General features: G+C 72.1%; 107 protein-coding genes (1 of these 107 running past the window's edge). 59 read left to right on the forward strand and 48 right to left on the reverse strand.

Annotation, left to right across the window (positions count from 1 at the left end; all coding sequences use genetic code 11):
* Positions 1 to 137 precede the first annotated feature (137 nt).
* From AC4OR8_RS06550 to AC4OR8_RS06570, 5 genes are all read left to right on the forward strand, one after another.
* The gene (locus AC4OR8_RS06550) at positions 138 to 341 is read left to right on the forward strand and encodes a cold-shock protein (RefSeq protein WP_056863399.1); all 204 of its coding nucleotides are present in this window, start codon (positions 138 to 140) and stop codon (positions 339 to 341) included.
* A 199-nt stretch (positions 342 to 540) separates the two neighbouring features.
* Positions 541 to 711 (forward strand): hypothetical protein, encoded by a 171-nt coding sequence (locus AC4OR8_RS06555; RefSeq protein WP_492164729.1) that lies wholly within the window; start codon positions 541 to 543, stop codon positions 709 to 711.
* 80 nt (positions 712 to 791) lie between these two features.
* Entirely contained in the window at positions 792 to 1,091 is a 300-nt protein-coding gene (locus AC4OR8_RS06560) for a metal-sensitive transcriptional regulator (RefSeq protein WP_492164730.1), read from the forward strand.
* Positions 1,092 to 1,112: 21 nt separating this feature from the next.
* Positions 1,113 to 1,319, forward strand: coding sequence for a heavy-metal-associated domain-containing protein (locus AC4OR8_RS06565; RefSeq protein ID WP_492164731.1), 207 nt, complete (start codon positions 1,113 to 1,115; stop codon positions 1,317 to 1,319).
* Between the two features lie 55 nt (positions 1,320 to 1,374).
* Entirely contained in the window at positions 1,375 to 3,756 is a 2,382-nt protein-coding gene (locus AC4OR8_RS06570) for a heavy metal translocating P-type ATPase (RefSeq protein WP_492164732.1), read from the forward strand.
* Positions 3,757 to 3,813: 57 nt separating this feature from the next.
* Here the strand turns inward: AC4OR8_RS06570 and AC4OR8_RS06575 are convergent, their stop codons facing one another.
* The gene (locus tag AC4OR8_RS06575) at positions 3,814 to 4,908 is read right to left on the reverse strand and encodes a hypothetical protein (protein WP_492164733.1); all 1,095 of its coding nucleotides are present in this window, start codon (positions 4,906 to 4,908) and stop codon (positions 3,814 to 3,816) included.
* 43 nt (positions 4,909 to 4,951) lie between these two features.
* Here AC4OR8_RS06575 and AC4OR8_RS06580 point away from each other — a divergent pair, with 43 nt between their 5' ends.
* The 5 genes from AC4OR8_RS06580 (at position 4,952) to pstB (ending at position 10,123) form a co-directional block, all read left to right on the forward strand.
* Positions 4,952 to 5,830: an NUDIX hydrolase gene (locus tag AC4OR8_RS06580; RefSeq protein WP_492164734.1), complete on the forward strand. Its 879-nt coding sequence runs from the start codon at positions 4,952 to 4,954 to the stop codon at positions 5,828 to 5,830.
* A gap of 186 nt (positions 5,831 to 6,016) precedes the next feature.
* Entirely contained in the window at positions 6,017 to 7,159 is a 1,143-nt protein-coding gene (locus AC4OR8_RS06585) for a phosphate ABC transporter substrate-binding protein PstS (protein WP_492164735.1), read from the forward strand.
* Positions 7,160 to 7,276: 117 nt separating this feature from the next.
* Entirely contained in the window at positions 7,277 to 8,224 is a 948-nt protein-coding gene (pstC, locus tag AC4OR8_RS06590) for a phosphate ABC transporter permease subunit PstC (RefSeq protein ID WP_492164736.1), read from the forward strand.
* Positions 8,225 to 8,228: 4 nt separating this feature from the next.
* Complete coding sequence (pstA, locus tag AC4OR8_RS06595; RefSeq protein ID WP_492164737.1) at positions 8,229 to 9,314, forward strand: phosphate ABC transporter permease PstA; 1,086 nt, start codon at positions 8,229 to 8,231, stop codon at positions 9,312 to 9,314.
* A 29-nt stretch (positions 9,315 to 9,343) separates the two neighbouring features.
* Positions 9,344 to 10,123 carry a phosphate ABC transporter ATP-binding protein PstB gene (pstB, locus tag AC4OR8_RS06600; RefSeq protein WP_492164738.1) on the forward strand — a complete coding sequence of 260 codons (780 nt, stop codon included), beginning with the start codon at positions 9,344 to 9,346 and terminating at the stop codon, positions 10,121 to 10,123.
* A gap of 28 nt (positions 10,124 to 10,151) precedes the next feature.
* Here pstB and AC4OR8_RS06605 read toward each other — a convergent pair whose 3' ends face one another.
* The 3 genes from AC4OR8_RS06605 to AC4OR8_RS06615 form a co-directional block, all read right to left on the reverse strand.
* Complete coding sequence (locus AC4OR8_RS06605) at positions 10,152 to 10,598, reverse strand: arsenate-mycothiol transferase ArsC (protein ID WP_492164739.1); 447 nt, start codon at positions 10,596 to 10,598, stop codon at positions 10,152 to 10,154.
* Positions 10,599 to 10,666: 68 nt separating this feature from the next.
* Positions 10,667 to 11,326 carry an arsenate reductase ArsC gene (locus AC4OR8_RS06610; RefSeq protein WP_492164740.1) on the reverse strand — a complete coding sequence of 220 codons (660 nt, stop codon included), beginning with the start codon at positions 11,324 to 11,326 and terminating at the stop codon, positions 10,667 to 10,669.
* A gap of 43 nt (positions 11,327 to 11,369) precedes the next feature.
* Positions 11,370 to 12,059 (reverse strand): arsenate-mycothiol transferase ArsC, encoded by a 690-nt coding sequence (locus tag AC4OR8_RS06615; RefSeq protein WP_492164741.1) that lies wholly within the window; start codon positions 12,057 to 12,059, stop codon positions 11,370 to 11,372.
* 45 nt (positions 12,060 to 12,104) lie between these two features.
* Here AC4OR8_RS06615 and AC4OR8_RS06620 point away from each other — a divergent pair, with 45 nt between their 5' ends.
* The gene (locus AC4OR8_RS06620; RefSeq protein ID WP_492164742.1) at positions 12,105 to 12,839 is read left to right on the forward strand and encodes an aquaporin; all 735 of its coding nucleotides are present in this window, start codon (positions 12,105 to 12,107) and stop codon (positions 12,837 to 12,839) included.
* On the opposite strand, the gene AC4OR8_RS06625 is transcribed toward AC4OR8_RS06620, so the two are convergent.
* Both AC4OR8_RS06625 and AC4OR8_RS06630 read right to left on the reverse strand, forming a co-directional pair.
* Positions 12,818 to 14,017, reverse strand: a complete 1,200-nt coding sequence (locus AC4OR8_RS06625; RefSeq protein WP_492164743.1) for an ArsO family NAD(P)H-dependent flavin-containing monooxygenase — start codon at positions 14,015 to 14,017, stop codon at positions 12,818 to 12,820. The genes AC4OR8_RS06620 and AC4OR8_RS06625 overlap by 22 nt on opposite strands.
* Positions 14,014 to 14,883: a helix-turn-helix domain-containing GNAT family N-acetyltransferase gene (locus AC4OR8_RS06630; RefSeq protein WP_492164744.1), complete on the reverse strand. Its 870-nt coding sequence runs from the start codon at positions 14,881 to 14,883 to the stop codon at positions 14,014 to 14,016. The genes AC4OR8_RS06625 and AC4OR8_RS06630 overlap by 4 nt, the downstream gene beginning before the upstream one ends.
* Before the next feature lie 100 nt (positions 14,884 to 14,983).
* On the opposite strand from AC4OR8_RS06630, the gene AC4OR8_RS06635 reads away from it, so the two are divergent.
* A complete protein-coding gene (locus AC4OR8_RS06635) occupies positions 14,984 to 16,405 on the forward strand; it encodes an FAD-dependent oxidoreductase (protein ID WP_492164745.1) in 1,422 nt (473 codons plus the stop codon).
* A 27-nt stretch (positions 16,406 to 16,432) separates the two neighbouring features.
* Here AC4OR8_RS06635 and AC4OR8_RS06640 read toward each other — a convergent pair whose 3' ends face one another.
* The 5 genes from AC4OR8_RS06640 to AC4OR8_RS06660 all read right to left on the reverse strand — a co-directional run bounded on the left by AC4OR8_RS06640 (position 16,433) and on the right by AC4OR8_RS06660 (position 23,608).
* Positions 16,433 to 18,118, reverse strand: coding sequence for a ribonuclease J (locus AC4OR8_RS06640; protein WP_492164746.1), 1,686 nt, complete (start codon positions 18,116 to 18,118; stop codon positions 16,433 to 16,435).
* A 64-nt stretch (positions 18,119 to 18,182) separates the two neighbouring features.
* Entirely contained in the window at positions 18,183 to 19,760 is a 1,578-nt protein-coding gene (locus tag AC4OR8_RS06645) for a peptide chain release factor 3 (RefSeq protein WP_492164747.1), read from the reverse strand.
* Entirely contained in the window at positions 19,757 to 20,761 is a 1,005-nt protein-coding gene (locus AC4OR8_RS06650) for an inorganic phosphate transporter (RefSeq protein ID WP_492164748.1), read from the reverse strand. The genes AC4OR8_RS06645 and AC4OR8_RS06650 overlap by 4 nt, the downstream gene beginning before the upstream one ends.
* A 7-nt stretch (positions 20,762 to 20,768) precedes the next feature.
* Positions 20,769 to 21,386: a DUF47 domain-containing protein gene (locus AC4OR8_RS06655; protein WP_492164749.1), complete on the reverse strand. Its 618-nt coding sequence runs from the start codon at positions 21,384 to 21,386 to the stop codon at positions 20,769 to 20,771.
* A 68-nt stretch (positions 21,387 to 21,454) separates the two neighbouring features.
* Positions 21,455 to 23,608, reverse strand: a complete 2,154-nt coding sequence (locus tag AC4OR8_RS06660; protein WP_492164750.1) for an RNA degradosome polyphosphate kinase — start codon at positions 23,606 to 23,608, stop codon at positions 21,455 to 21,457.
* An 83-nt stretch (positions 23,609 to 23,691) separates the two neighbouring features.
* Here AC4OR8_RS06660 and AC4OR8_RS06665 point away from each other — a divergent pair, with 83 nt between their 5' ends.
* A complete protein-coding gene (locus tag AC4OR8_RS06665) occupies positions 23,692 to 24,555 on the forward strand; it encodes a glycoside hydrolase family 16 protein (RefSeq protein ID WP_492164751.1) in 864 nt (287 codons plus the stop codon).
* Positions 24,556 to 24,565: 10 nt separating this feature from the next.
* On the forward strand, positions 24,566 to 25,633 hold the full coding sequence (locus tag AC4OR8_RS06670; protein WP_492164752.1) for an alpha/beta hydrolase: 1,068 nt from the start codon (positions 24,566 to 24,568) through the stop codon (positions 25,631 to 25,633).
* On the opposite strand, the gene AC4OR8_RS06675 is transcribed toward AC4OR8_RS06670, so the two are convergent.
* The 5 genes from AC4OR8_RS06675 to AC4OR8_RS06695 form a co-directional block, all read right to left on the reverse strand.
* Positions 25,624 to 26,076: a hypothetical protein gene (locus AC4OR8_RS06675; protein WP_492164753.1), complete on the reverse strand. Its 453-nt coding sequence runs from the start codon at positions 26,074 to 26,076 to the stop codon at positions 25,624 to 25,626. The two genes, AC4OR8_RS06670 and AC4OR8_RS06675, sit on opposite strands and share 10 nt — an antisense overlap.
* A 440-nt stretch (positions 26,077 to 26,516) precedes the next feature.
* Positions 26,517 to 26,930: a DUF6318 family protein gene (locus AC4OR8_RS06680; protein ID WP_492164754.1), complete on the reverse strand. Its 414-nt coding sequence runs from the start codon at positions 26,928 to 26,930 to the stop codon at positions 26,517 to 26,519.
* A 293-nt stretch (positions 26,931 to 27,223) separates the two neighbouring features.
* The gene (locus AC4OR8_RS06685) at positions 27,224 to 30,307 is read right to left on the reverse strand and encodes a hypothetical protein (RefSeq protein WP_492164755.1); all 3,084 of its coding nucleotides are present in this window, start codon (positions 30,305 to 30,307) and stop codon (positions 27,224 to 27,226) included.
* A gap of 109 nt (positions 30,308 to 30,416) precedes the next feature.
* The gene (locus AC4OR8_RS06690) at positions 30,417 to 30,779 is read right to left on the reverse strand and encodes a DsrE family protein (RefSeq protein ID WP_492164756.1); all 363 of its coding nucleotides are present in this window, start codon (positions 30,777 to 30,779) and stop codon (positions 30,417 to 30,419) included.
* 35 nt (positions 30,780 to 30,814) lie between these two features.
* Positions 30,815 to 32,122 (reverse strand): HNH endonuclease signature motif containing protein, encoded by a 1,308-nt coding sequence (locus tag AC4OR8_RS06695; protein WP_492164757.1) that lies wholly within the window; start codon positions 32,120 to 32,122, stop codon positions 30,815 to 30,817.
* Between the two features lie 102 nt (positions 32,123 to 32,224).
* On the opposite strand from AC4OR8_RS06695, the gene AC4OR8_RS06700 reads away from it, so the two are divergent.
* Genes AC4OR8_RS06700 through ygfZ form a run of 3 tightly spaced genes read left to right on the forward strand, consistent with a single transcriptional unit; the run spans position 32,225 to position 34,108 of the window.
* Complete coding sequence (locus AC4OR8_RS06700; protein WP_492164758.1) at positions 32,225 to 32,719, forward strand: heme-binding beta-barrel domain-containing protein; 495 nt, start codon at positions 32,225 to 32,227, stop codon at positions 32,717 to 32,719.
* Position 32,720: 1 nt separating this feature from the next.
* Positions 32,721 to 33,176 carry a Fur family transcriptional regulator gene (locus tag AC4OR8_RS06705; RefSeq protein ID WP_492164759.1) on the forward strand — a complete coding sequence of 152 codons (456 nt, stop codon included), beginning with the start codon at positions 32,721 to 32,723 and terminating at the stop codon, positions 33,174 to 33,176.
* On the forward strand, positions 33,173 to 34,108 hold the full coding sequence (gene ygfZ / locus AC4OR8_RS06710; RefSeq protein WP_492164760.1) for a CAF17-like 4Fe-4S cluster assembly/insertion protein YgfZ: 936 nt from the start codon (positions 33,173 to 33,175) through the stop codon (positions 34,106 to 34,108). The genes AC4OR8_RS06705 and ygfZ overlap by 4 nt, the downstream gene beginning before the upstream one ends.
* A 690-nt stretch (positions 34,109 to 34,798) precedes the next feature.
* Here the strand turns inward: ygfZ and mshD are convergent.
* The gene (gene mshD / locus AC4OR8_RS06715) at positions 34,799 to 35,611 is read right to left on the reverse strand and encodes a mycothiol synthase (RefSeq protein ID WP_492164761.1); all 813 of its coding nucleotides are present in this window, start codon (positions 35,609 to 35,611) and stop codon (positions 34,799 to 34,801) included.
* A 72-nt stretch (positions 35,612 to 35,683) separates the two neighbouring features.
* Between mshD and AC4OR8_RS06720 the strand changes: the two genes are divergently transcribed.
* On the forward strand, positions 35,684 to 36,802 hold the full coding sequence (locus AC4OR8_RS06720; RefSeq protein WP_492164762.1) for a YihY/virulence factor BrkB family protein: 1,119 nt from the start codon (positions 35,684 to 35,686) through the stop codon (positions 36,800 to 36,802).
* A 19-nt stretch (positions 36,803 to 36,821) separates the two neighbouring features.
* Positions 36,822 to 37,502 (forward strand): CDP-alcohol phosphatidyltransferase family protein, encoded by a 681-nt coding sequence (locus AC4OR8_RS06725; protein WP_492164763.1) that lies wholly within the window; start codon positions 36,822 to 36,824, stop codon positions 37,500 to 37,502.
* A gap of 31 nt (positions 37,503 to 37,533) precedes the next feature.
* Here AC4OR8_RS06725 and AC4OR8_RS06730 read toward each other — a convergent pair whose 3' ends face one another.
* The 6 genes from AC4OR8_RS06730 to AC4OR8_RS06755 form a co-directional block, all read right to left on the reverse strand.
* Positions 37,534 to 39,216 carry a phytoene desaturase family protein gene (locus AC4OR8_RS06730; RefSeq protein ID WP_492164764.1) on the reverse strand — a complete coding sequence of 561 codons (1,683 nt, stop codon included), beginning with the start codon at positions 39,214 to 39,216 and terminating at the stop codon, positions 37,534 to 37,536.
* Positions 39,213 to 40,385: a glycosyltransferase family 2 protein gene (locus AC4OR8_RS06735; RefSeq protein WP_492164765.1), complete on the reverse strand. Its 1,173-nt coding sequence runs from the start codon at positions 40,383 to 40,385 to the stop codon at positions 39,213 to 39,215. Before AC4OR8_RS06735 ends, AC4OR8_RS06730 begins: the two co-directional genes overlap by 4 nt.
* Entirely contained in the window at positions 40,382 to 41,233 is an 852-nt protein-coding gene (locus AC4OR8_RS06740) for a carotenoid biosynthesis protein (protein WP_492164766.1), read from the reverse strand. The genes AC4OR8_RS06735 and AC4OR8_RS06740 overlap by 4 nt, the downstream gene beginning before the upstream one ends.
* Positions 41,230 to 41,952: a hypothetical protein gene (locus AC4OR8_RS06745; protein WP_492164767.1), complete on the reverse strand. Its 723-nt coding sequence runs from the start codon at positions 41,950 to 41,952 to the stop codon at positions 41,230 to 41,232. The genes AC4OR8_RS06740 and AC4OR8_RS06745 overlap by 4 nt, the downstream gene beginning before the upstream one ends.
* Entirely contained in the window at positions 41,949 to 42,830 is an 882-nt protein-coding gene (locus AC4OR8_RS06750; RefSeq protein WP_492164768.1) for a YhjD/YihY/BrkB family envelope integrity protein, read from the reverse strand. Before AC4OR8_RS06750 ends, AC4OR8_RS06745 begins: the two co-directional genes overlap by 4 nt.
* A gap of 137 nt (positions 42,831 to 42,967) precedes the next feature.
* Positions 42,968 to 43,711 carry a winged helix-turn-helix transcriptional regulator gene (locus tag AC4OR8_RS06755; RefSeq protein ID WP_492164769.1) on the reverse strand — a complete coding sequence of 248 codons (744 nt, stop codon included), beginning with the start codon at positions 43,709 to 43,711 and terminating at the stop codon, positions 42,968 to 42,970.
* A 112-nt stretch (positions 43,712 to 43,823) separates the two neighbouring features.
* On the opposite strand from AC4OR8_RS06755, the gene AC4OR8_RS06760 reads away from it, so the two are divergent.
* From AC4OR8_RS06760 to AC4OR8_RS06770, 3 genes are all read left to right on the forward strand, one after another.
* A complete protein-coding gene (locus AC4OR8_RS06760; RefSeq protein ID WP_492164770.1) occupies positions 43,824 to 44,099 on the forward strand; it encodes a ubiquitin family protein in 276 nt (91 codons plus the stop codon).
* Positions 44,100 to 44,557: 458 nt separating this feature from the next.
* Positions 44,558 to 47,797, forward strand: a complete 3,240-nt coding sequence (locus tag AC4OR8_RS06765) for an alpha/beta hydrolase (RefSeq protein WP_492164771.1) — start codon at positions 44,558 to 44,560, stop codon at positions 47,795 to 47,797.
* 98 nt (positions 47,798 to 47,895) lie between these two features.
* Entirely contained in the window at positions 47,896 to 48,447 is a 552-nt protein-coding gene (locus tag AC4OR8_RS06770; RefSeq protein ID WP_492164772.1) for a thioredoxin family protein, read from the forward strand.
* Positions 48,448 to 48,454: 7 nt separating this feature from the next.
* Here the strand turns inward: AC4OR8_RS06770 and AC4OR8_RS06775 are convergent, their stop codons facing one another.
* Together AC4OR8_RS06775 and AC4OR8_RS06780 are read right to left on the reverse strand one after the other, a co-directional pair.
* Positions 48,455 to 48,631: a hypothetical protein gene (locus tag AC4OR8_RS06775; protein WP_492164773.1), complete on the reverse strand. Its 177-nt coding sequence runs from the start codon at positions 48,629 to 48,631 to the stop codon at positions 48,455 to 48,457.
* A gap of 48 nt (positions 48,632 to 48,679) precedes the next feature.
* Entirely contained in the window at positions 48,680 to 49,741 is a 1,062-nt protein-coding gene (locus tag AC4OR8_RS06780) for a GDP-mannose 4,6-dehydratase (protein WP_492164774.1), read from the reverse strand.
* Positions 49,742 to 50,032: 291 nt separating this feature from the next.
* Between AC4OR8_RS06780 and AC4OR8_RS06785 the strand changes: the two genes are divergently transcribed.
* The 5 genes from AC4OR8_RS06785 to AC4OR8_RS06805 all read left to right on the forward strand — a co-directional run bounded on the left by AC4OR8_RS06785 (position 50,033) and on the right by AC4OR8_RS06805 (position 54,284).
* Entirely contained in the window at positions 50,033 to 50,491 is a 459-nt protein-coding gene (locus tag AC4OR8_RS06785) for a DUF4395 domain-containing protein (protein ID WP_492164775.1), read from the forward strand.
* A gap of 75 nt (positions 50,492 to 50,566) precedes the next feature.
* Positions 50,567 to 51,415 (forward strand): sulfurtransferase, encoded by an 849-nt coding sequence (locus AC4OR8_RS06790; RefSeq protein ID WP_492164776.1) that lies wholly within the window; start codon positions 50,567 to 50,569, stop codon positions 51,413 to 51,415.
* A complete protein-coding gene (locus AC4OR8_RS06795) occupies positions 51,415 to 51,711 on the forward strand; it encodes a DUF1416 domain-containing protein (protein ID WP_492164777.1) in 297 nt (98 codons plus the stop codon). Before AC4OR8_RS06790 ends, AC4OR8_RS06795 begins: the two co-directional genes overlap by 1 nt.
* A 289-nt stretch (positions 51,712 to 52,000) precedes the next feature.
* A complete protein-coding gene (locus tag AC4OR8_RS06800) occupies positions 52,001 to 52,417 on the forward strand; it encodes a hypothetical protein (protein WP_492164778.1) in 417 nt (138 codons plus the stop codon).
* 124 nt (positions 52,418 to 52,541) lie between these two features.
* Positions 52,542 to 54,284, forward strand: coding sequence for a DUF4012 domain-containing protein (locus tag AC4OR8_RS06805; RefSeq protein WP_492164779.1), 1,743 nt, complete (start codon positions 52,542 to 52,544; stop codon positions 54,282 to 54,284).
* 95 nt (positions 54,285 to 54,379) lie between these two features.
* On the opposite strand, the gene AC4OR8_RS06810 is transcribed toward AC4OR8_RS06805, so the two are convergent.
* On the reverse strand, positions 54,380 to 55,786 hold the full coding sequence (locus AC4OR8_RS06810) for a tyrosine-protein kinase domain-containing protein (protein WP_492164780.1): 1,407 nt from the start codon (positions 55,784 to 55,786) through the stop codon (positions 54,380 to 54,382).
* Positions 55,787 to 55,967: 181 nt separating this feature from the next.
* Between AC4OR8_RS06810 and AC4OR8_RS06815 the strand changes: the two genes are divergently transcribed.
* The 3 genes from AC4OR8_RS06815 to AC4OR8_RS06825 all read left to right on the forward strand — a co-directional run bounded on the left by AC4OR8_RS06815 (position 55,968) and on the right by AC4OR8_RS06825 (position 59,024).
* The gene (locus AC4OR8_RS06815) at positions 55,968 to 56,873 is read left to right on the forward strand and encodes a glycosyltransferase family 2 protein (RefSeq protein WP_492164781.1); all 906 of its coding nucleotides are present in this window, start codon (positions 55,968 to 55,970) and stop codon (positions 56,871 to 56,873) included.
* A gap of 263 nt (positions 56,874 to 57,136) precedes the next feature.
* Entirely contained in the window at positions 57,137 to 57,712 is a 576-nt protein-coding gene (locus AC4OR8_RS06820) for an alpha-1,2-fucosyltransferase (protein ID WP_492164782.1), read from the forward strand.
* A gap of 10 nt (positions 57,713 to 57,722) precedes the next feature.
* Complete coding sequence (locus AC4OR8_RS06825) at positions 57,723 to 59,024, forward strand: oligosaccharide flippase family protein (RefSeq protein WP_492164783.1); 1,302 nt, start codon at positions 57,723 to 57,725, stop codon at positions 59,022 to 59,024.
* Positions 59,025 to 59,543: 519 nt separating this feature from the next.
* Here AC4OR8_RS06825 and AC4OR8_RS06830 read toward each other — a convergent pair.
* The 3 genes from AC4OR8_RS06830 to AC4OR8_RS06840 are packed head-to-tail and all read right to left on the reverse strand — an operon-like array spanning position 59,544 to position 61,897.
* On the reverse strand, positions 59,544 to 60,254 hold the full coding sequence (locus AC4OR8_RS06830; protein WP_492164784.1) for a glycosyltransferase: 711 nt from the start codon (positions 60,252 to 60,254) through the stop codon (positions 59,544 to 59,546).
* Positions 60,255 to 60,270: 16 nt separating this feature from the next.
* Positions 60,271 to 61,488 (reverse strand): hypothetical protein, encoded by a 1,218-nt coding sequence (locus tag AC4OR8_RS06835; RefSeq protein WP_492164785.1) that lies wholly within the window; start codon positions 61,486 to 61,488, stop codon positions 60,271 to 60,273.
* On the reverse strand, positions 61,481 to 61,897 hold the full coding sequence (locus tag AC4OR8_RS06840; protein WP_492164786.1) for a glycosyltransferase: 417 nt from the start codon (positions 61,895 to 61,897) through the stop codon (positions 61,481 to 61,483). Before AC4OR8_RS06840 ends, AC4OR8_RS06835 begins: the two co-directional genes overlap by 8 nt.
* A gap of 897 nt (positions 61,898 to 62,794) precedes the next feature.
* Here AC4OR8_RS06840 and gmd point away from each other — a divergent pair.
* Entirely contained in the window at positions 62,795 to 63,838 is a 1,044-nt protein-coding gene (gmd, locus tag AC4OR8_RS06845; RefSeq protein WP_492164787.1) for a GDP-mannose 4,6-dehydratase, read from the forward strand.
* Positions 63,835 to 64,809 (forward strand): GDP-L-fucose synthase family protein, encoded by a 975-nt coding sequence (locus tag AC4OR8_RS06850; protein ID WP_492164788.1) that lies wholly within the window; start codon positions 63,835 to 63,837, stop codon positions 64,807 to 64,809. The genes gmd and AC4OR8_RS06850 overlap by 4 nt, the downstream gene beginning before the upstream one ends.
* A gap of 170 nt (positions 64,810 to 64,979) precedes the next feature.
* On the opposite strand, the gene AC4OR8_RS06855 is transcribed toward AC4OR8_RS06850, so the two are convergent.
* Together AC4OR8_RS06855 and cysD are read right to left on the reverse strand one after the other, a co-directional pair.
* Positions 64,980 to 66,257 (reverse strand): sulfate adenylyltransferase subunit 1, encoded by a 1,278-nt coding sequence (locus AC4OR8_RS06855; protein ID WP_492164789.1) that lies wholly within the window; start codon positions 66,255 to 66,257, stop codon positions 64,980 to 64,982.
* Entirely contained in the window at positions 66,257 to 67,171 is a 915-nt protein-coding gene (cysD, locus tag AC4OR8_RS06860; RefSeq protein ID WP_492164790.1) for a sulfate adenylyltransferase subunit CysD, read from the reverse strand. Before cysD ends, AC4OR8_RS06855 begins: the two co-directional genes overlap by 1 nt.
* A gap of 190 nt (positions 67,172 to 67,361) precedes the next feature.
* On the opposite strand from cysD, the gene AC4OR8_RS06865 reads away from it, so the two are divergent.
* Positions 67,362 to 68,675, forward strand: a complete 1,314-nt coding sequence (locus AC4OR8_RS06865) for a UDP-glucose dehydrogenase family protein (protein WP_492164791.1) — start codon at positions 67,362 to 67,364, stop codon at positions 68,673 to 68,675.
* On the forward strand, positions 68,672 to 69,904 hold the full coding sequence (locus AC4OR8_RS06870) for a glycosyltransferase family 4 protein (RefSeq protein WP_492164792.1): 1,233 nt from the start codon (positions 68,672 to 68,674) through the stop codon (positions 69,902 to 69,904). The genes AC4OR8_RS06865 and AC4OR8_RS06870 overlap by 4 nt, the downstream gene beginning before the upstream one ends.
* Here AC4OR8_RS06870 and AC4OR8_RS06875 read toward each other — a convergent pair.
* From AC4OR8_RS06875 to AC4OR8_RS06900, 6 genes are all read right to left on the reverse strand, one after another.
* Positions 69,855 to 70,460, reverse strand: a complete 606-nt coding sequence (locus AC4OR8_RS06875; protein WP_492164793.1) for an LbetaH domain-containing protein — start codon at positions 70,458 to 70,460, stop codon at positions 69,855 to 69,857. The genes AC4OR8_RS06870 and AC4OR8_RS06875 overlap by 50 nt on opposite strands.
* A 9-nt stretch (positions 70,461 to 70,469) precedes the next feature.
* Positions 70,470 to 71,549 carry a sulfite exporter TauE/SafE family protein gene (locus tag AC4OR8_RS06880; RefSeq protein WP_492164794.1) on the reverse strand — a complete coding sequence of 360 codons (1,080 nt, stop codon included), beginning with the start codon at positions 71,547 to 71,549 and terminating at the stop codon, positions 70,470 to 70,472.
* Positions 71,546 to 73,411: an adenylyl-sulfate kinase gene (cysC, locus tag AC4OR8_RS06885; protein ID WP_492164795.1), complete on the reverse strand. Its 1,866-nt coding sequence runs from the start codon at positions 73,409 to 73,411 to the stop codon at positions 71,546 to 71,548. The genes AC4OR8_RS06880 and cysC overlap by 4 nt, the downstream gene beginning before the upstream one ends.
* 385 nt (positions 73,412 to 73,796) lie before the next feature.
* Positions 73,797 to 74,846: an acyltransferase family protein gene (locus tag AC4OR8_RS06890; RefSeq protein ID WP_492164796.1), complete on the reverse strand. Its 1,050-nt coding sequence runs from the start codon at positions 74,844 to 74,846 to the stop codon at positions 73,797 to 73,799.
* A 38-nt stretch (positions 74,847 to 74,884) separates the two neighbouring features.
* Positions 74,885 to 75,529, reverse strand: coding sequence for an SGNH/GDSL hydrolase family protein (locus AC4OR8_RS06895; RefSeq protein WP_492164797.1), 645 nt, complete (start codon positions 75,527 to 75,529; stop codon positions 74,885 to 74,887).
* Positions 75,530 to 76,230: 701 nt separating this feature from the next.
* The gene (locus tag AC4OR8_RS06900) at positions 76,231 to 77,055 is read right to left on the reverse strand and encodes a DUF268 domain-containing protein (protein WP_492164798.1); all 825 of its coding nucleotides are present in this window, start codon (positions 77,053 to 77,055) and stop codon (positions 76,231 to 76,233) included.
* A 245-nt stretch (positions 77,056 to 77,300) separates the two neighbouring features.
* On the opposite strand from AC4OR8_RS06900, the gene AC4OR8_RS06905 reads away from it, so the two are divergent.
* The 5 genes from AC4OR8_RS06905 to AC4OR8_RS06925 all read left to right on the forward strand — a co-directional run bounded on the left by AC4OR8_RS06905 (position 77,301) and on the right by AC4OR8_RS06925 (position 80,551).
* Positions 77,301 to 78,269, forward strand: coding sequence for an asparaginase (locus tag AC4OR8_RS06905; protein ID WP_492164799.1), 969 nt, complete (start codon positions 77,301 to 77,303; stop codon positions 78,267 to 78,269).
* Between the two features lie 143 nt (positions 78,270 to 78,412).
* Positions 78,413 to 78,802 carry a helix-turn-helix domain-containing protein gene (locus AC4OR8_RS06910; protein WP_492164800.1) on the forward strand — a complete coding sequence of 130 codons (390 nt, stop codon included), beginning with the start codon at positions 78,413 to 78,415 and terminating at the stop codon, positions 78,800 to 78,802.
* Positions 78,803 to 78,858: 56 nt separating this feature from the next.
* The gene (locus AC4OR8_RS06915; RefSeq protein WP_492164801.1) at positions 78,859 to 79,686 is read left to right on the forward strand and encodes a hypothetical protein; all 828 of its coding nucleotides are present in this window, start codon (positions 78,859 to 78,861) and stop codon (positions 79,684 to 79,686) included.
* Between the two features lie 109 nt (positions 79,687 to 79,795).
* Positions 79,796 to 80,086: a DUF2516 family protein gene (locus AC4OR8_RS06920; RefSeq protein WP_492164802.1), complete on the forward strand. Its 291-nt coding sequence runs from the start codon at positions 79,796 to 79,798 to the stop codon at positions 80,084 to 80,086.
* A 117-nt stretch (positions 80,087 to 80,203) separates the two neighbouring features.
* Positions 80,204 to 80,551 carry a phosphomannose isomerase type II C-terminal cupin domain gene (locus AC4OR8_RS06925; protein ID WP_492164803.1) on the forward strand — a complete coding sequence of 116 codons (348 nt, stop codon included), beginning with the start codon at positions 80,204 to 80,206 and terminating at the stop codon, positions 80,549 to 80,551.
* Positions 80,552 to 80,576: 25 nt separating this feature from the next.
* Here the strand turns inward: AC4OR8_RS06925 and AC4OR8_RS06930 are convergent, their stop codons facing one another.
* Positions 80,577 to 82,031 (reverse strand): sugar transferase, encoded by a 1,455-nt coding sequence (locus tag AC4OR8_RS06930; RefSeq protein ID WP_492164804.1) that lies wholly within the window; start codon positions 82,029 to 82,031, stop codon positions 80,577 to 80,579.
* 278 nt (positions 82,032 to 82,309) lie between these two features.
* Between AC4OR8_RS06930 and AC4OR8_RS06935 the strand changes: the two genes are divergently transcribed.
* From AC4OR8_RS06935 to AC4OR8_RS06975, 9 genes are all read left to right on the forward strand, one after another.
* Positions 82,310 to 82,780 (forward strand): META domain-containing protein, encoded by a 471-nt coding sequence (locus tag AC4OR8_RS06935; protein WP_492164805.1) that lies wholly within the window; start codon positions 82,310 to 82,312, stop codon positions 82,778 to 82,780.
* A 33-nt stretch (positions 82,781 to 82,813) separates the two neighbouring features.
* A complete protein-coding gene (locus AC4OR8_RS06940; RefSeq protein ID WP_492164806.1) occupies positions 82,814 to 83,023 on the forward strand; it encodes a hypothetical protein in 210 nt (69 codons plus the stop codon).
* A 117-nt stretch (positions 83,024 to 83,140) separates the two neighbouring features.
* Positions 83,141 to 83,338, forward strand: a complete 198-nt coding sequence (locus AC4OR8_RS06945) for a hypothetical protein (protein WP_492164807.1) — start codon at positions 83,141 to 83,143, stop codon at positions 83,336 to 83,338.
* 160 nt (positions 83,339 to 83,498) lie between these two features.
* Complete coding sequence (gene folP, locus AC4OR8_RS06950; protein WP_492164808.1) at positions 83,499 to 84,362, forward strand: dihydropteroate synthase; 864 nt, start codon at positions 83,499 to 83,501, stop codon at positions 84,360 to 84,362.
* A 38-nt stretch (positions 84,363 to 84,400) separates the two neighbouring features.
* On the forward strand, positions 84,401 to 85,075 hold the full coding sequence (locus AC4OR8_RS06955) for a class III extradiol ring-cleavage dioxygenase family protein (protein ID WP_492164809.1): 675 nt from the start codon (positions 84,401 to 84,403) through the stop codon (positions 85,073 to 85,075).
* Positions 85,063 to 85,749 (forward strand): dihydrofolate reductase family protein, encoded by a 687-nt coding sequence (locus AC4OR8_RS06960; protein WP_492164810.1) that lies wholly within the window; start codon positions 85,063 to 85,065, stop codon positions 85,747 to 85,749. Before AC4OR8_RS06955 ends, AC4OR8_RS06960 begins: the two co-directional genes overlap by 13 nt.
* A 2-nt stretch (positions 85,750 to 85,751) precedes the next feature.
* Positions 85,752 to 87,176: a polysaccharide pyruvyl transferase family protein gene (locus AC4OR8_RS06965; protein ID WP_492164811.1), complete on the forward strand. Its 1,425-nt coding sequence runs from the start codon at positions 85,752 to 85,754 to the stop codon at positions 87,174 to 87,176.
* 93 nt (positions 87,177 to 87,269) lie between these two features.
* Positions 87,270 to 88,655 carry a cytochrome ubiquinol oxidase subunit I gene (locus AC4OR8_RS06970; RefSeq protein ID WP_492164812.1) on the forward strand — a complete coding sequence of 462 codons (1,386 nt, stop codon included), beginning with the start codon at positions 87,270 to 87,272 and terminating at the stop codon, positions 88,653 to 88,655.
* Positions 88,652 to 89,659, forward strand: coding sequence for a cytochrome d ubiquinol oxidase subunit II (locus tag AC4OR8_RS06975; RefSeq protein ID WP_492164813.1), 1,008 nt, complete (start codon positions 88,652 to 88,654; stop codon positions 89,657 to 89,659). The genes AC4OR8_RS06970 and AC4OR8_RS06975 overlap by 4 nt, the downstream gene beginning before the upstream one ends.
* Before the next feature lie 25 nt (positions 89,660 to 89,684).
* On the opposite strand, the gene AC4OR8_RS06980 is transcribed toward AC4OR8_RS06975, so the two are convergent.
* A complete protein-coding gene (locus AC4OR8_RS06980; protein WP_492164814.1) occupies positions 89,685 to 90,761 on the reverse strand; it encodes an NAD(P)-dependent alcohol dehydrogenase in 1,077 nt (358 codons plus the stop codon).
* A 95-nt stretch (positions 90,762 to 90,856) separates the two neighbouring features.
* On the opposite strand from AC4OR8_RS06980, the gene AC4OR8_RS06985 reads away from it, so the two are divergent.
* From AC4OR8_RS06985 to AC4OR8_RS07005, 5 genes are all read left to right on the forward strand, one after another.
* On the forward strand, positions 90,857 to 91,498 hold the full coding sequence (locus tag AC4OR8_RS06985; protein WP_492164815.1) for a TetR family transcriptional regulator: 642 nt from the start codon (positions 90,857 to 90,859) through the stop codon (positions 91,496 to 91,498).
* A 38-nt stretch (positions 91,499 to 91,536) separates the two neighbouring features.
* Positions 91,537 to 92,121: a rhomboid family intramembrane serine protease gene (locus AC4OR8_RS06990; RefSeq protein ID WP_492164816.1), complete on the forward strand. Its 585-nt coding sequence runs from the start codon at positions 91,537 to 91,539 to the stop codon at positions 92,119 to 92,121.
* Between the two features lie 93 nt (positions 92,122 to 92,214).
* A complete protein-coding gene (locus tag AC4OR8_RS06995) occupies positions 92,215 to 92,991 on the forward strand; it encodes an enoyl-CoA hydratase-related protein (protein ID WP_492164817.1) in 777 nt (258 codons plus the stop codon).
* A gap of 169 nt (positions 92,992 to 93,160) precedes the next feature.
* Complete coding sequence (locus AC4OR8_RS07000) at positions 93,161 to 94,510, forward strand: MFS transporter (protein WP_492164818.1); 1,350 nt, start codon at positions 93,161 to 93,163, stop codon at positions 94,508 to 94,510.
* Between the two features lie 212 nt (positions 94,511 to 94,722).
* Positions 94,723 to 97,911, forward strand: a complete 3,189-nt coding sequence (locus AC4OR8_RS07005; RefSeq protein WP_492164819.1) for a reprolysin-like metallopeptidase — start codon at positions 94,723 to 94,725, stop codon at positions 97,909 to 97,911.
* 113 nt (positions 97,912 to 98,024) lie between these two features.
* Here AC4OR8_RS07005 and AC4OR8_RS07010 read toward each other — a convergent pair whose 3' ends face one another.
* From AC4OR8_RS07010 to AC4OR8_RS07020, 3 genes are all read right to left on the reverse strand, one after another.
* The gene (locus tag AC4OR8_RS07010; protein WP_492164820.1) at positions 98,025 to 98,813 is read right to left on the reverse strand and encodes a tyrosine-protein phosphatase; all 789 of its coding nucleotides are present in this window, start codon (positions 98,811 to 98,813) and stop codon (positions 98,025 to 98,027) included.
* 142 nt (positions 98,814 to 98,955) lie between these two features.
* Positions 98,956 to 100,851 (reverse strand): translational GTPase TypA, encoded by a 1,896-nt coding sequence (typA, locus tag AC4OR8_RS07015; protein ID WP_492164821.1) that lies wholly within the window; start codon positions 100,849 to 100,851, stop codon positions 98,956 to 98,958.
* Positions 100,852 to 100,984: 133 nt separating this feature from the next.
* Positions 100,985 to 101,932, reverse strand: coding sequence for a hypothetical protein (locus AC4OR8_RS07020; RefSeq protein ID WP_492164822.1), 948 nt, complete (start codon positions 101,930 to 101,932; stop codon positions 100,985 to 100,987).
* 218 nt (positions 101,933 to 102,150) lie between these two features.
* On the opposite strand from AC4OR8_RS07020, the gene AC4OR8_RS07025 reads away from it, so the two are divergent.
* Complete coding sequence (locus tag AC4OR8_RS07025) at positions 102,151 to 102,621, forward strand: PPOX class F420-dependent oxidoreductase (RefSeq protein WP_492164823.1); 471 nt, start codon at positions 102,151 to 102,153, stop codon at positions 102,619 to 102,621.
* A gap of 34 nt (positions 102,622 to 102,655) precedes the next feature.
* Here AC4OR8_RS07025 and AC4OR8_RS07030 read toward each other — a convergent pair whose 3' ends face one another.
* Positions 102,656 to 104,224 carry a sulfatase family protein gene (locus AC4OR8_RS07030; RefSeq protein ID WP_492164824.1) on the reverse strand — a complete coding sequence of 523 codons (1,569 nt, stop codon included), beginning with the start codon at positions 104,222 to 104,224 and terminating at the stop codon, positions 102,656 to 102,658.
* A 238-nt stretch (positions 104,225 to 104,462) separates the two neighbouring features.
* Between AC4OR8_RS07030 and AC4OR8_RS07035 the strand changes: the two genes are divergently transcribed.
* Complete coding sequence (locus AC4OR8_RS07035) at positions 104,463 to 105,788, forward strand: protealysin inhibitor emfourin (protein WP_492164825.1); 1,326 nt, start codon at positions 104,463 to 104,465, stop codon at positions 105,786 to 105,788.
* 36 nt (positions 105,789 to 105,824) lie between these two features.
* Here AC4OR8_RS07035 and AC4OR8_RS07040 read toward each other — a convergent pair whose 3' ends face one another.
* On the reverse strand, positions 105,825 to 106,589 hold the full coding sequence (locus AC4OR8_RS07040; protein WP_492164826.1) for an SDR family NAD(P)-dependent oxidoreductase: 765 nt from the start codon (positions 106,587 to 106,589) through the stop codon (positions 105,825 to 105,827).
* A gap of 196 nt (positions 106,590 to 106,785) precedes the next feature.
* On the opposite strand from AC4OR8_RS07040, the gene mshA reads away from it, so the two are divergent.
* Positions 106,786 to 108,039: a D-inositol-3-phosphate glycosyltransferase gene (gene mshA, locus AC4OR8_RS07045; protein WP_492164827.1), complete on the forward strand. Its 1,254-nt coding sequence runs from the start codon at positions 106,786 to 106,788 to the stop codon at positions 108,037 to 108,039.
* On the forward strand, positions 108,036 to 108,554 hold the full coding sequence (locus AC4OR8_RS07050) for a type III secretion system chaperone family protein (protein WP_492164828.1): 519 nt from the start codon (positions 108,036 to 108,038) through the stop codon (positions 108,552 to 108,554). Before mshA ends, AC4OR8_RS07050 begins: the two co-directional genes overlap by 4 nt.
* A gap of 207 nt (positions 108,555 to 108,761) precedes the next feature.
* Here AC4OR8_RS07050 and AC4OR8_RS07055 read toward each other — a convergent pair whose 3' ends face one another.
* A complete protein-coding gene (locus tag AC4OR8_RS07055) occupies positions 108,762 to 109,703 on the reverse strand; it encodes a DMT family transporter (protein ID WP_492164829.1) in 942 nt (313 codons plus the stop codon).
* 101 nt (positions 109,704 to 109,804) lie between these two features.
* Between AC4OR8_RS07055 and AC4OR8_RS07060 the strand changes: the two genes are divergently transcribed.
* Entirely contained in the window at positions 109,805 to 110,500 is a 696-nt protein-coding gene (locus tag AC4OR8_RS07060) for a maleylpyruvate isomerase N-terminal domain-containing protein (RefSeq protein WP_492164830.1), read from the forward strand.
* Between the two features lie 54 nt (positions 110,501 to 110,554).
* On the opposite strand, the gene AC4OR8_RS07065 is transcribed toward AC4OR8_RS07060, so the two are convergent.
* Entirely contained in the window at positions 110,555 to 111,232 is a 678-nt protein-coding gene (locus tag AC4OR8_RS07065) for a response regulator (protein ID WP_492164831.1), read from the reverse strand.
* Positions 111,229 to 112,377, reverse strand: coding sequence for a sensor histidine kinase (locus AC4OR8_RS07070; RefSeq protein WP_492164832.1), 1,149 nt, complete (start codon positions 112,375 to 112,377; stop codon positions 111,229 to 111,231). The genes AC4OR8_RS07065 and AC4OR8_RS07070 overlap by 4 nt, the downstream gene beginning before the upstream one ends.
* A gap of 120 nt (positions 112,378 to 112,497) precedes the next feature.
* On the opposite strand from AC4OR8_RS07070, the gene phoU reads away from it, so the two are divergent.
* Positions 112,498 to 113,154: a phosphate signaling complex protein PhoU gene (gene phoU / locus AC4OR8_RS07075; protein WP_492164833.1), complete on the forward strand. Its 657-nt coding sequence runs from the start codon at positions 112,498 to 112,500 to the stop codon at positions 113,152 to 113,154.
* Positions 113,155 to 113,499: 345 nt separating this feature from the next.
* Here the strand turns inward: phoU and AC4OR8_RS07080 are convergent, their stop codons facing one another.
* A protein-coding gene (locus tag AC4OR8_RS07080) for a phosphoglyceromutase (protein WP_492164834.1) crosses the window boundary here: on the reverse strand, positions 113,500 to 114,012 show its 3' portion. Its footprint extends 231 nt past the window's final position; the window shows 513 of its 744 coding nt (coding positions 232-744); its start codon lies off the right edge, out of view — the gene reads right to left on this strand; the stop codon is at positions 113,500 to 113,502.

Raw genomic sequence — 114,012 nt, forward strand, 5'->3', positions numbered from 1 at the left:
TGACGCCCGCGGAGTTTGTGATCCAACGGCGTTCTGCTTCGTGGTGATCCACTTGGTCGGAGCGACGTGTCACCGCACCGAGTTGTGGGGTCGTCGAAGTGATGGCCTCTCTTTCCGATCACAGGAGTACCAAGCAGATGGCTCAAGGCACCGTGAAGTGGTTCAACGCCGAGAAGGGTTTCGGCTTCATCGCGCAGGAGGACGGCGGCGACGACGTCTTCGTGCACTACTCGGCGATCCAGACCCAGGGCTACAAGTCCCTGGACGAGAACCAGAAGGTCGAGTTCGACGTCACCCAGGGTCCCAAGGGCCCGCAGGCGGAGAACGTCCGCCCGGTCTGACGACTTCGACCGGTCGGCACGTCCGACCGGTCATCGCACGGCCGACGAGGCCCTGTCCCCCCGGGGGCGGGGTCTCGTCGTGTCTCCCGACCCGGGTGGGTGGGGGAACACGTGGTGACGACTGGTGTCCATCCGGGTTGTTCTTGGCTCGGTCGGGCACCATTGTCCTGATGTCCACCGACCAGGGAGCGAGGCCAGGGTGCACGACCAGTTCGACGTGTCGCTCGAGGACGCCGACCTGCTCGGTGAGGTCGAGCTGACCACCAACCTCATCATCGCTGCGAGCGAGTCCGACGAGCACCTCCCGCAGCGGCTGATCGACGAGATCCTCGGCGTCGACCCCGCGCGCGACACCGACGCGCCCGCCTGAACCTCGCCGTCGACCCGGGCCCACGGGCCCGGTGGTGGCACGACCTTCCGCCGGATACCCCCCAGGGGTATGCTGACAGCATGGACGACGCTCCCCACCAGCACGGCTACCTCCACCGCAAGGACGAGCACCTCAAGCGGCTGCGCCGCATCGAGGGCCAGGCCCGCGGTCTGCAGCGCATGGTGGAGGAGGAGAAGTACTGCATCGACATCCTCACCCAGGTCTCCGCGATGACGAAGGCCCTGCACGCCGTCTCGATCGGCCTGCTCGAGGAGCACCTCAGCCACTGCGTCGTCGACGCCGCCCGCGAGAGCGACGAGCAGGCGCGCGAGAAGGTCACCGAGGCCGTCGACGCGATCGCCCGCCTCGTCCGTTCCTGACCCCACCACGAGGAGAACCCGATGAGCGCCACCAGCACCTGGACCGTCACCGGCATGACCTGCGGCCACTGCGTCGCCTCCGTCACCGAGGAGCTCGAGGAGCTCGACGCCGTCGAGACCGTCGCGGTCACCCTCGACGACGGCCGCGTCGTGGTGACCAGCAGCCGCGAGCTCGACCGCGCCGAGGTGGAGGCCGCGGTGACCGAGGCCGGCTACGCGCTGGCCTGATCCCGCACCGGCCCGCACGACCAGCGACACCCGCACGACCGACCCCGGAGGGCCCATGAGCACGACCGACCTCGACCTCGCCATCAGCGGGATGACGTGCGCGTCGTGCGCGTCGCGCATCGAGCGCAAGCTCAACAAGCTCGACGGGGTCACCGCCAGCGTCAACTACGCCACCGAGAAGGCCCACGTCGTCTTCCCGGCCACGGTGTCGGCCGACGACCTGGTGGCCACGGTCGAGGCGGCCGGGTACGCCGCGCGCCTGCCCGCTCCGGTCGGCGCCGCCGACGGCGACAGCGCCGGCGCGGCCGACGACGACGTCGACCGCGAGGCGGACGCGCTGAAGCGGCGACTCCTCGTGGCGGCCGTGCTCACGGTGCCGGTCGTGGCGATGGCGATGGTGCCGCCGCTGCAGGTCACCGGGTGGCCGTGGGCCTCGCTGGTGCTGGCCACCCCGGTGGTGCTGTGGGCGGCCTGGCCCTTCCACCGCGTGGCCGCGGTCAACCTGCGCCACGGCGCCACGACCATGGACACCCTGGTCTCCCTCGGTGTCACCGCGGCCTACCTGTGGTCGGTGGTCGCTCTGGTGTGGGGCACGGCCGGCGAACCCGGCATGACCCACGGCTTCCAGCTCACCGTCGACCGCTCGGGAGGCCTCGACGACATCTACCTCGAGGCCGCCACCGGCGTCACCACCTTCCTGCTGGCCGGTCGCTGGTTCGAGAAGCGCTCGAAGCGCCGCGCGGGTGCCGCGCTGCGCGCCCTGCTCGAGCTCGGCGCCAAGGAGGTCGTGCTCCTGCGCGACGGCGTGGAGACCACGGTGCCGGCGGCGTCGGTGGTCGCCGGCGACCTCTTCGTGGTGCGACCGGGGGAGAAGGTCGCCACCGACGGCGTCGTCGTGAGCGGCACGTCGGCCGTCGACGCCTCGCTGCTCACCGGCGAGGCGGTGCCGGTGGAGGTGGGTCCGGGCGATGTCGTGGTCGGTGCGTGCGTGAACGCCGGCGGCCGGTTGGTCGTGCGGGCCACCCACGTCGGTGCGCAGACCCAGCTGGAGCAGATGGCGCGTCTGGTCGAGGAGGCGCAGAGCGGCAAGGCGGAGGTGCAGCGTCTGGCCGACCGGGTCTCGGCGGTGTTCGTGCCGCTGGTGATCGCGCTGTCGCTGGCCACCCTGGCGGGCTGGCTGCTGCTCGGGGGGTCGGCGGCGGGCGCCTTCAGCGCGGCGGTGGCGGTGCTGATCATCGCCTGCCCGTGTGCGCTCGGGCTGGCCACGCCCACCGCGCTGCTGGTCGGCACCGGCCGCGGCGCCCAGCTGGGCATCATCATCCGCGGGCCCGAGATGCTGGAGTCGACCCGCCGCGTCGACACCCTCGTGCTCGACAAGACCGGCACGGTCACCACCGGACGCATGGCACTGGTCGAGGTGGTGGTGCCCGGCGGGTCGCCCGGTCTCGATACACCTCGTCGCTGGCGCTCCTCGGCACTCGACCAACGAAGCGACCTGCCCGGCGGGTCGCCTGGTCTGGATACACCTCGTCGCTGGCGCTCCTCGGCACTCGACCAACGAAGCGACTCGCCTGACCACGGCTCCGGCGGCGAGGCCATCGCGCAGGCCCACCGCCGGGCGGCCGCGCTCGAGCAGGGCTCGGAGCACCCGGTGGCGCGGGCGGTCGTCGCGGCGTGGTCCGGCCCGCTGCCGCCGGTCACCGGGTTCGCCAGTCGCGCCGGGCTCGGCGTCGTCGGCGAGGTCGACGGCGTGCGCGTGGTCGTCGGGCGCCCGGCCCTGCTCGCCGACGAGGGCCTGGCGACCACCCCCGAGGTGGACGCCGCGCTCGAGGCGGCGCGCGCCGCGGGGCGCACCGCGGTGGTCGTGGGCTGGGACGGCGAGGCCCGCGCGGTGCTGGCGGTGGCCGACACCGTCAAGCCGGGTGCCGCCGAGGCCGTGGCGCAGGCCCGGGCGCTGGGTCTGGAGCCGGTGCTGCTCACCGGCGACCACGCCCGCGCCGCTGCGGCGGTGGCCGCCGAGGTCGGCGTCGAGCGGGTCGTGGCCGACGTGCTGCCGGCCGGCAAGGTGGCGGAGGTGCGCCGGCTGCAGGCCGAGGGGCGGGTGGTCGCGATGGTGGGCGACGGCGTCAACGACGCCGCCGCGCTGGCCACCGCCGACCTCGGCATCGCCCTCGGCACCGGCGCCGACGTCGCGATCCAGGCCGCCGACCTGACGTTGGTGGGCGGCGACCTGCGTGCCGTGCCGACCGCCGTGCGGCTCGCGCGGCGCACGCTGGCCACGATCCGGGTCAACCTGTTCTGGGCGTTCGCCTACAACGTCGCGGCACTGCCGCTGGCCGCCGCCGGCCTGCTCACCCCGATGATCGCCGGTGCCGCGATGGCGCTGTCGTCGGTCGTCGTGGTCTCCAACAGCCTGCGGCTGCGCGCCTTCACCTGACGCCGTCGCCACGGCGGCCCACCACGACGGCCCACCACGACGGCCCACCACGACGGCTCAGCAGGTGGCGAACAGCACCGGGCCGGTGGAGAGGTCGGAGACGACGAACGCGTCGGGCGCGGGGGTGAGGTCGACCGTGACGACCTCGTCGTCGGCGGTGACGGCGTCCACGGTGAACCGGTCGGTGAAGTCGCCGCCCTGCCCGGGCGCCGGCCCGTCCAGCAGCACCGCCCGGGTGTCGGCGTTGACGCGCGCCTGGTCCTCGTCGGCGAAGCCGAGCGCGGCGCGGGCCTCCCGTCCGGGACCGACGGCGAGGGCGAAGGCGGTGAGCGGGTCGACCGGGCCGGCGCGGGCGAGCAGGGCGTCGGCCTCGGCGCGGTCGGTGGGGTCGGCCTGACCCATGGCCAGGGCCTCGCAGGCGTGCTCGCCGGAGTAGACGGCCGCCGAGAGCGGGTCGTCGTCGGCGGTGACCCGCTCGACCACCCCAGCGACGCCGGCGTCGGGCTCGGCGTCGCCGAGCCCCTCCAGCGTGGTCGTGAGGTAGCGCTCGTTGTCGCCGGTGACCACGAGCCCGTCGTCGGGCAGCAGCGCGACGTACTGGAGCGTGGGGGAGGCGGTGAGCCCGGTGCGCGCGCTGGCGCCGGCGAGGCCCTGGCCCGAGCCGTCCCAGACGTCGGTGCCGTCGATGCGGGCGAAGCCGAGGACCTCGAGGCGGCGCTGCAGGTCGGCGAAGTCGGTGTCGTCGGGCATGCCGAGCACGTCGACGGCGCCGGTGCCGGCCTGGGCGAACAGCTCCCACTCCACCGACGCCGGTGACCAGCCGAGCTCCTGCTGCAGCAGGTCGGCCGACTCCACCAGTGCGGTGGTCGAGGTGAGGTCGAGGTCGTAGCCGGCGTCGAGGAACGCCCCGAGCTCCTCCAGCGAGGAGTCGGCGTCCACCGACGAGCTCACCTCCTCGCGCACGCCGGCCCAGTCGGTCCACGAGTAGCGCTGGGTGTCGGCGGGCACCAGCGCGACGGCCCGCTGCAGGTCGGTCTGGGACGCCGAGCGCCAGGCCCGCAGCCCGGCGACCGCGCCGACGACCACCACGAGCAGCGCCACCACGGCGGCCACCGCGACCAGCAGCGTGCGGCGCGCAGGACGTCGGGGCACGGCGGGTCCTCCCTCGGGCGGTGGGTGGTGTGAGACTACGACCATGGCCGTCACCCCGCCGAACGACGTCCGGGCCGCCGGGTGCGTGGTCTTCCGCAGCGGGGGACAGGTGCTCCTGGTGCACCGAGGTCGCTACGACGACTGGTCCTTCCCCAAGGGCAAGCTCGACCGCGGCGAGCACGCCGCCACCGCCGCCGTGCGCGAGGTGGAGGAGGAGACCGGGCTGCACGTGCGCCTCGGCGTGCCGCTGACCGGTCAGCGCTACCGCACGGTGCGCGGCATGAAGAGCGTCGACTACTGGGTGGCCCGGGCCGTGGGCGACGACGACGTCAGCCGCTACGCGGTCAACGACGAGATCGACGGCGTCGCGTGGGTCGACCGCGACGAGGCCGCGCGCGTGCTGACCTACGAGCGCGACCGCGCCACGCTGCAGGAGGCGCTGGGAGTGCGCCGGCGCACCCACCCGCTGGTGGTGGTGCGCCACGCCCAGGCGCGCTCGCGCAAGGCGTGGCGCGCCGACGACCGCGAGCGACCGCTGCTGCAGGCCGGCCGCGCCCAGGCGCTGCGGCTGGTGCCGGTGCTGGCGGCCTACGACGCGGTGCGGGTGGTGACGTCGCCGTCCACGCGCTGCGTGGAGACGGTGGCGCCGTGGACCGAGACGGTGGGCGTGGTGCCCGAGACCCGGCGCCGGCTCAGCGAGGAGGACGCCACCGAGGCCGGCGTCGCCCGGCTGGTGGAGCGGCTGCTCGAGGAGGAGTCGGCGGCGCGGCGCGGCACCCTGCTGTGCACCCACCGGCCCGTGCTGCCGCCGGTGCTGCGGGCCCTGGGGGTGCCGGAGGTGGCCCTCGAGCCGGGCGAGCTGCTCGTCGTGCACCTGCGCAAGCAGCGGGTGGTCGCCACCGAGCGCCACCTGGTGCGCTAGACCACTTCCGGGGACCTCGGCAACCGGTCTGAGCCGCGTTCACGTGATGTACGCCGCAGGGCCCGCGCACTGACATGGAACGGGCAGATCTCGTTCACGCCTCGTTCACGTCTCGCGATGCATCCGTCTACCTGCACTGCCTAACTTCCTCGGCGTCCCACACTTGAGACTTCAGGAGATCCCGCAGTGAAGAGCACCTCCATCCGCCGCGCCATCGTGCCCGGTATCGCCGCCATGACCCTCGCCCTCGCCGGCTGCAGCGCCGGCAACGAGGAGAGCAGCGACAGCAGCGGCGACTCCTCCGAGGGCACCTCGCCCGAGTCCTCCGACGTCACCGTCGAGGGCCAGTACACCATCGGTGGCTCGTCGGCCCAGGAGGCCGCCCAGCTCGCCTGGACCACCGGCTTCACCGACGTGCAGCCCGGCGCCACCGTCACCTACGAGCCCGTCGGCTCCGGTGGCGGCCGCGAGAACTTCATCTCCGAGGCCTACCTCACCGCCGGCTCCGACGCCTACCTGGTCGACGAGGCGCCCGACAACGAGCTCACCGCGGCCACCGAGCGCTGCGGTGGCGAGGCCCCCATCGAGGTGCCGAGCTACGTCAGCCCGATCGCGATCGTCTTCAACGTCGAGGGCGTCGACGAGCTCAACCTCTCGCCCGACACCCTCGCCGGCATCTTCGCCGGTGAGATCACCGAGTGGGACGACGAGGCCATCGCGGGCGACAACCCCGACGCCGAGCTCCCCTCGGCCACGATCAACCCCGTGCACCGCTCCGACGAGTCGGGCACCACCGAGAACTTCACCAACTACCTCAGCGTCGCTGCGGAGAGCACCTGGACCGAGGGTGCAGTCGAGGTCTGGCCGCAGGCCTTCGGCGGCGAGGGTGCCCAGGGCACCTCCGGCGTCATCTCGGCCGTGAGCGACGGCCAGAACGCCATCGGGTACGCCGACGCCAGCCAGGCCGGTGACCTCAGCGTGGCCAACATCGGGGTCGGCCAGGAGTTCGTCGCGCCGTCGCCCGAGGCCGCTGCCAACATCCTCTCGGTGTCGCCCCCGGCGGCCGACGCGGGTGAGAACCAGCTGATCTTCGACCTCGACTACACCACCGACGAGGCCAACACCTACCCGATCGTGCTGACGTCCTACATGATCGCGTGCTCGACCTACCCGGAGCAGGCCGACGCCGACTTCGTGAAGGCGTACCTCGGCTACATCCTGAGCTCGGAGGGCCAGCAGTTCGGCGCCGACGAGGCGGGCGTCGCCCCGCTCGCTCCGGAGCTCGAGGAGCAGGCGCTCGACATCGTCGACAGCATCACGGCAGGCTGACACCAGCTCGCACCTCGGGGGTCCGGGTCCGCATGAGCGGCCCGGACCCCCGACCCGCGCAGGCAGCACGCGCAGCACGACCCTGAGCACGAAGATCCACCCAGGAAGAGGGACCAGGTGACCACCACCAGCACCGAGCCGGACGTGCCCACAGGGCTCGACGGCGCCGACGTCAGCCGCCGCGGCGACGCGGTCTTCGCCGGCATCGCCAAGGCCGCCGGCCTGCTCATCATGGTCGCGCTCGCGGGCGTGGCGCTGTTCCTCGTCCTGCAGAGCATCCCGGCCCTCTCGGCCAGCGGCGACCAGGCCTACGGCAAGGACAACATCGTCCTCTACGTCTGGCCGCTGCTCTTCGGCACGGCACTGGCCGCGATCATCGCGCTGGTGATCGCCACGCCGCTCGCGATCGGCGTCGCGCTGGTGATCTCCCACTACGCGCCGCGCCGCGTGGCCCGCTTCATCGGCTACGCCATCGACCTGCTCGCCGCGGTGCCCAGCGTCGTCTACGGCCTGTGGGGTCGCGAGACGCTGCAGAGCTGGGTCTTCCCGATCTACGAGTGGCTGGCCGACAACCTCAGCTTCATCCCGCTCTTCGCCGGCCCGGTGACGACCGGTCGCACCATCCTCACCGCCGGGATCGTGCTGGCCGTGATGGCGCTGCCGATCATCACCGCCCTGTGCCGCGAGGTGTTCTCGCAGACCCCGCGGATGCACGAGGAGGCCGCGCTGGCCCTCGGGGCCACCCGCTGGGAGATGATCAAGATGACGGTGTTCCCGTACTCGCGCTCCGGCGTGACCTCGGCGGTGCTGCTCGGCCTGGGCCGCGCGCTCGGCGAGACCATGGCGGTCGCGATGGTGCTGGCCGCCTCCGGGATCATCACGGTCAACCTGATCTCGTCGCAGAACCCCTCGACGATCGCGGCGAGCATCGCGCTGAACTACACCAACGCCTCCGGCATCAAGACCAACGTCCTCATCTTCGGCGGGCTCGTGCTCTTCGTCGTGACCTTCGCCGTCAACTTCCTCGGTCGCTGGCTCGCTGCCCGCGGCCAGGCCAAGGGGTGACCCCGTGACCGACCTCCAGACCCGTCCCGCCCCCGCTCCCGGCGGCGACAGCATCTCGCTCTCGCGACCGCAGCTGCCCTCGTGGGCGCCGTTCGTGGCGATGGCGGTGGCCTTCGGCCTCGCCGCCCTCGCCGGCCTGCTCCTCGGGTGGGGGATCGCCGCCGTCGTCGTCGTCGGCTGGCTGATCCTCGTCGTCGCCCTGCCCGTCTGGTCGACGGCCGTCGAGGGATCCCGCAAGGGTGTCGACCGCCTCGTCACCACGATCGTGTGGAGCGCCTTCGCCATCGCGATGATGCCGCTGGTGGCGGTGATCTTCGAGGTGGTCAGCCGTGGCGCCCCGGCCCTGTCGATGGAGTTCCTCACCTTCTCCCAGGACGGCGTGCTCGGCGAGGGCGGCGGTATCTACCACGCCATCATGGGCACCCTGATCATCACTGCGCTGGCCACCCTGATCTCGGTGCCGGTCGGTGTGATGGCCGCGATCTACCTGATCGAGTACGGCAAGGGCAACCGGCTCGCCCGGATCCTGACCTTCCTGGTCGACGTGATGACCGGCATCCCCTCGATCGTGGCGGGCCTGTTCGCCCTCGCGCTGTTCACGCTCCTCTTCGGCCCCGGCACCCGGATGGGCATCGGCGGCTCGATCGCGCTGTCGGTGCTGATGATCCCGATCGTCGTGCGCGCCACCGAGGAGATGCTCAAGCTGGTGCCCGACGAGCTGCGCGAGGCGTCGTACGCCCTCGGTGTGCCGAAGTGGCGCACGATCACCAAGGTGGTGCTGCCCACCGCGGTCGGCGGCATCGTCACCGGCGTCATGCTCGCGGTGGCCCGGGTCGCCGGCGAGACCGCGCCGCTGCTGCTCATCGTCGGCACGCTGCGCTCGACCAACTTCAACCCCTTCGAGGGGAGCATGGCCACCCTGCCGGTCCTCATCTTCTCCGAGGCCACTCGCGGTGGGCTGGCCGACTACGTACCGTTCCAGGTGGAGCGGGCGTGGGGTGCTGCCCTCGTGCTCATCATCATCGTGATGGCGCTCAACGTCATCGCACGCGTCGTCGGCAGCATCTTCGCCCCCAAGACCGGCCGCTGACCGCGGCACCCTGAGAGGACCCCCACGTCATGGCCAAGAGCATCGACGTCTCCGACCTGGACATCTACTACGGCGACTTCCTCGCCGTCCAGGGCGTCAACATGTCCATCAAGGCGCGGGCGGTGACCGCGCTGATCGGACCCTCGGGCTGCGGCAAGTCGACCTTCCTGCGCTCGCTGAACCGCATGCACGAGGTCATCCCGGGCGCCCGCGCCGAGGGCAAGGTCGTCGTCGACGGCCAGTCGCTCTACGACGCCTCCGTCGACCCGGTGGCCGTGCGCCGCCAGATCGGCATGGTCTTCCAGCGGCCCAACCCGTTCCCCACGATGTCGATCTACGACAACGTGCTGGCCGGCAACCGCCTCAACGCCAAGCGGATGAAGAAGTCGGAGTCCGACGCGATCGTCGAGCGCTCGCTCAAGGGCGCCAACCTCTGGAACGAGGTCAAGGACCGCCTGTCGAAGCCCGGCATGGGGCTCTCGGGCGGCCAGCAGCAGCGGCTGTGCATCGCGCGCGCCATCGCGGTGGAGCCGCAGGTGCTGCTGATGGACGAGCCCTGCTCGGCCCTCGACCCGATCTCGACCTCGGCCGTGGAGGACCTGATCCACGAGCTCAAGGCCGACTACACGATCGTCATCGTGACCCACAACATGCAGCAGGCCGCCCGCGTCTCCGACGAGACCGGCTTCTTCAACCTGAAGGCCACCGGCGAGCCCGGCCACCTGGTGGAGTTCAACCCCACCAAGAAGATGTTCACCAACCCCGACATGGAGTCGACGGAGTCCTACATCTCCGGCCGCTTCGGCTGAGCCGACAGCTCCCGTCGGGCCCGCGTCGTCAGGCCAGCACCGAGGCGGGCAGGGCGACGCCCGGCACCAGGTCGGCGACCAGCGCCCGCACGCGGGCGTCGAGGTCGGCGACGATCGTGCGCACGACGGCGTCGTCCTGGCCCTTGGGGTCCTCGACCGGCCAGTCGACGTAGCGCACCCCCGGCACGTACGGGCACTCCTCGCCGCAGCCGAGGGTGATGGCCACGTCGCTGGCCGCGATCATCTCGCGGGTCAGCGCCTTCGGGGTCTCGCGCGAGGTGTCGAGGCCGAGCTCCTCGAGCACCCGGGCCACCTCGGGGTGCACGTGGTCGCCGGGCTCGGTGCCGGCCGAGAGCGCCACGACGGCGTCGCCGGCGTAGTGCTCGGTGAGCAGGCGGGAGATCACCGAGCGGCCGCCGTTCTTGCGGCAGGCGAAGACGACCTGGGGCGGGGTGGTGGTCACGGGCGTGGTCACAGCAGATGTTCCTTCTGTCGTCGTGGATCGGTGGGGTCTGGCGGGCGCGCGCTCAGTCAGCGTGCGGGTCAGCGTGCGACGGGGAGGTCGAGCTGGTCGACGAGGGTGAGCACGCGCCGCTCGACGGCGTCGCGGACGGCGCGCACGGTGTTGAGGTCGGCGCCGTCGGGGTCGTCGAGCTCCCACTCCTCGTACGTCTTGCCCGGGAAGATCGGGCAGGCGTCGCCGCAGCCCATCGACACCACGACGTCGGCGGCGCGCACCACCTCGTCGGTCCACGGCTTCGGGTACTCGTCAGAGATGTCGATGCCGCGCTCGGCCATGGCGGTGATCGCGACCGGGTTGACCAGGTCGCCGGGCTCCGAGCCGCCCGACCACGCGACGGCGCGGTCGCCGGCATGGTGCTGGAAGAACCCCAGCGCCATCTGCGAGCGCCCCGCGTTGTGCACGCAGAGGAACAGCACGGTGGGCACGCCGTCGTCGTGGGCGCCCTCGACCTTGGCCAGGGCCTGCAGCCGCTGGCGGGCGAACCGCTCGGCGAGCAGCGGCAGGAACCCCGGCACGGTGGCGCGCCCGGCGAACTCGTCGTAGGAGCTGGTGAGGAACCGCTCGATGGTCTCGGCACCGTAGGTGCCGGAGAACTCGGCGGCGAGGCGCACCGCGGAGGCGCGCAGGGCGGCGTGCTGATCCAGGCTCAGCGGCCCGGTGGAGGTGGTCGGTGTGGTCATCACGGCTCGTCTCGGGTGGAGTGGTGGGTGCTGTCGGTGCGGGTCAGGCGCCGGTGAGGGCGGTCAGGCCACCGATGCGGCGGTCGAGGTCGGCCACGGCGTCGTCGTAGGCGCCCGGGGTGTCGACGGCGACGGGGTCGGGCACCGCCCAGTGCACGGCGTCGCGCCCGCCGAGCTCCTCGTGGGCGTTGTCGCAGACGGTGACCACCAGGTCGCCGTCGCGCACGACGTCGTCGAGGTGGCGCGGGGTGTCGTCGACCAGGCGCAGTCCGTGGCGCCGCGCTGCCGCCCGCGCGCCGGGCGCGATCGCGGCGGCGGGGTGGGTGCCGGCGGAGGCGACCGGGAGGTCGCTGCTGCGGCGCCAGATGGCCGTGGCGAGCTGGGACCGGGCGCTGTTGGCGGTGCAGACGAAGACGACCCGGCGCGGGCTCCCCACCGGGCGTGCGACGGCGCCGACGGCGTCGAGCCCGCCGGGCACCAGGGTCACGTAGCTGCGGCGCCGGTCGCCCTCGGAGCGCCGGCGGGCCACGATGCCGGCGTCCTCGAGCACCTTGAGGTGGTGGGCCAGCAGGGCCGACGACAGCGCCAGCGCCGCCTGCAGCTCGGAGGGAGCCGCGTCGCCGACGTGGAGGAGGTCGACGACCGCGAGCCGCGCGGGGTCGGCCAGCGCGGCGTGCTTCGCGACCCGCGGGTCGGTCCCGGGGTCCGTCGTGGTCGATCGCTCAGTGGTCATTGAGTCAAGTTTGACTGAGTGACCGTGGTTCGTCAAGATGTGCCCGTGAGCCACACCGACACCGCCCTGGGCGCCCCCGCCGACGAGACGCCGCTGGTCGCCCCGCTGCACCGACAGCTGGTCGCCGAGCTGCTCGGCACCGCCCTGCTGGTCGCGGTGGTGGTGGGCTCGGGCATCGCGGCGGCGTCGCTCTCCCCGGACGACGTCGGCCTGCAGCTGCTCGAGAACAGCCTGGTCACCGCGCTCGGCCTCGTGGTGCTGATCCTGGCCTTCGGGCCGGTCTCGGGGGCGCACTTCAACCCGGTGGTCACGCTGGTCTCCTGGGTCGCCGACCGGCGCGACGGCGTCACGGCCATGTCGCTGGCGAGCGTCGGGGCGTACGTCGTCGTGCAGTGCCTCGGCGCGGTGGCGGGCGCGGTGCTGGCCAACGTGATGTTCGAGGTGCCGACCGAGCTGGCCACCAACGAGCGGGCGTCGGGCGCCCACCTGGTCGCCGAGGTCGTGGCCACCGCGGGGCTGGTGCTGGTGATCTTCACGCTGACCCGCACCGGGCGCGGTGTGCTGGCCGCCCCGGCGGTCGCGTCCTACATCGGCGCGGCGTACTGGTTCACCAGCTCCACGTCGTTCGCCAACCCCGCGGTGACCGTGGGCCGGATGTTCTCCGACACCTTCGCCGGCATCGCGCCGTCGTCGGTGCCGGCGTTCGTCGCCGTCCAGGTCGTCGGCGGGCTGCTCGGCCTGGCCGTGGTGCTGTACCTCTACCCGCGCCGCGAGGACTGAGCGGGCGCCGTCGTCCGGGCGGCTCCCTGGGCGGCCACCTGGGCGGCGACGGCGTCGGCGGTGTCGCGCGCGGGGCGGTTGACCCCGATCAGGGTGGCCGAGGCCGGGGCGCACCAGTCGCCGTAGCCGAGGAAGAACACCCGGGGGTCGTCGGCGGCCACCGTCGCGGTGCCGCCCGCGCCCGCGGAGCGGGTGCGGGGGTGCCCGTCCGAGGTGGTCAGGCCCAGCGGCCGCAGGTGGTGCAGCGCGGGGCGGAAGCCGGTGCACCAGACCACGACGTCGAAGTCCTTCTCGGTGCCGTCGTCCCACGCCGCGCCGGTGGCGGTCAGGCGGTGGGGCATCGCCACGGCACGCAGCCCCCGCCGGTCGCGGGCCTCCCGCACGTCGGGCACCGCCACGATGTCGCCGAGGCCACCGACGCCGGCCGCTCCGCCACCGTCCTCGCCCGCGGCACGCTCGCGGACCGCCTGTGACGCCACCTCGAACAGCACCCGGCCGTCCACGTCGTCGGGCAGGAACCGGGGCGGCGTACGGGTGGCCCAGGTGACCTGCGCGTCGGTGCGCAGCACCAGGTCGGCGGTGACCTGGGCGCCGGAGTTGCCGCCGCCCACGACGAGCACCCGCTGCCCGGCCAGCGCGGCCGACGACCGGTGGTCGGCGACGTGCAGCTGGCGGCCGCCGAACGACGCGGCGCCCGGCACCCGCGGCCAGAACGGCCGGCGCCACGTGCCCGTCGCGCTCACCACCACCCGCGCCCGCCACGTCGTCCCGGTCTCGGTGGCGACCTCGAGCCGGCCACCCGCTCCCGGCCCGGGGTCGCGCACCGCCACCACCCGGTGGGGGCGCTCGACGGGCAGGTCGTAGCGCCGTTCGTAGGCCTGCAGGTACGCCGCCACGTGCGCGGCCGTCGGGGTGCCGTCGTGGGGCCACGGCGGCATCGGCCACCCGGCCAGCGAGCTGTGACCGGCGGGGGAGAAGAGCGTGAGTCCCTCCCAGTAGTCGACCCACGCGCCGCCGCCGGTCCCGCGGTCGTCGAGGACGACGTACGACAGCGGCGGCCCCTCCTCGCGCCGGTTCGACCGCTGCAGGTGGAAGCCGAGCGCCAGCCCGGACTGCCCCGCGCCGACGACGCAGACGTCCACCTCCTGGGCGGGACCACCGGGGCCGGTGGGGGTCACCCGTCGGCGGCGTCGTCGCGCCGGCGCTCGAGCAGGACCGTGTCGCGCCACTCACCGTCGAGCCGGGCGATGCGCGAGCGCACGGCCAGCGTGCGGTAGCCCGCGGAGTGGTGCAGGGCGATCGAGGCGCGGTTCTCGGGGAAGACCGACGTCTGCAGGGTCCACAGGTCGCCGGCGTCGGCCTCGGTCACCTGGCGCCACAGCAGGGCCCGGCCGACCCCGCGGCCACGCGCCGCCTCGGTGACGTAGACCGACGACTCACCGACCCCGGCGTAGCACGCCCGGGTCGAGACCGGGCCGGTCGCCGTCCAGCCGACCACCCGGGGCTCGCCCGCCACCTCGGCCTCGGCCACCCAGCGGTGTCCGGGGAGCCAGCGCTCGGCCAGCGACGCCACGTCGGGCACTTCGGTCTCGAAGGTCGCCAGGCGGGTCGCGATGCCCTCGGCGTAGATGTCGCGCACGACGGGGAGGTCGGCGTCGGTCATCGCGCGCGTGGACACGTCGACCGGCAGGTCCTCGGGGCAGCACGGCCGCTCGGCGAGCGTGCCCATGACCACGTCGGCGGCGTGGGGGAGGCCGGTGCAGCACGCCGGGTTGACGCTGACGTACTTGCTCGTGCCGACGCGGTCGACGCTGACGAACCCGAGGTCGGCGAGCCGCTGCACGTGGTGGGTGGTGGTCGGCTGGCTGATCCCGAGCTCGGTGGCCAGGTCGCCGACGCGCAGGTGGCCCGACGGCGCCGTCGACACGGCGTGCAGCAGCCGCACCCGCGTCGGGTCGGCCAGGGTCGCGAACCAGGTCGCGTAGGTCTGCGCGTCCTCCCGCCCGAGTCGTGCGGGCGCCCGGTCGAGGGTGGGTGGGGTCATGTGGCGAGCATACTTCGACGTCCGCCTATGAAGTCCTTGCGTCGTGGGCTGCTCCGCTCTACGGTCTTCGATATAGACAGTCGTCGATGAAGGGAACCTCATGAGCACCGTCGTCAGCACCCCGGTCGAGAGCCCCGCCGTCCAGGTCCGCGCGGCCGCCCGGCACCCGGTGGTCGTCGTGGGCGCCGGTCCGATCGGCCTGGCCGCCGCCGCGCACGCCTGGTCCCGTGGCCTGCCCACCGTCGTCCTCGAGGCCGGGCCGTCGGCCGCCGCCAGCGTGCGGGAGTGGGGCCACGTGCGCCTGTTCTCGCCCTGGTCGGAGCTCGTCGACCCGGCCGCGGAGAAGCTGCTGACCGACACCGGGTGGGTCGGTCCCGACCCCACCGGGACGCCCACGGGCGCGGAGTGGGTGGAGCGCTACCTGGCGCCGCTCGCAGCCGCGCTGGCCGGGGCAGGCGCTGACGTCCGCTACGGCCACCGGGTCGTGGGGGTGGCCCGGCACGGTCGCGACCGCCTGGTGGCCGTGGGCCGGGAGGCGCTGCCGCTCCTGCTCCACGTCGAGGGCGCCGGTGGCGTGGTGGTGCCGCGCGACCAGGCCCGGGTGGTCGCGCGTGCGGTGGTGGACGCCTCCGGCACCTGGGGCGCGCCCAACCCGCTCGGTGGTGACGGCTACCCCGCGCTCGGGGAGACCGAGCACGCCGACCGCCTGACCTACGGCATCCCCGACCTCGACGACGCGGCTGTCGCTGGTCGCTACGCCGGTCGCCACGTCGCGGTGGCCGGGTCGGGGGCCTCGGCCCACCACGTGCTGGTGCGGCTCGCCGCCCTCGCCGAGCAGCACCCCGGCACCCGGGTGACCTGGCTGGTGCGTCGCCCCGGGGCCGACCACGCCTTCGGTGGGGGCGACGACGACGAGCTCGCCGCCCGCGGCGCGCTCGGCGCCGCCGCCCGGCGTGCGGTGAGCGGCGGACCGGTGCAGGTGGTCACCTCCTTCCGCACCGCCGCGGTGGACGCCGACGACGACGGACGGCTCACGCTCACCTCCTTCCCGGACCTGACCGACGCCACCGGCCCCACGGGCCCGTCCCACACGGAGCCGCTCACGAAGCCGCTCACGGTGAGCGGGGTCGACCAGGTGGTCGTGGTGAGCGGGTTCCGCCCCGACCACAGCTGGCTCGACCAGGTGCAGCTCGACCTCGACGCCGAGCTGGGCGCCCCGACGGCGCTGGCCGGCGAGATCCACCCGGCCCACCACTCCTGCGGCAGCGTGAGCCCCCACGGCGCGAGCGTGCTGGCCCAGCCCGAGCCGGGCCTGTTCCTGGCAGGCACGAAGTCCTACGGCCGCGCCCCGTCGTTCCTGGCGCTGACCGGCTTCGAGCAGGTCCGCAGCATCGTGGCGGCCGTCGCCGGTGACCACGAGGCCGCGGCCCGCGTCGAGCTGGTGCTGCCCGAGACCGGCGTCTGCGGCGCACCGGCGTCGTACGACGACGGCCCCGCCCCCGCAGGCGGCTGCTGCGGGTGACGGGGCCGTCGGGTCGAGCGGTGGGGCTCAGGCGTCGATGACCACCGGGATGATCAGCGGGCTGCGACGGAAGGTCTTCTGCGCCCAGCGGCCGACCTCGCGCCCGAGCATCTGCTCGAGCTGGCGGGAGTCGCCGATGCCCTCGGCTGCCGCGCGGGCCAGCGTCTTCTCGACGACCACCACAGCGGGGTCGAAGGCACCGGCGGGGTGCTCGAAGCCGCGCACGAGGAAGTCGGGCGGGTCGGCCAGGGCGCCGGAGTCGGCGTCGACGATGGCGAGCACGGTGACCACGCCCTCCTCGGCCAGCGTGCGGCGGTCCTTCAGCGTCGCCTCGGTGACGCCGCCGACGGTGTTGGCGTCGACGTAGATGTTGCCGCAGCGCACCTTGCCGACCACGGAGGCCTTGCCGTCGACCAGGTCGACGACGACGCCGTCCTCGGCCAGCACGACGTTCTCCTTGGCGATGCCGGTGGCGACCGCGAGGTCGGCGTTGGCGCGCAGGTGGCGGTACTCGCCGTGCACGGGCATCACGTTGCGCGGCTGCACGATGTTGTAGCAGTAGACGAGCTCACCGGCGCTGGCGTGGCCCGAGACGTGCACCTTGGCGTTGCCCTTGTGGACGACGTTGGCGCCCCAGCGGGTCAGCCCGTTGATCACGTTCGAGATGGCGTTCTCGTTGCCGGGGATGACCGAGCTGGCCATCAGGATGGTGTCGCCCTCGCCGACGCGGATCTTGTGGTCGCGGTTGGCCATCCGCGACAGCGCGGCCAGCGGCTCGCCCTGCGAGCCGGTGCAGACCAGCGCCGCCTTGTGGGCGGGCAGCCGCTCGAGCTGGTCGAGCGGCACGACGAGGCCGTCGGGCACGTTGAGGTAGCCCAGCTCCTGGGCCACGCCCATGTTGCGCACCATCGAGCGGCCGACGAAGGCCACCTTGCGCCCGTGGGCGTGAGCGGCGTCCAGCACCTGCTGGATGCGGTGCACGTGGCTGGCGAAGCTGGAGACGATGACGCGGCGCGGAGCGGTACGGAAGACCTGCTCGATGGCCGGCGACAGCTCGCGCTCGGAGGTGGTGAAGCCGGGCACCTCGGCGTTGGTGGAGTCGGTGAGGAACAGGTCGACACCCTCCTCACCGAGGCGGGCGAAGCCGCGCAGGTCGGTGATCCGCTTGTCGAGGGGGAACTGGTCCATCTTGAAGTCGCCGGTGTGCAGCACGAGGCCCGCGAAGGTGCGGATCGCCACGGCCAGCGCGTCGGGGATGGAGTGGTTGACCGCGAGGAACTCCAGGTCGAACGGCGCGTACGACGTCAGGTCGCCCTCGGCGACCTCGTGGACCACCGGCTTGATCCGGTGCTCCTTGAGCTTCTCGGTGATCAGCGCCAGCGTGAGGCGCGAGCCGATGAGCGGGATGTCGGGGCGCTCGCGCAGCAGGTACGGCACGCCGCCGATGTGGTCCTCGTGACCGTGGGTGAGCACGATGCCGACGACGTGCTCGAGGCGGTCACGGATCCACTCGAAGTCGGGCAGGATCACGTCGACGCCGGGCTGGTGCTCCTCGGGGAACAGCACGCCGCAGTCGACGACCAGCAGCTTGCCGTCGTGCTCGAAGACCGTCATGTTGCGGCCGATCTCGCCGAGGCCGCCGAGCGGAACGATCCGCAGGCCCTTGCGGGGCAGGCGGGGAGGACGCTTCAGCTCGGGATGGGGGTGACTCATTGATGTCCCTTCTCGGGGTGTTGCCGGGGATCGCCGGAGCGCCCGGACCTGCCGCTGACCGGGGTCAGGTGCTGGCCGGGAGCTCCTCGATCAGGATGTCAGGGTGGTCGCGGGCCACGGTGTGGGCCCGCCACTTGTCGGGGAACAGCACGATGTGGGCACCGTCGGCACGCTCGAGGACCTCGACCTGCCGTACGCCGCCCAGCACGTCGACGTCCTCGGCGCGGGTGCGCCGGGCGATCGTGTAGCTCAGGTGGTCCATGGTGACGGGTGCGTTGAACTCGGTCTCCATCCGGGCCGCCACCACCTCGAACTGCATCGGCCCGACCGCGGCCAGCACGGGGTTCTGGTCGCCGCGCACGGTGGAGCGCAGGACCTGCACCACGCCTTCCTGGTCGAGCTGCTCGATGCCGCGCCGGAACTGCTTGTAGCGCCCCGACTCCTTGGCCCGCACGCTCATGAAGTGCTCGGGGGCGAAGGTCGGGATCGCGGGGAAGCGAACGGCGGGGCCGTCGTGCACGGTGTCACCGACGCGCAGGGCGTTGGCGTTGACCAGGCCGATGATGTCGCCGGGCAGGGCGGTCTCCACCGACGTGCGCTCGCGACCGAAGACGGCCTGGGCGTACTTGGTGGCGAAGGGCCGTCCGGTCGAGGCGTGCTTGACGACCATGCCGCGCTCGAAGAGGCCCGAGCAGACCCGGGCGTAGGCGAGCCGGTCGCGGTGGGCGGAGTCCATGCCCGACTGCACCTTGAAGACGAACGCGCTGAACGGCTCGTCGATCTCGCGGACGCCGCCGTCGTCGGTGGGGGTGGCGTGCGGCGGCGGGGCCAGCTCGACCAGCACCCGCAGCACCTGCGCCACGCCGAAGTTCTGCAGCGCGGAGGCGAACAGCACCGGGGTGGTGCGCCCGCCGAGGAACGCTTCCTGGTCGTGGTCGGCGCCGTCGGCGGAGAGCAGCTCGTGCTCCTCCTGCGCGGCGTCCCACACCTCGCCCTCCTCGGCGGCGGCCCGGGCGGCGGCGAGGTGCTCCTCGGGGGCGCGGGTGGCACCACCGGCGGTGCGCGTGTAGCGGATGAAGTCACCGGTGCGGCGGTCGAGCACGCCGCGGAAGTCGCCGGCGATGCCGACGGGCCAGGTCAGTGGCGTGGGTCGCAGGCCGATCTGCTTCTCGATGCCGTCCATCAGCTCGAGCGGGTCGAGGCCGGGGCGGTCCCACTTGTTGATCACGGTGACGACGGGGATGCCGCGCAGCGCGCACACCCGGAACAGCTTGAGCGTCTGCGGCTCGAGGCCCTTGGCGGCGTCCACGAGCATCACCGCGGAGTCGACCGCCGACAGCACGCGGTAGGTGTCCTCGGAGAAGTCGGAGTGCCCGGGGGTGTCGACCATGTTGATCACGTGGCCGTCGTGCTCGAACTGCAGCGCGGCGGAGGTGATGGAGATGCCGCGGTCGCGCTCCATCTGCATCCAGTCGGAGACGGTGCCGCTGCGTCCGGCCTTGCCGTGCACGGCGCCGGCCTGGGAGATCACCTGGGCGTGCAGCACCAGCGCCTCGGTCAGCGTCGACTTGCCGGCGTCGGGGTGGCTGATGATGGCGAAGGTGCGGCGGGGGCGGGTGTCGTCGATGGTGGGGGTCCTCACGGCAGCTGGAACAGGTAACGGCACAGGACGTACAGGCCGGCGGCGACGGCACCTGCAGCGGGGAACGTGAGCACCCACGCGGTGAGGATCGAGCGCACCACCCCCCAGCGTACGGCGGAGAAGCGTCGGGTCGCACCAGCACCCATCACGGCGGAGGTGATGGTGTGGGTCGTGGAGATCGGTGCCTCGAAGGCGAACGCCGTCGTGTAGAGGACGCCGGCGGCCACGGTCTCGGAGGCGAAGCCGCGTGCGGGGTCGAGGGCGATGATGCGACGACCCAGCGTGCGCATGATCCGCCAGCCCCCGGCGTACGTGCCGGCGGAGATGGCGGTGGCGGCGGCGATGATCACCCAGACCGGCAGGTCGTCGTCCGCGCTGGCGAAGCCGCCGGTGACCAGGGCCAGGAAGATCACGCCCATCGTCTTCTGGGCGTCCTGCAGGCCGTGGCCCAGCGCCATCGCGGCCGCCGACAGCGTCTGGGCGATGCGGAACCCGCGCATCGTGCGGTGCGGGTTGGCCCGCCGGAACGCCCACATGACGGCGACCATCAGGGCGAACGCCGCGGCGAACCCGAACAGCGGCGAGGCGAGCATCGGCAGCAGGATCTTGTCGACGATGACGTCCCACTTCACCACCGACCCCGAGGCCAGGGCGGCGCCCACCAGACCGCCGATCAGCGCGTGCGAGGACGACGACGGCAGCCCGAGGTACCAGGTGAGGAGGTTCCACACGATGGCGCCGAGCAGGCCCGACATCACGATCACCAGGCCGTGCGAGCCGCCCGTCTCCGGGGTGATCACCGAGCCCACCGTGTCGGCCACCCCCTGGCCGAGGAAGGCGCCGATGAAGTTCATCACCGCCGCCATGCCGAGGGCCACCCGCGGGGTCAGCGCCCGGGTCGACACCGAGGTGGCGACGGCGTTGGCGGCGTCGTGGAAGCCGTTCGTGTAGTCGAAGGCCAGCGCGACGACGACGACCGCGATGACGATCGCGAGGTCCATGGAGGGCTCAGGACTCCTTGACGGCGATCTGCTCGACGATGTTGGCCACCTTCTCGAAGGCGTCGATGGCGTCCTCGAGGGACTCCACGATGTCCTTGAGCTTCAGCACCTCCATCGCCTTGAACTCCCCCGAGAAGAGGTGGGCCAGGATCCGCCGGTGGTTGCGGTCGCCGAGGTTCTCCAGGCGGTTGATCTCGATCCAGTACTCGTCGAGCGACTGCAGCGAGCGCAGGCCCGGCATGGCGGCCGCGGTGATCTCCGCGCAGCGCTGCAGCACCTCGACCTGGTCGGAGAGCTGGGCGGGCAGCCGCTTCACCTCGTAGAGCAGGAGCATGTCGACGACCTCGTCCATCATGTCCATCACGTCGTCGAGGCCCGAGGCGAGGGCGTAGATGTCCTCCCGGTCGAACGGCGTGACGAACGTGGTGTTCACGCGCCGGATGATGGCGTGGGTGGTCTCGTCGGCGGCGTGCTCGGCGTCACGCATCCGCTCGGCCACCGCGCCCAGGTCGGCGGTGGTGTCCAGCGACTCGGCGAGCAGCCCGGCCCCCACCACGAGGTGCTGCGCGGCGGCGGAGAAGTCCTCGTAGAAGGCCGTCTCGACCGGGCGGAAGCGCAAACCCACGATGTACTCCTGGTGAGGCGGACATGAACCTCGACCATGCTAGGGCTTGGCCGTTCGAGGGTGGGACGTCAGGCGGGGTGCCGCCGGCGCCGCTGGCCCTCGATCAGGCACTCCTGCAGGTGCACCGACCCGGCGGTGCGCGTCCACGAGCCGTCGCTGTCGAGCACCCAGGCGTTGGTGTCGTCGTCGAAGGCCAGCGTGAGCAGCCGGTCGATCTCGTCGATGCTCTCCTGGCCGGGCAGGCGCACCAGCACCTCGACGCGGCGGTCGAGGTTGCGGTGCATCATGTCGGCCGAGCCGATCCACGCCATGGGCTCGCCGCCGTTGTCGAACCACGACACCCGGCTGTGCTCCAGGAAGCGACCCAGGATCGAGCGCACCTCGATGTTCTCGCTGAGGCCGGGCACGCCCGGGCGCAGGCTGCAGATCCCGCGCACCAGCAGCTGCACCTGCACGCCGGCCTGCGAGGCGAGGTAGAGCGCGTCGATGACGGCCTCGTCGACCACGGAGTTGGCCTTGATGCGGATCCGCGCCGGGCGGCCGGCGAGGTGGTGGGAGATCTCGCGGTGGATCTGCTCGACCAGCCCGGTGCGCACCGAGTCCGGCGCGACCAGCAGCTCGTCGTACGAGGCGTTGCGGGACCAGCCCGAGAGGTTGTTGAACAGGTGGGCGACGTCCTCGCCGATGCGCTCGTCGGTGGTGATCAGGCCGAGGTCCTCGTAGGTGCGCGAGGTCTTCGGGTTGTAGTTGCCGGTGCCGATGTGGGTGTAGCGGCGGATGCCACCGCCGCGGTGGCCCTCGTCGCGCACGACCATCGCCAGCTTGCAGTGGGTCTTCAGCCCGACCAGGCCGTAGACGACGTGGCAGCCGGCCTGCTCGAGCTTGCGCGCCCAGCGGATGTTGGCCGACTCGTCGAAGCGGGCCTTGATCTCCACGATCACCAGGACCTGCTTGCCGGCCTCGGCGGCGTCGATCAGGGCGTCGATGATGGGGGAGTCGCCCGAGGTGCGGTAGAGCGTCTGCTTGATCGCCAGCACGTGCGGGTCGGCCGCGGCCTGCTCGATGAAGCGCTGCACCGAGGTGGCGAACGAGTCGTAGGGGTGGTGCAGCAGCACGTCGTGGCGGCGGGCGGCCTTGAACACGTCGACCGGTGCGGCCGACTCCACCTCGGCCAGCCGGCTGTGGGTGGTCGGCACGAACGCGGGGTACTTCAGCTCCTCGCGGGCGATGTCGGCGATGCCGTGCAGGCCGCGCAGGTCGAGCGGGCCGGGCAGGTGGAAGACCTCGTCCTCCTGCACGCCGAGCTCCTCCTTGAGCAGCTCGAGGACGCCGGGCGCGATCGACTCCTCGACCTCGAGGCGCACCGGCGGGCCGAAGCGGCGGCGCAGCAGCTCCTTCTCGAGGGCGGCCAGCAGGTTCTCGGCGTCGTCCTCCTCGACCTCCAGGTCCTCGTTGCGGGTGACCCGGAAGGTGTGCACCTCCAGCACGTCCATGCCCGGGAAGAGCCGCTTGAGGTGCTCGCGGATGACGTCCTCGAGCGGGACGAAGCGCTGGTTGCCCAGCGGGACGAAGCGGCTGAAGATCGGCGGCACCTTGACCCGCGCGAAGTGCTCCTTGCCGGTCTTCGGGTTCTGGATCAGCACGGCGAGGTTGAGCGAGAGCCCGGAGATGTAGGGGAACGGGTGGGCCGGGTCGACTGCCAGCGGCGTCAGCACCGGGAAGATCCGGTCCTTGAACATCCGCTTGCACTGCTTCTGCTCCTCGCGGTCGAGGTCGTCCCAGCGCACCAGCTCGATGCCCTGGTCGGTGAGCGCCGGCACGATCTCCTCGCTGAACAGGCGCGCCTGGCGCTCGCTCAGCTCGCGGGTGGTGGTCCAGATCTGCTGCAGCACGTCGCGCGGCATCAGCCCGCTGGCCGCGCGCACCGCGAGCCCGGCGGCGATGCGGCGCTTGAGCCCGGCCACGCGGACCATGAAGAACTCGTCGAGGTTGCTGGTGAAGATGGCCAGGAAGCGCACCCGCTCCAGCAGCGGCAGCTCGCGGTCCTCGGCCAGCTCGAGCACGCGCTGGTTGAAGTGCAGCCAGCTCAGCTCGCGGTCGAGGAAGCGGTCGTCGTACTTCTCGACGGCGGCGAGCGCGTCGCCGTCGGGCACGTACGGCGGCTCGACGTCGAACGGCTCCTCGGGGGCGGCGTCGTGGCTCTCGACGATCTCGGCAGACATGGCTGGAGTGTGTCAGCAGTCGGTGAACGGCAGATGACTCCCACGACCACGCGGACGCCGGGGTGGCTGGTTCACTGGTCGGCGTGGCGAGACGTCGACGTACCTCCCTGGCGGGCTGCCTGCTGGTGGCGTCGGTGGGCGCCGCGTGCGGGCCCGGCAGCGCGGGTGGTGCCGATGGCGCCGAGGGCGGGGACGAGGCCGCGGAGGGGCCGGCGCTGGTGTGGGCCGACGAGTTCGACGGTGCGGCCGGCGCGCCGCCCGACCCCGCCAGCTGGGGGCACGAGACCTACGGCCACGGCTCCGGCAACGGCGAGCTGCAGTGCTACACCGACGCGCCCGGCAACGTCGCCACCGACGGCGAGGGCCACCTGGTGATCAGCGCGCTGCAGGCGCCGGGCCACGTCTGCGCCGACGGCGTGGTCAACGACTACACCTCGGCGCGGATCACCACCGAGGGCGACCACGCCTGGCAGTACGGCCGGCTCGAGGTGCGCGCGCAGGTGCCCGGCGGCGTCGGCACGTGGCCGGCGTTCTGGGCGCTCGGCGCCGACGAGCCGGAGGTGGGCTGGCCCCAGGCCGGCGAGATCGACGTCATGGAGCACGTCGGGCAGAGCCCGACCGTCGTGCAGGGGGCCGTGCACGGGCCCACCGAGACGGGGGAGCACTGGTACGTCGCGCGCCAGCACGACGCCGGGGCCCCCCTGAGCGACGGGTTCCACACCTACGCCGTGGCGTGGGGCCCCGGCGGGATGGAGTGGGAGCTCGACGGCGAGCCGTACGGCGGCATCTCCCGCGAGGAGGCCGAGACGCAGGGAGTCTGGGTCTACGACCAGCCCTTCTACCTGCTGCTCAACCTGGCCGTCGGCGGCGACCTGGGCGGGCCGGTGGCCCCCGAGACCGTGTTCCCCCAGCGGTACGTCGTCGACTACGTGCGGGTCTACCAGTAGTTTGCTACCCGTGAGTAACGCATCGCGCCTGCAGTCCGTGTCCCATGCCGTGCAGAAGGCCGCCCTGGTCGGGGCGATGGCCCTGCCGGAGCCCGTGCAGCGCCGGCTCGCGGGTCGGCCCGTCGTGCTCGACGGGCAGGTGCTGGCCACCGACACCCAGTTGATGCTGCGCCTGCAGCGGCTGTCGGGCGAGGCGCCGATCGAGACGCTGGCCTTCGACGTCGGGCGCGAGCAGGCCCGGCTGCAGACGGCGATGGCCGGGGGCCGCCAGCCGGTCGGTGAGGTGCGCGACCTGAGCGTGGCGGGCCTGCCGGCGCGGCTGTACACCCCGCGCACGCGGGCGGCCGCGCTCGCTCCGCAGCCGCCGGCGCCGCTGCTGGTGTTCTTCCACGGCGGTGGGTTCTTCTTCGGTGACCTCGACACCCACGACGCCACCTGCCGCGTCCTCGCCGAGCGGGGCGACGCGCTGGTGCTGGCCGTCGACTACCGGCTCGCCCCGGAGCACCGCTTCCCGGCGGCGTACGACGACGCGGTGTCGGCGTACCGCTGGGTGGTCGAGCACCTCGACGAGCTCGGCGCCGACCGCGACCGGCTCGCCGTGGGCGGCGACTCCGCGGGGGGCAACCTGGCGGCGGGGGTGGCGATCGAGGCGGCCCGGGCAGGCCTGCCGTGCGCGTTCCAGCTGCTGGTCTACCCGACGACCGACGCCACCCGCGACACCGAGAGCCTGCGGCTGTTCGGCGAGGGGTTCTACCTGAGCGCGGCGTTCATGGAGCTGGCCACCACCTCCTACACAGCCGTGGGCACGGACCTGCGCGACCCGCGCCTGTCGCCGCTGTTCGCCGACCTCCCGGCCGGGCTGGCGCCGGCGTACGTCGCCACCGCGGGCTTCGACCCGCTGCGCGACGAGGGCGAGGCCTACGCGCGCAAGCTGAGCGACGCGGGGGTGCGGGTGGAGGTGAAGCGGTTCCCCGACCAGATCCACAGCTTCTTCAACATCGTGGGGGTCGGCCGCTCGTCGCGCGCCGCCGTCGCCGAGATCGCCGACCGGCTGCGCGCGGGTCTGGGTCAGCGGTAGTCGACGAGCTGGTTGGTCACCTCCGTCACCGTGAGGTCGACGGGGGTGCTGGTGATGTCGACGGTGCCGGGGACGGGTTGCCAGGGGCCGCCGTCGACGCGGTAGTCGGCGGTGTAGACGGTGGTGACCCGGGGCTGCACGGCGCCCTGGCTGAGGTAGGTGTGGGTGAGGTCGAGGTCGGGGTAAGGCGCCCCGGGCTCGGTGGTCGTCGTGGTGGTGCCGTCGCCGAAGGTCCAGACGAACTGGCTGGGGGTGATGTCGAGGTCGATGGTGCGGCCGAGCAGGGTCACGGTCTCCGTGAACGGCTGGGCCGCGGTGTAGAAGTTGGTCTCGAAGTTGACCAGGGTGCGCCCGCCGGGTGGTTGGACGGCGAGGTCGGGCACCGGCAGCGGGACCTGCTCGAGCGCGCGCAGCACCATGCCGGGAGTGATCGTGGCGAGCACGGGCGCCGCGGCAGCGGCTCCTGGTGGTGCTTCTGTCGTCACCGACTCTGCGCAGTTCGAGCCCAAGGGGACTGGTGTGCCTGCCGTCGGAATGAATGTCGTGAACGTCTGCACACTGCCGTCGGCACACGTCGCTGGTTCGGCGCAGGTCTGACTGCCGCCAAGAGCGCACACGTTGACGACCTCATAGGTCCCGCTTGGAGCCTCGTTCGCGAAGCTAGGCGCACCCTGAGGCGTCGTGGGGTGGGTACTGGCCACGGACGAACCGGGCGACGAGGTCGAGGGCGCCGACGAGTGGGACTCAACGAGCAAGCTGCCGTCCTGGCCCTCGACGCACGTGCCGCTCAGCATCGCGCAATCCGCCATGGCCGGGGCCGCAGCCAGGGCGCCGAACCCCACCATTGCTGAAACGAGGGACAGCAGGGCGATCGCCAGCCGCTTCACAACGGCTCCCAGACACTGACCTGCCACCCGCCGTCGACCCAGTTGACAACAAAGTGATCTCGCGAGGCCGACGGGTTAAACACCTTGTCGTTTTTCCGGCCGGCAGCGTCAACCGTCATCTGTGTATTGCTCACACGGAATTCGATGTCGAAGAAGCGTTGTCCGTCCGCGTACAAGGGGCTCGTGTTCACCACAGACATCGTGTAATCACCGCCTTCAACCACCCCACCGCTGGTGGAAAGATCCTCGATGAAGGCCACGGCGCGTGAGCAGGAGCCACAGAACTGCGTATACAGACCGTCGAGCGCCCGCGGGTCCGGAACCGACTGGGCGTAGTTGACCACGTCCCAGAAGTACCTCGTGAACGCCCGTGCCCCCTCAGCGGTCTGTTCCGCTGCCGCGGCTGGCATGACCGGTTCTACAGGCTCCGGTCTGGGTTCTGCTGAGTTGGATGCAACTGCAGGGCTGGTCGACGGGGAGTCAGTGGGGGAGGGCGCGACCTTGGGCTGCGGATCCTCCGCGCACCCGGTCAGCAGGAGGAGCGCGCCGCAGAGCGCGGCAGCGGCGGAGCGCACAGGTGTCACGTGGAGGCCTTTCCCGAGGAGACCGACCCCCAAGGCCGGGGGGCCACACCGGGAAATTAACCCGGATCAGCCCGCCGAGACCACCCCTTCCGCGCGTCCTGTGGACAACCGGGGCGCGGTCAGGGCAGGGGCCGCCACGGGGCGATCGCGCGGGTGAACGCCTCGGCGTCCACCTGCCGTCCGGTGACGACCACGGGGTCGAGCTCGCGGCGGTGAAAGCGGGCCTCCCAGCCGCGGTCGCCGGGCGAGCCGACCACCTCGACCTCGGTGGACGGGTGGGTGAGGTCGAAGGTGTGGTGGCTCTGCCCGCTGCGCACGTCCACCACGCCGGAGGCGCCGACCACCACGTGGGTGGCCGAGGTGCGCAGCCGCACCGCCGCCACCACGAGCAGCACCGCGAGCAGCGCCAGTCCCAGCGCGAGGGGCGCCGTGGGCCGGTCGGTGACCGCGGTGACGGCCGCCCCGCCGAGGGCGGCGAGCGCCAGCACGAGCAGCACGGCGGGCGCGGTGGTGCGCGGACGGGTGACGTCGGTGCTGCCGCCGTCAGCGGTGGCAGCGGGGGCGGGAGGGGTGGCCGCGAGCGGCACCGGCGCCGACACCGACGCCGACGCCGACGCTGGGTCGACCGCCCGGGTCGTCACCGGTCGGCCCAGCGCCTGCTCACGCAGCGCCGCCAGCTCGTCGGCCAGGGCGGCGGCCCGCTGCTCGGCCTCGAGCCGGTCCTGCAGGGCCGCCTCCACCAGCTCGGCCTGGTGCCGCACCGACGACTCCACCGCCTGCCGGTCGATCACCCGCTGCTCCAGCATCGCCTCGGCCTCGGCGCGCAACGCTGCCTGCTCAGCACCGGCTCGCTCGGCCGCCTCCCGGGCCTCCTGCGCCGCCCGCAGCTCCTCGGTGTGGCGGCGTACGGCGTCGCCGGCCTCGTCGACCGCCTGCTGGGCGCGCTCCTCGGCAGCCTGCCGGTCGGCCTGCGCGGCAGCGGCGAGCTCGGTCTGGCGCACCGCCTCCCGCTCGGCCTCGCGCCGGGCCTCCAGCGCTGCGGCCGCAGCGAGCTCGGCCACCTCGCGCGCGGCCTGCGCCTGCCGTGCGGCCTCCGCGTGCTCGCCCGCCGTGGTGTCGGCCGCCTCCCGGGCCTCCAGCGCCGCGCGCGCCGACTCCGCCTGCTGGGCGGCCAGCTCGCGGGCCGCGGCCTCCGCGGCCAGGGCCGCCGCCGCCGCCTCGGCCTGCGCCCGACCGGCCTCCTCGGCCGCGCGGCGCTCGTCGTGCGCGCGGGTCGCCTGGTCGGCGGCCGCACGGGACGCCTCCTCGGCGGTGGTGCGGCCGGTGTGGGCGGCCTCGGTGTCGGCCAGCGCCCGGCGCACCGCGTCCTCCGCCTCGGCGCGGGCCGCCACCGCGGCCTCGGTGACGGTCTCGGCGTGCTCCCGCGCCTCGTGGGCCGACACCGCGGCGGCGGCGTGCTCGGCGGCCACCGCGTCTGCCGCGGCTCGTGCCTGCTGCGCCGTGGCCGCCTCGTCCGCACGCGCGCGCGCCGCGGCGTGGGCCTGCTCCTCGGCGTCGGCGGCGACGGAGGCCGCGTCGGCCTGCGTGCGGGCGACGGCCTCCGCGGCGGCGCGGGCCTCCTGCGCGACGCGGGCGGCATCGGCGGCTTCGGCCGCGCGGGTCTCGGCGACCGACCGGGCCTCGTGGGCCTCACGGGCGAGCCGGGCCTGCTCCGCGGCGTCGGTGTCGGCGGCCTCGCGCCCCGCCAGGGCCTCGGCGGCCACGGTCTCGGCGCGCTCGCGCGCGGCCACCGCCTCGCCGGCCGTGGTCTCGGCCGACTCCCGGGCGGCCTCGGCGGCAGCGGCACCGCGGGCGGCGGCGGTCGCCGACTCCTCGGCGGCTGCGCGGTCGACCAGCGCCCGGCCGGCGACGTCGGCCTGCGCCCGAGCAGCGGCCTCGGCCGCGGCGCGGGCGTCCTGCGCGACGAGGGCGGCGTCGGCGGCCTCGGTCGCCCGGGCCTCCGCAGCCAGCCGTGCCTCGTGGGCCTCGGCAGCCCGCCGGGCCTGCTCGGCGGCGTCGGTGTCGGCGGCCTCGCGCCCGGCGAGCGCCTCGGCGGCGCGGGCGTCGGCGCTCTCCCGTCCGGCCAGTGCCGCGGTGGCGGTGGTGTCGGCGGCCTCCCGCGCCGCGGCCGCGACGGCGGCGGCGGCGGCCGCAGCGGCGGCTGCCGCCTCGGCCGAGGTGCGGTCGGCGTGGGCCCGCTCGGCGGCCTCGGTCTGCTCGCGGGCGAGGGCCTCGGCGGCGGCGCGGGCCTCCTGCGCGACCCGGGCGGTGTCGGCGGCCTCGGTCGCGCGGGCCTCCGCCGCCACGCGGGCGTCGTGGGCCTCGGCGGCCAGTCGGGCCTGCTCCGCGGCGGCGCTCTCGGCCTCCCCGCGAGCCTCCGCGGCGGCGGCGGCCGCCTGCTCGGCGCGGTCACGGCCCTCGGCGGCCTCGCGTGCCGCGATCTCCGCGCCCTGCCGCGCGCTGTGGGCTGCGACCGCCGCGTGCTCGGCGTTCTCGCGGTCGGAGTGGGCGTGCGTGGCGGCCTCCGCGTGGGCCCGGGCGGCCTCGTCGGCGGCGGCCCGGGCGGCAGCGGCGTCGGTGGCCAGGCGCGCCTGCTGGGCCGCGTCGTCGTCGGCGGCGGTGCGGCCCGCCTCGGCCACCTCGGCCCGGGCCAGCGCGGCCCGCGCGGTCTCCTCGGCGGCGGCGCGACCGGTGAGCGCCTCGGTGGCGGCCGCCTCGGCCGCGGTGCGTGCCTCGGCGGCTCCCGCAGCGGCGGCAGCAGCCTCCCGGGCCACCACCTCGGCCTCCTCGCGCCGGCGGTGGGCCTCCTCGGCGGCGCGCTCGGCCTCCTGGCGGGCCCGCGAGTGGTCGGCGGCGGCGCGGTCGGCGGCGTCGCGGGCGGCGTACGACGCGGCGGCCAGGCGGGCGGGCTCCTCGACGGCCCGGTCGGCCTCGGCGCGGGCCGTCACCGCGGCCCGGGCGCTCTCCTCTGCCACGAGCCGCTCGGCGGCCTGCTCGGCCGCGGCCATCTCGGCCGAGCGGCGCAGCGACGCGGCCCGGTCGGCCGCCGCCGTCTGCTCGACCACACGGGCCTGCAGCTCCTCCCACGTCAACGTCGGCGCCACGGGGTCACCGGCCCGGTCGCGGCGGCGCCAGAACCGGCCGGTGGCGTCCTCGGGAGGCACGGGGGGTTCACCAGGAGCACTCATCAGGCCAGCACCCTACTGGCGCGCCGGCCTCCTCCGGACCGGGAGGAACGCCGTGGGCGGCCCACCCCGAGCGCCCGGGTCGAGGTCAGTAGACGAGCGCCTGCACGCCGTCCTGGAGGACCTCCTCGGTGAACACCGCGGCCCCCGCCACCCGTATCCCGTCGCGCACGTCGTCGGCGGTGATCTCGCGGCGCGCGGCGCACTGCGAGCACACCGTCACCCGCCCCAGCTCGAGCACCGTGGTCAGCAGCTGCTCGACCGGGGTGGCGTGGGGCAGCGCGAGGTCGGGTCCTCGCCCGGCCACGGCGTACGCCGCCGCGTCGCCGGTCAGCCACAGCGACACGTCGGCCCCCATCGCGACGGCGGCCGCGGCCACGGTGAACGCCTGGTTGGCGCGCTCGGGATCGGCCTGCGCGCAGGTGACCTTGACGACGAGGGATCGGGGCATGCCGCCACCGTAGGGGAGCCCGACCGGAGCAGGGATCACCGTCGTCGGTGGAACCGCCAGTCGCCGGTGCCGTGGCGGCGCAGGTCGTAGCGTCGGTCGTGGGCGCGGCGGTGGTGGTGGCCGCACAGCGGCAGCGCGTTGTCGAGGCTGGTCGCGCCGCCGGCCGACCAGGCATGGGGGTGGTGTACCTCGCACCACGCGGACGGCCGGTCGCAGCCGGTGACGGCGCAGGTCTCGTGGCGCGCGGAGAGCGCCTGGCGCTGGCGACGCGAGTGGAGCCGTCGTTCGCGGCCCAGGTCGAGCGGCACGGAGCCGCCGCCCAGCACCAGCGGCAGCAGGCCGGCCTCGCAGGCCAGCCGCCGGGCCTCACCGGGGGAGACCTGCCCGCCGGCGTCGAGCCGGGCGCTGCCGAGGTCGTGGCGCAGCTGCGCCAGGTCGAGGTGGACCAGCGCGGTGACGGCGTTGCCGCCGGAGAAGTCGCGGGGGAGGTGCTCGATCAGCTCGCACAGCGCGGAGCCCCGCGCCTCGGCCCACGAGAAGCCCGCGCCGGTGCCGGGCACGGTGTCGTCGGTGACCACGGCGCCGTGGGCGTCGCGCGCGTGGCGGCGGGGCGCGGTCAGCACCTCCAGGGCCGACTGCAGCAGCCGACCGTGCAGCTCTGGGACGGTGAACCGGCCCGAGAAGGTGCCGTCGCCGTTGTCGTGCAGCGCCAGCCACGTCTCGGCCTCCGCTGCACGCTCCTCCCGCTCGAGCTCGGCGGCCTCGTGGGCGTCGACCACCTCGGTCGGCACCTCCGGCACGGCGGCGAACATTCGACGGGCCTCCCGGCGCAGGCGCCGCGCGTCCATCGGCCGCCCGGAGCGGGTGCCGAGGCCGGTGGCGCAGGCGACCAGGGACTCCTCCGCGGCCCGCACCTGCTCGGGGGTGACCCCGGCCGGCGCCCGCTCGGCCGCGCGGACGATGACGCGGGCCTGGTCGAGGCGCAGGCGGCCCTCGCTCAACGCGTCCCGCGTCGCGGCGTACTGCTCGTGCAGTCGCCGGGCCAGCCACAGCCCGCCGCGCATCACCTCGCGGGGGTCGCCGGTGAGGCGGGCGAGCCACGCGTCGGTGCCGGTGTCGGCGGTCTCGGAGGCGACGCCGCGCTCGTCGGCCTCCACGCTCAGCGCGAGCCGCAGGGCCACCACCTGCGACTCCAGCTCGGCGAGCTCGTGCACCAGCTCGGCCAGGTCGCGCGTGCTGAGCGCGGCCGGCGAGACCCCGGCGCCCTCGACCACCGCGGTCCGGGCGGCTGCCACGGCAGCCAGGGGCCCGGTGGCCTGGGGTCGGAGCGCGGTCACGGACATGCCTCATCATAGGCCGCGGACCACCTCCATGGGAACAGATGTTCGAACATCTGTGGACGACCGTCAGCAGGAGGAGCGGCCCTGCGCGGCTAGGCTGGGCCGGTGGTCTTCCAGCTCCCCGACAACCTCCACCCCAACTGCGGCCCCGTGGCCTGGATGCTCGGCACGTGGCGCGGCAACGGCAAGGGTGACTACCCGGCGATCGAGCCGTACGACTACGCCCAGGAGCTGATCTTCCAGCAGGACGGCCGACCGTTCCTGCACTACTTCTCCCGCACCTGGATCGTCGACGAGCACGGCGAGAAGGTGCGCGACGCCGCCCAGGAGACCGGGTTCCTGCGCTGCCCCGGCGACGGCAAGGTCGAGCTGCTGCTCAGCCACAACACCGGCGTGGTCGAGATCTGGTACGGCGAGGCCGCCGACGGCAAGGTCGAGCTCGCCACCGACGCCGTGGCCCGCACCGAGACCGCCAAGGAGGTCACCGCCGGTCACCGCCTGTACGGCAACGTGGAGGGTGACCTGCTCTACGCCTACGACATGGCCGCGGTGGGCCAGCCCCTGCAGCCCCACCTGTGGGCCCGGCTGCAGCGCGCCTGAGATGTCCGAGACACCCGGGACGCCAGGGGGGCACGACCTCCGCAGCCGTCTGCGCGGCAGCGGATACCGGCTGACGCCGCAGCGCGAGCTGATCCTCGCCGCGGTGGAGCGGCTCGGCCACGCCACGCCCGACGAGGTGCTGGCCGAGGTGCACCAGCACTCCACGGCGGTCAACATCTCCACCATCTACCGCACCCTGGAGGTGCTGGAGGAGCTCGGGCTGGTGCGCCACGCGCACCTGTCGGACCGGGCTCCGACGTACCACTCGGTCACCGACCACGAGCACTTCCACCTCGTGTGCCGGAATTGCGAGCGGGTCACCTCCGTTGACGCCTCAGTGGCCTCCGAGCTCGTCGCCCGGCTGGCCGCCGAGAAGCAGTTCGTGGTCGACCTCGGTCACCTGACGGTCTTCGGCCACTGCCAGGACTGCGCGACCGACCGTGAGGACCCCCGATGACGACCAGCCCCCTGCTCCACCTGCCCGGCGCCGTCGGCGGCGACGGCATCGACGCCCCCGTGGCGGCCCACTACGGCTCGTTCAACACCGAGCAGCGCGCGCTCGAGGCGGGGGAGGGCTTTGTCGACCTGTCGCACCGCGACGTCGTGCGCATCACCGGTCCCGACCGGCTGACCTGGCTGCACAGCCTCACCACCCAGTTCTTCCACGGCCTCGTCCCCGGCACCTGGACCACCGCGCTGGTGCTGAGCCCGCAGGGCCACGTGGAGCACGCGTTCACCGGCGTCGACGACGGCACGGCGTTCACCGCCCACACCGAGCCCGGCGCGGCCGGGCCGCTCCTGGACTTCCTGCAGCGCATGGTCTTCATGACCCGCGTCGAGCTCGCCGACGTGACCGCCGAGGTGGCCGTCGCCTGGCGCGCCGCCACCGGCGGCTACGACCTGGTCCCGCGCGAGCAGCTCGAGGCGTACGCCGCGGCCGCCGCGCCGCCCGCCGGCCTGTGGGCCTTCGAGGCGCTGCGCATCGCCCGCGGCGAGCCGCGCCTCGGCCTCGACACCGATGCCCGCACGATCCCCAACGAGGCCGGCTGGGTCGGCCCGGCGGTGCACCTCGACAAGGGCTGCTACCGCGGTCAGGAGACCGTCGCGCGGGTGCACACCCTCGGCCGGCCGCCCCGGCGCCTCACGCTGCTCCACCTCGACGGCACCGAGAACCGGCTGCCCACCCGCGGCGCCGAGCTGCGCCTGGGCGAGAAGGTCGTCGGCTTCGTCGGCACCTCCGCCCGCCACCACGAGCTCGGCCCGGTCGCGCTGGCGCTGGTCAAGCGCAACGTGCCGGTCGACGCCCAGCTCGACGTCGACGGCATGCCCGCCGCCCAGGAGGTCGTCGTCGACCCCGAGGTCGGCCTGCACGTGCGCCCGCTGCGCTGAGGCGCGCCCGGCGCGCCGGGGGGTCTCGATACACCTCGTCGCTGGCGCTCCTCGGCACTCGACCACCGAAGGTCGTGCGTCTCGTTGGTCGAGTAGGGGAGGAGCGCCAGCGACGAGCCGTATCGAGACCTCCGCGCTCCGGTGCACCCGGGGGGTCTCGATACACCTCGTCGCTGGCGCTCCTCGGCACTCGACCACCGAAGGCCGTGCGTCTCGTTGGTCGAGTAGGGGAGGAGCGCCAGCGACGAGCCGTATCGAGACCTCCGCGCTCCGGTGCACCCGACCACCGAAGGCCGTGCGTCGCCGTGGTCCCGGACCGGCCGATCGGCACCCCCCACTAGTCCGAACTGACTACGGCCATAGTCATTCTGGGCCATGGGGGAGGCTGGGGTGGACCCCTATCCTCGTGACCCGTGGGGTTCTCTATGTCTGCTTTCTACGTGCTCATCGGCCTCGGCCTGACTGCCTGGGCCGGCCTTCTCGGCTCGCTGCTCGGCCTGGTCCTCTGACCGGCGTGGCGTGGTGACCGGGTTGTCTAGTCACCCGTGGCGAACGGGCCCGAGCGCTGCTCCACTGGACGCGTGCCCATGAGCCTCGGTCGGTGGAGACGCAAGCTGCGCTGCAGGCGCAAGTACGGCAGCCGGTGCCCCCACACGGAGCGGCACAACTGACACCAGGACCGCCCGGCCGCTACCCGCGCCGGTACATCACGTTCGTGTCGGCGGCGGCGTGGGTGAAGCCGAGCCCCGAGTACGTCGCGACCGCGGCGGTGTTGTCGGACTCGACGTAGAGCAGCACCTCGGCGACGCCGAGGCCGGCGAGGTGGTGCAGGCCGGCGAGGGTGAGCAGCCGGCCGAGGCCGAGGCCCTGCGAGGCCGGGTCGATGCCGACGACGTACACCTCGCCGAGAGCAGCGGAGTGCTGCTTGGTCCAGTGGAAGCCGAGCAGGCGGCCGTCGCGCTCGGCGACCAGGAGCCCGGCGGGGTCGAACCACGGCTCGGCCATCCGCTCGGCGAGCTCGGCGCGGTCCATCGCGCCCTGCTCGGGGTGGTGGGCGAACGCCGCGGCGTTGACCCGCACCACCGCGTCGGCGTCGTCAGACGAGAACGAGCGGACGCTGACGCCGTCCGGCACGACGAGCCCGGGCAGCGGCACCGCGGTGGGGCGGCGCATCACCCACAGGTCGCGCACCCGGGAGAAGCCGTGGGAGGCGGCGAGCGCCGCGGCGGCGGGGTGATTGCCGTGCGACCACGCCAGCAGCGGGGCGGGCGCCACCGCGTCGAGCACGCCCTCCAGCAGCCGTCGTCCCGCTCCGGCGCCACGGGCCGCCGGGTCGACGACCAGCGTCAGCTCGTCGCCGACGAGCAGCGCCGCGCCCTGCGGGTCCACCCACGACCGCACCCGCTCGGGGTGGTGGCGCACCGCGCGCCAGGTGGCCTCGTCGAGGGCGGCGGCCCCGTCGTGCTGCTCGGCCGCGGCCGCGATCCGCTCCAGGTCGTCCACGCCGGCCACCCTAGGCCCGTCCACCCCACCGGGTGTCGTGCCGGGCGCGTCACCACGGACACCATGGGCCCCATGAGCAGCAGCAGCGATTCCAGCAGCGACACCGGGACCTCCCAGCGGCAGCTGAGGGACCCCGACGACATCGAGAAGCCCGACTCGCCCACCGACCTGACGAAGCGGTCGAAGATGTACGTGGTGCGCAAGACCGCGCGTGAGTTCAGCAAGGACCAGTGCACCGACGTCGCCGCCGCGCTCACCTACTACGCCGTGCTGGCGCTCTTCCCGGCGATGATCGCGCTGCTGTCGCTGGTCAGCCTCGTCGGCCAGGGGCCCTCGACGGTGAAGACCCTGACGCAGATCCTGCGCGACGTCGGCGCGGGCTCCGTGGCGGAGACCCTCGAGCCCACGCTGCTGCAGCTGGCCAACGCGCCCGGCGCAGGCCTGGCCCTGGTCATCGGCCTCGCGAGCGCGCTGTGGTCGGCCAGCGGGTACGTCGGCGCCTTCGGCCGCGCGATGAACCGCATCCACGAGATGGGCGAGGGCCGGCCGTTCTACGTGCTGCGCCCGCTCATGCTCCTGCTGACCCTGGTGCTGGTCATCATGGTGGCCCTGGTGGCGCTCGGCCTGATCGTGAGCGGCCCGGCCGCTGACGCGGTCGGCAAGGCCATCGGCGTCGGCGGCACCGCCCTGACCGTCTGGAACATCGCCAAGTGGCCGGTGATGCTCGCCGTCGTCGTGGTCATCGTCGCGCTGCTCTACTACGTCACCCCCAACATCAAGCAGCCCAAGTTCCGCTGGGTGTCGATGGGCGCGCTGCTCGCGATCATCACCTGGGTGATCGTCTCCGCGCTGTTCGGCTTCTACGTCGCCAACTTCTCCAGCTACAACAAGACCTACGGCTCGCTGGCCGGCGTCATCGTGTTCCTGCTGTGGCTGTGGCTGACCAACCTCGCGCTGCTGTTCGGTGCCGAGCTCGACTCCGAGCTGGAGCGCGGCCGCGAGCTGCAGGCCGGGCTGCCCGCCGAGGAGGAGCTGCAGCTCCCGCCGCGGATGACCAAGGGCCTGGAGAAGGCCGAGGAGAAGCACGAGGAGGACGTCGCCAAGGGCCGTGCCCTGCGCGAGTCGCGCGGCGACACCGACGACCCGGCGGCCGTCGGCGACGACACCTCGTCGAAGGGCTCGAAGGGCTGAACCCCGTAGGGTCGGCCGGGTGAGTGATCCCGAGGCCCTCTGGTCGCGGGCCCACGGCGTCGACGCCTCGGCGTCGTCGTGGGTCTCGGGCTGGGTGCGGCTGGTGCACGCGCTGGCCCGTCCGCTGGCCCGGCGCGGGGTCTCGCCCGACACGGTGACCGCGCTCGGCGTCGGGGTCTGCGTGCTGGTGCCGCTGTTGGCGGCGCTGCCGGCCGCCTGGCCCCTGCTGGCCACGGTGGTGATGGTGGCCAGCGCCGTGCTCGACGGCGTCGACGGCGCGATCGCCGCGCAGAACGGTTCGGGATCGCGGTGGGGCGAGGTGCTCGACGCGATGGCCGATCGGGTCAGCGACCTGCTGCTGCTCGCCGCGCTCGTCGTGCTCGGCGGACCGTGGTGGCTCGCCGTCGCCGCTGGTGCGTTCACGCTGCTCCACGAGTCGGTCAGGGCCTCGGCGCGGGCCGCCGGCATGGCCGGTCCGGGTGCGATCACCGTGTGGGAGCGGCCCTCCCGCGTCATCGTCGCGGCGTTCGGCACCGGCCTGGTCGGGCTGCTCTGGCTGGCCCGCCGCGCGGGCGTCGACCTCCTCCCGGCGGTCGACCGCGACGCGATCGCCACCGCCGCCCTCGTCGCCGCTGCCGTGCTGGCGCTCGCCGGGTTCGGTCAGCTGCTGCGCGCCGTACGCCGGGCGCTGGCCGCCTGACACCGCGCTCGATCGCGCGGCGCCTGGGGGATCAGGCAGGGCCGACGAGGGCGGCCACGATCTGCGCCGAGAGCAGCACCAGCGGCAGCCCGCCCCCGGGGTGGGCGGAGCCGCCCACGAGGTAGAGGCCCGGCACCGGCGAGCGGTTGGCCGGGCGCAGGAAAGCGGCGCGGGCGCCGTTCGACGACGTGCCGTAGATCGAGCCACCGGGGGTGAGCGTGCGCCGGGCGAGCTCGGCGGGAGTCAGCACCGTGCGGTGCCGCACGCGGTCGCGCACGTCGAGCCCGCGCTCGGCCATCACGGCCAGCACCTGGTCGGCGTACCGCTCGGCGAGGCCCGGCTCGTCCCAGTCGACGCCGGTGCCGGGCTCGTGGCGCGGGGCGTTGACCAGCACGAACCACGCGCCGGTGCCCGGGCCCGGCACGATCGCGGGGTCGTCGGGGGCCGAGACGTAGACGGTCGGCCGCTCCACCGGGCGCGGCGGTCCGCCCCGGCCGAAGACCGCGTCGAACTCCGCGTCGTAGTCCTCGGCGAACAGCACCTGGTGGTGCGGCTGGTCGGGCGGCGGGTCGTCGATCGCCAGCAGCACCACGAACCCCGCCAGCGACGGCGTCGTGCGGCCGATGCGCCGATGCGCGCGGCGGGCGCGGCCCCCGGGCACGAGGTCGCCGTAGAGCTGCTCGGCGTCGGCGTTGGCCACCACCACGTCGGCGTCCAGCGTCGAGCCGTCGCCCAGGCGCACCCCGCTCGCCCGGCCGTCACGCAGCAGCACCTCGGTGACCGTGGTGTCGAGGCGTACGTCGACCCCGAGCCCGCGCACCCGCTCGAGCAGGCTCTCGGCGATGCGGCCGAGCCCGCCGGGCACGTACCAGGAGCCCCAGGCCTGCTCGGCGTGCGGCACGGTGGCCAGCGCCGCCGGGGCGCGGCGCGGGTCGGAGCCGGTGTAGGTGGCGTAGCGGTCGAGGAGCATCCGCAGCCGCGGGTCGCCGAGGTACTGCTCGCCCAGCCCGCGCAGGCTCCGCCACGGCGCGACCGTGGCGACGTCGCCCACGCGGCGCGAGAGCCGCAGCAGGTCGGCGGCACCCACCGGCGACTCGAGGAACGCTGCGTGGGTGACGTCCCAGATGCGCTCGGCGCGGGCCGTGAAGGCCGTCCACTGCGCGCCGCGGCCCTCGCCGAGGGCGTCGTCGAGCGCCTGTGGCACCCGCGCGGCGTCGCCGGGCAGGTCGAGCACGGTGCCGTCGGGGAAGGTGTAGCGGCAGGCGACGTCGAGACGCTGCAGCGGCAGCACGTCGGCGCGCGGGGCGCCGGTCGCGGCGTACAGGTCGTCGAGCAGGTGGGGCAGCGTCACCAGCGACGGGCCGGTGTCGAAGACGAACCCGTCCTCCACGCGGGTGCCGAGCTTGCCGCCCACCACGCCCGCCTGCTCGAGCAGCGTCACGCGGTGGCCCGCCGCCGCGAGGCGCGCCGCCGCCGCCAGTCCACCGACCCCCGCGCCGACCACCACGACGCGCGACGGAGCTGAGGGGTCTCGATACACCTCGTCGCTGGCGTGGTTCCTGAGGAGCGAGCGCAGCGAGCGTCTCGAAGGGCTCCTCGGCACTCGACCACCGAGGTGGGTTTGCGTCGTCCGAGCTCGACCGCCGAGGGTGACCTTTCGTTGGTCGAGTAGCAAGCGCCAGCGAGCGTATCGAGACCCCCGGCGCGGGCTCACCGGGCGACCTCGACGGGGCGGCCCTTCCAGCGCAGGGTGCCGCGGCGGCGGGCGACGACCGACTCCGCGGTGAGCGCGGCGAGCACGGTGACCGACACCGGGTGGGCGAGGGCGTCGGGGACGACGTGGGCGCCGGTGCGCCGCCCGACCAGCACCCGCGAGGCGACGCCGGCGGCGTACCCGACGGCGCCGGTGCGCGACCCGCCGAGCGCGGCGAGCGCCGGCACGACGTGGGCGAGCAGGAGCAGGCCGGTGACCCCGGCGGCGCCGGCCGGCGACCCGAACGCCGCCCACAGCGACTTGGTGTAGCCGGTCCGCAGCGGCGCCCACCCGTCGTACATGCGGCACGACGCCAGCGCGCTGCCGTCGGCCACGCCGCCGCGTCCGCCGGCGGCCTTCACGGCCCGCACGAGCGCGAGGTCCTCGAGCACGTCGCCGCGCACCGCGCCGTGGCCGCCGACCCGTGCGTAGGCGGCGGCGTCGACGGCGAGCAGCTGGCCGTTGGCGGCGCTGAGCGACGGCCGGGTGGAGTGCTCGGCGAGGCCCAGCGGCAGGGTGCTCATCCACGACCACTGCAGCAGCGGCTGCACGAGCCGCTCGCCGGGGGTGTCGGCGCGCTGGTGGGGGTAGGGGCTGACCAGGTCGAGCGCGTGGCGGCGCAGCAGGGCCACGGTGGCGGTGACGGCGTCGGGGGCCAGCGCGACGTCGGCGTCCACGAACAGCAGGACGTCGGCGCCCGCGGCGGCGTCGGCCAGCTGCTGGCACGCCCAGGGCTTGCCCAGCCAGCCGGCCGGGGTGGGCGCGCCGGTCACCACCTCGACGGGCGGCCAGCCGTCGGCGGCGGCCTGGCCGGCGACGACCGCCAGCACGTCGGGGGTGGCGTCGGTCGAGCCGTCGTCGAGCACGACCACCCGCACCGGTCCCGGCCACCGCGCCGCGGCCCGGCGGATCGCCCGCAGGCAGCCGGCCACGTGGTCGGCCTCGTCGCGCACCGGCAGCAGCACCGCCACCGACTCGGCCGCGCCGGCCGCCCCACCCGGCGCGCGCGAGACCGGGCCGGGACGGCGCACGCGGCGCAGGTTGTCGACGGTGAGGGCCAGCGAGGCGAGCGAGAGCGACGTACCGGCCCGCACGGCCCACCGCCCGGCCCCGACCCGGGCCGGGGTCACCGCGACGCCCGCCACCGGCGCGCGACGTGCACGGTGAGCGGCACGCCCACCAGCCCCATCACCAGTCCGCCGACCAGGGCCACGGAGGGCCGGCCGAAGAACACGGCGTGGGCCATCACCGACGACCAGTAGGTCCACAGGTAGACCGCGACCGGCAGCGCGTCGCTGGCGACCCGCCCGCGCCCACCGTCAGAGGCGCGCGGCGACGCGGGCAGCAGCAGGTGCAGCGCCGTCATCAGCACCAGCGCCACCAGGAGCCAGCCGGCGAAGTTGGTGAGCGGGATGCCCTCGACCCCGGGCAGTGCGGGGGTCGGCGACTCCCAGGCCCAGTGCCCGGCGTCCACCATCTGCGGGTCGAGGAACACGTCCCACGCGGTGAGGGCGAAGGCGCCCAGCGCGATCGTGGAGGTGGCGCTGCGACCGCGGGTGAGCGTGCGGGCCGCGACCAGTGCGGGCCAGGCCATCATCACCCAGGCCAGCGGCACCAGCAGCGGTACGCCGAGCAGCTCGACCCCGAGGGTCCCGGTGTAGCGGTAGCCGCCGAACGGGAAGCCGGTGGCGGTGCCGACGGCCTCGGCGAGCAGCCCCCCGCCGCCGGCCACCACGACCAGGGCGAGCGCGGCGCCGGGGCCGCGGGTGAGCAGCACGTGCGCCACCGCCGCGGTGGCCAGCAGCGCGACCGCCGACACGGTGAGGGCGAGCGTGCCGCCGCCGGTGAGCGGGAACGCGACCTGGCTGAGGATGCCGCCGGCGCCGAGCACCCACGCCGCCGCGGCAGCCGGCCGCGGACGTCGGGGGCCCGGGTGGGTCGCGGCCCGGGGCAGGGGCCGGTGGGCGGAGATTGTCACGGGGTCCTTCCGCGGTAGGTGCCGGCGACGTCGTGCACGGCGAGGCGGGCGAAGAGCTCCTCGGCGTACCAGTCGGCGGTGCGGGTGCGCTCGACGACGGCACGGTGGGGGGAGCGGCGGTAGGCGAAGTCGACGAGGTCGGCCGAGGAGTCCCAGAGGGAGAACGTGCCCTGCAGGCCGATCGGCGCCTCGCCGACGCCGAGGGAGAGCCGCAGCCCGGGCGACCCGACGAGGTCGGCGGAGACCGGGGGCACGGCGCACCAGAACGACAGGGCCTTCACGGGTCGCAGCCGGGCGCGGGTGAGCGCGGCGACGGGTCCGTCGTGGCGCCCGCCACTGGCGGTCCCGAACGGCTCGGCGCCCGACCAGCGGCCGTGGGCGGTGAGCGGGGTCATCCGCACCCGCAGCGCCTCGTCGGCGGCGTCCTGCCAGCCGGTCACCAGGCGGGAGGTGGCGAAGGCGTCGGCGCGGGCGGTGGCCTGCGCGGGGTCGGCGTCGTCCCACACGGTCAGCAGCGCCCAGTGGTGGGGGTCGGCGTCGCGCAGCGTGAACGTCTCACCGGAACCGGTGCCCATCAGCTTGGCGAACCCCAGGCCCGGCACGCCGCGCAGGGCCCGGCGCCCGGTGGCCATCCGCCGCAGCGCCGGTCCGACCCGCTCGACGCCCCACACCCGCAGCTCCACCAGCGGCGGGCCGGTCGGGGCGGTCGGGGCGCTCACGACGCCACCGCCGCGGCCGGCCGCCCGGCGCGGTGGTCGGCGATGCGCTCGTCGAGGGCGCGGGTGGCGGCCCAGCCGACGAGCAGGAGGGTGTGCAGGACGTAGAGCCACAGCCCGACGGCGACGACCCCGCCGACGAACCCGAGCCCACCGAACGGCAGGCCGACGTCGATCGGGATGGCCAGGAACAGCTGGAAGCCGTGCAGGAAGCCGGCCAGGAACGACGCCGTGGCCAGCGCGCCCACCGCCGCCACCACCCAGCGCGGTCGCCCGGGCATCACGGCGCGGAACACCCAGGTGAGCACCACCGAGAGCGCCAGCCAGATCGCGGTGAAGCCGAGGACGACGCGGACGACCAGGTCGCCGGCGCCCCCGCCGCCGCCCTCGGGCGCCAGCGGCACCAGCCGGTCGGCCACCGCGAGCAGCGCCCAGGTCAGCGGCAGCACGACGACGAGCAGCGCCATCACGGTGAGCCGCGCGCGCCAGCCGGTGAACCGGTCGGGCTCCGGGGTGAGGGCGAGGCCGGCGCGGCGCAGGCCCTCGCCGTAGAACGACGCGGGCAGCAGCAGCACGATGACCCCGGCCCAGCCGAGGTCGTCGACGAGGTGGGTGGCCGCGCCGGCGAGGGTGTCCCACGCGGGGCGCCCGCCCATGTCGGGCGGCACCAGCACGCGCAGGTCGAGCAGCCGCGTCTCGGCGCCGTCACTACCGCGGGTCCAGGTCGTGCTCCACAGCGCGAGCAGCAGCCACGGCACCAGCGCGATGGCCGAGAAGTACGTCAGCGTCGCGGCGGCCCCGGCGAGGTCGCGGCCGCGCAGCACGCGCCCGGTGCCGGCGACGAGCGTGCGCACCTCGCGCCGGGCAGGGTCCACCCTCACCGGGACGGGGGAGCGGCGGACGCGGGCGTGGACATCTCGTCCAGCGTGCGCCTCTCGCCGCGCCCGCGGCTCACCTCTAAGGCGGGATCTCAGGGGCCCCGGGCCGGGTGGCTCCGGGGTCGTCCTGGGACCCGGGGTCAGCCGACGCGCGTGGGCGAGGCGTCCGTCGTGCGCGCGTCGTCCTCGGCGGCGGCCTTCTCCTTGGCCGGCAGCACGAAGCGGTAGCCGACGTTGCGGACGGTGCCGATGAGGGTCTCGTGCTCGGGGCCGAGCTTGGCGCGCAGGCGCCGCACGTGCACGTCGACGGTGCGGGTGCCGCCGAAGTAGTCGTAGCCCCACACCTCCTGCAGCAGCTGCTGGCGGCTGAAGACCCGGCCCGGGTGCTGGGCGAGGAACTTCAGCAGCTCGAACTCCTTGAACGTGAGGTCGAGCGGGCGCCCGCCGATCTTGGCGGTGTAGGTCGCGTCGTCGACGACGACCTCGCCGGAGCGGATGACGTGGGCGTCGGGGTCGGCGGCGTCGCGGCGGGCGGCGAGGCGACCGATGGCGAGTCGGATGCGGGCCTCGAGCTCGGCGGGGCCGCAGGTGTGCAGGACGACGTCGTCCATGCCCCAGTCCTGGTTGACCACGGCGAGGCCGCCCTCGGTGACCACGAGCACGACCGGGACGTCGGTGCCGGTGGTGCGGATCAGCCGGCACAGGTCGCGGGCGTGGGCGAGCTCCTGGCGGCCGTCGACGAGCAGCAGGTCGGAGTCGGGGGCCTCGAGCAGCGCGCTGCCCTCGCAGGGCAGGATCTTCACGTGGTGCCCGAGCAGCGACAGTCCGGGGAGGACCTCCGCCGAGGGCTGCAGGGCGCTGGTCAGCAGCAACAGGGTGCTCATGGTGGTCTCCTCCGGGAAGCCGGACAGGGGACCGAAACGCAACGTTGGGCTCCGGCGCGGTGCTACAGAGGACACAGTAGGAAACTCGGGGGACACATTGGAAGGTTCCAAAGTGAATGAGACCGAAATCATCCACGTTCGTTACTGGGCCGCAGCCCGGGCGGCGGCCGGTGTCGCCGGCGACGACCTCACGGTCGCCGGCCCCCTCGCGCTGGCCGAGGTCGTCCGACGCGCGGTCGCGCTGCACCCCGGCACGAACCTCGCCGCGGTGCTGGCGGTGTGCTCGACGCTGGTCGGCGAGCAGCCGGTCGGTCGCCGCGACCCGGGCGCGGTGATGGTCGAGCCCGGCGCCTCGGTGGAGTTCCTGCCGCCCTTCGCCGGCGGCTGACCCGCGGGAGGCCCCGCCGGCTCGGCGCCGTGCGACGAAGTGCGGCGCAAACTGCCACTGGGTGGCTGATACTTCAGCCATCATGTTCCGGTTTCCCCGGCCGGCCGGGGAAACCGCCCCGCCTGCCGGGGCCTACCGCCCCGCCTGCCGGGGCCTACCGGGGCCCACCAGGGTCGTACGACGAAGTGCGGCGGAAACTGCCACTGGGTGGCTGAAATTTCAGCCACCGTGTTCCGGTTTCCCCGGCCGGCCGGGGAAACCGCCCACGCCAGGAGCCGCCGTCCGTCCGGCCCGTGGGACGGACGAGCGCCGGTAACGCGCGGGCGACCGACGTGACGCCAGCGCACCACGTCTGAAACGTTGCAGTGACATCCGGCTCGCACGATGGCGGCTCACCCGTCACCACCGACCCGGCTCTGCCCGGTCTCGGCGGTGGTGACCCACTTCCGGGAGTCAGCTTGCGCAAGCCGCTCCGCGGCAGCCTGGGCGTCGCCGTGTCGACCGCCCTGCTCGCCGTGCCCTTGAGCACCATCAGCCTCACCATGGCCGCACCGGCGTACGCCGCCGACCCGGTCGCCTCCGGCCCCGACTGGGACGTCGAGCGCTCCGCCGGTGGCTACCTGGTCACCGTCGAGCTCGACGAGCCCCTCGAGATGCGCTCCGACGCGCCGACCATCGTGGTCGACGGCGAGTCGGTCGGCATCGCCACGGAGGCGGCCGACGGCCTGTCGCTGTCGGTGTTCACCACCGACCCCGCGGTCGCCGACGCCGGCTCGGTCGAGCCCGGCTGGGCCAGCAGCGCGACCACGGGCGACACGGCGTCGCGCGACGCCGTGCCGACCGAGGTGCCGGAGGCGGCGCGCGAGGTGCTCGAGGCCGACCCGTCCTCGATCGGTACCTACGACTGGACCGAGTCGATCTACAAGTTCGGTGAGCAGAGCATCCCGCTGGCCGCGATCGGCGGCGTCCGCGGCGAGCTCGAGGGCAAGGTCTACCTGCCGACCACGGGCGGCGCGCGCCCGACGGTCGTGCTGATGCACGGCCGCCACAGCTCCTGCTACGGCACCGGCACCGCCAACCCGCTGCGCTGGCCGTGCGCCACCAGCCCGGAGGCGACCGACCGCAAGTCGATCCCCAGCTACCTCGGGTACGACGGTACGGCGCGCGCCCTGGCCAGCAACGGCTACGCCGTCGTGTCGGTCTCGGCCAACGCGATCAACGCCAACGACAACCAGCTCGCCGCCGACCAGGGCGCGCAGGCGCGCGGCCAGCTGATCCTCGACACCCTCGACATGCTGAAGCGGGCCGACCAGGGCGCCAGCGTCACCTACCGCGACGCGTGGACCGGTCGCGACGTCACGCTCGCGCAGGCCCTGCAGGACGGCACGACCGCGCTCGCCGAGCGCGCCGAGGGCTTCCCGAACGGCGTGGAGCCGCTCGACACCGTCACCCCGGGCGACCTGGTGGGCCGCTTCGACCTGAGCACCATCGGCCTGATGGGCCACTCCCGCGGCGGTGAGGGCGTCACCTCGGCGACGGTCCTCAACCAGGCCATGGACCAGCCGTGGGCGATCGAGTCGATCCTGCCGCTCGCGCCGGTCGACTTCGGCCGGATGAGCGTGCCCGACGTGCCGATGAACGTGATCCTGCCCTACTGCGACGGCGACGTCTCGAACCAGCAGGGCCAACACATGCTCGACGACTCCCGCTACGCGTTCGGCGACGACGTGCTGCGCAGCGGCGTGTGGGCGATGGGCGCCAACCACAACTTCTACAACACCGTCTGGACGCCGGGGCAGTACTCCTACAGCGTCAGCGACGACTGGAGCGGCAGCGCCACCCGTCGCGTCGAGCCGGTCTGCGGCACCGACCCGACGGTCGCGGCCACCTCGATCCGGATGACGGCCGCCGAGCAGTACGACCAGGGCACCGCCTGGATGGCCGGCTGGTTCCGGCTGACCCTCGGCGGCGAGGAGCAGTTCCTGCCGATGTTCGACGGATCGAACGCCGTGCCGGCGAGCCTCGGCGACGAGGACGTCCGCAGCGTCTCCACCGCTCCCGCCTCGGAGCGCGCCACGATCGCCTCGTTCGAGAACGCCTCCTCGCTGGTGCGCACCTTCGGCACCGCCACCGCCAACCCGTGCGCCAGCCTGAGCGGCCGCACGGTGCCGCAGGAGAAGGCGTACTGCGCCACCACCCTGGCCAGCGCGCAGGCACCGCACTGGACACCCGCCAGCAACGCCGGCAACGTCCCGGCCACCCCGGTGACCCGGATGGCGTGGACCTCCGCGACCGGCCAGGTGCGCGTCTCGGTGCCGGCGCGTCTGCGTGACGCCGCCGGCTCCGAGCGCCTCTCGGTCAAGATGGCCGCCGACGAGACGGTCACCACCGGCACCGACCTGACCCTCGAGGTCGTCGACGGGGCCGGCGTCAGCTGGAGCGCCCCGGTCTCCACGCTCAACCCGCTCGCCCTGGTGCGGCTGCCGTCCTCGGCGACCACCACCAGCGCCTCGACGTTGAAGAAGGTCGTGCTCCAGCAGGTCGACGTGCCGATGGCGACGCTGACCGACGCCGGCCTCGACACCGGCGACCTGCGCGAGGTCCGCTTCACCGCGGCCACCGGGCAGGACGGCACGCCGTCGGGGGCGGCGTACCTCTCCGACCTGGCCTTCGAGTCCTCGGCGGTCGGCACGGCGAAGTCGCGCGAGTGGCCCACGCTCGACGTCTTCGCGCCCAACCTCGCCGAGGGTGACGCGCCGAGCACCGTCGACACGGCGGTCTACCTCGACGAGCCCGCCACCACGCCGGTCACCGGCTACGTGTCGGTGCTCGGCTCGACCACGAGCCGCGCGGGCAGCTCGATGGAGAAGGTGACCTTCGCCCCCGGCGAGACCTGCCAGGTCGTCACCACCGCGCTGCAGGGCGACCAGGCCCCCAGCACGACGGCCGGCACGACCCTCAAGGCCAGCGTCACCAACACCTCGGGTGCGGTGATGGGCGACAAGTCGATCGTCTTCACGACCATCAGTGAGGACGACGGTCTGCTGCCCAGCGGCACCCCGCCCACCACGCCGACCGAGCTGCCGGCGTACGGCACCCCGGGCGAGGTCTGCGCCGAGCTCGCCTCGGTGAAGGCGGGCGGCTCGGTGACCCAGGAGGGTGCGACCGCACCGGGTGGTGAGCTGGTGCTCACCGCCGGCGGCTTCCGCAACGGTGAGTCGGTGACGTTCACCGTGGAGGGCTACGACCCCACCACGGTCGTCGCCGACGACCAGGGCGTCGCCACGGCCACCTACGCGGTGCCTGCCGACGCCGCGCTCGGCGAGGCCGCGGTCACCGCGGTCGGCGCCGGCACCGGTCGGGAGTCCACCGGTACGGCGTCCGTCACCGGTCGCGAGACGACCACCACGCTCGACGTCCCGGCGAGCGTGGACGGTCGCGAGAAGATCGCGGCGGTCGTCACCGTCGGCGGCGCGGTGGAGGGCGTCCCCCTCACCGGCACCGTGCGGTTGAAGATCACCTCGCCCGCGGCCGACTACCGGGTCGTCCGGGAGCAGGCCGTCGGGGACGACGGTTCGGTGACCTTCACCTTCCGGGCGCCGAGCCGCCTGGCGCAGGTCAAGGTGCAGGCGCTGTACCTCGGTGACGGTGGCTACGCCGCCAGCCGCTCGACGGTGGAGCGGATCCGCATCCGCTGACGCACCAGCACGAGCAGCGGGGCGGGGGGTCGACGACCTCCCGCCCCGCTGTCGTCGTCGGGCCGGAATGCCGCGGCGGCGGTGGTCGTTCTCCCCGGGTGCCCACCGGACTCGTGATCGCCCTCGTCGCCGTCGTCGTCGCGCTGGCGTTCGGCGGCTACCGCGCCGTCACCGACGGCCGCTTCCGCCCCCGCAAGGCCACCCCGTCGGTCGAGCAGCAGCCGCCCCCGGTGGTGGAGCAGCGAGCGTCAGCGACAGCACCCCCGTCGGTCGAGCAGCGAGCGCCAGCGACGGCACCCCCGTTGGTCGAGCAGCGAGCGCCAGCGAGCGTCGTCGAGACCACCTGGCACCACGTCCTCGACGCGATCCCTGACGCCCGACCCGGCGAGCGGGCCACGCTGCTGCAGTTCTCCAGCGCCTTCTGCGCGCCGTGCCGGGCGACCCGGCGCACGCTGACCGAGGTGGCCGAGCTGGTGCCGGGCGTGGTGCACCTCGAGGTCGACGCCGAGCAGCACCTCGACCTGGTGCGCCGGCTCGACGTGACCCGCACCCCCACGACGCTCGTGCTCGATGCCGGTGGCGCCGAGGTCACCCGCGCCGCCGGCGCCCCGCGCAAGGAGCAGGTGCTGCAGGCCCTCGCCCAGGACTGACCTCAGGTCAGCGGTGCACGGCCGCCGCGCACCCGCACTGCTCGCCCCAGGTGGGGTGGTAGTCGTCGACGACGACGTGGCAGGTGCGGGGCCGGTGGTCGAGCAGGTGGTGACGCACGACGCGGTGGTGGCACTCGGGGCAGACGACCGTCGACGCTGACGGCCTGTGCTGGAGCAGGGTCATTCACGCAGCGTGCTCCGGCGGCTCGCCCGGGGGCGTCCGCCGCTCCCGTCATCCCCGCTTCTGGGTACGTCCCTGGTGGGCGGCGGGGTCGAGGTAGTCGAGCCGCTCCTCGACGCCGGAGTGCAGCCGCTCCACGTCGACGCGCACCATGTGCTGGATCACCTGGGTCAGCGAGACCTCCGGGCGCCAGCCGAGCTGCTCGACGGCCTTGGTGGGGTCACCGACCAGGTCCACCACGTCGGCCGGCCGCATGAACGCCGGGTCCTGGCCGACGTACGCCGTCGGGTCGTCGATGCCGACCTCGGCGAAGGCCATCTCCAGGACGTCGGAGAGGGCGTGGGAGGTGCCGGTCGCCACGATGTAGTCGCCGGGGGAGTCCTGCTGCAGCGCGAGGTGCATGGCGCGGGCGTGGTCGCCGGCGAAGCCCCAGTCGCGGCGCACGTCGAGGTTGCCGAGGGTGACCTGGTCGCGCAGGCCGAGGTGGATCTCGGCCACGGCGCGGGTGATCTTGCGGGTGACGAACTGCTGGCCGCGCAGCGGGCTCTCGTGGTTGTAGAGGGTGCCGGTGCTGGCGAAGAGCCCGTAGGACTCGCGGTAGTTGATCGTCAGGTGGTGGGCGAAGCTCTTGGCCGCGGCGTACGGGCTGCGCGGGTGGTGGGCGGTGCCCTCGGTCTGCGGCTGCTGGTCGGAGATGCCGAACATCTCCGAGCTCGACGGCTGGAAGAAGCGCGGCGCCGTGCCGTGCCGCTCGCGGTGGGCCACCAGCTCCTCGAGGGTGCGCAGGACGCTCATGGCGTTCGTCTCCGCGACGGTCTCGGCCTGCGCCCAGCTGGCCCCGACCGAGGTGATGCCCGCCAGGTTGTAGAGCTCGCCGGGGCGTACGTCGTCGAGCAGCCGGCCCAGTGCGGGGCGGTCGCGCTGGTCGAGCTCCACCACGTCGACGCCGTCGAGGTAGACCCGGCGCACGTCGCTGCCGGGTCGCACCGTGCCGACGACGCGGTAGCCGAGGGAGAGGAGGTGACGGGCGAGGTGGATGCCGTCCTGGCCACCCACCCCCGTGACCAGGGCCGTGGGGGTGGCGGGGCCCTGGGCGAGTGGCGGGGTGCTCATGGTGGCGAGAGCCTAGCCGGGGGTCGTCGTCCGCCATCCGGACACCCGTACCAACCGGCGAGATGCGGCCCGAGGTCGCCACGGCCCGCGGCCTACCCTGGAGGCATGTCCTCGACCTGGCTGACCAAGCGACGCGCGGTGGACCACTGCCGCGTGCGCTCGTCGCTGTGTCGACCGTCCTGACGGAGTCGCACCACCCTGCCTGATCGCGATCGGCCCGGTGCGACCGTGCGGCTCGTCCCGCACCGCAGGCGCCACCCGGCGCCGTCCCCGGACCCGACCAGGAGCGACATGTCCAGCACCACCACCGGCCAGCCGGCCACGACCACCCCCCGCGGCATCGACCCGCGCGGGCCGCAGCTCACCGCGGCGATCACCGCGGTGGTGCTCGTCGTCGTGCTGGCGCTGCCCACCGCGGCCGCCACGGTGCTGACCGCGGTGCAGGTGGCGTTCTTCGCCGTGGGCGCCGCGTGGGGCGTGCAGCGCACCCCGCACGCCTGGCTGTTCCGCACCGTCGTGCGGCCGCGCCTCGCCGCACCCACCGAGCTCGAGGACCCCGAGCCGCCGCGCTTCGCCCAGGCCGTGGGCCTGCTGTTCACCGGGGTCGCGCTGGTGGCCTACCTGCTCGGCGCCGTGCTCGTGGCGCAGGTGGCCATCGGCCTGGCGCTGGTCGCCGCGCTGCTCAACGCCGTCTTCCGCTTCTGCCTGGGCTGCGAGCTCTACCTGCTGCTCCGGCGCGCCACCGCCTGACCCGCACCACCCCGACACACCCAGCCACCCGAGATCCGACCCGCACCGAACGCCGGTGCACAGAAAGGTACTGACATGAGCCGCGACAGCTCCCTCGTCTCCACCCAGTGGGTGGAGGACCACCTCGACGACCCGACCGTGGTCGTCATCGAGGTCGACGAGGACACCTCGTCCTACGACAAGGGCCACATCCGTGGCGCCCTGAAGCTCGACTGGACCACCGACCTGCAGGACCAGGTGCGCCGCGACTTCGTCGCCAAGGACCAGTTCTCCGCCCTGCTCTCCGAGCGCGGCGTCTCCAACGACGACACCGTCGTCCTCTACGGCGGCAACAACAACTGGTTCGCCGCCTACGCCTACTGGTACTTCAAGCTCTACGGCCACCAGGACGTCAAGCTGATGGACGGCGGCCGCAAGAAGTGGGAGCTCGACTCCCGCGAGCTGACCGACGAGCTGCCGACCGCGAAGGCCGCCAGCTACACCGCCACCGAGCAGGACCGCTCGATCCGTGCGTTCCGCGACGACGCCGTGGCCGCCATCGGCGTGCAGAACCTCGTCGACGTGCGCAGCCCCGACGAGTACGCCGGTCGCCTGCTGGCCCCGGCCCACCTCCCGCAGGAGCAGGCGCAGCGCGCCGGCCACGTGCCGACGTCGATCAACGTGCCGTGGAGCAAGAACTGCAACGACGACGGCACCTTCAAGTCCGACGCCGACCTGCAGGCGCTCTACGCCGACGCCGGCATCGACGACTCGAAGGACACCATCGCGCTGTGCCGCATCGGTGAGCGCTCCTCGCTCACCTGGTTCGTGCTCAAGGAGCTGCTGGGTCACCAGAACGTCAAGAACTACGACGGCTCCTGGACCGAGTACGGCTCCCTCGTCGGCGTCCCCGTCGCCCTGGGCGACGAGCCCGGCGTCGCCTGATGTGCGGCGCCACTGAAGGCGGCCTGTCGCTCGAGGGCGTGAACGTCGCCAAGGAGGCCATCGTGCAGGGCCAGGTCGTGCGCGGCGGCGAGCCCGTCGGCAACGCCTACGTGCGCCTGCTCGACCGCACCGGCGAGTTCACCGCCGAGGTGCCGACGTCGGCCACCGGCCACTTCCGGTTCTTCGCCGGCGAGGGGGAGTGGACCCTGCGCACCCTCGCACCCAAGGCCGAGCCCGTGGACAAGAAGGTGCACGCCTCGGTCGGCAGCGTCGCCGAGGTCGTCGTCGCCATCTGAGCGGACGCGTGTACGCCGACGAGGGCCCGGACCGGAGACGGTCCGGGCCCTCGTCACGTCCGGAGCGGGCCGGGCCGGACTAGACCAGCCCCGTCCGGTTGCCGTCCGTCCGCGTGCAGAAACGGTCCCCGCCCGGTAACACCGGGGTTTCCTCCGGGGCCCGGGAGATTAATTCCGGGTGCGATCTGTCCAGCCTGCGGCGGATATGTGCGGAAAGCGGCACGGGTGTGCTTTGCTTCAGTCTCATTCAAGACCTAGGCACTCAGTGCCACGCAACGGGAGCCCAACCATGACCAAGCTGATCGCAGGCATCCTCGCCTCCTTCCTGATGGTTGCCGGCTTCGTTGCCACCGCTGGCACCGCGTCTGCCGCCCCCTACACCGGCTCCATCGGCACCTCGACCACCGCCGACGGCCCGAGCCGCGTCGACAAGGGCGACCAGGCCGTCTACAACGTGACCACGACCGCCGAGGAGTCCCCGGAGGCCGAGGGTCGCAGTGTCGAGGGCAAGCTCGTCATCACGATCCGCAAGAAGAGCGGCAACTACGCCACCTCGAAGATCATCTTCGACTACGACGGCTCGGCTTCGGTCAAGACCCCGGCCCTGCCCACCAAGGGCAAGTACATCGTCACCTTCGAGTTCCAGCCCAAGGCCAACTCCGCCTTCGTCGGCTCCACGGTCACCAAGACCGTCATCGCCCGCTGACCGCACCGCGTTGAAGAGGGTCCCCACGGCACTGCCGTGGGGGCCCTCTTCGTCTGTTCCGTCCCGGGCGTCAGCGGTGGTGCGTCATCGCTGGGCGTTCGAGCTCGACCCGTGAAAGGCAGCCATGCGCTCCCACCCCGTACGTAGCCTCCTCCTGCTCGTCGCCGGGGTGGTCCTGGTCGGCGGTGCGTGGGCGGGCTGGCAGGTGCTTCGCGTCGCGTCCAGCCTCGACGCGGCGGGCGACGACGTGGCCGAGCTCAGGGCAGCGATCAGCTCCGGTCAGGACTCGGAGGCGCAACGGCTGCTCGACGAGCTGGACTCGCACAGCGAGGACGCAGCAGAACGTTCCAGCGGCCCGACCTGGTCGGTGCTGACCCGCCTGCCCTGGATCGGCGACGACGCGCGCGGCGTCGCGCTGGTCAGCGAGGTCGTCCACGACCTGAGCAGGGACGGCCTCGGGCCCCTCATCCGCAGCGCTCGTGACCTGGCCGGCATCGTGCCCGTGAACGGTGCTGTCCCTGTCGCTCGGGTGGTGGAGCTCCAGGCGCCCGTGGCCGACGCCGAAACAGCGTTGTCGTCTGCCGCGCAGCGCCTCGGCGACCAGGATCCGTCCGGGTTCATGGGCCGGCTGCGGGACCCCTACCGCGACCTGTCGACGCAGGTGACGGACGCGGCGTCGGCGATGTCGGCGGCAACCACGGCGCTCGAGGTGATGCCGTCGATGCTGGGGCAGCGCGAGTCCCGCAACCACCTGCTGGTGGTTCAGAACAACGCCGAGGTGCGGGCGACCGGCGGGCTGCCGGGTGCGGTGTCGTTGGTGCAGAGCGACCGCGGCAGGATCCGTCTGACGGAGCAGACCTCGGGGGCCGCGTTCGGCGAGCGGCCCGGGGGACCGGTGCTTCCGCTCACCGTCGCAGAGCGCGAGCTGTACGGCCCCCAGCTCGGCACCTACTTCCTCGACGCCAACTTCACCCCCGATTTCCCGCGGACTGCCGACCTGATGCGGGCGAGATGGGACGAGGTGTACCCGACGGACCCGCTCGACAGCGTGATCTCGCTCGACCCCGTGGCGCTGTCCTACGTGCTGGGAGCGACCGGCCCGGTGACTGTCGGTGGCCGCACGTTGACCGCTGAGAACGCGGTCGACGAGCTGCTCCACCTGGCCTACCTGCGGATTACCGACCCCGCCGACCAGGACGAGTTCTTTCGCAACGTCGCGCGGGCTGTGTTCGACCAGGTCCTGACCGGGGTGGAGTCGCCCCAGGCGCTACTCGTCGCACTTGCGCGGGGTGCACAGGAGCGTCGCATCTACATTCACCTGTTCGGACCAGAGCAGCAAACTCTGACTGGCAGTGTTGTCGCTGGGGAGCTTAGCCCAGGGCCAGAAGAGGAGCCCCAGGTTGCCCTCGCGCTGAACGACCGCACTGGGGCCAAAATGTCCTACTACCTCGACGTCGATGCCGCGGTGGATGCCACCTACTGCGTGAACCAGGAACAGGGCCTCGTGGGTGAGGCTACCTTGACCTCGTCGGCGCCCGTCAATGCAGCGTCGCTGCCCCCATACGTTACTGGCTCAGGACAATACGGTGTTCGACCTGGCGATCAACTTGTTTCGGTGAATCTGTTTGCACCGCTGGGCGGCTCTTTCGCCTACGTAAGTATCAACTCAATGCCCATCGAAATCCGCCCAACCAAACTCGACGGGCGCCCGGTGGCGACAACGAACGTACTGCTTGAACCTGGCGAGACGGTGGAATTGGCCTGGGGCATGCGCTCGGGCAAAAATCAGACTGGCAATGTTGAATTCAGAGTTACGCCAACCGCTCAGTCCGCAACGCCCTCGGGGACTGTGGCGGGAGCATGCTAGTGATCGCGGGCCCACCCCGCATCCTGCCCCGTCGTCAAGACCTTGCCGGGCTCACTTCGAGCTGACCGACTTCCGGCCGTTTGAGGGCTCTGGCACTAGTGTTTCCCCTTCGCCCTCCTTTTCGAACTCTCAGGAACACTTGCGGGCGCATAACCTCCGCCGTACCCGTACCCGTACCCGTAACTACCGCCTCGGCGCCCAGTCGGCACCATGTTCAACACTGTGCCCACAATCGATGAATCTACTTGGACAAGGCGATCTCGCGCGTGCTTGACCTGATCAATCGTCGTCTTGCCGAACTTGATGACTAACAAGGCCCCATCGGCCTGAGACGATAGGAGTGCTGCATCCGTGACGGGGAGTAGCGGCGGAGCGTCGATCAGAATGACGTCGAACTGCATACGGAGCTCACGCAGCATTTCCGCCATAGCCTGAGATTGCACCAACTCTGCCGGATTGGGCGGGACCGCACCACTTCCAATGAACCTCAGACCGCTTGGCCGGTGCGTCTGGACCGCTTCCGCGAGTTTCACATTGCCGGTAAGCACAGTTGTTACGCCTGTTGTTTGGTCTAGGCCGAGTGCCGATGCTGCCTTCGGTCTCCGTAGATCGCCCTCAATGAGGACGGTGCTATAACCCGCTTGCGCCATAGTTATCGCAAGGTTAACCGAGGTGCTTGTCTTGCCCTCTGACGGCACCGCCGACGTGACTACAAAAACCTTGTCTGGATTGTCCACGCGAACGAACTGGATATTGGTCCGCAGCACTCGGAACGCCTCAACGCGCGGAGCGTGGGAATCGAGCGAAGTGACCAGTTCCCTGGAACGCGCACTGCGGTCGTAACCGATGGATCCGAGCACAGGCACCCCGAGAGGATCCAAATCCTGCGGTCCCTTGATAGTCGTATCGAGCGCCTCCCGACCAAGTGCCGCGGCGCAGCCGATTATGAGACCAAGTAGTGCCCCGAGCACTAGGTTTCGAACTGGTCTCGGCGAGACTGGCGACTCCGGAAGAAGTGCAGCGTCTACTATGGTTGCCTTGATTGGAGAGGCTGACGAATTCGTTGGCGCTTCCAACTTGCGGATGAGTTCCGACAGGTTCTCGCCGTAGGCCTGCGCAATGGCCTGAGCCTGCTTTGGGTCAGGGTCCACCACCGTCAGTGTGAGGTTGACAGTGTCGGGGGTGGACTCTGTGGACAATCGCCCCAGCAACTCGGCCGCATCCACCGACAACTCGAGATCGTCGACAACCGACTGGGCGAGATTTCGACTTTGCTTGGCGATATCTGCATACGACGTCACGCGCTGTGCCGAAAATAGGCCGTTCTGGTAGGCCAGAGACGCATCTGTTTGAGAAGTTGAGACAAAGAGTCGCACTGTTGAGGCGTACTGGGGTGTAATGGTGTAGGTGTAAGCACCAACCAGCGTTAGCAGCAGGGACGCTACGCCAAAAATCAGCATCCATCGCCGCCGGAGGGCTTTGAGGTAAGACTGCAGTTCCACTGAGACTCCCGTCACCACTGTTGTGTGCCCATGATAGACGCACGGGTGCACGGTGGTGACCACTAGGCATCATGTGCCGGTGACGTTCTTCCAAGCCTTTGCCTAGCCAGCCTGTCAAGTGACCCATCTCAGAACTCTCGTGCGTCGTGGCACGGTCAACAGATGCACTACTATTCGGTCCATGACATCCTCCGACGAGGGATCAGCCCGAACACTAAATGCACCGGCTTTCACGGTTGTCATCCCAGCCTACAATTCGGCCGCGACTGTGACGCGCGCCATTGACAGCGCCGTTGCTGCTGGGGCGGCCGAGATCGTCGTTGTCGACGATGGATCTACCGACGCCACCGCTGAATGTGCCGAACGAAGTCCTGCACGCGTAATAACCCAAGAAAACTGTGGTGCCGCCGCGGCTCGGCGTGCCGGTATCCGGGAGATCCAGACCGCCTTCGCCATCTTATTGGACGCCGATGACACCTTGATTAGTAGTGCAATCGCCCCTGCGACGACCCTGCTTGAAAGCCTGAGCGCTGGCGTTCTAGTTGGTGGCACACGGGCGACCACACCCAACGGCGCGATCCGAGAGATCCGCCCGTGGGCTGAAGGGGTCACGACGGACTCACTGCTTGCGCGCGGTAGCTCTGTCGGGCCGCCCAGTTGCGCAATCTGGCGGACGGCCGATCTGAAGCGTTGTCTGGGTGAGAACCCGCCAGCGTTGTGGCCGCGGTACGCGGAGGACTACGAGTTGATGTTGCGGGCTTCGTTGATCTCGGAGATTGTTACAACGAACGTCGTTTTGACCGACTATCAAATGGGCGTAGGCAAGTCAGCGCAAGCGCCGATGCGGGATAACGTCGAAGCTGAATCTATTCGCCGCCACTACGCGAAGGTCGCGGGACGGCAGATCGCCTACCGAACCCGTCGGCAACTACGGGCACTAGTGCACCTCCGGAGGGCGTTTGAATCACCCGGAGTTCGGAGCGCCCACATCCGCGGTTATCATTACGCTCTCGCGATGGGCATCTGGCCGCCTATGGCCCGACCAATCGGTCGTGCAGTCGCACGTAGATTCGGTTACAGCAGATGAGGATGCTTCGAAGCAGTGTTATGTGGCTGCAAGGCGGGCTAGGGAACCAGCTATTCCAAGTGGAGTGGGCGCTGCAGCAGGCTGGCGAGTCAGAGATTCCAGCGTTGTTCAGCCAAGCTTCCTTTCGACGGGACGGGTTGAGGGGGTTCAGCTCACAGCCTGCTTTGGAAGCCAACGAAGTCCTCTCGCCAATGGAGGAGTTGTTGCTCGGCCGACCGTACGACTTTCGTGGTCGGCGCAAATCAGTGGTAGGGCCCCTGCGCATGGCAGTGGCATTCGAACCGCAGAACACCGCGCCAAAGACAGTCGCGCTCGGGTTTTTCCAAGGCGCGGAACGCGATCTCTCGTCCATACGATACGTACAAGATCGACTTGATGGGCTCCGTTCGAAGTTGCTCGCGTCGCCACTCGGCGCTAGGGTAAAGGGCGCCCCGGTGGTGCATGTTCGTCGGGGTGACTACGCCTCGTCACCGGCCGCCCTCAAAACGTTCGGCACTTTGGGGGAGGACTATTACCAGAGGGGTCTAAACCGCATCGGTGCTACGCTGGCAGATGCACTTGTGTTCACGGATGATCCGGGCGCAGTTCTAGCGGAGTTTCGATCCGTGAGTCCAGAACAGGTGATCGGACCGAGTGCAGACTACTCAGACTTGGACACGATGGTGGGTATGTCACTCGCTGGGGGTTTGGTTATCCCTAATAGCACTTTCAGTTGGTGGGCCGCTGCACTAAGTCGAGGCGCGACCGTGGCGGCACCTGAATCATGGTTCTTAGACGGGCGCGGGCATACCCTGCGTAGTGACTCTTGGATTTCCGTAGAGAATCAGCGCACAGGCTAGTCTGTCTTACATGCCACGAATTGCTCCGAGGTGGGCCCTTCTGCCGGCCGGCCAGTTGCTGGCTATCCTCATTTCGATAGCTACATTCGCTGTTCTCGCTCGCCTCATCGGGCCTGTACCTTTTGCTCGATTCGCTGGCCTTATTTTCATCTCAACGGTTGTCTCGTTGGTTTGTGACTTGTCGTCTCAGGGGTTTCTTCTGACAAGGCCACTGACGGTCGAAGCAGTTCGCGTGGGGCGGCGCCTAGCGGTCGTCTCCAGTGGCCTAGCTTCGGCCGTGCTAGGGGTCACCGTAGTTCTCGCTTCGCCGTTCTTGCCGGGGGGGAGAGTGTCGGCTGTCGAGTCACTCCTCCTGATAGCAGCAATGGTTGCTCAATTCATGGGCCAACCGCTGCGCGCCCGGTTCACTAACGAGCGGCGGTATGCCACCATGGCGCTGATCGATCTTGTGGGTGTCGCGGCAGCATCGCTCATCGCCATAGGCGTAGCTACTTCATCGGGGGCACCGTACGTATTGCTTCTGCAGTTGGCCCTCGTCCCAGGCGTGCGGTTGGTAGCTAGTTTGACATACGCTGCCTTCATTGGACCTTGGAGGGTCGACGCAGGCACAGGGGTGCCGTTAGTTCTCCGAGACGGCGTTCATTACGGCTTGCGAGTTGCGCCACTCAACTTGTCGGCCTACTTGGGCCGAGCCTTAGATTCTGGGCTGCTACCCTACGTTGCCTCTCCGCTTGCTGCCGCAACCTACTCTCGTTCGTACCAGGTGATGGTTGCGCCGCTGGCTCAAGCTCAACTGTCCTTGGGGTCAATCGCACTGCAACGCCTGTCCCACATGTCAAGGGGTGGGCAGCTAACCAGCGGTGCTGGTCGCCGCCTCTGGGTGTTGGTGTGCATCGGCTCGGCCGCGATGGCGGTGTTGCTATCTAGCGCGGTCCCCCTCATCGACAGGTTACTGTTCACGGCCGATTGGTTGAATGTGCCAATGGCTCTTCGCGCCATGGCGTGTTGTGTCCCTTCAATGGTTATAGCTACTTACTTCGCGTGGCTCCGGCAGGTCAACCCCAGCTTCAACAACACCATCCGCCATCTTTCAGTAGTGTTGGTCGCCCCAATGGTCGTGGTGGGGGCATGCGCGGAGTATGGCATCGAAGTAGCGCTTAGCGTCCTCGTGGTTTCCGCGGGCTTGGTGCAGCCGCTCGTGCTGACGTTGGTTCACAAAGATGTCCTACCGGCCACGCCGATGCTGAGGTGGGGGTTAGTCGCCGCCGCGTGGGTGCCGGTGGCCTCTATCTATCTTTGGAGTTTGAAGTGATCACCCTGGACGGGTTCCCCACCACCGTCGCCCCCATCGGCACATCGGTCCTCACAACCGAGCCCGCGCCGATCGTAGCGCCGTCGGCGACCAGAATCGGACCGATGATCACAACGCCTGTGCCCACTGTGACGCCATTACCGATTCGCGGCACGGCCCCTCCGTCGACCGATGTGCCGATCGTGGTGTTGTGACGGAGGGTCAGGTCGCTTCCAGCGATTACACCGGGGTTTACAATCACACCTCCGAAGTGGTGGATCATCAACCCTGGCCCGATCTCGCAACTACGGGGTATGTCGACGCCCACGGCTAGCCGAACGACGGAGTACATCGCGAAGTAGAAGCCGTGTACGACAGGTCGCACCAGCAAGGGGGCTAAGCGTGACCAGCGCCCGAATCGATACACGGCCACGGCCCACATTGATGGCTGCAGGAGCCACGGGTGAGTGCCGTAGCGTTGTTTATCGACTCGAAAGTCGGCCCACGGATGTTCTTTGCGAGACGCTTTATCGTCTTGGGTCATCCTGGTCGCCTTTCGTGTGCTGAACGGACCGTTCGTGCAGCAGCAAACAGAAACCGGCTTACGAGCCGTGACAGGGGGTGAATGCCATGGGCTCGTTGCGCATTACGTGCGTCCTTGGCTATGAGATGTGCATGTCTAGTTGAGTACCCGCCACCTTCAAAACGGGCGATGGTCAGCTCATGAACGCGAACGGGGCAGCCCGCCTTCACCAAGCGTAGTGTGAACTCGTAGTCACCGCTCATTCGGTAGCTGAGGTCGTACCGCATTTCGCGAGCTAGGTCACCCGGGTAGAGGATGGCCTGATGAGAGGTGGGGAGGGCGTGACGCAGGTAGCGGGGACGGCGGGGACCGCGCTCGACGACGCGCGAACCCATCGCAAGCTGGTAGGAGAACATGAGTACTACGGGCGGCTCTGTCAGAAACGGCTTGAGGCTGGACCACCGCTGTGTCAGCGATTCGTCCCCGCCGTTGAGGAACCAGATGTACCTACCTCTGGCCCGAGAAAGCCCGCGATTCATCGCATCGTAGATGCCGTCGTCGCGCGCTGACACGATCCGCGCCCACGGGTACTGTTGCTGCAAGCGGGAGACCTCTTTGGCGTCAGATCCACCGTCTTGGACGAGGACCTCGATCGAATCATTCGTACTGGCTAAGCTCTGCAAAGATTGTAGGGTCCTTTGCAGTCCGACAATGTCTCGGAAACTCACTGTTATGATCGAAAGATCAGGCTGCAAAACGTGACTCCGGTACCATTGATGTTGCCTCTTTGGTTTCTTGTGCAGATTGCAGAAGGAGCCACGTCATTAAGACGAACTCTGGCAGGAGGATGCCGCCAGAAAAGAGTAGCGAGGCCGCAGCCCACATGGGTGCCACGAAAGCGAATGTCGCACCAGTTTTGAACCTCTGGGATGTCCGGTATCCGGCGACTGCCAATATGCTCAGAGTCATGGCTACGCCCACCCAGCCAAAGTAGAACACCAGTAGGTAATACCCGTTGTCCAAAGAAGTGCCGACGGTTTCGCCGTTCGCGAGCCGGTAGGAACCAACCACGCGCTGAACTGATCCGAGTGGGCTCCCCAGAGGGCGGTCCGCGAGTACGTCAGCCAACACACGCAGTGGCGCGACTAGGCGAAAGTTCGCGCTGGATCCAGACGTCGAAATGCTCGCAACTCGGCCGAGCAGGGTTTGGCCCATCAGCAACAGCACAGTAGCCGTGGCTAGTAGGGCAATTGCAGAACGGATGCCGCGCGCGCGAAGTACGCAAAGCGCTCCGATAGCTGCTGCGATGACGAGACCTGTGGCTGATTGGGCGGCGATTAGGCCTAGCAGCACCAGCATGGAAGTTAATGCAGGCCGGTGGTTTAGTGTCAACAGTACTGAGCCGAGTGTCCCAATAACGAAGGCGTTATAACTCGGCTCGAGGTAAAACCCCGCCGAGCGAGGGATGGGATTAAACTGTAGTAGTGGGTCGTACTGGTAAAGATATTGAAATCCTCTGAAAGGGTTGTATAGGATGACGTTTCCTTGACTGCCCGTTAGTACCTGGGCAACTGAAAGTCCAACTACGACGAAGAGGGCAAGTAGAAGTGCGCTCTTTATTGCCGTCGATTCGATGATGCCACTGCGAGATGGTGCAGCCGCCAGTGAAATTACGGCCACGCTGGCAATCAATAGACCCAAGGTAGGGAAGAGTTCGGTGTCATCATTAGTGAAATCAGCGGTGAGACCGTTGAGTAGTGCCACGGCAAGTACAGTAGCGGCCAGCAGTGCGACTGATACTGGTGGGAAACGTGGCTTTGCGACTAACAACAAGAGTGCGCCACACATTGCGCCGATGGTGACGGGGAATGTGCCGATCGATGCGACCTGAAAATGCTGAAAGACGATGAGCCCGACGAGGAGCGTTGCGCCAGTACGATGTTGGAGGCGTGTGTCACTCATGATGCTCGGCAAGCAACCTTCTGTACAAGCGTGCGTACTCCGCTGTCATGCGGTCCGGGTTGAAGTCGCCATCATCGGAAGGCGATAGCTGGATCTCCTGGACTAGGACGATGGCTTCATCATGATTATCGTAGGTTCGGATTGACGGATATTCCTCGAACTCTCGCGCAGCGGGAGAGTTCCTTGCGACCACCGCTAACCCGGCTGCAATGGCCTCAACAATAGTCAGTGGATAGTAGTCCACCGTCGACGAGAATAGGAGCACGTCCATGCGTCTCAGAAGTTGCGCGAGTTCGCCGCGGTCTTCGATCGCTGGGTGGTGGTGAATTTTCCCGGAGATCCCAGAGGGAGCGTTGTTGCCGACTACGTGCAGTTCTATGTCTTTGGTAATGGCTAGGCGTTCGAGCAAAGGCCAGTCAACTTTATTCGGATCCCTCAAGTCGCGACACAGGAACGCGATGCGTCTTGCTCTGCCGGCATCCCCGTCGCTTGCCCCTCGCGGGCTACTTCTGGTTGCCGCCCAGAATTCAGGGTCAACGGAGTTGCGAATAACTCTCGCGGGACCCAATCCGGCAGTATTGACGTCGTCAGCGAGCCAATTGGCGCATGAGACCAATGTGATCGGAGCGGCCCGCCTGAGTTGTTCTAAAGCCGCCCGCTTGCGCGACCACTCTGGACGAGAATTGTCTACTATTGCTGGGGGGTAAGCGGCAAGATCGGGACACGGTGCACAACCGTGTGTCCATCGCCGGCAACCTTTCGGCTGCGCGCATCGACCCGTTAGGATCCACTGGTCGTGCAGCGTCCAAACAATAGGCTTATGGGCTGCCGTCAGTAGGTCGAACAGGGGGCCATAGGGTAGCCAGTAACTATGAGCCACGTGCAAATGAACAACGTGTGCCGCCTCGATTTGGGAGGCTAGCTTTCGAAATGTGGCACTCTGAGGTCGCGGCAAGATGTCGCGGCCGTGAACGAGATAGGCCGCCCGGTTTGCGGCCGCCTCGCCACGGGAGGTGACCCGCGATGCGTCCAATCCGCGCTCCAGCGGCGAGGTAAGTCCGTGGGGGCCATATCCGTAACTGAAGTCGCTTCGGAATCCGTGGTCGGGAAGCGACCGGTGGAGAGTGCGGGCTACTTGAGCAGCACCGCCTTCGCTGAGACGCACGTTGAGTTGCAGAACGGTGGGTGACTTCATACTAGTGGCGGGGCGAGTGGTCACAACAGCTGTCCAGCTCTCAGTGCGCGGGGGTGATGAGGTGGGTAGCCTACCGTTGATGGTGTGCCCCTATGTGCAGATGGAGAAGCAGTGAGTAAGCGTGCATTGATAACTGGCATCACTGGTCAGGACGGGTCGTACCTGGCCGAACTGCTGCTCGGCAAAGGCTATGAGGTGCACGGACTGATCCGCCGCGCATCGACCTTCAACACGGCGAGGATTGACCACCTCTATCAGGATCCGCACGACCCCGAGGCCAAGTTGTTCCTCCACTACGGCGACTTGTCCGACGGGGCACGGTTGGTCACCCTGATTGCGGAGATCAACCCCGACGAGGTGTACAACCTCGCAGCGCAGTCACACGTGCGCGTCAGCTTCGACGAGCCCGAGCACACTGGCGACACCACTGGCATCGGTGCTATGCGGCTGCTGGAGGCGGTGCGCATGGCTGGTGTCCAGTGCCGCTACTACCAGGCTTCCAGTTCCGAGATGTTCGGCGCCAGCCCGCCCCCCCAGAACGAGGACACGCTGTTCTACCCGCGCTCGCCTTACGGCGCAGCCAAGGTGTACGCCTACTGGGTCACCCGCAACTACCGCGAGGGCTACGGCATGTTCGCGGTGAACGGCATCCTCTTCAACCACGAGTCGCCGCGTCGGGGCGAGACCTTCGTGACCCGCAAGATCACCCGCGCCGTGGCCCGCATCCAGGCCGGGCTCGATCAGCACGTCTACCTCGGCAACCTCGACGCGATCCGCGACTGGGGTTACGCCCCGGAGTACGTCGAGGGGATGTGGCGGATGCTGCAGGTCGACACCCCTGACGACTACGTGCTCGCCACCGGTGGCAACTTCAGCGTCAAGGACTTCGTGGTCACCGCCTTCGAGCGTGCCGGGCTCGACTGGGAGAAGCACGTCAAGTTCGACCAGCGCTACCTGCGTCCCACCGAGGTCGACGCACTGGTCGGCGACGCCAGCAAGGCCGAGAGGGACCTCGGGTGGAAGGCCACCGTGCAGACCGACGAGCTGGCCCGCATCATGGTCGACGCCGACATCGAGCTGCTGAAGAACGAGGGCACCGCCTGGTTCGACCAGGTGACGCTCCCGGGCTGGCCCGTGCTGCGAGACGCTCGATGAGCGCGGCGCCGGCGGCCGGGCCCCTCGACCCGTCGGCGACGACGTACGTCGCAGGCCACCGCGGCCTGGTCGGTGGCGCCATCTGGCGACAGATGGAGGCACGCGGCTTCGAGCAGCTCGTCGGTCGCAGGTCCAGCGAGCTCGACCTGCGGGAGCGGGCCGACGTGTTCGACTTCTTCTCCCAGGTGCGCCCTCGCTACGTCGTGCTCGCTGCGGCGAAGGTCGGCGGAATCCTCGCCAACAACACCTACCCGGTCGACTTCCTCTCCGAGAACCTCCGCATCCAGACCAACGTCATGGACGCCGCCCTGGAGTTCGGCACCGAGCGGCTGCTCTTCCTCGGCTCGTCCTGCATCTACCCGAAGATGGCCCCGCAGCCGATCCGGGAGGACACGCTGCTGACCGGACACCTCGAGCCCACCAACGACGCCTACGCGATCGCCAAGATCGCCGGCATCCTGGGGGTGCAGGCGGTACGGCGGCAGTACGGACGTCCGTGGATCTCGGCCATGCCCACCAACCTCTACGGCCCGGGAGACAACTTCTCGCCCACCGGCTCGCACGTGCTGCCGGCGTTGATCCGACGGTACGACGAGGCGGCGTCCTCGGGTGCGGAGTCGGTGACGAACTGGGGGACCGGCACCCCTCGCCGCGAGTTCCTGCACGTCGACGACATGGCCGCGGCCTGCCTGCACCTGCTCGAGCACTACGACGGCCCCGACCAGGTGAACGTCGGGACGGGCAAGGACACCACCATCAAGGAGATCGCGGGCGTCATCGCCGACGTGGTCGGCTTCCAGGGCCGGACCGAGTGGGACACGACCAAGCCCGACGGCACGCCGCAGAAGCTGCTCGACGTGTCCAAGCTGCGTGACCTCGGCTGGGAGGCCGGAATCGGCCTGCGCGAGGGGATCGAGTCGACGGTGGCGTGGTACCGCGAGCACGTGGGGAGCCTGCGCGAGGCCGGGTGAGCTCTGGCGGGGTCTCGATACGCTCGCTGGCGCTCGCTGGCGCTCGCTACTCGACCAACGAGGAGCGCTCGCTGCTCGACGAACGAGGAGCGCTCGTTCTCGACCAACGACCAGCACCACGCAGAAGGGCCCGGCGGACAGTGTCCGCCGGGCCCTTCTGTGTGTCGCTGTCAGCCGGCGTTGTTGATCATGCCGGCGCCGACGGTGATGCCGGTGGCCTCGTCGATGAGGATGAACGAGCCGGTGGTGCGGTTTTTCGAGTACGGGTCGCACAGCAGCGGCACCGTGGTGCGCAGCTGCACGCGACCGATCTCGTTGACCCCGAGCTCCTTGGTCTCCTGGTCGCGGTGCAGCGTGTTGACGTCCAGGCGGTACTGGATGTCCTTGACCAGGGCCCGTGCAGAGCGGGTGGTGTGCTTGATGGCCAGCTTCTGGCGCGGCTTCAGCGGCGCGTTGGTCATCCAGCAGACCATCGCGTCGAGGTCCTGGCTGGGCTGCGGGGCGTTGTTCACCCGGGCGATCATGTCGCCGCGCGACACGTCGACGTCGTCCTCGAGGCGGATGGTCACCGACATGGGCGGAAACGCCTCGGTGACCTCTTGGTCGAAGAGGTCGATGCCGGCGATCTTCGAGGTCATGCCGCTGGGCAGCACGACGACCTCGTCGCCGGGCTTCAGGATCCCGCCGGCGACCTGGCCGCCGTAGCCGCGGTAGTCGTGGTGCTCGTCGGACTTCGGGCGCACGACGTACTGCACCGGGAAGCGCGCGTCGATCAGGTCGCGGTCGGAGGCGACGTGCACGTGCTCGAGGTGGTGCATGAGCGTCGGACCGGAGTACCAGTCCATGTTCTCGGAGCGATTGACGACGTTGTCGCCGGCCAGCGCCGAGATCGGGATGACCTCGAGGTCGGGGATGTTCAGCTTGGTGGCGAACTGGGTGAACTCGGCGTGGATCTTCTCGTAGACCTCCTGGGAGAAGTCGACGAGGTCCATCTTGTTCACCGCCAGCACCAGGTGGGGCACCCGGAGCAGCGACAGGATCACCGCGTGACGGCGCGACTGCTCGGTGAGGCCCTGGCGGGCGTCGACGAGCACCAGGCCGAGGTCGGCGGTGGAGGCGCCGGTGACCATGTTGCGGGTGTACTGCACGTGGCCCGGGGTGTCGGCGATGATGAACTTGCGGTTGGGCGTCGCGAAGTAGCGGTAGGCCACGTCGATGGTGATGCCCTGCTCGCGCTCGGAGCGCAGCCCGTCGGTCAGCAGCGCCAGGTCGGTGTAGTCGTAGCCCTTGGACTGGCTGGTGGCCTCGACGGCCTCCAGCTGGTCCTCGAAGATCGACTTGGAGTCGAGCAGCAGGCGGCCGATGAGCGTGGACTTGCCGTCGTCGACGGAGCCCGCCGTGGCGAAGCGCAGGAGGTCCATGTTGGTGGTCGGGGTGTCGGTGGCCATCAGAAGTAGCCCTCCTTCTTGCGGTCTTCCATGGCGGCCTCGGAGAAGCGGTCGTCACCGCGGGTGGCGCCCCGCTCGGTGACCCGGGCGACCGCGACCTCCTCGATGATCTTCTCGATGGTGTCGGCGTCGGACTCCACGCAGCCGGTCTGGCTGAGGTCGCCCACGGTGCGGAAGCGGACGGTGCGCTCGGTGACGCTCTCGCCCTCGCGCAGCGGGTTGCGCTCGCTCTCGGAGAGCAGCATCCCGTCGCGCTCGAAGACGCGGCGCTGGTGGGAGTAGTAGATCGAGGGGATCTCGATGCCCTCGCGGCCGATGTAGTCCCAGATGTCGAGCTCGGTCCAGTTCGAGATCGGGAAGATGCGCATGTGCTCGCCGGCGTGCAGGCGGCCGTTGTAGAGGCTCCACAGCTCGGGGCGCTGCATCTTCGGGTCCCACTGGCCGAACTCGTCGCGGTGGGAGTAGACGCGCTCCTTGGCGCGGGCCTTCTCCTCGTCCCGACGCCCGCCACCGAAGGCGGCGGTGAACTGGCCCTCCTCGAGGGCGTTCAGCAGGGTGCCGATCTGGAGCCGGTTGCGGCTCGTCTTGCCGTCGTCGACGACGACGCCGTCGGCGATGGCCTGGTCGACGGAGGCGACGATGAGGCGCAGACCCAGGCGGTCAGCCCAGGAGTCACGGGTGGAGAGCACCTCGGGGAAGTCGAGCCCGGTGTCGACCTGCAGCACGGGGAACGGGATCTTCGCCGGGTAGAAGGCCTTCTCGGCGAGGCGGAGCATCACGATGGAGTCCTTGCCGCCCGAGAACATCAGGACGGGCTTCTCGAACTCCGCGGCGACCTCACGGAAGATGTGGATCGACTCCGCCTCGAGCTGGTCGAGCTGGCTCAGCCGGTAGTCGGCGTGCGTTTCGGGCATGCGAAAGGGGACCTCTCCTCGGGACAGCAGCCTGCATCGTAGCCCCGCCGGCGGCGGGCCCTCGAAACCGGACGAGGCCCCAGTGTCCCAGGCCGCGTGGCCTGGTCGGGCGGCGACGCACCGGTGTTCACCCTGCGTCGAGACGGTGAACAGGTGACTCGACGGTACCGATCGTCCCTAGACTCCCGGCGTGCGCATCTCCGTCTTCGGCTGCGGCTACCTCGGTGCCGTCCACGCCGCCTGCATGACCAAGCTCGGCCACGAGGTCGTCGGCGTGGACGTCGTGCCCGAGCACGTCGCCGCCCTCGCGCGGGGGGAGGCCCCCTTCTTCGAGCCGGGGCTGCCCGAGCTGCTCACCGAGGGGGTGGCCACTGGGCGGCTGGAGTTCACCACCGACGCCTCGCGCGCCGCTGGCGCGGCCGTGCACTTCGTCTGTGTCGGCACCCCGCAGAAGGCCGGTGAGTTCGCGGCCGACATGCGCTACGTGCACTCCGCGATCGACGCGATCCTGCCGCTGCTGCGCCCCGGTGACGTCGTGGTCGGCAAGTCGACCGTTCCCGTCGGCACCGCCGAGGACCTTGCCGAGCGCGTGCACGCCGCGGAGCCGCAGGCCGAGCTGCTGTGGAACCCCGAGTTCCTGCGGGAGGGCTTCGCCGTCGAGGACACGCTCCACCCCGACCGGTTCGTCTACGGCCTGCCCGACACCGACCAGGCCCGCGCGGCCGCGACGCGCCTCGACGAGGTGTACGCCGCGGCCCTGGGGGAGGGCACCCCCAAGATCGAGGCCGACCTCGCCACCGCCCAGCTCGTCAAGGTCGCGGCCAACTCGTTCCTGGCCACCAAGATCTCGTTCATCAACGCCATGGCCGAGCTGTGCGAGGCCACGGGCGCCGACGTGACCCTGCTCGCCGACGCGATCGGCCACGACGCCCGCATCGGGCGGCGCTTCCTCAACGCCGGCATCGGCTTCGGCGGGGGCTGCCTGCCCAAGGACATCCGCGCCTTCATGGCGCGCGCCGGCGAGCTCGGCGTCGACCAGGCGCTCACCTTCCTGCGCGAGGTCGACTCCATCAACATGCGCCGCCGGGTGCGGATGGTCGACCTGGCGCGCGAGGAGCTCGGCGGCTCGATCGTGGGCCGCCGCATCGCCGTGCTGGGCGCGGCGTTCAAGCCCGACAGCGACGACGTGCGTGACTCACCCGCCCTCAGCATCGCTGCGCAGATGCAGCTGCAGGGCGCCCACGTCACCGTCACCGACCCCCAGGCCATCGACAACGCCCAGAAGAAGTGGCCCGACCTGGCGTTCGCCCTAACCGTCGACGAGACCGTGGCCGGCGCCGAGGTCGTGATGGTGCTCACGGAGTGGCCGGAGTACGTCGCGATCGACCCCGCGGAGCTGTTGGCCAAGGTCGCCACCGCCCGGGTCATCGACGGACGCAACTGCCTCGACCCGCAGGCCTGGCGGGCCGCCGGCTGGACCTACCGCGCCCTCGGGCGTCCGTGACCGGGGCCGGCAGGCGACCGCGCGCCCTCGTGGTGGGGCTGAACTACGCCCCGGAGGAGACCGGCATCGCGCCGTACACCCACGGCACGGCCCGCGCCCTCGCCCACGACTTCGACGTGGAGGTGCTGACCGCCCTGCCGCACTACCCCGAGTGGGAGGTGCACGACGGGTACGGCGGCTGGCGCTCCTCGGAGCGCATCGACGGCATCGACGTGACCCGGTTGCGCCACTACGTGCCGGGCGACCCCACCGGCGTCTCGCGCATCGTCAGCGAGGTGTCGTTCGCCGGCCGGGTCGCGACCGCGCGCGCGACGAGGCCGGACCTGGTCGTGGCCGTCACCCCGGCCCTGCTGCCCGCCGCGCCGGTCCTCCGCCGCGCACGCCGCTGGGGGGTGCCCGTCGGGGTGGTGGTGCAGGACCTCTACGGCAAGGCCACCAGCGAGCTGGGGCTGCTCGGCGGACGTCTAGGACGCGCCGTGCCCGCGCTCGAGGCGCGGATCCTGTGCTCGGCGACCGGCGTGGTGTCCATCCACGAGCGGATGGCCCGGGTCATCGCCGAGGACTGCGGCGTCGAGGCGGACCGCCTCACCGTGATCCCGAACTGGACCCACGTCGGCGAGCCGACGGCCGACCGAAGCGTGACGCGGCGGGCCCTCGGCTGGGCCGACGACGACCACGTGGTGGTGCACGCCGGCAACATGGGCGCCAAGCAGGGTCTCGACCACGTCGTGCGTGCGGCGCGGCTGGCCGACTCGCTGCCCCGCCCGCCGCGGGTGGTGCTGATGGGCGCCGGCGCGATGCGCCAGTCGCTGGAGGCGGAGGCCGCGGGCGTCGCGTGCCTGGAGTTCCTCGACCCGGTCGACGGCGACCGCTTCGCCGACGTGCTCGCGGCCGCCGACGTGCTGCTGCTCCACGAGCGCCCGGGGCTGAAGGAGATGTGTGCGCCGAGCAAGCTGACGTCGTACTTCGCCGCGGCGCGGCCGGTGCTCGCCGTGACCGACCCCGACAGCGCGGCCGCCGTCGAGATCGCCGCCAGCGGCGCCGGGCTGGTGGTGCCGTCGGGCGAGCCGCAGCTGCTGCTCGACGGCCTGGAGCGGTTGCGCGCGCTCGACGACCCCGCGGCCACCGGACGCCGGGGGGCGGCCTACGCCCGCGAGCGCCTCTCGGAGGAGGCGGCGTTCACGGCCTACCGGGCGTGGGCTGCCGACCTGCTGCGTCGGGGTCGCTGAACCGCTCGCCGACCACGGCGGCCTCGGGGCTGCCGAACACGGCGTTGGCCGGCACGGCGCCGCGCACCACGGTGCCGGGCAGGATGAGCGCCGACCGGCCGAGGTGGGCGCCCCCGAGCACCATGCAGCGCGAGGTCACCCACACCCCGTCGTCGATCTGCACGGGACGGGTGAGCAGGGCCATGTCACGGCGGAACGCGTGGGTGCCGGTGGTGACGAAGGTGTCCTGCGAGACCACGACGTCGTCGCCGATGACGAGCTGGTCCTGGTTGTGCAGCCAGACGTCCTCACCGATCCAGCACCGGTCGCCGACGGTCAGCTTCCACGGGAAGCGCACCTTGAGACCCGGGCGCGTCACCACGCCGTCGCCGATCTGCGCGCCGAACGCGCGGAGCACCCGCACCCGCACGCCCGAGCTCAGCTGGAGGCCGTTGGTGACCAGCAGCCGCTCGGCGACGGCCCAGGCGAGGACCACCCAGAACGGACGGTCCCACGACTCGCGGGAGCCCGGGGCCTTCGACAGGTCGATGACGGGGACGTCGCGCTGCTCGCTCACGGCGTCACGCTAGCGGCGCTGCTCGGGGGTGTCGGGAGAGTCCACCGGCGGGGCCGTGGGGGCCCGGGCTGCCCGGGCGTCTCGCTCGGCGGTGCGGTCGCTGCGCGAGCCGCCGTAGGACCAGGAGTCGAGCTCGGCGACGGTGGGGGCGCCGAACATCGGCAGGCCCTGCTCCTTGCGCAGGAACCCCCACACGACCGGCAGCAGGATGAGGGTGACCAGGCCGACGACCCCGATCAGCACCGGGTGGGTCTCGTCGCGACCCAGCGGCGCCCAGCCGGCCTTGTCGAGCAGCGCGACGCCCGACATGGTCAGCACCACGACGATGCCCCGGCGGATGAACGACTGCGGCACCCGCGGGGCGATCTTGCTGCCCAGGAGGGTGCCGGGCACGGATCCGATGATGAGCGGGAGCGCGATGCCCCAGTCCAGGCCGTTGATCGCGATGTTGGAGATGGCCGCGGCCAGCACGAGCGGCACCGCCTGCACCAGGTCGGTACCGACGAGCTTCACGGCCGACAGGCCGGGGTAGAGCATGAGCAGCGCGATCATGATGACCGAGCCCGAGCCCACGCTGGTGATGCCGACGAGCAACCCGCCCAGGGCGCCCACCAGCAGCGTCGGCACGGGGCGCACCTTCGGGTCGGGGTCGCCGGTCTCGCCGCCGGAGCGCACACGGCGCAGGTTGACGTAGAGCCGCAGCGCGTAGGTGGCGGCGGCGAAGAGCAGCGCGAAGCCGATGGCGAGCTTCAGCACGCGGTCGAGCTGCTCCTCGTCGGTGGTGAGGAAGTGCACGAGGTAGGGCCCGGCAAAGGCCATCGGCACCGACCCCACGATGAGCCAGCCGGCCATCTTCAGGTTGGGTGAGCCCTCCCGGGCGTGCACCACGGCGCCGCCGCTCTTGTAGACGGCCGCAGCCGTCAGGTCGGCGGTCACGATGGTCGCGGCCTCGCCGCCGCCGACACCGAGGAAGATCAGCGCCGGGGTCATCAGTGCGCCACCGCCCATGCCGGTGAGGCCGACGATGATGCCGACGAAGAAGCCGGCCGCCAGGATCGACAGCGCCGTGATGGTGATGATGTCGCTCATGCGGGCATGCTCCTGGATCGGACGAGGGCGGGGACGACGACGCGCAGGAGGTCGTCGATGAGTCCGGCAGCGGACTCAGCCGCGTCCGGACCGCGGCGGTAGGGGTCGGCCACGTCGAGGCCGGCGTCCGCCGAGCCCCGGCGGGCACCGACCTGCTCCAGCAGCTCTCGCCCCGACGGGGCGTCCGTGGCGTCGGCGGCGCCGGTCGCGCTGACGGCCTGCGCGAACTGGCCGAGGGTGAAGACCTTGCGGAACAACCCCGGGTGGTCGTCGAGGACGTACTGGCGGTGCGCCGTCTCCGCGGTGAGCACGACGTCGGCCTCCTCCAGCAGCGCCCGGGTGAGCGGGCGGCTGCGGAACCCGTCGAGGTCCGAGGTGCCGCGACCGGTGAGGGTCTGGGACATCACGTCGTCGATCGGGTGGTCGACGTAGCCGTGGGTGCCGGCGCTGGTGAACACCACCGGCGCCCCGTCGGCGAGCTGCGTGGCGCGCAGCTGCATGTAGGGGGACCGGCAGATGTTGGCGGTGCAGACGAAGAGCACGCGCAGCGGCTCGGCGGCCGGTGCGGCGACGGGCGTGGCCGCGGCGGGGGACGCCCCGGCGGCGGTGGTGTCGCGGCGGGCTCGGCGGCCGACCGCGGGCGTACGAGCCAGGTCGAGGTAGCCGGCCTCGCGCAGGGCCCCCACGACGTCGTCGAGGGCGTCGTCGATGCTGCGACCGGTGGTGTCGACGCGCACGTCGGCGTCGGTGGGCTCCTCGTAGGGCGAGGAGATGCCGGTGAACTCGGGGATCTCACCGCGCCGGGCCTTGGCGTAGAGACCCTTGCGGTCGCGCCGCTCGCACTCCTCCAGCGGCGTCGCGACGTGGACGAGGAAGAACGCGCCGCCGGCGTCGTCGACCATCGCCCGCACCTGCTGGCGGGTCTCGTCGAACGGGGCGATCGGGCTGCACACCGCCACCCCGCCGTGGCGGGAGACCTCGGCGGCGACCCAACCGATGCGGCGGATGTTGGTCTCGCGGTCGGCCTTGGAGAACGACAGGCCGGCCGACAGGTTGCGCCGGACGACGTCGCCGTCGAGCGAGGTGAGGGTGCGCTCGCCCTGCTCGAGCACCCGGTCCATCAGCGCGCGGGCCAGCGTCGACTTGCCGCTGCCGGACAGGCCGGTGAAGAACAGCACCAGGCCCTGCTCGGCCGGCTCGGGCCGGTCACGCTCCACGATCGCCGCCACCGTGTCGGGCAGCGCCGCGTCGGAGTCGGGTGCAGTGCTGGGCAGCGCCACCACGGGGTCGCCTGCGGCGTAGGTGGCGACGACCTGGTGGCCCAGCGCGTGGTCGGCCTCGGGGTCACCGTGGGCCGCCAGCGGCACGGCCACCACGGCGGCGTCGGGCAGCTCGGCGGCGGCGGCCAGCGTGGCGCGCAGCAGGGCCACCGGGGAGAGCGTGCCGGTGCCGGTGCCGACCAGGGCGAGGAGGACCACGGGCCCGAGACCGCTGAGGTGGTGCAGGTCGTCGACGCTCAGCGGCTGCGCGACCGGCACGAACGTGCGGCCGGCGTAGGAGGAGCGCACGACGGCGGGGGAGAGGTAGCGGTCGCGGAACGGGCCGTACTGAGCGTGGGTGAGCACCTCGACCGGCCCGGTCGGCCACGGGGCGCGCGCCAGCGGCAGCCCCTCGGGGTCGACGAGCTCGACGACACCGGCGGCCTCGGCCGCCACGGCGACGGCGGCGGGCAGGGAGAGCGTCACCGCGCTGCCCGGCTGGTTGAAACCGGTCAGGGGCGACAGCGCCCCGGAGGCGAGCAGCTCGAGGTCGTCGAGCTCGCGCGGCGCCGGGCAGTGCTGGGGAGCAGGGAGGTCAGGCACCGCGCCATCCTAAGCGGAGTAAGCGAGGCGCCTTGCTTAGTCGCTCGGCCGTACTCTCCGCGAGTTGGGCACCCAGGCCCAATGGCACGTCTCGGCTGCGGCCCGTTCTGCCAGGCCCGGGGACAGTCGCAACGGCGTCGCGACGCGACGCACGTAGTCACTGCTGGTCCGGCGTAGATCATTCGACTTCGCATGAACTTCAATGTGTTGCGCTTCTCGAAGCTCGGCAGTTGATCCCCGCCATGGCTCCACGCTTGACGTCGTTCAGCAGAAGTCAGTGCGCCCACCAACACCGCCACAGGCTGACGCAGCGAGCGCTCATAGCTTTGTCCTACTCGGCGCGCGCAGATGGCGTCTGGTTTCCGGTTCAGCACGGAGCCGTGAACTAGACCTCGGGAAGCGCAGGCGGCAACGGCCCCGTCGCACTTCTTCTGGCGGGTCGCAACAGTCGGTCTGCAGGGGCCTCGACGAACCTGTGGAGTAGCCAGGCGCCGAGGATTGACGCGGCGAGGGACAGCAAGATCACGCCAACCAAGACTGCTCGCTGGTCTAGAGACAGGCCTACTCGAGGGGCGGCCTCGACAGCTACGACGATGGCGAAACAGTGAACGAGATAGAAGCAGTAAGACCAGACGCCCAGCCGGACCATGATTGGCCCTCTGAATGGTGACTGCATAGCGTGCCGGTCGGCTGACGCGCACGCAAAGACGAGGACCGCGAAGGGAACGAGGGTCACCGCCACGGGGGTGAAGGCTAGTGGCAGCATGCTGGCGCCCACCACGGCAGCAACGGTCAAGACCACGGCGCCACCGACGGGAAGCCGGAGGCGTCCGCCTGCAGTGAACTCCGCGGCAAGAAGCATTCCCATCACGAACTCGAAGGCACGCACTGGCGGGAAGAGGTACAACAACCAGTAGCCAACCGACGGTTCCACGATCGGGTGCAGCATGAGGGCTACGGCCAGCGGAACAGCCACGCAGACGACCATGCCGGCCCGCCGCGAACCGGCCTCTAGCCGGATTACCCACGGCAATAGCCAGGGGCAGATCAGGTAGAAGAACGCCTCGCAGGACAGGCTCCAGAAAGCGGCGTTAACTGCGTAGTGGATGTCATCGCTGGGGAACCACGACTGCAGGAGCATGAGCGACCATAGGTCACCGCTAGCGATACCGGCCCCGGTGGCGAGCAAGAGGACGGCGCCAGCTGCCCACGCCACGACATAGGAGGGGTAGATGCGGGCTGCACGGCGCTGGTAGAACAGGCGCCTTGAATCGCCGGGTCTGTAACTCAGGGTAAGCACGAACCCGCTGAGCACGTAGAACGCCGAGACCCCCACCATCCCGGCTTTCAACACGTTCCAGTCCGAGTCCGGACTCAGCGCGCCGACCGCGGACACGTGGAACGCAAAGACTAGAAGTGCTGCATAGGCACGCACGCCTGTCAGCGAGTCGGCCCGCACCGGCGCTGGAGGGGTCACACAAGCGTCTTCAGGTCGGTGGTCGCGGCGTCGGCCATCAGTTCGGCGCCGTCATCGTTGGCGTGAACGCCGTCGTCGCTAAGCCCGTCGGCCCAAGTCCCATCGTCATCGGCGACCGGTGTGTACACGTCGAGCAGTGTGATGCCCTCGGTGTCTGCCCAAGCGGTTAGGAGGTCGTTAGCAGCCGCTACCTCCATCCCGCGCTCGTCGGACGGCGGAAGTAACGACAACGCGATCTCCGTGCCTCCCTCGGCCGCGTCCAGGACGAGCTGCTCGACCGCCTCGGCCGTCTCTAGGGCCGTCGCGCCGCCCAGTAGGTCGTTGGTGCCGGCCGACACGATGACGACGTCACTCCCACGCACGGCGGATAAGCCCTCCCGCACCGCCGCAGTGTTGCCGCCCGGGTAGGAGGCATACTTGCCCACTTCTGCACCCGGTACCGCGCCCGCTTCGACGGTGATCCGGAACCAAGAATTAGCATTGTAAATGTGCGAGTCCGACAGCGCGGAGATCCTGGTGGGGCCGAGGGCGAGCTCCTCACCCGCCTGCTCTGCAGGCTCGCGATTCAGTGTGGCCGTCCAGACCAAGATCATCACCGCGGTTAGTACTGCAATTCCGGCGATCGGCAGTGCCCGCGTCATGCACGGAATGCTACGGCGTCACTCAACGCCGCCCGGTCGCCCCCACAGCCGGGCTCGGCTGAGCCACGCCTTTCGGGGGTGGTTCCAATGCCCAGCCAATCAAGCGAACACTGGCGCCGACGCCGTACTCAGCGGACCGCTCCCCGGCGGCGCCTACGACAGGCAGGCCCAAGTTCCGAGACCAGAGCGGAAAATCTTGTTCGTCATCGTCCGCAGAAACGGTGCAAGCAGCGTCAGCTCGGCCGTCGTCGCCGCGCTGAACCCGCGAGCGTCGAGCCAGCGTGGCTGCTCCGTCCCTGCGCTAACTGCCGGCGCCAGGGTCGCCAGCGCGGGGGACTTGGGTAGGGGTGGTGCCAGCTTGCGGATGAGCCGCCGATCACGAATGGCTCACCATGTGTGGGCGACGGGTTAGCGGTGAACGAGCTAGCAGTGGAAGCACTGGCAGCGCATCGGGGGTCTAGGGACGGGTTAACTGGCTCCGATTGGGGTTGGGCCACCTTGCTGCTTGGCGTGTTGCACACCCACTCCGCGCCGGCCGCCCATCTCTGTCGGTGACCGGCACTGCGCAGACGCAGCGTCCCCCGCTCGGTTCGGCGCCACCGTGACACGGTGCCGCCCAAGCCGAGAGCGCCGGGGGTTGATTGCTGACCACGGCCTGGGCGGCCCGCCCCCCCCACGACGGGGCACGTGGTCGCGCAGGTTCACCGCTTGATGAGAGTGAAAATCACGCACCCGTAGTCGATGTCGAACGTACGGCTGCCCTCGGGACTGCGGGGGTCGAGGTCGCGGCGCAACTCGTTGTCGTCGCCAACGGCGGCGGTTCGCTGAATTTCAAACGCCGGGCTGATCATGTCGAGGAGTCGGGGGATACCGAACAGGCGATGAGCATCGAACTCGACGCGCTCGCGGCAGCTGATCGGAACCGAGAAGTAGAAGGTACCGCCGGGCCGGAGCATCCTGGTCAGATTTTCCCAGCCACGGAGGTGGCCGTCGGGGTCGATAGGGTCGCCGTAGCGGCCGAGGCCAAAGTGCTCAAGTGTGTGCAGGCACGAGAGCGAGTCGGTGTAATTGTCGAACTTTGGGTCCTCGATCATCAGGTCGCGCTGGGCAAAGTCGATGTTGCTGGCGGTGCTGCGAAGCGGTCGAATATCGAGGAACTCGACGGGCATGAAGGTTGCGACGTGGGCGACGAAACCGTCCACGCGTGAACCTGCGTCGACGTGGCGGTCGGGCCCGGCGGCGAAGATCTGCTGGGCGACGTAGAGATCTTGGTGAAAGTACTGCCCGGTGCCCACGCCACCCTCGTCGTACCGGTCCGATAGACAGGGCCAGTCGGTTCCTAGCGCCCAGTCGCTGTCCTTCGAGCGGGCCACGAAGTCACGGCGGTTGGCGCGGAAGGTTCGCAGCCCCTTGATGCTGTTTGCGGTGCGGCGGGGATCAAGGCCGAGCGAGCGCACCGAACGCTTCAATGTCATGGCTCCGGATCCTGCCACGGCCTGTCGCGCGCCGGGCGCGTTGTTGCGCACGGCCGGATTGGCAACCGGGGCAAGCGACCGCCCCTGTGATCTCGGCGGTATGCGTATCGGGCGTCCCGCCGAGGGCGCGGCCCCACAGACATCACCGTCGGTTCGATGCTGGCAAGAGTGCCTCCCGGCTGCTACATAGGCTGTTCACCTTGGGGTGTAGTTGACCAGGCGCGAGGACCGATGAGCCAGTACGACGTGAGCATCTGATACGAGCCTGGCGCCAGGGGCGCCGGTAGCCTGCAGTCATGCCTGACCCCGATATGCCCGTCGTCGTCGCAGAGATCCAGCGCTCCGGCTTCGCGGAGGGACACCACTACGGCTCCGTGGTGGCGCTGGCCACCGACGCGTCGGTGGACTGGTCGGTGGGAGCGGTGGCGACCCCGGTGCTGCCGCGCTCGTGCAACAAGCCGCTGCAGGCGCTGGCGATGGTGGAGGCCGGGCTCGACCTGCCGCCCGACCTGCTGGCCCAGGCCTGTGCCTCCCACTCGGGGGAGCCGTTCCACATCGAAGCGGTGCGGCGCATCCTGGCCACCGCCGACCTCGACGAGGCGCTGCTGCAGACCCCGCCCGACTACCCGCTCGACGACGAGGCGCGGGAGGCCGTCGTGCGCGCCGGCGGGTCGCGCGCGCCGATCCTGATGAACTGCTCGGGCAAGCACGCCGCCATGCTCGTCACCTGCGTGGTCAACGGCTGGGACCTCGACACCTACCTCCACGACGACCACCCGCTGCAACAGGCCGTGCTGGCGACGTTCGAGCGGATGACCGGCGAGACGGTGGACGGGATCGCGGTCGACGGGTGCGGCGCGCCGCTGCTGCCGACGTCGCTGGTGGGCCTGGCGCGGGCGTTCCGCGCGTTGGCGGTGGCCGAGGACGGGCCGCAGCGCCGGGTGGCCGAGGCCGTGCGCGCGTTCCCCGAGCACGTCTCTGGCACCCGCCGCGACGAGCTCGCCCTGCTGCGGGCGATCCCCGGCGCCATCGGCAAGGCCGGTGCGGAGTCCTGCTACGTCGTCGCGCTGCCCGACGGCCGTGCCTTTGCGCTCAAGACCGACGATGGCGCGCCGCGGGTGCGGCCGGTGCTGATGGCCGCCGCGTTGCACCGCAGCGGCGTGGACGCCGAGCCCGGCGTCGACGGCGACGCCGTGCGGCGCACGGGCGTGCTCGAGCTCCTCGGTGGCGGCGTGCCGGTGGGACGCATCGTCGCGACGTTCTGATCGCTGGCAGCGAGTCGTCAGAGTCCGCCGCACGCGCTGCTAGCCCGGCAAGCGGCCTCGTGCCCCGGATCTGTGGGCCCGTGTGAGCCGTTGCACAGTGCTAGCTGGTTGCAAGCGCTAGCAGTTGCTAGCACAGTGGAGGCATGGCACAGGGAAAGGTCGGCAAGACCGTCGGGTCGCTCGGCGACTACCTCAAGGAGCAGCGCACCGCCGCGCAGCTCTCCTTGCGGCAGCTCGCCCAGCAGGCCGGCGTCTCCAACCCCTACCTGAGCCAGATCGAGCGCGGGCTGCGCAAGCCGTCTGCCGAGGTCCTGCAGCAGATCGCCAAGGCGCTGCGAATCTCGGCGGAGCAGCTCTACGTGCACGCCGGCATCGTCAGCCCCGACGACGGAGTCGGCGGCGACGTGGAGGTCGCCGTCCTGAACGACGCGGCGCTCACCGAGCGGCAGAAGCAGTCGTTGCTCGACGTCTACCAGTCGTTCCTCTCGCTCAACGCCGCGGCCCAGCCGCCGGCGCCGGGCGACGAGGCCTGAACCACCCATCACCGGGCCCGGCGCGAGCCGGCCCACCAGCACAGGAGGTACCAGACATGGCGAAGACCAAGTTCGACATCAAGACCGAGGCGACCAAGGGGCTCTACGTCGGCGCCGGCGTGGCCGACCTCGCCGTCGAGGCCGTCCGCGACTACGTCGCCGACGTGCAGAAGAAGCTCGTCGACGTGCAGAAGGACGTCGCCGGGAAGGTCGGCGGGGTGCAGACACGCGTCGCCGAGTTCTCGCCCGTCACCCTGCGCGACAAGGCCACCGGGGCCGTCGGCTCCCGCGTCGAGACCCTCTCCGACGAGGCCAAGGCCCGCCGCAGCGCCGTCGAGGCCCGCGTCGCCGAGCTCCAGGGCGAGGCCCTCGCGCTCCCCACCCGCGTGCAGACCACTGCCACCTCCGCCTACGCCGACCTCGCCAAGCGTGGTGAGGTGCTCGTGGGTCGCATCCGCAACCAGGAGGCCACCCAGGCGGCCGTGACCGGGGCGAAGTCGACCCAGGCCCGCGCCAAGACCACCGCCACCCAGGCCAGCAAGTCGGCCAAGGCCACCACCAAGCAGGCCTCGACCTCGGCCAAGGCGACGACCACCACGGCCAAGAAGTCGGCCAAGGCCACCACTGGCACCGCCAAGAAGACGGCCTCTGCCACCGCCAGCACCGCCAAGGCGTCGGCCTCCACCACGGCCGACAGCGCCAAGACCGCGGCCAAGCGCACCACGACCGCCAGCAAGACCGCGGCGAAGAAGACGACCACCACGGCCGCCAAGACCTCGGGCCCGGCGAAGTCGAGCGCGAAGGCCACCACGACCGCCGCGAAGAAGACCGCCTCCGCCGCCGGCGAGGCCGTCACCGACGCCGCGTCGAAGGTCGGCGACTGAAGGACCGATGAGGAGCAGCTGCGGCTGTTCTGAACCGCGAGACCCCCGGGCCCACGGCCCGGGGGTCTCCTGCGTCCACGGCTGTGGGCCGAGCCGGTAGGCTACGGCCGTGTCGAACGTCTCCGAGCTCGAGCTGGGCTTCTACCTCGTCCTCACGTTCGCGCTGCTGGTGGTGAAGATCTTCGCGTTCGTCAACGCGCTGATGTTCTCCGCTGAGTCCTACGAGGCCGCCGGCAAGCTCACCAAGGTCGGCTGGAGCCTGATCCTGGGCATCGGGGTGGTCGTGCAGGTGCTGTTCCTGAACTCTCCGATCGGCCTGCTCAACCTGGTGTTCACCATCGCGGCGCTGGTCTACCTGGCCGACGTGCGCCCCGCGCTGGCCGGGTTGAAGAGAAGGTGACCAATCGGCGACATCGTCGCCGTGGGGCCTCAGGCCCCCTTACCCTTTGCTTTGTCACGGTGAGGGCTGCCGTCGACGACACCTGCTGCCGCCGACACGTGTAAGGGGTTCGCCACCATGGCTGGAGAGTTCGAGAACCGTCCTTGGGGGGCGTGGTACGTCCTCGACGAGGCCGACGGGTTCAAGGTCAAGCGCATCGACGTGCTGCCGCACTCGCGGCTTTCGTACCAGACCCACGAGCACCGCGCCGAGCACTGGTTCGTGGTGACCGGCAAGGCCACCTGCGTCATCGACGGCGAGACGGTCATCGCCGGCCCCGGGGAGACCGTGGACGTCGAGGTCGGCCAGGCGCACCGCATCATGAACGAGCAGGACGAGCTGCTGCAGATCGTGGAGATCCAGATGGGTCGCTACACCGGCGAGGACGACATCGTGCGCCTCGAGGACGACTACGACCGCTGCTGAGATTGAGACCAGCCGGGCGGAGCGGTCAGTAGGCGCCGCGGGACGCGATCACGGCGCCGACGGTCTTGGCCAGGATGGAGACGTCCTGCAGCATCGACCAGTTGTCGACGTAGTAGAGGTCGAGGCGGATGGCCTCGTCCCACGACAGGTCGGAGCGCCCGGAGACCTGCCACAGGCCCGTCATGCCCGGGCGCACCCGCAGCCGCCGTGCGGCCTCGCCCTCGTACGCCGCCACCTCGTGGGGCAGCGGCGGGCGCGGGCCCACCAGGCTCATCTCGCCGCGCACGACGTTGAACAGCTGGGGCAGCTCGTCGAGCGACAGCCGGCGCAGCAGCCGGCCGGGCCGGGTGACCCGCGGGTCGTCGCGCATCTTGAACAAGCCGCCCTCGTGGCCCGACTCGGCGTGGAGCGCAGCGAGCCGCGCCTCGGCGTCGACCACCATGGTGCGGAACTTCAGGCAGCTGAACTCCACGCCGTGGCGCCCGGTGCGGGTCTGGCGGAAGAACACCGGCCCCCCGTCGCTGCGCCTGACCGCCAGTGCGATCAGCGCGAGCAGCGGGCTGAAGACCACGATCAGGGCCAGCGAGCCGGCGAGGTCGAAGGTGCGCTTGCCCCACCGCGACGCGTCGGTCCAGGTCGGGGGATCGATGTGCATCAGCGGCAGCCCGCCCACCGGGCGCACGCGGATGCGCTCACCGGAGATGTCGGTGACGCTGGGCGCCACCACGACGTGGGTGCGCTGCTCGGAGTGCTCGAGCTCCCACACGGTCTTGCGCAGCTGACCCGCGGAGCCCAGCGCCCCGCCGGCGAAGAAGAGCACGTCGGCGCCCACCTCGCCCGCCACCCGCGCGGCCTCGTCGGCGTCGCCCAGCACCGGGATGCCGCTCGACGTCGCTGTGCTCATGTCGTAGGCGGGGGTGAGCGCCCCGATGACCTGGTAGCCCAGCCACGACTCGCGCCGCAGCACGCTGGCCACCTCGTCGACGTGGGCGCGCGACCCGGCGATCACGACCCGCTGGCCCAGCACGCCTCGCCGGCGCGCGGTGTAGAGCGCCCGGCGGAAGACGAACCGGCCGATGAGCAGCATCGGCAGCCCCAGGCCCACGGCCATCAGGAAGAAGCCGCGGGACAGCTCGAAGTTGGCCAGGTAGGCGCCCACCCCGGTGAGGCCGGCCGCCACCAGGCCGCCGTTGAACACCCGCTTGTACTCGTCGGTGCCGGCGCCGAACACGTCAGTGCGGTAGCCCCCGAGCACGGCGATCGAGCCCAGCCACCCGACCACCATCAGGGGGCCGGCGACGGTGAGCGTGCTCTCGACGTCGGCCGCGCTCGGAAAGATGTGCAACCGGCGGCGACCCACGACCGCGGCGAACCCGACCAGCGTCAGCACGACGAGGTCGATGAGCAGCGCCGAGGCCGGCAGGTACCGGAACGCGCGGGACGACGCGCCCGTCGTGGCGGCCCTCCGAGTGTCTGACAAGACGGTCATGCTGCTTCCCCCGCACCGGCCGTGAAGCGACCACCCGTCCCGAGAGGTCGAGGCATCGTCGCCGCACCCCCCGGAGTGGCTGTCGTGCAGGCCCGTGTCGGGGCGACCTGCAGGTAAAGTCGTGCCCAATGTAGGGGGCACCGACCCCCTGCCGCCAGCGGATGCGGTCAACGTCTCAGCGCCCGGCGCGAAACACCGCGTCGTGCCCCGACTCGGCCCGGTCCCGGCACAATGGCGGCTCCGGCCCGCCCACACCCGAGAGGACCACCATGCGTGGACCCACCCTGGCAGCGCTCGTGACCGTCACCGTGGTGGCCCTGGCCGGCTGCTCGGGCGGTGACGACGACGGTGGCGACGCCCCTGACGCCCAGAGCACCGAGCTCGCGCCCCCCGAGCCGACGTACGCCCCGGTCGACCTCGAGGGCAGCTGGACGCTGGAGTCGGGCGAGGTCGACGGCACCGCGCTGGAGCCGGGTGCGGCCGACGTCGACTTCACCCTCGACGGCAAGAAGCTCGAGGGCACCCTCGGGTGCAGCGACTGGACCCTGAAGTTCTCCCAGGACGACTTCGGCCTCACCTTCGGCGGTGGCAGCTCGAGCCCCGCGCAGTGCACGCCCGCCGAGGAGGACCTCGAGCAGCAGCTGCTCGACGGCCTCGGCGAGGTGCGCTCGGGCACCCGCACCGACTCCGGGCTCGAGCTCGTGGGCGACGACACCACGCTCGTGCTCCGGCCGTCCTGACGACGCCACCACCCCGCTGACTAACCTGGCCGGATGCAGCGTGCTCTCGCGACCGGGGTCTTCCTGGTCATCTCCGCGCTGACGGGGCTGCTGTTGGCCGGCCACGGCCCGTGGGCGGGGGAGACCATCTGGGTGCTCGACGAGCGCCACGGCCTCAACCGCGGCGACGTGCCGGTTCTGGGGCTGTGGGGCCTCGGGTCGCTGCTGTGCGCGGTGCTGTGGTGGCGCCCGCGGCGGTCCTGACCCGTCGGTCCCTGCCCGGGTGGGCCCGAGTGGTCGCAGGTGACTAGTCAGAAATGACTACGTCGCGCGCGACGAACGGCGAGTGTGTCGAGCGCCCGCCGCCGTCACGATGGTGGGGTGCCCGTCGTCGTCGTGGTCCTGGTCGCCTGGGCCCTGCTCTCCGTGCCGCTCGGCCTGGTGGTCGCCGCGGGGCTGCGACGCGGCAGGACGACTGCCGAGGCCGGCCCCCGGCCCGTCGCGCCAGCCCCCGCCTCCGGTGCCGTCGCCACGGTCGCGGACGCCTCTGCCGAGCTGTCGGAGCGCCGGACCGCCTGACCGGCCACCCACCCGCCCCTGCTCGGACACCGCGCCTCGGCGCGACGGGCCTGAAGGGGGAGGGACCGTCTCTGCCCCGGCAGTACGGTGCCGGTGACGGGGCACCGACGCGGTCGACCGCAGGTGCCCGACCCCGAGCCACCCCGCGGAGGACCTGGCAGTGACGCTCAAGCTCGGCCACCGTGAGTTCGCCGACGACGCGATGCTGATGATGGCCATCGTCAACCGCACGCCCGACTCGTTCTACGACCGCGGCGCCACCTGGGCCGAGGACCGGGCGCTCGCGCGGGTGGCGCAGGTCGTGGCCGAGGGCGCCGAGATCGTCGACATCGGCGGCATCAAGGCCGCACCGGGCGTCGAGGTCGACGCCGCGGAGGAGAAGGCCCGCGTCGTCGACTTCGTCGCGCAGGTGCGCGAGGCCCACCCCGACGTCGTCATCTCCGTCGACACCTGGCGCGCGGAGGTCGGCCGGGCCGTGTGCGCTGCGGGCGCCGACGTGCTCAACGACGCCTGGGGCGGGGCCGACCCCGAGCTCGTCGACGCCGCCGCCGAGGCCGGCGCCGCCGTGGTCTGCACCCACACCGGCGGCGCCACCCCCCGCACCCGCCCCCACCGCGTCGAGTACGACGACGTCGTGGCGGCCGCCATCGCCGACACCACCGCCTACGCCGACCGCGCCGTCGCCGCCGGCGTCGACCCCCGCAGCGTGGTCATCGACCCCGCCCACGACTTCGGCAAGAACACCTTCCACTCCCTCGAGGTCACCCGCCGCCTGGGCGAGATGGTGGCCACCGGCCGGCCCGTGCTCGTCTCGCTGTCGAACAAGGACTTCGTCGGGGAGTCGCTCGACCTGCCCGTCGGCGAGCGCCTCGTCGGCACCCTGGCCGCCACCGCGCTCTGCGCCCAGGCCGGCGCCCGCATCTACCGCGTGCACGAGGTCGTCGAGACACGGCAGACCGTCGACATGGTCAACACCGTGCTCGGACGCCGCCGGCCCGCCCGCGCGATCCGGGGGCTGGCGTGAGCGCCCCGGGCGGGGCGCGGGTCGTGCTGGTGCCGGGCGTGCCCGCGCTGCTCCCGTCGTACGCCGGGCAGGCCGACCCGGTCGCCGAGCTGCGCGCCGCGTGCCTGGGCGCCGTGGGGTGGCTGGCCGGCGACGGCCGGGCCGTCGAGGTCGTGGGTGATCCGCAAGGTGCGCGGGTGGGGCGGGCACTGCTCGCCGTTGCGGGGGTCTCGACGACGCTCGTCGCTGGCGCTCCTCGCTGCTCGACCACCGGGGGTGGGGATTCCGGTCGTCGGTCGAGCAGGGCCCCCCAGGGCCCGTATCGAGACCCGGCGGCTCCGAGCGAGGGTGGTTTCGAGACGCTCGCTGGCGCTCGCTCCTCAACCACCGAGGCCGACGCCGGTGGCGCTCGCTCCTCGACCGCCGAGGCGGCGTACCTGGTGGTCGCGAACGGGTCGGCGCGGCGCGGGGAGAAGGCGCCGGGGCACCTCGACCCCCGCGCTGCGGACTTCGACGCGGGCCTGGGGGAGGCCCTCCGTCGAGCCGCCGGAGACGACCTGACACGCTTGGACCGCGAGCTCGCGGAGCAGCTGCTGGTCGGCCACGTCGACGGGTTCGTGACGCTGGGCCGGCTCCTCGGGGGCGGACAGGGGGCCTGGCGGGCAGAGGTGGACTACGCCGACGACCCGTTCGGCGTGCAGTACTGGGTGATGAGGTGGACATGCGAGTCCTGATCGGTCCCGACACGAGCAATCCCGACCACGTCGACGACGACGACCTGCGCCGGCTCTACGCCGCCCCGTCGACGCCGTGGCTGCGCGCCAACATGGTCAGCACCGTCGACGGCAGCGCCAGCGGCGAGACCGGCGTCAGCGGCAACATCAACAACGCCGCCGACAAGCGTGTCTTCGACACCCTGCGCAGCCTGGCCGACGTGGTCATCGTGGGCGCCGGCACGGCCAAGGCGGAGGGCTACCGGCCCGCCGGCGTGCCGATCGTGCTGGTGAGCCGCAAGGCGCAGGTGCCGCCGTCGCTGCGCGACGCCCCGGCCGGCTCGGTCTACCTCGCCACCTGCTCGCGCTCCGACGGCATCGACGAGGCGCGCGACGTCCTGGGCGAGGAGCACGTGCTGACCCTCGGCTCCCACCGCGTCGACCTGCCGCTGCTCAAGCAGAGCCTCGCCGAGCGCGGCTGGGGCAACATGCTCTGCGAGGGCGGGCCCCACCTGCTGCGCGACATGGTCTTCCAGGGCTGCGTCGACGAGCTGACCGGCACCACCGTGCCGCGCCTGGTGGCCGGCCACAACGGTCGGATCACCGAGGGCGCCCCCATCGACAAGCCGCTCGACCTCACCCTGCTGCTCGAGGACAACGGCACCCTGCTGGGGCGCTGGCGCGTCGGCGCCTGAGCATGAGCGACGACACGACCCGCCGGGTGCTGGTGCGCTCGGGCAAGCTGCCGAGCTCGGCGATCGACGGGCCCTCGGCCCTGCAGGACAACGTGATGGCCGGCAACGTCGGCAACTTCATGTTCGCCCACGCCGTCTTCCGGGCCCTGGCGGTGCCGGGCACGACGCTGGTCTCCGACCACCTGCGCTTCGACCGCTCGGCCGCCACCCTGCGCCAGCAGGCCCGGGTGCGCGAGCAGTACGACGCCTTCGTGCTGCCGCTGGCCAACGCGTTCCGCCCCGCCTTCCGCGACCAGCTCGACAACCTCAGCACCCTCATCGAGACCCTCGACATCCCCGTCGTGGTCGTCGGCGTGGGCGCGCAGACCTCCCACGACGACCACGCCGGGGACGAGCTCGCCGACGTCGCCCCGTCGGTGAAGCGGTTCGTCTCGGCGGTGCTCGAGCGCTCCGCCAGCATCGGGGTGCGTGGCGAGCGCACCGCCGAGCACCTGCGCCGCCTCGGCTTCCCCGACGACGCCGTCGAGGTCATCGGCTGCCCGTCGGCGTACCTGCACGGCCCCGGCTTCCGCATCGCCGAGCGCCCCGGCCCGCTCGGTCCCGACAGCCGGGTGGCGCTCAACCACACCCCCGGCATCCCCGCGCTGCGCGACTTCGTCGACCACCACGCCGCGGCCTACCCGCGCTCGACGTACGTCGGCCAGGACGCCCGCGAGCTCGACCTGCTGCTGTGGGGGGCCGAGTCGCCCTCGATGGCCTCGACCCACGGCCTGCCCTACACCCTCGACCACCCCTACGTCGCCGAGGGCCGGATGCGGGTCTACCTCGACCCCACGACCTGGATGGGCGACCTCGCCGACGCCGACTTCGTGGTCGGCACCCGCTTCCACGGCGCGATGGCCGCGCTGCTCGGCGGGGCCCCGGCGATGGTGCTGGCCCACGACTCGCGCACCGTCGAGCTGGCCGCCCACCTCGGGGTGCCGCACGTGCTGCCCGGCGAGCTGCGCCCCGGCCTCGACGCCGCCAAGCTCGCCGAGCGCTACGACCCGTCGGCCTGGAACGACGGGCACGACGCGCGGTTCGCGACGTACGCCGCCTTCCTCGAACGCAACGGCCTGCCCCACGTGTGGCAGGGCGACGGCACCTCCGAGCTCGACGCCCGCGTCGCCGCCGCACCGCTGCCCGCCCCGGTCGCGCCGCTGCCCGCCGGCCCCGACCCGCTGGTGCTCGAGCGGCTGCGCTGGATGCGCGAGCGGCAGGGGAGCAGCGACACGGTGGTCAACCAGCGGCTCGCGCAGGTGCGCCAGCAGCTGCAGGAGGCCCGCCGCACGGTGCGCCACCACGAGGAGCGCCTCGAGCGCCAGGCGCGTCGTCTCGACCGCCTCGAGCAGCGCCTGAACGGCCCGGACGGACCCGCCGCGCAGTGACCTCCGCGGCGGTCGTCGACGTGCTCCGCACCACTTCGTGAAAAGTTTCACAAAGGGTTCGGAGGGGGTGCCGACCGGCGTAGCGTCGGGGACGTGGAACCCCTCGTATCGCTCCTGACCCTGGCCGCCGAGGAGCCCGCCGGACTGATGCCGGCCCGCCAGCAGATGGCGCTGTCGCTGGGCTGGCACATCGTGCTCGCCTGCTTCGGCGTCGCCTTCCCCTCCATCATCTTCGCGATGCACTGGCGCGGCATCTACCGCGACGACCCGGTGGCGCTCGGCCTGGCCCAGCGCTGGTCGAAGGTCTCCGCGGTGCTCTTCGCGATCGGTGCGGTCTCTGGCACCGTGCTGTCCTTCGAGTTCGGCGTGCTGTGGCCGGGGCTGATGAGCCGCTTCGGCGACGTGCTGGGCCTGCCGTTCGCCTTCGAGGGCCTCGCGTTCTTCCTCGAGGCCATCTTCCTCGGCATCTACCTCTACGGCTGGGGCCGCATCCCTCCGAAGAGGCACCTGCTGATGCTGGTGCCGATGGCGGTGACCGGCGTGGTCGGCACCTTCTGCGTGCTGGCGGTCAACGCCTGGATGAACAACCCCACCGGCTTCCGCATCGTCGACGGCGAGGTCGTCGACGTGCAGCCGTGGGTGGCGTTCCTCAACGACGGCGTGTGGCTGCAGTTCTTGCACATGTGGGTGGCGGCGTTCATGGTCGCCGGCTTCGCGATCAGCGCGGTGTACGCCGCCGGCATGCTGCGCGGGCGCCGCGACCGCCACCACCGCCTCGGCTTCACCGTGCCGTTCGTCTTCGCCTCCGTCGCCGCGCTGCTGCAGCCGGTGGTCGGTCACCTGCTCGGCGGACGCCTCGCCGAGACCCAGCCGGCCAAGCTGGCCGCCTTCGAGCTGGCGCTGGAGACCGAGAGCCCCTCGCCGCTGCGCCTGGGCGGGCTGGTCATCGACGGGGAGGTCCGCTACGCCCTCGACATCCCCTACCTCGGCTCGCTGATCGCGCGCAGCTCGTTCACCGAGCCCGTGCAGGGCCTCGACACGATCCCGCTCGACGAGCAGCCCCCGCTCAACATCACCCACCTCGCCTTCCAGTCGATGGTCGGCATCGGGACGCTGCTGGCCCTGGCCGTGGTGGTGTTCTGGCTGGCGCGCTGGCGCGGCCACGACCTGCTGGGCCACCGCTGGTTCCTGCGCGGCGCCGTGCTGGCCGGGCCGCTGGCCGTGGTGGCCCTCGAGGCCGGCTGGATCGCCACCGAGGTCGGCCGCCAGCCGTGGGTGGTCTACGGCGTCATGCGCACCACCGAGGCCGCCGGCGACAACCCCGGGCTGTGGTGGATGTTCGGCATCTCGTTCGTCGTCTACTCCCTGATGACCCTCGGTGCCGTGGTCGTGCTGCGCTCGATGGCCCGGCGCTGGCGCGACGGCGACGAGGACCTGCCCAGTCCCTACGGGCCCGAGCGCGAGTCGGTGGACGCATGAGCCTCGAGCTGGCGGTGGCCGCCGCCCTCTTCGCCGGGCTGCTGGCCTACGCGCTGCTCGGCGGCGCCGACTTCGGCTCGGGGTTCTACGACCTCACCGCCGGCGGCAGCCGTCGCGGCGCCGAGCTGCGCACCCAGGTCGACCACAGCCTCGGCCCGGTGTGGGAGGCCAACCACGTGTGGCTGATCTACGTGCTCGTCGTGTGGTGGACCGGCTTCCCCGAGTCGTTCGCGGTCACCATGAGCACCCTGATCCTGCCGATGCTGTTCGCGCTGCTCGGCATCGTGCTGCGCGGGGCGTCCTTCGCCTTCCGCAAGTACGCCGGCACGCTGGGCCAGGCGCGGCTCTTCGGGGCGGTCTTCGCGGCCTCCTCGCTGATCACGCCGTTCTTCCTCGGCGCGGTGGCCGGCGCCATCGCCTCGGGGCGGGTGCCGGCCCAGGGGCGCGGCGACGTGTGGGGCTCCTGGCTGACCCCCACGTCGATGTTCGGCGGCGTGATCGCCGTCGGCACCTGCGCCTTCCTGGCCGGCTGCTTCCTCGTCGCCGACGCCCACCGGGCCGGCCGCGAGCGGCTCACCGCCCAGCTGCGCCGCCGTACCCTCGGGGTGGGCGTGGTGACCGGGCTGGTGGTCTTCGCCGCGCTGGTGCCGCTGGCCGACGACGCCCCCACGCTGTGGGCCGGGCTGACCGGCCGGGCGCTGCCGCTGGTGGTCGGCTCGGCGGTGGCCGGGGCCGCCACCCTCGCCCTGCTCTGGACCGGCCGCTACGGCCTCGCCCGGCTCACCGCCGTCGCCGCGGTGGCCGCGGTGGTGAGCGGCTGGGGCGTCGGGCAGTACCCGTGGCTGCTGGTCGACGAGGTGCGGATCGTGGACGCCGCCGGCGCCGACGCCACCCTGGCCGCGCTGCTGGTGGCCGTCGGCATCGCCGGCGCTGTGGTGCTGCCCGCGCTGGCGTACCTGTTCTCGCTCACGCAGTCGGAGAAGTGGGCCGACGCGGCCCACTGAGCCGTCAGGCGGACCTCAGGCGGGGTCAGGCGGTCGCGGTGGCCAGCACCAGCCGGTAGCGGACGTCGTTCCGGGCCACCCGGTCGAGAGCCTCGTCGACCTGCGCCAGCGGCAGCACCTCCACGTCGGCCGTGATGCCCTGGGCGGCGCAGAAGTCGAGCAACGCCTGGGTCTGCACCGTGCCGGCGCTGCCCGAGGAGGCGAGCCGGCGGCGTCCCAGCAGCAGCGCCATCGGGTCGAAGCGCATCTCGCCGAGCACCCCCAGCGAGCACAGCGTGCCGTCGAGGTCGAGGGTGAGCAGGTACGGCGTCAGGTCGTGTCCGCCGGCGGCGGTGTCGAGCACCAGGTCGAGGCTGCCGGCGACGCCGGCCATCGCCTCGGGGTCGGTGGAGACCACCACCGCGTCGGCGCCCAGCGCGCGGGCGTCGTCGGCCTTCGCCGCCGACGTGGTGAACACCGTGGTGGTCGCGCCGAGGGCGTGGGCGAGCTTCACCGCGAGGTGGCCCAGGCCGCCGAGGCCGACCACCCCGACGCGCGTGCCGGGCCCGACGCCCCAGGCGACCAGCGGCTCCCACACGGTGACCCCGGCGCACATCAGCGGGGCGGCGCCGGCGGGGTCGAGGCCGTCGGGCAGGCGGTAGGTGAACCCCTCGCGCACCACCACCTCCCCGGCGTACGCGCCCTGGGTGCGCGAGCCGTCGACGCGGTCGGTGCCGCCGTAGGTGAGCGTCGGGAACTCCTCGCAGTAGTTCTCCTGCCCGCGCCGGCACATGCGGCACGCGCCGCAGGAGTCGAGGATGTTGCCGACCGCCACCCGGTCGCCGGGGGAGCGGTCGACGACGTCGGCGCCGACCTCGACGACCGTGCCGGTGAGCTCGTGGCCCGGCACGAGCAGCCCCTCGGGCCGCGAGCGCAGGGCGTGCAGGTCGCTGTGGCACACACCGACGAAGTCGACCCGCACCGCGACGTCGTCGGCGCGCAGGTCGCGCCGCTCCAGCGTCACCCGCTCCAGGGGCGGCAGGCCGGTGGCGCCGCTGCTGCTCTCGCCGGGGGTCGCGGGGGTGGCGGGGCCGGTCAGGCCGTAGGCGTGGGTGGATCGCACGGGGGTCCTCGTCTCGTCGGGTGGAGCAACCAACTGGTTTGTTTCACTGTAGTGGGTCGGCCGCGGGAGACAAACCGGTTGGTTACCCTGGGTGCATGGACGACACCGGTGACCGCCGCACCACCGACCGCGGCGCGGCCACCCGGGCCCGCATCCTGGAGGCCGCCGCCGAGGAGTTCGCCACCCACGGCATCGCCGGCGCGCGCGTCGACCGGGTGGCCCAGCGCGCCCGCGCCAACAAGGCGCAGATCTACACCTGGTTCGCCGGCAAGGACGAGCTGTTCGACGTGGTGCTCGACCACCACCTCACCGGCATCGTCGCCGACGTCCCGATCAGCGCCGACGACCTCGGCGACTACGCCGTGCGGCTCTACGACGACTACCTCGCCCACCCCCACGTCGTGCGCCTCGCCGCGTGGAACCGGCTCGAGCGCCGCCCCACCGGCGAGCTGCTCCACCGGCCCCGGGAGCAGGACCGGCACAAGGTGGACGCCATCGCCGCCGCCCAGGCCGCCGGCGTCGTCGACCCCGACCTCGACGCCGGCGACGTCTTCGCGCTGGTGATCGCCACCTCGATGGCGTGGTCGCCGATCAGCGCCACCTACGCCGCCAGCGCCGCCGACCCCGAGGCCGACCACGATCGCCGGCGCCGCCAGCTGCGACAGGTCGTCACCCGGATGGTGCACCCCGGCCCTGCTGACGGCCGCGCTGGCGGCCGTGCTGGCCGCCGCGGGTGACGGCGGGTGACGGCCGGCCCGCTGGCTAGGCTCGCGGGGTGAGCCTCCCGACGCACCCGCCGGCGCGCCGGCGCACCTGGCCCGTGGCCGCGGCGCTCGCGCTGGGGTTCACCGCGCTGCTGTGGGTGCTCGAGGGGATCGACAGCGCGCCCGGGGTGACCTGGGACGACGACGGCATCCGCCCGCGCACCGTCGACGGGCTGGTGGGGGTGCTGCTGGCGCCGCTGCTCCACGTCGGCTTCGACCACCTCGGCTCCAACACGCTGCTGGTGGCGCTGCTGCTGTTCCTGGTGCTGCTCGGCGACGTGGGGCGCGGCCTCGCCGCCACCGCGGTGGTCTGGCTGGTCGGCGGCCTCGCCACGTGGCTGGTCGCCCCGGCCGGCACGGTGCACCTCGGCGCCTCCGGGCTGGTGTTCGGCTGGCTGGTCTACCTCGTGCTGCGCGGGTTCGTCGCCCGGCGGGTGGGCCAGATGGCGCTCGGCGTCCTGCTGCTGGTCGCGTACGGCGGGCTGCTCTGGGGCGTGCTGCCCGGCCAGCCCGGCGTCTCCTGGCAGGGCCACCTCTTCGGCGCGCTCGCCGGCGCCCTCGCGGCGTTCGTGGTGGCCCGCCGCCGCCAGCTGTAACGCGGGGTTGTCCCTTCTGCTGCCCCGTCACGACGGGGCAGCAGAAGGGGTAACCCCGCGTTACATGAGGGTCGGGTCGTAGGGTCGGGCCCCGTGAGCCAGAGCCAGCCCGAGCTGACCGTGACCCGCACCGAGGGCGTCGTGGAGGTGGTCTTCGACCGGCCCCACCGGCACAACGCGTTCACCCGGGCGATGTACGGCGCGCTCAAGGACCTGTGCGCCGAGCTGCGCGAGGACGACGGCGTGCGGGTGCTGGTGCTGCGCGGGGCCGGCGGGCGGGCGTTCGCGGCCGGCAACGAGATCTCCGACTTCGTCGACGCCGACGCCGTGGCCTACGAGGACTGGATCCGCGACCTGCTCGAGCAGCTCTTCGCGCTCCCGCAGGTCACCGTGGCCGCCGTCGACGGCGTCTGCGTGGGGGGCGGCCTGGCCGTGGCCACCCACTGCGACCTGCGCCTGGCCACCGCCGGCTCCCGCTTCGGCTACCCCATCGCCCGCACCCTCGGCAACGCGCTGGCCGCCTCGATCGTCTACCGCTGCGCGAGCGTCTTCGGCGAGCCGATCACCCGCGAGATGCTGCTCGCCTCCCGCCTCGTCGGCGCCGACCGCGCCCACGCCGTCGGCGCGGTGATGAGCGTCGTCCCCGACCCCGTCGCCCTCGACGCCGAGCTCGCCACCCTGATCGACGGCCTGCGCAGCGCCTCCGCGGTCACCCTGCGCGCCACGAAGGGCCAGCTGCTCGACCGCGCCCGGCGCCTCGAGGCCTCCCCGGCCACCGACCACGACCTGCTGCGCGAGGTCTACACCGGCCCCGACTTCGCCGAGGGCGTGCGCGCGTTCCTCGCCAAGGAGAAGCCGGCGTTCGGCTGAGGCTCGCGGCGCGGGTTTCACCGGATATCCGGTGAAACCCTCGGTTGTCGGCCGAAGCCTCGGTCGACAACCAAGGGTTCGGGTCGACAACCCCGCCCGACCGACCCGCCCGGCGTACGACGCGCCGGGGCCCGGAATGCGGCCGGGGGCGGGGGCGTTGCCCACGGTCGTGCCCACCGACGACTCACGCCGCGTGTCCGTGCTGCTCGGGCTGCTGTTCGGCCTGGCCGGCATGGGCTCGGCGTCGGCGGCCATCGCGCTGCCGGCGATCGGGGCGGAGTTCGACACCAGCGTCGGCGGCGCCACCTGGGTGATCAGCCTCTACGCCCTCATGCTCGCCGTCACCACCGCCGTCTACGGCCGGGTCTCGGACCTGGTCGGGGTGCGCCTGCCGCTGCTGGTCGGCATCAGCCTGATGACCGGGGGAGCGCTGGTCGCGGCGTTCGCCCCGTCGTACGGCGTGCTCCTGGCCGCGCGGCTCTTCCAGGGCGCGGGCGCCGCGGCGGTGCCGACCCTCGGCGTGACGATCCTCAGCGGCCGCTACGAGGGCGCCGTGCGCGGTCTCGCGCTGGGCCGGCTGGCGGGCGTCGCGGCCGCGGTGAGCTGTCTGGGCCCGCTGCTCGGCGGCGCGGTCGAGGCCGCGTTCGGCTGGCGTGCGGTGATGGCCATCCCGATCCTCGGCGTGGCCGTGCTGCCGTTCCTGTGGCGCTCGCTGGTCGGCGAGGGCACCGGCGCGAGCCTCGACGTCCTCGGCGCCGTGCTGGTCGCGCTCACCGCCGCCGGGCTGGTGCTGCTGGTGCAGTCGCCGTCCACCGGCCTGGTCGTCGCGCTGGTGGGACTGCTGCTGCTCGTGCTCGGCGCGCCGCTGGTGGCGCTGCGGGTGCGCCGGCGACCCCACGGGTTCCTGCCGCTCGCGGTGGTGCGCAACCCGGCGGTGGTGCGCAGTGCCGTGGCCGCCGCGGCGGTGCCGGCGGCGTGGTTCGGCCAGCTGATCGCGGTGCCGGCCGTGCTCGTCGCCGAGGGCTGGGACCCCTGGCAGGTCGGGCTGCTGCTCGTGCCGAGCGCCGCCATCGCGCTGGCCGTGCCGCGGGTGGCCGGGCCGATGATCGAGCGCCTCGGCCCGCCGTGGTGCCTGGCCGTGGCCGGCGTCGTGGCCTCCGCGGCCCTGCTGGTCGCCGCCCTCGGAGCGGTGGCCGACCAGCCCCCGGTGCTGGGCGCCGCGGTGGTGCTGGTGACCTTCGCGTTCGGCCTCGGCCAGCCGGCGCTCGGCGCGGCGGTCAGCCGGTCGGTCGACGTCGACGTGCGCGGCGTCGCCCTCGGCGTGGCCACCCTGGTGTTCATGACCGGCGGGTCGGTGGGGTCCGCGGTGGTCGGCGGCCTCGGCGACGTGATCGGCATCGGCCCGAGCCTGGCGGTGCTCGCGGTGCTGCCCCTGGTGGGCCTGCTGGTGCTCGCGCCGTCGCTGCGCGGGTCCCGCCAGGACGCCGGCGCCGCCCCCGCGGTGCCGGCTGAGCCCTGAGCCGCCGACCCCTCCCGGTTCGAACTGTTTTTCTATCGTGACCTCCGCGAGGCCGCGGTGTGCGTAAGGTCACGGAACTGCTCCCGTTCCGGACGAAGGACACCACCCACGTGCCAGCCTCCTCGCGCCCCACTTCCGCGCGTTCACGTCGACGGGGGCGCATCGGCGCCCTCGCTGGCCTGTCCGCCCTCGTCGCCGGCCTCGTGCCCGCCTTGACGCTGACCACCAGCGCCCAGGCCGGCCCGGTGGCCGCGCCCGCCGCCGACCCGCTCGACGCGGTGTGGTCGCCGACGTCCACCCGCCTGCCCGCGACGCTCGACGGCGAGCGCCGCCGGGTCAACCCGCGCGAGTTCGAGGCCCACACCCTCGACACCGCCGCGCTGGCCGCCCGCCTCGACCGCGCGCCCACGGAGCGTGCGGCGCGCCGCGGCGCCGAGCCGGTCACCGTCACGGTGCCCTCGCCCACCGGTGAGCTGCTGCGCTTCTCGGTGGTCGACTCCCCGGTGATGCAGCAGGGCCTGGCCGAGGAGCACCCCGAGATCACGACGTACGCCGGCACCGGCATCGACGTGCCGACCGCGAGCATCCGCCTCGACCTCACCCCCGTCGGCTTCCACGCCTCGGTGCGCGACCTCGAGACCGGCACCGCCTGGTTCGTCGACCCCGCCTACCAGGGCGGCGACGGCGCCTACCTGTCCTACTTCGGCTCCGACCTGCCGCCGAGCGAGCAGCCGCTGGTCGAGCCCGAGCTGCCCGCCTCGATGAAGGCCGAGGCCGCCGAGGAGGCGGAGGCCGACGACGAGGCCGGCGCCGCGCGCACCGGTGAGCAGCCGGGTCAGCAGGTCACCCGCCGCACCTACCGGCTCGCGCTCCTCACCGACCCGTCGTACGCCGCCTACTTCGGCAGCGAGAACGTGCTGGCCGAGAAGGTCGTCCTCATGAACCGGGTCAACCAGATCTACAACGACGACCTCGCCGTGCGGATGCTGCTGATCGACGACAGCGACGAGCTCAACCTCGACACCGACGCCAAGCTGTTCGGCGCCAACGGGCCCTGCGGCGCGGTCGGCTGCTTCACCGGTGCCGCGCAGATCCAGAACGGCTGCACCGGCGGGCTGCTGCGGCAGAACCGCCTGGCCATCGGCCAGCTGGTCGGCGCCGACAAGTACGACATCGGCCACATCATGCTCGGCATCAACGGCGGCGGCATCGCCTCGCTCGGCGTCGTCGGCGGCAACTCGAAGGCGCAGGGCTGCACCGGCCTGCCGACGCCCGAGGGCGACTTCATGGCCATCGACTACGTCGCCCACGAGATGGGTCACCAGTTCTCCGGCAACCACACCTTCAACGGCACCCAGCTCAACTGCGGCGGCAACAAGGCCGCCCCGTCGGTGGAGCCCGGCTCGGGCTCCTCGGTGATGGCCTACGCCGGCATCTGCCGCTCCGACGACCTGCAGCCCCACACCGACCCGTACTTCTCGCAGTGGAGCCAGCAGGAGATGTGGGCCTACATCCTCTCCCAGCGCCCCGCGATCAACGAGGTGCAGAACGTCGGCCTGATCGGCTACGACACCGACGGCGAGGCGTTCACGATCTCCATCGGCGGCGCCACCACGGCCCCGATCACCCGCGGCTCCGACTACACCCTGCTCGGCCTCGACCTCGCGATCGAGACCGCGCTCGGCTCGGTTAACGACGTCACCGTCTCCCCGCTGTACGGCAGCGGCCTGACCCTCACCGACGCCGGCTTCCAGATCACCTGGAACGGCGTGACCTCCATGGGCACCGACGTGCCGACCGCCTCGGTGGCCGTCACCTCCGGCGACGCCACCCCGGTCGTCGGCGTCACCGCCGACGGCGGCCCGATCGAGAACCAGGGCTGGCAGAAGGAGCTCCTCGACAACCGCGCGCCCGCCGTGCAGGCGCCCGCCGACGAGACCATCCCGGCCCGTACGCCGTTCAGCCTCACCGGCTCGGGCAGCGACGTCGACAACGACGCCCTGGTCTACCTGTGGGAGCAGACCGACCGCGGTGCCGGCACCGGCACCGGGCTGCTGGACCAGAACAAGACCAACGGCCCGCTGTTCCGGGTCTTCGGCGACTACGCCGACGTCAGCGACGAGGACACCCTGCTGATCGGCTCGCCCGGCGAGAACATCGCCGACGGCTCGCCGACGCGCACGTTCCCCGACATGGAGCAGGTCCTGGCCGGCGACACCAACGCCGTCACCGGCACCTGCCCCACGCCGACCGCGGAGGACTTCGTCAACGGTCAGCCCACCGACAGCGCCGGGCGCGTCAACACCCTGCGCGACGGCCCCGTCCTCGACTGCTTCTCGGAGTGGCTGCCCACCGGCGACTACACCGGTTCGGTGCAGGCCGGCAACATCGAGCCCTCGCTCAACTTCCGGCTCACCGCCCGTGACCTCGACCCCGCCGCCGGCGGGTACTACTTCGACGACACGAAGCTGACGATCGACACCTCGGCGGGCCCGTTCCTGGTCTCGTCGCTGAACGAGACCACCAGCGTGGTCGGCGGCACGGAGACCGAGCTCACCTGGGACGTCGCGGGCACCGACACCGCCGCGCTCGCCCCGGAGGTGCGGATCACGATGTCCGACGACGGCGGGGAGACCTTCCCCCACGTGCTGGCCCAGAGCACCCCGAACGACGGCACGGCCTCGGTGGAGTGGCCGAACGTCGACACCACCACGGGGCGCGTGCGCATCGAGGCGGTCGACAACGTGTTCTTCGACGTCAACGACGCCGACCTCACCGTCACCGCCGACGAGACCGGCCCGGAGACCGTCATCACCGACGGGCCCAGCGAGGGCGCCTACGTGCTGGACGACGAGGTCACCGTGGCCTTCGACTCCGACGAGGACGACGTCACCTTCCAGTGCCTGCTCGACGGCCGCGAGGTGGAGTGCACCGAGCCGTCGGTGACCCTCACCGACCTCGAGCAGTCCACGCACCAGCTCACCGTCGCCGCGGTCGACCGCTTCGGCAACGTCGACCCGACGCCCGCCTCGCGGACCTTCACGCTGCCGCGTGACGACCGTGCCCTCGACGTCGCCCGCGGCACCTGGACCGACCGCCGCGGACCGGCCTCCTACCTCGGCACCTTCCGCACCGCGAACCAGAAGGGCGCCACCCTGGTGGAGCGCGTCGAGGACGTCACCGGGCTCGCCATCGTCGTCGGGCGTCAGCCCGGCTACGGCGCGCTCGACGTGTACTTCCGCGGAGAGCTGCTGAAGACGGTGCGCCTGGGCAGCGGGACCGCCCCCTCGGCGCTCGTGCGGCTCGGCTCGTTCGACGAGGAGAGCGGCCAGGTCAAGATCGTCGCCCGCTCGGGCAAGACCGTGCGCGTCGACGGCCTGGGGGTGCGCACGGCGCCCTGACGGCGCAGCTCCTGAAGAGATCAGCACCGGGCCCGGTGCGTGGTGGCAGCAGCCACCACGCGCCGGGCCCTGCTGTTTCTCGGCTGCTCGGCTGCTCCGGGGTGCCGGGTCCGTCAGCCGGCGGGGTCGACCAGCACCGCGGTGAGCGCCGCGAGGTCGGCGTCGTCGAGGCCGTGGGCCCGCAGGTAGCCGCGGGCGCCGCCGTACTGCTCCTCGAGCGTCGCCAGCAGCACGCGCATGGTCTCCGGGGTCGAGGCGAACGCCTCCTGCGGCACCTCCGCGACCCGGTCGCCGTACGCCGGCAGCAGCGCGAACTGCTCACGCAGCGCGTCGATGGCCTCGGCGGTGCGGGCGTAGTCGGCCACCACGTCGTCGTCGAGCACACCGACGGCCGAGAGCAGCAGCGCCACCGCGACGCCGGTGCGGTCCTTGCCGGCCGAGCAGTGCACCAGCAGCGGCGGCCCCGCGGGGTCGAGCAGCAGCCGCGCGACGGCGGCGAGGTGGGGGCCGGACGCCGCGAGGTAGCGGGCGTAGTGGGCCGCGACCCAGTCGACGCGGTGGGCGGAGGCGAAGTCCCACGGGGTGTCGTCGGCGTGCACCTCGAGGTGCTCGACGCGGTGCTCGCGCGCCAGCAGCGCCGCCGAGGTCTCCTCGGCCACCTCGCGGGGCCCGCGCAGGTCGACGCGGCAGCGCACCCCGAGCCCGCCAGGGCCGTCGCCGACCAGGCGATCGGCCTGCTCCTCGTCGACGAACGCCACCGTGCCGCTGCGCAGCAGCACGCCACGGCGTACCCGCCCGCCGTCGGTGGTGCGCAGGCCGCCGACGTCGCGCAGGTTGCGCAGGTCGGGGAACCCGGGGGGTGCGGTGTCGGGCGGCGCGGGGGCGTACGGCTCGGGGATCACGGCACCACCTTGCCTGCCGCCGCCAACCCGTGCCCCGAGCCGGCGGTGCCCGGCTCCGGGCGATCCGGGCGACCCCGGCCGGAACGACGAGGGCCCGCACCGTCGGTGGACGGTGCGGGCCCTCGGGCGTGGTGCGTGCTGGCTACTTGTTGGCCTTGCGGGCCTGCGAGGCGGTCTTGGCGCGCGCGTTGGCGTCGAGGACGACCTTGCGGATGCGGACCATCTCGGGGGTGACCTCGACGCACTCGTCGTCGCGGCAGAACTCCAGGCTCTGCTCCAGCGACAGCTTCTTCGCCGGGATCAGCTTCTCGAAGTTGTCGGAGGTCGCGGAGCGGATGTTGGTCTGCTGCTTCTCCTTGGTGATGTTGACGTCCATGTCGTCGGCGCGGGAGTTCTCGCCGACGATCATGCCCTCGTACACCTCGGTGGCGGGCTCGAGGAACATCACGCCGCGCTCCTGCAGCGAGGTCATCGCGTACGCCGTGGCCGCGCCCTTGCGGTCGGCGACCAGCGAGCCGTTGTTGCGCGAGCGGATCTCGCCGGCCCACGGCTCGTAGCCCTCGGAGATGTGGTGGGCGATGCCGGTGCCGCGGGTGTCGGTGAGGAACTCGGTGCGGAAGCCGATCAGGCCACGCGCCGGCACCAGGAACTCCATGCGGACCCAGCCGGTGCCGTGGTTGACCATCTGCTCCATGCGGCCCTTGCGGGCGGCCAGCAGCTCGGTGATCGTGCCGAGGTACTCCTCGGGGGCGTCGATGGTGAGGCGCTCGACGGGCTCGTGGACCTTGCCGTTGACCTCCTTGGTCACCACCTGCGGCTTGCCGACGGTGAGCTCGAAGCCCTCGCGACGCATCTGCTCGACCAGGATGGCCAGCGCCAGCTCGCCGCGGCCCTGCACCTCCCAGGCGTCGGGGCGCTCGGTGGGCAGCACGCGCAGCGACACGTTGCCGATGAGCTCCTGGTCGAGGCGGTCCTTGACCAGGCGCGCGGTGACCTTCGAGCCCTTGACCCGGCCGACCAGCGGCGAGGTGTTGGTGCCGATGGTCATCGAGATGGCCGGCTCGTCGACGTGGATGAGCGGCAGCGCGACGGGGTTCTCCGGGTCGGCCAGCGTCTCGCCGATGGTGATGTCGGGGATGCCCGCGATGGCCACGATGTCGCCGGGGCCGGCGGACTCGCCGGGCTTGCGCTCGAGGCCCTCGGTGATCAGCAGCTCGGTGATGCGGACGTTCTTGACCGACCCGTCGCGCTTCATCCAGGCCACGGTCTGGCCCTTCTTCAGCTCGCCCTGGTGCACCCGCACGAGCGCGAGGCGGCCGAGGAACGGCGAGGAGTCGAGGTTGGTGACGTGGGCCTGCAGCGGCGCGCCGGCGTTGTACGTCGGGGCCGGGATGGTCTCGAGGATGGTGCGGAACAGCGGCTCGAGGTCGGGGGAGTCGGGCAGCTCGCCGTTGGCGGGTGCCTCGAGACCGGCGACGCCGGCGCGACCCGAGGCGTAGACCACGGGGAAGTCGAGCGCGTCCTGGCTGTGGCTCTCGTCGAGCAGGTCCATGAACAGCTCGTAGGTCTCGTCGACGACCTCGCCGATCCGGGCGTCGCCGCGGTCGGTCTTGTTGACCACGAGGATCACCGGCATGTCGGCGTTCAGTGCCTTGCGCAGCACGAAGCGGGTCTGCGGCAGCGGGCCCTCGGAGGCGTCGACGAGCAGGACGATGCCGTCGACCATCGACAGGCCGCGCTCCACCTCGCCGCCGAAGTCGGCGTGGCCGGGGGTGTCGATGATGTTGATCGTCATCGGCTTGCCGTCGGCCGCCGGACCCGCGTAGTGCACCGCGGTGTTCTTGGCGAGGATCGTGATGCCCTTCTCGCGCTCCAGGTCGCCGGAGTCCATGACGCGCTCGGCGACGGACTCGGCCTGGTGGGCGGTGAAGGCGCCGGCCTGGCGGAGCATCGCGTCCACGAGGGTCGTCTTGCCGTGGTCGACGTGCGCGACGATCGCGACGTTGCGCAGGTCGGTGCGTGCGGTGTTTCCAGACATTCGGTGCGTCGTCGCTTCCAGTGGGAGTCGGAGGAGGCCCACGAGGAGCCGCGTCGATCCTAGGCCCGCGGGGGGTGGTCACCCCCATCGGCGGACACCCCGGCCGTCTCCCACGGCCCCGCCGTGACGGGGGTCACCCGCGCTCCTGCTCGCTCCCGTCGGCGGTGAGGTGGGCGGCGACGTCGGCGGGGGCCATCCGGGCGTAGGGGGCCGTGGCGGCGGCCAGCGCGCCGTCGGCGGCGAACCGGCCCTCGTGGCGCCCCTGCTCGTCGCCCCACGACCAGCGCCAGATGCCGGCGCTGCGCGACAGGTCGACCCGGGTGGCGGGCGTCGGCTCCGGCGGGTCCACCGGCGCGCGGCCGGTCGCCTCGCGCCAGGCCGGGCCGAGCAGGGCCAGCAGCGTGGCGCCCAGCGTGCTCACCAGCCGCGGACCGGCGGGCCGCAGGTCGGCGAACGGCCGCTCCAGCCCCTCGGCGTCGACGCGGGAGAGGTGACCCCCGTGGGCGTCGGCGCGCACGACGTACGTCGTCGCGTCGGCCGCGGTGATCCGTGCGTACGCCGGCGCGTGCACGTCGAGGCGTGCGCCCACCGACTCGACCGCGGCGACCGTGTCGGGCGGCAGCAGGCGCCTCGTGGTGGTGGCCGCCTTCTCCCGGGCCACGGCCTCCTCGGCCTGCCAGCGGCGGCGCCAGCCCTCCTGCTGCAGGGCCTGCCGGTCCGGCAGCCGCCCCGCGGTGAGCTGCTCGAGCAGGAGGTCGGCGGGCGCGCCGGCCCAGTAGTCGAAGTGCACCGACGGGGTCGGCAGGTCCTCGACGGCCCGCTCGGCCTCGCGCAGCACTCGCATGCCGGTCTCGTCGCTGAGCATCCCCACCCAGTCGCCCCCGCGACCGCCCACCCGCACCACCCACGCCGCCGGCCCGGCCACCGACACGTCGGGCCGCAGCTGCGACAGCAGCGCCCCCAGCGTCGTCGTCCCCGGCACCTCCACGCTGCGCTCGTGGCCCTCCACGTCGTCGCCCATCGCCACGCTGTCGCGGTCCACCACCACCCGCACCGGTCGGTCCCTGCTCGTCCTCGCCACCCCTTCATGGTGGCCGACGCGGGCTGCGGGTTTCACCAGCCGGCTGGCGAAACCCGCACCTGTCGGCCGTCGCGTGGGCCGACAGGTGCGGGTCGGACCCGACCGGTGTGACGGCTGGGGCACCTGGGTCGGGTCCGGGCCGACCGGGCCGACCGCGAGGCGACAGGGTCGCGGGTCGGGGGACCGGTGGGTCGACGAGCACTGCCTAGGCTGGCGCCATGCCGAACATCGCCACCACCGAGCGGGTCGACCGCGAGCAGCTGCTGGACTTCGTGCGCACCCGCCACCACCTGACCCTGATCACCACCAAGGGCGACGGGCGCCCGCAGGTCTCGCCGGTCACCGGCGGGGTGGACGCGGAGGGCCGCGTCGTCATCTCCACCTACCCCGACCGCGCGAAGGCCAGCAACCTGCGGCGCAACCCCGCGGCCACCGTGCTGGTGCACTCCGACGAGTGGGACGGGCCGTGGGTGCAGGTCGACGGCACCGCCGAGGTGCTCGACATGCCGGGCCAGGAGGCCGAGGACGGCCTGGTCGAGTACTTCCGCTGCATCGCCGGCGAGCACTCCGACTGGGACGAGTACCGCGACGCGATGCGCCGGCAGGGCAAGTCGCTGCTGCGCATCACGATCACTGGCTGGGGGCCCGTGGCCACCGGCGGGTTCCCGCCCGACCGCGTGCCCTCCTGACCCACCGGCCCGGCCGGCGAGGGGGGAGGGGCGCTCAGCCCTCGGGCAGCGGCTCCGGGCCGAGGTCCTGCCGCTCGCACTCCTCCACGCCGCGACACCAGCGCAGCGCCCGGAACCGCTGCTCCAGCTCGTCGCGCACCCCCTGGTACGCCGGGTCGGTGACGGCGCCGCCGGCGTCGACCAGGTTGTCCTCCTGGAAGGGGTCGACCTCGCGGTCGTAGAGCTCCTCGGCGCCGTCCCACCAGCGCACCCAGGTGTAGCGCCCCGTGCGCACGCCGCGGAACGACCAGCCCAGTGCGTCGAGCGCGTCGGGCTCGGAGGTGCCGGCCTGGATCAGCGAGGTGTCGCCGAGCGAGGCCCCGCCGAGCACCGGCAGCAGCGACTCGCCGTCGGTGTGGCCGCCCGCGCGGACGTCGTCGAGCACCCCGGCGAGGTCGAGGAACGTCGGTGCCAGGTCGACGACTGTGGCGGTCTCGGGGCTGCTGCCCACCGGCACTCCCGGCCCGCGCATGACGTAGGGGACCTGCAGGGCCTCCTCGTAGGGGTAGTTCTTGCCGTAGATGCGGTGCTGGCCCAGCAGGAAGCCGTTGTCGGAGACGTAGACGATGACGGTGTCGTCGAGCTCGCCGGTACGCCGCAGCGCCCGCACCACCGCCGCGTTGGCCTCGTCGACGGCCTGCAGGCTGCGCAGCCGGTCGCGGTACCACTCGGTGCGCGTCGGCACGCCGTCGCGGCCGTCGGTCACCGGGGCGGGCTTGTCGGAGGTGTCGGCCTCGTCGAAGGACGGGTCGTCGGTGCTGGGCAGCCGGGCGTCGGCGAACAGGTCGCGGTGGCGCGCCGCCGGCACCGGCGGGCCCCAGGTGCCGTCGTCCTCGGTCGAGTCGTGCGGCCCGACGTGGGAGGCCCACACGAAGAACGGCCGGTCCCGGCCCGACCACCGCTCGATCATCGACACGCTCTGGGCGCGCACGACGTCGGCGACGTAGTCGTCGTAGGTGCGGGGGTCGCCGTCGTCGAGGAACGTGGTGCCGTAGTAGCCGTAGGTGGCCCCGACCGTGGGGCTCCAGTAGTCCCAGCCACGCATCCGGGGCTCGCTCGCGGAGTAGGCGTTCAGCGTCTTGCCGACGAACCCGGTGCGGTAGCCGGCGTCGTGGAGCCACGCCGCGAGGTTCTCGTCGGTGTTGTCGCGGGCGAAGGCGCGGTAGCCGCCGTACGGCCCGCGGTTGTGGCGCACGCCGTTGTTCTGCGCGTACTCGCCGGTGAGGATCTCCGCGCGCGCGGGGCAGCACAGCGGGTGGGGGCTGATCGCGTCGGTGAGGTCGAGGCCCTCCTCGACGAGCAGGCGCCGGGTCAGCGGCATGTGCGCGAGCTCGTGGTCGGTCTGGTCGTCGGAGCTGAGCAGCACGATGTTGGGCCGGGTGCCGGCCACGTCGGGGACCGGGGGGAGGCCGGCCGCGGGGGCGGGGTCCTGCGCGGAGCCGCCGTCCAGCGACCGGCACGACACCAGCGCGACCACTACCAGGACGCACGCCACCAGCACCCCGAGCAGGGTGCGCGCACGCTGCGGGTGGGGACGTCGGCCGGGGTGCTGCCCGAGGAGCATGGGGCCTCGATCGGTGGGTCGGGAGGTCGTGACGCGGGCAACCTACCCGCTGCCGCCCCCGCTCCCACATCGCGCGTCCACCGGCCGCCACCCGCCCCGGAGCGGGGTTGCCCAGGCCTTCCACAGCCCCGTGCGGACCGCTCTTGTGGCTGTCGGTGCCGTGGTCTTTGCTGTCGACATGGACCTCGGGACCCCGCCTTCGGCACCACCACCGCACCCTCACCGCCGCTGCGGCTTCGTGCCGCCCTACCTGCTGCGCCAGCTCGGGTACGACGCCACGCTGAGCCTCGACGAGGGCTTCCGCGACGGACGTCCAGGCGCCGGTGGGCCCCGTGCGCCCGGGGCGGCCGGCCCGGGTGGCACCGACCGCGCCGACGCGGCCCGCGCCGCCTGGACGGTGCACACCGCGGCCGGCTCCACCGACCTGCCCGGCGAGGTGGCCCGGCGCGCCGGCTCGCCCGCGGTCGGCGACCCGGCGGTCGACGAGGCGGGCGACGGGGTGGCGGCCTCGCTGGCGCTGTTCGCCGAGGTCTACGGCCGCGACTCCTACGACGGTCGCGGCGCCCCGGTCAGCCTCACGGTGCACTACGGCCGCGACTACGCCAACGCGTTCTGGGACGGCACCCAACTGGTCTTCGGCGACGGCGACGGCGAGGTGTTCGGCCGGTTCACCGCCGCCGTCGACGTGCTGGCCCACGAGCTCACCCACGCCGTCACCGAGCGCAGCGCCGGGCTGGTCTACCAGGGGCAGTCGGGGGCGCTGAACGAGTCGGTGTCCGACGTGTTCGCGGCCTGCCTCAAGCAGCGCCTGCGCGGTGAGTCGCCGGCCGAGGCCGACTGGCTGATCGGCGAGGGCATCTTCCTGCCCGGGGTGGCCGCCCGCGGCCTGCGCGACATGCGCGCGCCCGGCACGGCGTACGACGACCCGCGGCTGGGGCGCGACCCGCAGCCCGCCCACCTCGACGACCTCGTCGAGACCAGCGACGACAACGGCGGGGTGCACGTCAACTCCGGCATCCCCAACCGGGCGTTCCAGCTGGCCGCCGTCGCGATCGGCACCTCGAGCTGGGAGGGCGCCGGCCGCATCTGGTACGCCGCGCTCACCGGCGGCGACGTCAGGCCGCAGACTGAGTTCGCCGGGTTCGCCGCCGCCACCGTGGCCGCGGCGGGCCCGCACGCCGACGCCGTGCGCGAGGCGTGGGCCCAGGTCGGGGTCGTCGCCCGGGCGACGGCGATCGACGACGTCCCGCTCGTGGCGCAGCTCGACCCCGTGCCCGCAGGCGGGCGCCTGCTCACCGTGCGCCGCACCGGCGGGATCGCCGGGCTGCACACGGAGGGAGTGGTCGACCTCGACGCCGACGACGACCCCCGCACGCCCGAGCTGCGCGACCTGCTGGCCCGCCTCGACCTGTCCGCGGTGGCGGCGGTGGCCCCGCCGGCCCGGCCCGACCGCTACGTCTACGACCTCGACGTCGGCGACCAGCACGTCACGCTGCCCGAGCAGGTGCTCGACGCCGACCTGCAGCGGCTGGTGGAGGTGGTGCTGCGCCCCGACCTCGGCTGAGCGGATCGGGTCGAGCCGGTCCGGTCGGCGCGCGGCTCAGGTGACGCGGTGCACCTTGTGCTGGGCGGCCTGGGCGCGCGGACGGATGACCAGCTCGTCGATGTTGACGTGGGCCGGACGGGTGACCATCCAGACGATCGCGTCGGCCACGTCGTCGGCCACCAGCGGCTCGGCGACCCCGGCGTACACCGCGTCGGCCTTCTCCGCGTCGCCGTCGAAGCGCACCAGCGCGAACTCGTCGGTGCGGACCATGCCGGGGGCGATCTCGCAGACCCGCACGGGCTGGTCGAAGAGCTCCAGGCGCAGGGTCTCGGTGACCACCTGCGTGCCGTGCTTGGCCGCGGTGTAGCCGCCGCCGCCCTCGTAGGCGACCCGACCGGCGGTCGAGCCGACGTTGAGCACCACGCCGGCCCCGCTGGCCACCAGTGCCGGGAGCAGCGCCCGCGTCACCTGCATCAGCCCGATGACGTTGACCTCGTACATGCGACGCCAGTCGTCGGCGTCGGCCTGGGCCACCGGGGCCGAGCCGAACGCCCCGCCGGCGTTGTTGACCAGCACGTCGAGCCGGTCGCCCACCAGCGCGGCGAGGTCGGCCACCGACTCCGCCGAGGTGACGTCGCAGACCGCCGCGACGCCGTCGATCTCCGCGGCGAGGGCCTCGACGCGCTCGGCCCGCCGCGCGGCGCAGACCACCCGGAAGCCCTCTGCGGCCAGCCGGCGGGCGGTCGCCGCACCGATGCCGCTGCTGGCGCCGGTGACGACGGCGAGAGGACGGTCCGGGGCAGCGGGAGAGGTGGTCATGGGGTCCATCGTGCCGGGCCGGTGGGGGCCCGCCACGGTGCGGTGTCCGGGTGACGGGAATCGACGGGGCCCGTCGGCGGTTCTGCTGAGGATCGGGTACGTCCCGGCCCCGACGGGCCGCGGCGCCCGCCGACGTACGAGACGGCACGACCGAGCACGGGGAGGACGGCGCGTGGGGGACCTGAGGCGACTGGCGATGATCAGCCTGCACACCTCGCCGCTCGACCAGCCCGGCACCGGCGATGCCGGCGGCATGAACGTCTACGTCATCGAGCTGGCCCGGCGCCTGGCCGCGCGCGGCGTCGAGGTCGACATCTTCACCCGTGCCACCCGCTCCTCGCTGCCCGCGGTGGTCGAGGCCGGCGACGGCCTGGTCGTGCGCCACATCCACGCGGGGCCGTTCGAGGGCCTCACCAAGGGCGAGCTGCCCGCCCAGCTGTGCGTCTTCGCCCGCGAGGTGCTGCGCGCCGAGGCCGCCCAGCCGGTGGGCCACTACGACGCCGTGCACTCCCACTACTGGCTCTCGGGCCAGGTCGGCGCCCTGGCCCGCGACCGGTGGGGCGTGCCGCTCGTGCACTCCATGCACACGATGGCGAAGGTGAAGAACGACGCCCTCGCCGCGGGCGACCGACCCGAGCCCCTGGCCCGCGTGATCGGCGAGGAGCAGGTCGTGGAGGCCGCCGACATGCTGGTCGCCAACACCGACCTCGAGGCCAAGCAGCTGATCAACCTGTACGACGCCGACCCCGGTCGCGTCGAGGTCGTGCACCCCGGTGTCGACCTCACGCTGTTCCGCCCCCGCGACCGCGCCGCCACCCGCGTCGCCCTCGGCCTGCCGCCGCACGCCCACGTGCTGCTGTTCGCCGGTCGCATCCAGCCGCTCAAGGCGCCCGACGTCCTGCTCCGGGCGGTCGCGGTGATGCTGGAGCGCGACCCGTCGCTTCGCGACCGGCTCGTCGTGCCGGTGGTCGGCGGGCCGTCCGGCAGCGGCCTCGACCGGCCCGAGGCGCTGGCCTCGCTCGCCGCCGAGCTTGGCCTCGCCGCTCGCCCGGGCCACCCCGACGTCGTCCGCTTCGTGCCGCCGGTGGCGCAGGGCGACCTCGCGCACTGGTACGCCGCGGCGACCGCGGTGGCGGTGCCGTCGTACAACGAGTCGTTCGGGCTGGTCGCGGCCGAGGCCCAGGCCGCCGGCACCCCCGTGGTGGCCGCCGCGGTGGGCGGGCTGACCACCGTGGTGGCCCACGGGCGCAGCGGGCTGCTGGTGGAGGGCCACGACCCGGAGGCGTGGGCCGACGCCCTGGGCCGGGTGGTGCACGACGAGGCGCTGCTGGCCCGGCTGCGCGCCGGCGCGCCCGAGCAGGCCCGGCACTTCTCGTGGGACTCCACGGCCGCCCGCATGGTCGAGGTCTACGACCGCGCGCGCAGTGCCATGTCACAGTCGCTCGTGTGAACACCACGCGAGAGCAGGCCGCCGGCGTCGTCCGCGACTGGCTGGCCGCCAACGACATCGACGTCCAGGAGAGTGCCGAGGGCGTCTTCTCCTTCGCCCTGCCCGGGGAGAAGAAGCTGCAGACCCCCGTGCGCCTCGACGTGGGGGCGCACGCCCTCGGCGTGCACGCGTTCGTGTGCCGCAAGCCCGACGAGAACCACGAGCGGGTCTGGCGCTGGCTGCTGGAGAAGAACCTGCGGATGTTCGCGGTGGCCTTCGCCGTCGACCGGCTCGGCGACATCTACCTCGACGGCCGGCTCCCGCTGCGCGCCCTCGACGAGGTCGAGCTCGACCGGCTGCTCGGCTCGGTGCTGACGTACGCCGACGAGTCGTTCAACGCGATCCTCGAGCTCGGCTTCGCCTCCTCGATCCGCAAGGAGTGGGAGTGGCGCAAGCTGCGGGGCGAGTCGACGGCCAACCTCGAGGCGTTCCGCGGGTGGCTGGAGTCCGACGAGGAGCCGGTCTCCGAGAACTGACCCCTGTCAGCGGCGCCGCTCGTCGCGGTCGGCCGCGGGGTTGCGTCATACGAATGGTGGATGCGACTCCACTGTTCGTATGACGCAAGCCCGCGGCCCCCGTGGCGGGTGTGGAGCGTCATGCGCATCGTGGATGCGACTCCACTGTTCGTATGACGCAAGCCCCCACCCCGGTGGAGCCGAAGCCGAAGGAGGCGGGGCGAGCGGTCAGGCCGGGGCCGGGACGTCGTCGACCCGCGGGCGCGGCTTGCGCCGGGTCACCGCGACGCCGACCAGCGCGAGCGCCCCGCCGAGGTAGGCCATGCTCGGCGGGGTCTCGTCGAGCAGCAGCAGCCCCAGCACGATGGTGATCGGCGGGACGAGGTACGTCGAGATGCCCAGGCTGCTCGCGCTCATCCGCGCCAGCGCGTAGGCGTAGGTGGTGAACGCGATCGCGGTGGGGAACGCGCCGAGGTAGAGCACCCACAGCAGCGATGAGGTGGGCGCGTCGCGGGCCTCGCCGACCAGCTGGCCGGCGAACGGCAGGCACACGACCGCGCCGACGGTGCACGCCAGCCAGGTCACGTGCACGGCCGCGAGGCGCGCCACCAGCGGCTTCTGCAGGATCAGGCTGATGGCGTAGACGACCGCGGCCAGCAGGCACAGGAACACCCCGAGCAGGTCGTGCTCGCCGCTGTCCGAGGTGGACAGACCGATCAGGGCCACCCCGCCGAAGGCCAGTGCCAGCCCGAGGCCGAGGTAGACGGTGAACCGCTCGCCGAGCACCAGGGCGGCCAGCAGCGCGATCAGCACCGGCGAGACCTGGATGAGCATCGCGGCGGTGCCGGCGTCGACGCGCTGCTCGCCCTCGTTGAGCGCCACGTTGTAGACGCCGAACCACAGCACCCCGATCGTCACCAGCGAGACCCACTCGCGGCCGGTGGGCCGCGGCACGCCCCGCGCCAGCGCGAACGGCGCCAGCACCAGCGCCCCGACCACCAGCCGCCCCAGCGACAGCGCGCCGGGGGAGAAGTCCTCGCCGAGGTGGCGGATCGCGACGAACGCCGAGGCCCACAGCACCAGCGTCGTGGCGACCGCGGCCACCGGCAGCCACGACGGGGCGGTGCGGGTCTGGGTGCGGCTGCTCGCGACGCTCGGCTCGGTGCCCACGGGCGCACTCTAGGGAGCCGGCGGCCCGGCACGCACGCGGGTTCCGGACGTCGTGCTCGCGCCGCTCGCGCCACCCGGGGCGGGTGGCGCAGGATCGGCCCGTGACCGACCCCGCGACCACCACCCCGACCGCCGACACCACCGCCGACACCACCGCCGACCCGGCGGCCCTGCTCGCCGTCACCTGGGAGGCGATCGGCCGAGCGGTGGGCGACCTCGACGACGAGGCCGCGGCCCGGTCGACCCGCACCGCCGCCTGGAACGTCGGCGAGCTGCTGCTCCACCTCGTGCTCGACGCGCGGCGTGCGCTCGTCGCCCTGGCCAGCCCCGCGCCCGGACCCACCGACGTCGACGCCGTCACCTACTGGCGCGGGTTCCACCCCGACGAGGGCGACGGCGGCGCGGCCCACGCGGCGTACGTCGTGCGCGCGGCGGCGGCGTACGACGAGCCCGGCGTGGTGCGCGAGGAGTGGGTCGAGACCTCCCGCGCGGCCGCCCGCGCGGCGGTCGCCGCCGACCCGGCGCACACGGTGACCACGCAGGGTCACGTGCTGCGGGTGGGCGACCTGGTCTCGACGCTGCTGGTCGAGGCCACCGTGCACCACCTCGACCTGGGTCCGGGCCTGGCGCCCGGGCCCGACGCGACGCCGCCGGCCGCGGCGCTCGCGCACACCCGCGGGGTGCTGGAGCGGCTGCACGGCGGGCCGTTGCCGGCGTCGTGGGACGACACCGAGGCCGTCCTGCGCGGCACCGGCCGCCTCCCCGCCGACCTCCCCGGCCTGCCCCTGCTCGGCTGAGCAGCGGGCCGACCGACGGGGTCAGGAGGCGGGGAGGGCAGGGAGGGTCGCCGGCTACAGGTCAAGCTTGTAGCCCAGCCCGCGCACGGTGACCAGGAACTTCGGCTCGCCCGGGTCGGGCTCGAGCTTGGCGCGCAGCCGCTTCACGTGCACGTCGAGGGTCTTGGTGTCGCCGACGTAGTCGGAGCCCCAGACGCGGTCGATGAGCTGGCCGCGGGTGAGCACGCGTCCGGGGTTGCGCAGGAACATCTCGAGCAGCTCGAACTCCTTGAGCGGCAGCCGCTGCTCGGTGCCGTCGACGGTGACGACGTGGCGCTCGACGTCCATCCGCACCGGTCCGGCCTCCAGCGTCGCCGGCGCCAGGTCGGGCTCGGCGCCGCGGCGCAGCACGGCGCGGATGCGGGCGACCAGCTCGCGGGGGGAGTAGGGCTTGGTGACGTAGTCGTCGGCGCCCAGCTCGAGGCCCACCACCTTGTCGACCTCGTCGTCCTTGGCGCTGACCATGATGACCGGCACGTTGGAGGTGACCCGGATCTGGCGGCACACCTCGGTGCCGGGCAGCCCGGGGAGCATCAGGTCGAGCAGGACGATGTCGGCCCCGTTGCGGTCGAACTCCGCGAGTGCGGCGTTGCCGTCGGCGGCGATGGCCACCTCGAACCCCTCCTTGCGCAGCATGTACGCCAGGGCGTCGCTGTAGGACTCCTCGTCCTCGACCACCAGTACCCGTGTCACGGGCTCTCCTCCTGCATCTGTCGTTCGAACGCGTGGTGCTGGGGCAGCGTGAGGGTGAAGGTGGACCCTCGACCCTCCGCCGACCAGACCCGGACCTCGCCGCCGTGGGTGGCGGCGACGTGCTTGACGATGGACAGCCCCAGACCGGTGCCGCCCGTCGATCGGTGTCGTGCGGGATCGACGCGGTAGAACCGCTCGAAGATCCGGTCGAGCTCGTCGGCCGGGATGCCGATGCCCTGGTCGACCACCGAGATCTCCACCGAGCCGGCGTCGACCTTCGTGGTGACGAGCACGGTGGACTCGGGGTCGCTGTAGGACACCGCGTTGGCGACCAGGTTGGAGACCGCGGCCATCACCTGCTCGTCGTTGCCGTAGACCTCCAGGCCGCGGGTGCCGCTGACCAGCACCGAGATGCGCTTGGCCTCGGCGTCGATCTTGCTGGTGTCGACCGCCACCCGGATGACGTCGTCGAGGCGCACCACCACCGGCTCGTCGAGCGGGGCGTCGGCCTGCAGCCGCGACAGCTCGATGATCTGCTGCACCAGCTTGGAGAGCCGGTCGCTCTCGGTGAGCATCCGGTCGGAGAAGCGCTTGACGGCCTCGGGGTCCTCCGCGGCGTCGCGGGTGGCGTCGGCCAGCAGCCGCAGCGCCCCGACGGGGGTCTTCAGCTCGTGGCTCACGTTGGCCACGAAGTCGCGCCGCACCGCCTCGACCCGGCGCTCGCGGGTGCGGTCCTCCACCAGGGCCAGCACCAGTCGCGAGCCGAGCGGGGCGACCCGCGCGGTCACGTGGCGCACCGGCACCCCCTCGCGGGTCATCAGGATCTCGGTCTCGCGGATCTGCCCGTCGCGGCGCACCTGGTGCACCAGGTCGGCCAGCTCGTCGGCCAGCAGCCGGGTGCCGCGCACCAGCCCCAGGGCGTACGCCGGGGCGGACGCCTTGAGCACGTTGTCCTCGTCGTCGACCACGACCGCGCTGCTGCGCAGCACCGAGAGCACGGTGGCCACGCCGGGCGGCACCAGCGGCATCTCGACCGGCCGGGCGGCGTACTGCTGGCGGTCGCTGACGTGCCAGGCGAGCACGGCTCCGCCCGCGACGACAGCGCCGATGATCGCGGCCAGGAAGGCCTGCGTCGTCGGGTCCACGTCGGAATGGTACGCAGGACTTCACCGGCAGTTCGCCCAGGAACCTGTGGGCCGGCGATGTTCACCGCTCGTTCACCCGTCGACGCGATCAGGACACCTAGGCTCACTACGTTTGCCTGCATGCGCGATGCCTTCCACGACCAGCTCGACGGGGTCTTCCACGACCTCGCCGGGATCTGCCGCGACGTCGAGACCGCGGTGCGCCTCGCCACCGAGTCGTTGCTGAGCGGTGACGCCGCCGTCGCCGAGCAGGTGATCAGCGCCGACGTCGACATCGACCGGGCGCGCGAGCGCGTCGAGGACCAGGCGTTCGCGCTGCTGTCGCTGCAGCAGCCGGTCGCCGGCGACCTGCGCGTCGTGGTCGCTGCCCTTCGCATGGTCACCGAGCTCGAGCGCATGGGCGACCTGTCGGTGCACGTCGCGAAGATCGCGCGCCTGCGGGTGCCGAACATCGCCGTGCCCGAGCAGATCCACCCCACCGTGTCGCGGATGGCCGAGGTCGCCGAGGACATGGTCAAGCGCGTCGGCCAGATCATCGTCAGCCGCGACGTCGGCGCCGCCATCGAGCTCGGCCGCGACGACGAGGTCATGGACCAGCTGCGCCGCACCAGCTTCACCCAGCTGCTCTCCGACGACTGGGCCCACGGCGTCGAGGCCGCCGTCGACGTGGCGCTGCTCGGTCGCTACTACGAGCGCATCGCCGACCACGCCGTGTCGATCGCCAACCGCATCGTCTTCGTCGTCACCGGCGAGAACCCCCACACCGTCCAGGCCTGACGCCCGCGCCTGCGCGCTGCCCCGTCGTACGACGAACGCCCCCACCCGAGCCGGGTGGGGGCGTTCGTCGCTGCGGGCCCACGGTGGTCGAGGACCGGCGCCAGAGAGTCAGCCCGGTGGTTGAGGAGCGAGCGCCAGCGAGTCGGCCCGGTGGTTGAGGAGCGAGCGCCAGCGAGCGTCTCGAAACCACCTCAGCCCCGCGCCGAACCTCTGCGTCGGCTCGGGCGCGCCACCTCGAGTGGTCTCGACCCGCCCGTCGCGACCTCGTTCCTCGGTCGCGGGGCTTGCTCGACCTCCCCGCACCCACGCGGCAGGCTCGTCCCTCGCCTGCCGCTGTGCGGTGACTCAGCGACCCTGGTTGGCCACGGCTGCGGCGGCTGCGGCGGCGGCGTCGGGGTCGAGGTACTCCCCGCCCGGCACCGTGGGGCGCAGGTCGTCGTCGAGGTGGTAGACCAGCGGCATGCCGGTGGGGATGTTCAGGCCGGCGATGGCCTCGTCGGAGATGCCGTCGAGGTGCTTGACGATCGCGCGCAGGCTGTTGCCGTGGGCGGCGACGAGCACGACGTGGCCGGCGCGCAGGTCGGGCACGACGTCGGACTCCCAGTAGGGGAGCATCCGCTCGATGACGTCCTTGAGGCACTCGGTGGCCGGCATCTCCTCGCCGAGGTCGGCGTAGCGCGGGTCACCGGCCTGCGACCACTCGTCGTCGGCGGCGATGGTCGGCGGCGGCACGTCGAAGCTGCGGCGCCACAGCATGAACTGCTCCTCGCCGAACTCCGCGAGCGTCTGCTTCTTGTCCTTGCCCTGCAGCGCGCCGTAGTGGCGCTCGTTGAGCCGCCACGAGCGCTTGACCGGGAT

Source organism: Nocardioides sp. FY1077 (genome assembly GCF_058681775.1).

Coding starts and splice junctions, on each gene's coding strand:
- AC4OR8_RS06550 (WP_056863399.1), top strand. CDS start 138: ATGGCTCAAGGCACCGTGAAGTGGTTCAACGCCGAGAAGGGTTTCGGC.
- AC4OR8_RS06560 (WP_492164730.1), top strand. CDS start 792: ATGGACGACGCTCCCCACCAGCACGGCTACCTCCACCGCAAGGACGAG.
- AC4OR8_RS06565 (WP_492164731.1), top strand. CDS start 1,113: ATGAGCGCCACCAGCACCTGGACCGTCACCGGCATGACCTGCGGCCAC.
- AC4OR8_RS06570 (WP_492164732.1), top strand. CDS start 1,375: ATGAGCACGACCGACCTCGACCTCGCCATCAGCGGGATGACGTGCGCG.
- AC4OR8_RS06580 (WP_492164734.1), top strand. CDS start 4,952: ATGGCCGTCACCCCGCCGAACGACGTCCGGGCCGCCGGGTGCGTGGTC.
- pstB (WP_492164738.1), top strand. CDS start 9,344: ATGGCCAAGAGCATCGACGTCTCCGACCTGGACATCTACTACGGCGAC.
- AC4OR8_RS06610 (WP_492164740.1), bottom strand. CDS start 11,326: ATGACCACACCGACCACCTCCACCGGGCCGCTGAGCCTGGATCAGCAC.
- AC4OR8_RS06615 (WP_492164741.1), bottom strand. CDS start 12,059: ATGACCACTGAGCGATCGACCACGACGGACCCCGGGACCGACCCGCGG.
- AC4OR8_RS06630 (WP_492164744.1), bottom strand. CDS start 14,883: ATGACCCCACCCACCCTCGACCGGGCGCCCGCACGACTCGGGCGGGAG.
- AC4OR8_RS06635 (WP_492164745.1), top strand. CDS start 14,984: ATGAGCACCGTCGTCAGCACCCCGGTCGAGAGCCCCGCCGTCCAGGTC.
- AC4OR8_RS06640 (WP_492164746.1), bottom strand. CDS start 18,118: ATGAGTCACCCCCATCCCGAGCTGAAGCGTCCTCCCCGCCTGCCCCGC.
- AC4OR8_RS06650 (WP_492164748.1), bottom strand. CDS start 20,761: ATGGACCTCGCGATCGTCATCGCGGTCGTCGTCGTCGCGCTGGCCTTC.
- AC4OR8_RS06660 (WP_492164750.1), bottom strand. CDS start 23,608: ATGTCTGCCGAGATCGTCGAGAGCCACGACGCCGCCCCCGAGGAGCCG.
- AC4OR8_RS06680 (WP_492164754.1), bottom strand. CDS start 26,930: ATGCCAGCCGCGGCAGCGGAACAGACCGCTGAGGGGGCACGGGCGTTC.
- AC4OR8_RS06690 (WP_492164756.1), bottom strand. CDS start 30,779: ATGCCCCGATCCCTCGTCGTCAAGGTCACCTGCGCGCAGGCCGATCCC.
- AC4OR8_RS06695 (WP_492164757.1), bottom strand. CDS start 32,122: ATGTCCGTGACCGCGCTCCGACCCCAGGCCACCGGGCCCCTGGCTGCC.
- AC4OR8_RS06705 (WP_492164759.1), top strand. CDS start 32,721: ATGTCCGAGACACCCGGGACGCCAGGGGGGCACGACCTCCGCAGCCGT.
- ygfZ (WP_492164760.1), top strand. CDS start 33,173: ATGACGACCAGCCCCCTGCTCCACCTGCCCGGCGCCGTCGGCGGCGAC.
- AC4OR8_RS06720 (WP_492164762.1), top strand. CDS start 35,684: ATGAGCAGCAGCAGCGATTCCAGCAGCGACACCGGGACCTCCCAGCGG.
- AC4OR8_RS06755 (WP_492164769.1), bottom strand. CDS start 43,711: ATGAGCACCCTGTTGCTGCTGACCAGCGCCCTGCAGCCCTCGGCGGAG.
- AC4OR8_RS06775 (WP_492164773.1), bottom strand. CDS start 48,631: ATGACCCTGCTCCAGCACAGGCCGTCAGCGTCGACGGTCGTCTGCCCC.
- AC4OR8_RS06780 (WP_492164774.1), bottom strand. CDS start 49,741: ATGAGCACCCCGCCACTCGCCCAGGGCCCCGCCACCCCCACGGCCCTG.
- AC4OR8_RS06785 (WP_492164775.1), top strand. CDS start 50,033: ATGTCCAGCACCACCACCGGCCAGCCGGCCACGACCACCCCCCGCGGC.
- AC4OR8_RS06790 (WP_492164776.1), top strand. CDS start 50,567: ATGAGCCGCGACAGCTCCCTCGTCTCCACCCAGTGGGTGGAGGACCAC.
- AC4OR8_RS06795 (WP_492164777.1), top strand. CDS start 51,415: ATGTGCGGCGCCACTGAAGGCGGCCTGTCGCTCGAGGGCGTGAACGTC.
- AC4OR8_RS06800 (WP_492164778.1), top strand. CDS start 52,001: ATGACCAAGCTGATCGCAGGCATCCTCGCCTCCTTCCTGATGGTTGCC.
- AC4OR8_RS06805 (WP_492164779.1), top strand. CDS start 52,542: ATGCGCTCCCACCCCGTACGTAGCCTCCTCCTGCTCGTCGCCGGGGTG.
- AC4OR8_RS06815 (WP_492164781.1), top strand. CDS start 55,968: ATGACATCCTCCGACGAGGGATCAGCCCGAACACTAAATGCACCGGCT.
- AC4OR8_RS06820 (WP_492164782.1), top strand. CDS start 57,137: ATGGCAGTGGCATTCGAACCGCAGAACACCGCGCCAAAGACAGTCGCG.
- AC4OR8_RS06825 (WP_492164783.1), top strand. CDS start 57,723: ATGCCACGAATTGCTCCGAGGTGGGCCCTTCTGCCGGCCGGCCAGTTG.
- AC4OR8_RS06835 (WP_492164785.1), bottom strand. CDS start 61,488: ATGAGTGACACACGCCTCCAACATCGTACTGGCGCAACGCTCCTCGTC.
- AC4OR8_RS06850 (WP_492164788.1), top strand. CDS start 63,835: ATGAGCGCGGCGCCGGCGGCCGGGCCCCTCGACCCGTCGGCGACGACG.
- AC4OR8_RS06855 (WP_492164789.1), bottom strand. CDS start 66,257: ATGGCCACCGACACCCCGACCACCAACATGGACCTCCTGCGCTTCGCC.
- cysD (WP_492164790.1), bottom strand. CDS start 67,171: ATGCCCGAAACGCACGCCGACTACCGGCTGAGCCAGCTCGACCAGCTC.
- AC4OR8_RS06880 (WP_492164794.1), bottom strand. CDS start 71,549: ATGAGCGACATCATCACCATCACGGCGCTGTCGATCCTGGCGGCCGGC.
- AC4OR8_RS06895 (WP_492164797.1), bottom strand. CDS start 75,529: ATGACGCGGGCACTGCCGATCGCCGGAATTGCAGTACTAACCGCGGTG.
- AC4OR8_RS06905 (WP_492164799.1), top strand. CDS start 77,301: ATGCCTGACCCCGATATGCCCGTCGTCGTCGCAGAGATCCAGCGCTCC.
- AC4OR8_RS06910 (WP_492164800.1), top strand. CDS start 78,413: ATGGCACAGGGAAAGGTCGGCAAGACCGTCGGGTCGCTCGGCGACTAC.
- AC4OR8_RS06915 (WP_492164801.1), top strand. CDS start 78,859: ATGGCGAAGACCAAGTTCGACATCAAGACCGAGGCGACCAAGGGGCTC.
- AC4OR8_RS06925 (WP_492164803.1), top strand. CDS start 80,204: ATGGCTGGAGAGTTCGAGAACCGTCCTTGGGGGGCGTGGTACGTCCTC.
- AC4OR8_RS06935 (WP_492164805.1), top strand. CDS start 82,310: ATGCGTGGACCCACCCTGGCAGCGCTCGTGACCGTCACCGTGGTGGCC.
- AC4OR8_RS06940 (WP_492164806.1), top strand. CDS start 82,814: ATGCAGCGTGCTCTCGCGACCGGGGTCTTCCTGGTCATCTCCGCGCTG.
- AC4OR8_RS06960 (WP_492164810.1), top strand. CDS start 85,063: ATGCGAGTCCTGATCGGTCCCGACACGAGCAATCCCGACCACGTCGAC.
- AC4OR8_RS06965 (WP_492164811.1), top strand. CDS start 85,752: ATGAGCGACGACACGACCCGCCGGGTGCTGGTGCGCTCGGGCAAGCTG.
- AC4OR8_RS06975 (WP_492164813.1), top strand. CDS start 88,652: ATGAGCCTCGAGCTGGCGGTGGCCGCCGCCCTCTTCGCCGGGCTGCTG.
- AC4OR8_RS06985 (WP_492164815.1), top strand. CDS start 90,857: ATGGACGACACCGGTGACCGCCGCACCACCGACCGCGGCGCGGCCACC.
- typA (WP_492164821.1), bottom strand. CDS start 100,851: ATGTCTGGAAACACCGCACGCACCGACCTGCGCAACGTCGCGATCGTC.
- AC4OR8_RS07025 (WP_492164823.1), top strand. CDS start 102,151: ATGCCGAACATCGCCACCACCGAGCGGGTCGACCGCGAGCAGCTGCTG.
- AC4OR8_RS07030 (WP_492164824.1), bottom strand. CDS start 104,224: ATGCTCCTCGGGCAGCACCCCGGCCGACGTCCCCACCCGCAGCGTGCG.
- AC4OR8_RS07040 (WP_492164826.1), bottom strand. CDS start 106,589: ATGACCACCTCTCCCGCTGCCCCGGACCGTCCTCTCGCCGTCGTCACC.
- mshA (WP_492164827.1), top strand. CDS start 106,786: ATGATCAGCCTGCACACCTCGCCGCTCGACCAGCCCGGCACCGGCGAT.
- phoU (WP_492164833.1), top strand. CDS start 112,498: ATGCGCGATGCCTTCCACGACCAGCTCGACGGGGTCTTCCACGACCTC.